The following is a 115,343-nucleotide window of genomic DNA, read 5'->3' as shown; positions in this document are numbered from 1 at the left end:
ACCGGCTCGGGCCGCTCGGTTTCCTGCAACTGCATCGCTACGGCCTTGCCGAAGCCAACAACCTCGCGCTCCAGGATACGCTCGCAGCGCTCAATTGGGTCCGTGCCAACATCGCGAACTTCGGCGGCGATCCGGATGCGATTACGCTGTCGGGACAATCTGCCGGCGCCTCCATGGTGATAGCGCTCGCAACCCTGCCGCAGGCAAGAGGCAAGTTTATTCGTGCGCTCGCGCTGAGTACGCCCGGGCGCAACATCATGAGTGCGGGTCACGCAGATGATGTCGCGCGCCACGTGCTCGAGGAGCTCGAGCTTGTGCCCGATCCCAGCGCGATTGCGTCCGTGCCGCTGCCAACGCTGTTTGCGGCGGCAGAGCGCGTTGGACGCAGGCTCGCGGACGAGACGGACGCAGGCACCGTGTTCGGTCCGGTGCTCGACGGCACGGTCATCCCGCGCGAGCCGCGCGACGTCTTCGCCGACGGAACTTTGCGCAACATTCCGCTCTGGCTCGGCTCCTGCCGCGACGAGATGGTGATGTTCCTGAAGAGCAAGCCGCCGGCGGCGATGATCCGCACCACCGAGCGGCAGGTGCGCGCTGCGTTCGACTATGCCGGCTGGTGCCGACTGCTATCCTATTACCGCGCCACCGCGCGCCTTGACGAGGATCCGTACGAGGCGCTGCTGTCGGATGCGTTCTGGCATCGCCCCATGGCCGATCTCGCGCGGCTTCATGCTGCGGCAGGCGGCGCGGTGTGGTTGAGCCGGTTCGATCATCGCCCGGCCCTGGAGCCGTTCCTGTCGCAGGGACCGACCCATGGCGCGGACAATGCCTGCCTGTGGGCGCATCTGCCTGATTTCATTGATCGGCCGATCCTCAAGCGCAAGGGCGGCCCGATGACGCCTGATGACATCGATGTCGCCGCGCGGTTTCAGGCGAGCGTCTTGCGCTTCGTCACGACCGGCATGCCGGATGTCGTGCAAGCCTGGCCGCGGTTCGAGCCGGGAAATGAGCCGCTCGCGATCTTCGGCCAGCCGTTTCACATCGTGCCGCTCAACGACGGCGCGCGCTTCCGCGTGTGGGCGGAGCTATCGGCGCGGTCCGGTGGGGTGCAAGCTATGACTGCGATGTAGCAAGGCGGCACCATGAGATCAGACCCTATGATGCGTCGCCTCGGTTTCAGCTATTTTCGAAACACCGAGATGTTGTCGCTCAGCCAATCGGTTACCGGGCGCGGAGCGTGGCCCGTCAACTCGCGAACAGTCGACGTGGTTTCTGCGAGGACCGATTCGTAGAAAAGGCGATCCAGACCGAGCAGTAGGTCGGCGACAAATTCGGTGAGCCCGGACGCCAATAGCTTCTCACGCTGCTCCGCGGGGCTTCGGTGCTGATATGTGACGACTCGTCCAAGCAATCTGGACACTTCACTTGCTATCTCAGGCATGCTGACCGCGGCTGGCCCGGTCAGGTGATAGGCGCGCTGGGAAGTTGCGTGCGCGTCGTCGAGAAGGACTGCGAAAGCCGAGTCCGCCACATCGCGTGTGTCGATCAGGTTGACCAATCCATCGCCGGCTGCCCCGCCCCATGCGTCATTGGCAACTGGAGCGCCAGCCCGCGCCAGGATATCGACGAAACTCGATGGCCGCAAAACCGTGAAGCCTACGTCGCAGGTCGCAAGATGCGCCTCAATTTGCGTATGCCAGTCGAACGGATGCAGCCGAGACGGTGGTCCCAACACAGACAATTTGACGATGTGGCCTACGCCGGCGGCCACGGCTGCGTCGATCAGCGCAATTTCGTTGGCGACTTGCCGGGGGGACGTGCCGTGGGCGAGGAACAGACGGTCAGCTCCGCGCAGCGCGTTGTCCAAAGTCGATCGCGCATCGAAGTCCACGGTCGCCAGCGAAACTCCGGACGGCAGACGTCCAGCATCCGACGTGCGGGTCAATGCCACAATCTCAACCGGTTCCGTGAACAGTTTCGAAATCAAGGCGGAGCCGACGCGACCTGTGGCTCCCGCCACCGCAATGCGCGTGCGGCCAGCGCCACGCTGGGAGGGGTTGAACATCCGGATAACCTTCCGTATCTTGGAACGATCAGTTCAAGATACTTGGAACGATCGTTCCATGATGTCAAGTGGGAATGGCATGAGTGGAAAACCCCAATTCGATGACGATGCCGTGATCAATTCCGCGATGGATGTGTTCTGGCGTCACGGCTATTCGGCTTCGTCGATCGATCAACTGACGACGGCGATGGGCCTGTCGCGGTCGAGTATGTACAAGCGATTTCAAGACAAGGACGGGCTATTCGAAGAGGTCCTTTCGGCTTACATCGAGCGCGTCGAGCGGCGCATGAGCGCCGTTCGAGCCGACACGAAGCGCCAACAGCTCGAAGCGTTGTTGCACGAATTCCTGCCCAGAGGAGGCAAGACGGCGCGGCCCGCGGGATGCATGCTGACCCGATCGTGCGCTGAGATGGTCGATCTGCCTCCGGCGGGCCAGTCGGTCGCGCGGCAGGGACTTATGCGGCAGCGCGCGATCCTCGGCAGCATTTTACGCGAGGCGGTTGCAAGTGGAGAATTGGCGGCGACGGCGGACATCGACGGATTAGCGTGGCACTACCTTGGTGTGTTGCAGGCGATAATGAATTTGCCGCAAGCCGGCGCGACGGTTGGCGAGCTTCGCCGCGTCGTAGAACTTGCAATGTTGGCATGGCCATTCGTCCCAACTGCCGCCGCCACCCAACGTACGGTCTGACGTGGACGTTCGCTCGTATCGCTGTGGGGCGCCAAGCCTCGGGTGCATCGGGGCAATAGCGGATAGCGCTCACTGCACCATTGCCGCAGCGATCTTCTCCGCCGACATCAGCACCGGAAAATTGGTGTTGGCGCATGGCACCACGGGGAAGATCGAGGCGTCGACGACGCGCAGGCCCTGGATGCCTTTGACGCGGCCCTGGCTATCGACCACCGCCATCGGATCGTCGGCCCGGCCCATGCGGCATGAGCACGAGGCGTGCCACACCCCGATGGTCGCCTTGCGGACGAAGGCTTCCAGCGCATCGTCGTCGTTCATCACCTGGTCGAAGGTGAAACCTTCGACGACGAAATTGTCGATCAGGTAGTGGCGTAGCGCCGCCGGCCCGTCCATCAAGGTCGCGGCGATCTTGGTCAGGATCCTGTTTTTGGTATTGACCACGCCGATCTTGCGCACCTTGTCCGTATAGGCGGCCGGAAACGGCTTGTCCGTCACCGCCTTGACCAAGTCGCTCATCTGCACGGCCGCCATCTTGCGGAAGCCGCTCATCAGACGATCGAGGTCGCGGCGGTCGGACAGCAGATTGAACTCGACGATCGGCTCGGCGGCGGGATCGCGCGAGGCGAGCTTGACCTGTCCGGTCTCGGAATAGGTCTTGTTGACGAAGGTCAGCAGCGAGCCGATCTGCTCGCCGACCGCGTGCCAGGCCGATTTGCTGAGCAGGACGACGAACATGTCGCCCTTCGGTACGCCCGACAGCCCGGATGAATAACGCAGGCCAAGCTGCATGTGGCGCCTAGTGTGCTCGTTCATGCGCGCGCCGCGGCGGACAAAGGACGACAGCGAAATCGAGGGATGATCCATCAGGCGCTGGCCGACGCCTGCCAGTCCCATCAGGACCGGAATGCCCATATCCTTGAGATGACCGACCGGGCCGATGCCGCCGCGCAGGAGATGCGCCGGCGAATGGATCGCGCCGCTGGAGAGGATGATCTCGCGGCCGCGGAATTCCTGTTCCCGTCCGTCGACCATCGCCTTCACGCCGACGCATTGCGTGCCTTCGAACAGCAGCTCTCTCACCTGCGTGTTGGTGGAGATGGTGAGATTGGCGCGCTTGCGCGTGTCACGATCGAGATAGCCCATCGCGGCCGAGACGCGTTGCTCGGCCTGATTGGAATGCGTCACCGGAAAATAGCCGTCGACGAACTCGCCGTTCTGGTCAGGCACGAACTGATGGCCGGCCTGCTGGAAGGCGTCGGCGAACGCCTGCGAATGCCGCGTCCAGTGTTCACGCGGAATTCTGCGTACCGGAATTCGGCCGTCCTTGCCGTGGTACGGCCCGTCGAAATCGAGGTCGCGCTCGACCTTCTTGAAGAAGGGCAGCACGTCGTTCCAGCTCCAGCCGTCGGCGCCCCGCGCGTCCCATTCATCGTAGTCGGTCGGTGCGCCGCGGTTGGCCATCTGGCCGTTGATCGACGAGCCGCCGCCCAGCACGCGCGCCTGCTCGTATTTGCGTAAAGGAGGACGCGCTTCGTTCGGATTGTTGTGGCTGACGATCTGGGTCGTGACCTTGAGTTCGGTCCAATGGAAGCGGGGATCGAAATAGGCCGTGCCCGGATAGCTGTCCCTGATCTCGGCGGGCTCGTTGCCGGGCGGTGTGTCCTGTCCGGCCTCGCACAGCAGGACCTTGTTGGCGCTCTTTGCGGAGAGCCGGTGGGCCAGCACGGACCCCGCCGAGCCGCCGCCGACGATAATGAAGTCGTACACGATTGGCATTTCCTCTTGGTCTTGTCCGGGAAACGTAGCGCGTTATTTTCCCGAGGTCACGTCGGCATTGCCGCGACAGTTCGTAACTCGCGTCGCTTGCCTGGCAACCACGATCGTGTAATTCTTCTGCCAGCGCCGATTTGATCCTCAGCTTGCGGGCGCTTCTACAAATGCAGCTAAAGAGACGTAGCTAAACAAACTAGCCAGAACTGCATCCCCGCATAGCGCGAACAATCGGCCATTCCGAATGGGAGGGGCCAAATGAGATTTGCTGCCATCGCGGACGTGCATGGGAATCGTTCGGCACTTGAAGCCGTTCTTGCGGACATCGCCACGGCCGGCATCGACGAGGTCGTGAACCTCGGTGACCACGTCAGTGGCCCGCTCGAGGCAGCCAAGACCGCGGACCTGTTGATGGCGCGGGGCTTTCCGTCGATACGGGGCGATCAGGATCGAATCCTCGTCGAGCTCTGGCAGGCCGGCGGCTCCGCTCGCAGCGATTTCCGTGAGCTCGCGCGCAAGCATTTCGAGTGGATGGCAAGCATGCCGTCCACGCTCACGTATAAGGGACGGGTGTTCCTGTGCCATGGATCGCCAAGGGATGACGCAGCTTTCTGGCTCGACCACATCGCCGACGACGGCTGCCCGCGTCCGAGCGGCATCGACGCGATCGAGGCTGAAGCTGAGGGGATCGACGCTGAGATCATCCTGTGCGCCCACACGCATATTCCGCGCGTGGTGCGTTTGAGGGATGGACGGCTGGTCGTGAATCCCGGCAGCGTCGGCTTGCCCGGCTATGACGGGAAAGTGCCCGTTCCCTACGTGGTCGAGGTCGGCACGCCTCATGCGTGCTACGCGATCCTGGAGCATGCCGGCGCAGGCTGGTCCGCGACGATCCGCTACGTGCCCTACGACACCGCGGCCATGGCCGCACTGGCGCGCAACAAAGGCATGTTCATTTGGGCGAGCGCGATTGCGACGGGTTGGGTGCAAGGAGAGGGCGGCTAGGCTTGCTGCCATGCTGCCTCATGCGTGTTGCAGCGTGCGCGAGCCAACGCTTAGCGGCCGCAACCGGCGTCTCAGGCCCGTTTCATCAAGGGTTCGGGCGACGCAGCCTGGGATCAGAACTGCACTTCGCCGGGAATGTCGTCGGCGCTGAGGCCGACCGCTTCGAAACCCTTCAGCATCCATTCGCGGGTCTGACCCAGCGAGCGGTTGTAGTCGGCCCAGGCGCTGAGGAAATCCTTGTAGCGCCGGTCGCCTTCGGCGCGGATGCCCATGTTGGTCGGAAGCGTGAGCAGCGGCCGCGGCACCGCGAGATCGCCGAGCGTCGGATTCTTCTTCAAGGTCGCGATCGACAGCACCGCCAGCGAGATGTTGCAGTCCGCGCGTCCGGTTGCGACGGCGAGGATCGCCTCGTTGCGCTCCTTGAAGCCGAGGATCGTCGCCTTCGGGCAATAGCGGCGCGCGATGGTCTCATGGGTCGAGCCGATGTCGACGGCGATCTTGACCTCCGGCTTGTTGAGCTCGGCCCAGGTCTGCGGCTTGGCAAAACCCTTCTTGGTGATGACGGTGAAGGAGTGCACCAGGATCGGCGTCGAGAAGTCGATGACCAGCGAGCGTTCCGGCGTCGGATTCACGGCGAAGGCGAGGTCGACCTTGTCCGCCTGGAGATCCAGGATCTGGTTGCCCCAAGTCGATTCCAACGTCTCGACCTTGGCGCCGAGCTTGCCGGCGATGTCGTTCGCCATGTCGATGCAGGCGCCCGACCATTGATTGGTGGTGAGGTCCTTGTGGAAATAGGGATCCTGGCCGGCGATCACGGCGATCCGCAGCACGCCGCTCTTCTTGATCCGCTCGAGCGTGGAGCCGGATGGGGTGTCGGCCTTGGCCGAACCGGTTGCCATCGCGGCACCGGCGAGGGCGACAGTGGCGAGTGCATCCCTGCGATTCATGGCAGTTCTCCTGGGGAGGCTGGACATTAAACCCGGCGTCTGGACTATTTCTGTATTCAGTTTAAAATGCAATACGGTATTTTTAATTCCAAGAGGACAGACAGGCCCGTGCGCGCCCTTTTCGTCGACGCCAACGACACCCTTGCCGCAGTGACCGAAAAGCTGCTGCGCGCGGAAAACCTCCCGGTCAGCGTGAACCGTAATCCCGCCATCTCGCCAGACGACCTGCCGCGCCTTCTCGATGGTGTGGAGATCATGATCGTCGACCACACCGCGGTGCCGACGGCGATTGCCGCCAGGTGCGCGACGCTGAAGCATGTCGTCTTCCTCGGCACCGGCGCGCGCAGCTACATGAATCCCGAGGAGCTCGCCGACCGCGGCATCTCGGTTCACACCATCAAGGGCTACGGCGACACCGCGGTCGCCGAATGCGCGATTGCATTGATGTGGGCCTCAGCAAAAAGCTTTGGCGAGATGGATCGTGGCATGCGCGAGGGCAACTGGCTGCGCCGCGACGCTGTCCAGCTCACGGGCAAGACGCTTGGCCTGATCGGCTTCGGCGGCATCGCCGCGGAAGCCGCGCGGATGGCGGCGGGCTGCGGCATGAAGGTGATCGCCTGGAACAGGACGCCGAAGACGCATCCGGGCGTCGAGTTCGTTCCGCTGGAGAAGCTGCTCGCGGATAGCCACGTCGTCTCGCTGCATCTGTTGCTCAACGACGAGACCAAGGGTTTTCTGTCACGCGAACGCATCGCGCAGATGCGTCCCGGCAGCATCCTAATCAACACCGCGCGCGGCGCCGTGGTCGACGAGGACGCGATGCTCGACGCGCTCCACGCGGGCCACATTGCGCATGCCGGCCTCGACGTCTTCACCGTCGAGCCGCTGCCGGCGGGCCATCCGCTCACGAAGCTGCCGAACGTGACGCTGTCGGCGCATTCGGCGTTCCGTACGCCGGAGGCGAGCGACAACCTGATCGGCGCGGCGCTCGATCATTGCCGCCGCATCATCGCGGCGGGCCGGTAGTGCAATCATCGAAGCCGGGCATGATGCCTGCGCAGGAGACGGCAGGCCTTTCGCACTTGCGCCCCCTGTCGGCCTGTCCTACGCCACCTCGGAACAAAACTTGCGCGAAGCCGTGATGCGCATCGCCAAAGCCTGCAGGGAGCCGTCATGACCATTCGCAACACCCGCACCGGGGGCCAGATCCTGATCGATCAGCTCGTCGCCCAAGGCGTCGAGCGCGTCACCTGCGTGCCGGGCGAGAGCTACCTCGCGGCGCTCGATGCGCTGCATGACAGCCCGATCGACGTCGTGATCTGCCGCGCCGAAGGCGGTGCTGCGATGATGGCGGAAGCCTATGGCAAGCTGACCGGCCGTCCCGGAATCTGCTTCGTCACCCGCGGCCCCGGCGCCACCAATGCCAGCCACGGCGTCCACATCGCGATGCAGGATTCGACGCCGATGATCCTGTTCGTCGGACAGGTCGACACCGGCATGCGCGAGCGCGAGGCGTTCCAGGAGCTCGACTACAAGGCGGTGTTCGGCACCATGGCCAAGTGGGCGGTCGAGATCGATCGCCCCGATCGCATTCCGGAGCTGGTCGCGCGCGCCTTCCGGGTCGCGATGCAGGGCCGTCCGGGTCCCGTGGTGATCGCGCTGCCGGAGAACATGCTGACCGAAACCGCGGCCGTTGCGGACGCCATGCGCATCGAGCCGGCCGTGAGCTGGCCCGCGCCTGCTGATATCGAGCGCGTCGGCGCCATGCTCGCGAGCGCCAAGGCGCCGCTGGTCATCCTCGGCGGCTCGCGCTGGACGGATGAGGCGACCAGGAGCATCGCGCGCTTTGCCGAGCGGTTCGACCTGCCGGTCGCGACCTCGTTCCGCCGGGCCTCGCTGATCGACGCCGATCATTCGCATTATGCCGGCGATCTCGGCATCGGGCCGAGCCCGGGCCTGAAGGCGCGTATCGATGGCGCCGACGTCATTCTCCTCATCGGCGGCCGCATGTCGGAGATGCCGTCCTCGTCCTACACGCTGCTCGACATTCCGACCCCGCAGCAGAAGCTGATCCACGTTCACCCGGGCTCCGAAGAGCTCGGCCGCATCTATCAGCCGGCGCTCGCGATCCAGGCGACGCCCGCCGCGTTCGCCGCCGCAGTCGAGACGCTGAAGCCCGCTGGCGCCGTTGCCTGGAAGGGCGAGGCCGCCAAGGCGCATGCCGATTACCTCGCCTGGACCGATAAGGCGCGTGAGTTGCCGGGCACGTTCCAGTACGGCCAGGTCATGACCTGGCTGCGCGACCGCCTGCCGAAGGACGCGATCGTCTGCAACGGCGCCGGCAATTACGCCGGCTGGATCCACCGTCATCACCGCTTCCACAGCTTTGCCGCCCAGCTCGCGCCGACCTCGGGCTCGATGGGCTATGGCGTGCCGGCGGCGGTGCTCGCAAAACGGCAATATCCGGATCGCGTCGTCGTCGCCTTTGCAGGTGATGGCTGCTTCCTGATGAACGGCCAGGAATTCGCGACCGCCGTGCAGTACGATGCGCCGCTCGTGGTCATCGTCGTCGACAATTCGCAATACGGCACCATCCGCATGCACCAGGAGCGTGACTACCCCGGCCGCGTCGTCGGAACCCAGCTCAAGAACCCCGACTTCGCGATGTATGCGAAGGCGTTCGGCGGCCATGGCGAGCGCGTCGAGCGCACCGAAGAGTTCGCGCCGGCCTTCGAGCGCGCACTGGCCTCGGGCAAGCCGTCGATCCTCCACTGCATCATCGATTCCAGGGCGATCTCGGTCGGCAAGGATTTTGTGCCGACAGTGAAGGCCTAAGCGATGTCGGAGGGCCGCCACGTCGCCATCATCGGAGCCGGCGCGATCGGCGTGATCAGCGCCATCGAGGCGCTACGCGAGGGTCATCGCGTCACGCTGATCGACGCGGCCGAGCCCGGTGGCGAACAGGCGGCGAGCTATGGCAATGCCGGCTGGCTCTCCTCGCATTCGGTGATTCCGCCGGCCGAGCCGGGCCTCTGGAAGAAGGTGCCGGGTTATCTGATGGACCCGCTCGGCCCGCTCGCGATCCGCTGGTCTTACTTGCCGAAGGCGCTGCCCTGGCTGATCAAGTATTTGCTCTCGGGCTGGACCGAGGCACGGGTCGAGAAGACGGCGTTTGCGCTGCGCGATCTGCTGAAGGACGCGCCGTTGCTGCACAAGAAGCTCGCGGAAGAAGCGGGCGTGCCTGAGTTGGTCGAGCGCAACGGCGTGATGCACGTATTCCCGTCGCGCGGCAATTTCGACAGCAATCTCGGCTGGCGCCTGCGCAAGAAGGTCGGCGTCGAATGGCTGGAGCTGAACGCCGACGAGATGCGTCAGCGCGAGCCGGATCTGCATCCGCGCTACACGTTTGGCGTGGTGGTGGAGGAAGCCGGCCGCTGCCGCGATCCCGGCGCTTACGTTGCGGCGCTGGCCCAGCACGCGCTCGCGAGCGGTGCCAAGCTCGTTCATGCCAGGGCGACCGGTCTGAAGCTTTCAGGCAACAAGCTCGTTGCCGTTCTCACCGAAACCGGTGAGATTGCTTGCGATGCCGCGGTGGTCTCCGCCGGCGCGCGGTCAAAGCAGCTCACCGCATCGGTCGGCGATCCCTTGCCGCTCGAGACCGAGCGCGGCTATCACGTCATGATCGAGAACCCGGAATCGGGTCCGCGCAGCTCGATGATGGCGTCCGACGTCAGCATGGTGGTGAACTGGACCGACAAGGGCCTGCGCGCCGCCGGCACGGTCGAGATCGCCGGCCTCGAGGCCGCGCCGAACTGGAAGCGCGCCGAGATCCTGCGCAACAACCTGTTCAGCATGTTCCCGAAACTGCCGAAGGACATTCCGCCCTCGCGCATCAAGACCTGGTTCGGTCATCGGCCGAGCATGCCGGATGGGCTGCCCTGCATCGGCCATGCGCGCGCCTCGCGCGATATCGTCTACGCCTTCGGCCACGGCCATGTCGGCCTGGTCGGATCGGCCCGCACCGGCCGTCTCGTCGCGCAGCTCCTGAGCGGCAAGCAGCCGGAGATTCCGCTTGCGCCGTTCGCGCCCACTCGCTTCCTCTGAGAACGCACCATGACCTATCCAGCCAACTCGTCCTCTCGCATCGCCCGCGGCGGCAAGGCCATCTATGGCGCGCCGCTCGGCATCTTGATGCTGGAAGCGCGCTTTCCCCGCATTCCCGGCGACATGGGCAACGGCGCGACCTGGCCGTTCCCCGTGCTCTATCGTGTGGTGAGCGGCGCGTCGCCGGAGAAGGTGGTGCTGAAGGGCGCCGCCGGCCTGCTGCCTGACTTCATCGATGCGGCCAAGGACCTGGTCCGGTTGGGCGCGGAAGCCATCACCACCAATTGCGGCTTCCTCTCGCTGTTCCAGAAGGAGATCGCAGCCGCCGTCGGCGTTCCCGTTGCGACCTCGTCGCTGATGCAGGTGCCGTGGGTGCAGGCGACCTTGCCGCCGGGCAAACGCGTCGGCCTCGTCACGGTGTCAGGCTCGACCTTGACGCCGGCCCATCTCGAAGGCGCCGGCGTGCCGCTCGATACGCCACTGGTCGGTACCGAGCATGGCAAGGAATTCTTTCGCGTCCTGATCAAGGCCGAGAAGGACGACATGGATGTGGCTCAGGCCGAGCGTGACGTGGTCGAGGCGGGCATGGAGCTGGTCGCGAAGAACCCCGATGTCGGCGCCATCGTGCTCGAATGCACCAACATGCCGCCTTATGCGGCAGCTTTGCAGGCTGAAGTTGGACTGCCGGTCTACGACATCTATTCCATGATCACCTGGTTTCATGCTGGACTGCGCCCGCGCGCGTTTGCCTGAGTCCGGCTGTCGCAAAGCTCTGCACAAGATGTGCTAAGCAGCTGTTTGGATTGCAATCGTCCATACAGCCCCGGTATATTGGGCTGTGTTCGGGCATGAATGCAGCTGATGAAGAGTAACGTGGAACTGGCTTCCGATAGTATCGTCGATCGCGTCTATGAACAGCTCAAGGCGATGGCCGTGAGCTATGAGTTCAAGCCGGGCGAACGGCTCAACGAGGGCGAACTGGCAAAGCGCCTCGGCGTCAGCCGCACGCCGCTGCGCGAAGCGCTCAACCGTCTCAACACCGAAGGCTTCCTGCGCTTCACGCCGGGCAAGGGCTTCTTCTGCCGCGAGCTCGACGCCCACGAGATCTTCGATCTCTACGAGCTGCGCAAATCGATCGAGGTCGCCTCGATCCGCCTCGCCATCAAGCGCGCTGGGGATGAGGACATCGACGCGCTCCTGAAATTCCTCGAAGCCACCGGTCCCGATCCCGGCGAGCGTTCGTCGGTGGAGCTGGTCGAACTCGACGAGACCTTTCACGAGCGGCTGATGGGGATGTCGAACAACGCCGAGATGCTGCGCGTGCTGCGCAACGTCAACGCCCGCATCCGCTTCGTGCGCTGGATCGACATGGACCGCATCAACCGCTCCAACACCCAGGCTGAGCACCGCGCAGTCGTCGAAGGATTGAAGGCGCGCGACGAAGAGGCCTGCGTCTCGGTGCTGGAGAAGCACATCGACCGCCGGCTGGATCGCATCACGTCGGCGATCAAGGAAGGCTACGCGCAGATTTACATGCCGGCCGCGCCAAGGTCTGCGGCGAATTGAGGTCTTCTTCCTTCTCCCCTCATGTCCGCCGAAGCCTTGGCGAAGGCGGATGTGGGAGAAGGTGGCGCGAAGCGCCGGATGAGAGGTATCTCTCGGCGCATACCGATGCGCATGAGTGCGCGGAGGCAACCCCTCACCCAAGTGAATTCTTGTCAACCTGCGGTGGTGCCCTCTCCCACGAGGGGAGAGGGCGCAGCAATGCGCATCGTTCGCGCTGAACTCGCTGGCAGCTATATAATCCTTCAATACCTGATCGTGCCAGACGGTCAGAGCCGTCGCGCGGAATAATCGCTAGCGTCCGCTCGAATTTCATGGAGACCTCGCGGTGCATAGTCCTCAACCCAATCCCGAAACGCGCAGCAGCGACGACTGGCCGTCCGAGCTCTATCGTATCCTCAAAGCCGCCGACGTCAGGCAGATGTCCTACGTGCCCGATGCCGGCCATAGCCAGCTCATCCGCATGTTCTCGGCCGACCGCGACGTCACCACCAACGTGCTGACGACGGAAGAGGAGGGCATCGCGATCGCCGCCGGCGCCTGGCTCGGTGGCCAGCGCAGCGTGCTGCTGATGCAGTCGAGCGGGGTCGGCAATTGCATCAACATGCTGTCGCTGTCGGCGATCGGGCGCTTTCCGCTGCTGATGCTGGTGACGATGCGCGGCGAATGGGCCGAGTTCAATCCGTGGCAGGTGCCGATGAGCCGGGCGACGCAGCCGTCGCTGGAAGCGATCGGGCTGAAAGTGATGCGCGCGGAGACGCCGGAAGATCTGGTCGAGACCGTCGAATCGGCGTCGTCGCTCGCCTACGATTCCGATCAGCAGATCGCGGTTCTGATCGGGCAACGCCTGATCGGCAAGAAGAAGTGGTGATGCCAATGCAAGCTCAACTCGATCGTCGCGTCGCTGTCGCCGCGCTCCTAGAGGACCGCAAGGACACGCTGGTCGTCTCCGGTCTCGGCTCGCCCACCTACGACCTGCATTCCGTGGAGGATCACGACGGCAATTTCTATCTCTGGGGCGCGATGGGCGGCGCCGCGCTGATCGCTCTTGGGCTCGCGCAAGCCCAGCCGGCAAAGCGCGTCCTCGCCTTGACTGGCGATGGCGAGCAATTGATGGGGCTCGGCGGCATCGCCACCATCGGCGTCGCGCGTCCGCGCAACCTCGACATCGTCGTGATCGACAACCAGCATTTTGGCGAGACCGGCATGCAGGCGAGCCACACCGGCCGCGGCGTCGATCTCACGGCAATTGCCGTCGCCTGCGGCTTTGCCGCAACCGCGACCGTGCGGACGCTCGAGGAGGTGCAACGCCTCGCCGCAGAGATCGCCGGGCCGTCCGATGGCCCGCGGCTTTTTGTCGTCAAGGTTCTGGCCGAAAATCCGCCGCGTTCGCTGCCTTCGCGCGATGCCGTCTTTATCAAGAACCGGTTCCGTGCTCATCTCGGCTTCGCGGCGGCTTGAACCGGGGTCTTCTCCGGGATAGCTCGCTGCCCAAGCAGCTATCCTGGAGTGAGACCCATGAAACTATCCGGCAAGGTCGCCGTCATCACCGGCGCGGCGCGCGGTATAGGCAAGGCGTGCGCAAAGCGATTCCTCGAGGACGGCGTCAAGGTCGTCATCTCGGACGTCGATACGGATGAGCTCGAGAAGACGGTCAACGAGCTGGGCAAGCCCAAGGAATTGTATGCCGTGCCATGTCACGTCGCGCGGCGTGCGGATGTCGATCGTGCGGTGGCGACCGCGGTCAGAGAATTCGGCCGGCTCGACATCATGGTCAACAATGCCGGCGTCGCCCGCAACCGCGACATCCTGGAGATTTCCGAAGAGGAATTCGACGAAATCATCGGCATCAATCTGAAGGGCGCGTTCTTCGGCGTGCAGGCGGCGGCCAAGCAGATGATCGCGCAGGGCGGCGGCGGGGTCATCATCAACATGTCCTCGGTGAACGCGCTGCTGGCGATCCCGACGCTTGCGACCTACGCCATCTCCAAGGGCGGCATGAAGCAGCTGACCTCGGTCGCCGCCGTCGCGCTCGCCCCGCACAACATCCGCGTCGTCGCGGTCGGGCCCGGCACGATCCTGACCGACATGGTGGCGTCGTCCATCTACACCTCGGAGGATGCCCGCAAGACCGTGATGTCACGCACGCCGGCTGGCCGTGGTGGTGAGCCGAGCGAGGTGGCGTCCGTCGTCGCGTTCCTCGCCAGCGACGATGCGTCCTATATCACGGGGCAGACGATCTATCCGGATGGTGGCCGGTTGATCCTGAACTACACGGTGCCGGTGAAGGAGAAGTAGGGATCTTACGACTTCACCGCGCCCGAGGTCATGCCGTCGATGAACTGGCGCTGCAGCAGCACGAAGATCACGACGATCGGCAGCACGATGGTCACGGCGGCGGCGAGCATCTCGCCCCAGTCGGTCGAATACTGGCCGGTGAGATTGTAGAAGCGCACGATCGCGGTGACGTTGCTGTCGTTTTGCAGGAACGTCACGGCGATGACGAACTCGTTCCAGGCATTCAGGCCGACGATGATGGCAACCGTGAGCAATCCCGGCCGCATCATCGGCAGGATCACGTAGAAGAACGTTTGCCACGGCTTTGCGCCGTCGACTTGCGCGGCCTCCTCCAGCGCGACGGGGATCGCCAGCGCATAGGTGCGCAGCAGGAAGATCGCGAACGGCGAGAACATCGCGGTGTAGATCAGCGCCACGGCCGGGATCGAATTGACGAGGCCGAGCTTCGCGAAGATGAAATACAGCGGGTAGAGGTATAGCTGCACGGGCACGGTGATCGTGGCCATGAAGTAGAAGGTGATGAAGCGCCAGAATTTGCCTTTCTGGCGCGCCAGCACATAGGCGCAGGGCGTCGCGGTGACGCAGACCATCACGATGGTCAGGATCGCGATCTCGGCGCTGTGCAGCAGGCTGGGGCCGAGCTGGGCATTGCGCCAGGCCGAGGAGAAATTCTCCCAGTGCAACTGGGTCGGTAACGCCAGTGGATTGCTGCCGATCTCGACCGTCGTCTTCAGCGCGTTCATGACGGCGAGCACGATCGGCAGCAGCGAGCTGAACGATGCGACGCCGATCAGCCCAAGGGCGAACGTCCTGCTCCAGCGATCCCCGATCATGTCGATTGCGCGTCGTCGGTGATCTGGAGCCAGAGATAGACGGCAGTGGCGCACAGGCCGAACAGGCTCATGACGCAGGCGGCCGCCGCGGCCTGGCCGACATCGCCCTCGAAGAAGGCGTGGCGATAGGCAAACGTCGCCAGCACCTCGCTGCCATAGGCCGGCCCGCCGCGGGTGACGATGAAGATGAACTCGAACACCTGGAACGACCAGATCACGGTGAGGATCAGCATGAGAGTAAGTGTTGGGCGGATACCCGGGATCAGCACGTAGCGGAACAGCGCGAAGAAGCCGGCGCCATCAAGTCGCGCCGCCTCGATCTGGTCAACGCTGATCTGCCGCATCGCCGACAGGAACACGACGGCGAGAAAGCCCCACCAGTGCCAGATGTCCACCGCCGCGACCGCGTAAAGCGAACGGTCGGGATCCGCGAGGGGGTCGGAGATCGAAAAGCCGTGTTCGTTGAGCCAGGCGACGATTCCGGTCGCGGGGCTGAAGATCATGCCTTGGAAGATGCGTCCGGTGACCGCGACCGCGATGATGCGCGGTAGGAAGATGATCGACTGAACGACGATGCGCGCCTTCGGCGCCATCAGCAGCGCCGCGGCCATGACCAGCGCGAGGCAGACCGGAACGGTGAGAAAGATCGCGGTCCAGATGAAGTTGTTGGTCAACGCGGACCAGAACACGGGATCGGCGGCCATGTTCTGGAAATTGGCCAGTCCCGCCCACATCGGCGTACCCACACCATCCCAGATGAAGAACGCAGCCGTGAATGTCAGCACGGCGGGCACCAGGATGATGCAGATATTGATCAGCAGCGCCGGGAGCGCGAACAGCCACATCTTGAGGTCAGGCCGTCCGCGGCGGCAGCGGCGGCACCTTGCCGTCCTTTGCTTCCTGGGCGAACAGCGTCTGCATCCGCGTCAGATACGCATCCGCCGTGATCTTGTTGAGCCAGACTTGCTCGATGCCCTCGATCAGGTAGGAGTTGGTGGCGCCGGGCCAGAACGTCCAGGTGGTGAAGCCGTACTGCCCCTTGCTGAAGGCCTCGTGCAGATTCGCAATGGTCTTCTCGAACAGGGGATAGCCGATGCCCTGCAGCATGTCCGGCGGCAGGTCCTTCACCGGCAGCGCCCACTTGCCGGGCCAATCGCGGTTCATGGTCTCGTAGAATTTGCGCGTCAGCATGAACTCGAATACGGCGGCGGCGCCCTCGGCGTTCTGCGAGGTTTTTGCGATCGACAGCGTCGCGCCGCAGGCCAGATGCACCAGCGAGCCCGAGAAGGCCGAGCCCAGCGTCGGCGTCGGCATCACGTCCATCACCGTGTCGGGCTTCGACATGCCGTAGGATTTGGTGCCGAACGACCAGGTGCCGCTGAACGCCATCGCCGCCTTGGCGTTGACGACCTGAAGGAAGCTCTGCTCGATCGTTAGCGAGAAGTAGTTCTTGCCGAAATAGCCCTTGTTGTACCAGGCTTTTGACAGCTCGACCGCCTCGACGAAAGGCGGCGCCGTCCAGGGCAGTTCGCCCGCGAGCGCCTTGCGGACATTATCGGGGCCGGCGACGTTGTTGAAGAACACCGTCATCAGCCATTCGTTGACACCCTTCCAGTCGGCATTGCCGGCGCCGAAGGGGATGATGCCCTTGGCGAGCGCGGCGTCGGCGACCTCTTCCATCTCCTGACGGTTGGTCGGCAGCTTCCAGCCGTTCTGCTTGAACAGCTCCTTGTTGTAGAACAGGTGCATCGACTCGTAGTCGCGGGGCAGGGCGTAAAGCTTGCCGCCATAGACGCTGGTGTTGAGCAGCGGTGCGAGGAAACGATCCTTCCACTTGTACTTCTCGGCGAAATCGTCGAGGGGCAGCACCTGGCCGGCATTAGCGATCGCGGTGAGATAGGCGGGGCCCGCGGTCTGCACGATGTCGGGGCCGTTGCCGGCAACGAGGGCGACCTTCAGGAGGTTGTTGACCGCCGCGCCCTTTACCTCGAGCTGGAGCAGATATTTGTCCTGCGAGGTGTTGAAGGCCTCGACCAGATCGTTGCGCAGCGCGGCCTGTCCGTCCGAATTCGCCTGGCCGAACCAGAACGTCACGACCTTGCGTCCGTCCTGAGAATAGGCGCTGCGCGGCAGGCCTGCCGCAAGGGCAGCGGCGGGAATGGAGGCAACAAGCTGGCGTCGGGTCATGGTCATGGCGAAGAACCTCGGTTTCCTCGAAGAGTAGTGACGATTGTTGATTTTGCTTTAATAATACGTATAACTAAGCGAAATGGCGACGTCAACAACGAGGACGAAGCGGGGGAAGGGGCGCGACAAAGCGGCGCCGGCCCGCCCCACGCAGAAGGATATCGCGCTCGCGGCCGGCGTTTCGCAGGCCGCGGTATCGCTCGTCCTGAACAAGGCGGAGACGCCGTCGGTCCCGCCGGCGACGCGTACGCGCATTCTCGAAGTCGCGGAGGGGCTGGGCTACCGGCCGAACCATCCGGCGCGGATGCTGCGCAGCGCGCGGACCATGACGTTCGCCTGTGTCATCCCGGATATCACCAACCCGTTCTATCCCGGTCTCGTACGCGGGTTGCAGGCGGTTGCGGCACCGGCCGGCTATGACGTGCTGATCTTCGACACGGACGGACGGCCCGAGCGCGAGGCGCGCGCCATCGACTGGCTGTTGCAGGGCCGTGCCGACGGCGTGGTCGCGACATTCTTCCACCTGCGCGCGCCGCAGCTTGCTGTGCTCGCGCGCAAGGGCATTCCGCTGGTGCGGTTGGAAAGCCAGCACAAGCCGGACGGGCCGCTCGCGATCGACAGCGTCTATATCGACAACGCGGAAGCGGCCGCCGAGATGACGCGGCTTCTAATCGCGCGCGGGCATCGCCGCATCGCCATGATCCAGGCCGAGTTCGGCCCGAGCCAGCGCCGCGCACAGGGCTACGGCGCGGTGATGCGGGAGGCGGGGCTAACGCCCGATTTCATCACCGATAGCGCCTATTCGGAGGAATCCGGCGCGCGCGCGATGAAGCGGCTGCTCGAACGCAAGGGCGAGCGCCCGACCGCTGTGTTCGGCGCCAGCGACGTCCTGGCGCTCGGCGCGATGGAAGCGGCGCGCAGCGCCGGGCTCTCGATTCCCGGTGACATCGCGATCGCCGGCTTCGACGACATTCCGGTCGCAAAGCTGCTCGGCCTCACCACGGTGCGGCAGCCGGAGTTCGACCTCGGCGCGCTCGCTGCGGAAACGCTGGTCAGGCGGTTGCAGCCGGGCGGGCTCGAGCCCCCGGGCAAGAGCCATGAATTGAAATTCGAGATCATGAAACGCTCGTCGGTCTGATCGGCGAGCCAAGCAATTGAACGTGGGAGTGAACAAGTGACCGCTATTCCTCATGACTACGCCGAGCGCGTCTATGCCGGCGTGCTCGGCAAGCTCATCGGCGTCTATCTCGGCCGGCCCTTCGAGGGCTGGACCTATGAGCGCATCATGCAGGAGCTCGGGCCGATCAATTATTACGTCAACGAGCGCCGTGACGTCGCGTTGCGCTCGCATCATCTCGTCGTCACTGACGACGACGTCTCCGGCACCTTTGCGTTTCCGCGCGCGCTCGCCGACAACGGCTATCCGAAGCGCCTGACCGCCAAGCAGGTTGGCCAAGCCTGGCTGAACTACATCGTCGAGGAGCGCGCGGTGCTGTGGTGGGGCGGCATCGGCAATTCGACCGAGCACACCGCTTATCTCCGCCTGAAGGCCGGCATCCCCGCGCCGCAGAGCGGCTCGATCGAGCTGAACGGCACGACAGTGGCCGAGCAGATCGGCGCACAGATCTTCATCGACGGCTGGGCGATGGTGAGCCCCGGCAATCCCGAGCAGGCCGCCTATCTCGCCGACCAGGCCGGGCGCGTCAGCCATGACGGCGAGTCCGTGCATGCCGCAAAGCTGCTCGCAGCGATGGAGGCGCAGGCTTTCGTCGAGCGCGACGTGCAGAAGCTGATCGACACAGGTCTTTCCTTCGTGCCGAAGGACGCGCTGATCCGGCGCGTCGTCAACGACGTCCGCGACTGGCACGCCGGCGACAACAGCAACGACTGGGAGCGGACCCGCGCGCTGATCGCCGAACGTTATGGCTACGACAAATTCCTCGGCAATTGCCACGTCGTGCCCAACCACGCGCTGATCATCCTGGCGACGCTCTACGGCGAGAACAGTTTTCAGGAGGCGATGCGCATCGCCAACACCGCGGGCTGGGACACCGACTGCAACGCCGGCAATGTCGGCTGCCTGTTCGGCATCCGCACTGGAGTGGCCGGCCTCGATGCCGGGCCGGATTTCCGCACGCCGATTGCCGACCGCATGTACATCTCGACCGCTGATGGCGGCGCTGCGATTACCGATGCGGTCATCGAGACGCAATCGCTGGTCGCGGCAGGGCTGGCGCTGGCGGGCGCGCCCGCACTGGCCGTGGCCAAGAATGGTGCGCGCTTCAATTTCAATTTCCCGGGCAGCCTGCAAGGCTTCCACGCCAAGGGTGGCGCGCCGGCGCGGCTGCACGAGGTCGGGATCAGCAACGTCGCCGGCCACAGCCGGACCGGTGAGCGCAGTCTCGCGATCGACTTCCGCCGCCTGGCGCCCGGCCGCGTCGCACGAATCGCGAGCCCCACCTTTTTCGACAAGGAGGTGTTCACCATGCCGACCTATCAGCTGGTGTCCTGTCCGACGCTGTATTCGGGCCAGCGCGTCGAATGCCGGCTGGAGTCTGAAACGGACAGTGGCACCGTCGCGGTGCGGTTGTTCGCCAGCGTCTATGACGAGCGCGACGAGCTGGTGCAGATCTATAGCGACGCGCAGGAGCTGACCGGCGGCTGCGAGGTCGTGCTGAGCTGGCAGGTACCGGAGACAGGCGCCTATCCGATCTTCGAGATCGGCGCCGAGATCGAGACGCGCGATCCGCTCGGCGCAGATGGCACGTTGTATCTGGACTATCTGACCTGGGGCGGTGCGGCCGACACCGTTCTGAAGCGGCCGGACAACAATCTCAGCACGATGTGGAAGCACGCCTGGGTCAACAATGTCAGCCAGTTCCAGACCCGCTGGGAAGGGCTGCGCGTCACCAACGGCGACGGGATCGGCTTCATCGCGCAGGGCTCGCGCGACTGGAAGGATTATCGCGTGACGTCCGAGATCATGCCGCTGCTGGCGAGCGCTTGGGGCCTCGCCGCGCGCGTACAGGGCCGCGAGCGCTATTATGCACTGATGTTCGACCGCGCCGATGGCGGCCGCGTCCGCTTGATCAAGCGCGTGCATGACGAGAACGTGCTCGCCAGTGAACGTTTTCCCTGGCAGCTTGACCGGAAGTACAAGATCGAGCTGCGTGTGTCCGGCAGCGACATCGAAGCCTATGTCGACGGCAAGAAGCTGTTCAGCGTGCAGGATGCGGACGATCTCCGCCTTAACGGCGGCGCGGTCGCGTTGGTCGTCGACAGCGGATCGATTTCTGCGGAAGAGGTGAAGATCGCGCCGCTTTAGCGGCGATCACTCCGCCGCAATCGTCATCCCATAACCCAGCCGCTTCGAGATGCCGCCGGCGCAGTCGCGCAGGGCATGGGCGATCGGGCTGTCCCAGCGCGCATCGAACGTGCCTTCAGGCCCCATCGCGGTGATCACCAGCGCGACATGGCCGGAATGGTCGAACACCGGTGCCGAGAATGCATTGACGCCGGGCAGGGGATCGCCGAGCGCGCGGGCGAGGCCGTGCTTGCGGACCTCCGTGAGCATCTCGGCGACCTTCGCGCCTTTCATCGCGCGCTTCGGATTGTAGCCGACGCCATGACGGTCGAGACCGCTTTCGAGCGCGGCGTTGATGGTCTTCTCCGGCAGGAAGGCTGCAAAGGCGCGGCCGGTCGCGGTTTCCAGCAGCGCCATCACCGAGCCGGCGCGCATCACGATGTGCACGGGCTGGCCCGGCTCTTCGAGCTGCACCACGGTCGGGCCGTGGGTGCCCCAGACCGCGAGCGAGACGGCATGGCCGATCTGGCTCGCGAGGCCTGCGATCTTCGGACGCGCGATGCGCACGCCGGAGAGACGGCGCAGGCTGATCAGGCCGAGCTCCAGCGCCAGCGCGCCGATCTCGTAGCGGCCAGTGGTCTCGTCCTGCTCGATCAGCCCGATGCGGGAGAAGCTGGCGAGATAGGGATGCGCCTTGGCCGGCGTCATGCCGGCCTCGCGCGCGAGATCGCGCAGCATCATCGGCTCGCCGCATCTCGCGAGCGCGCGGAGCAATTCTCCGCCGACCTCGATCGACTGGATGCCGCGGCTTTCTCTCTTCATGCGTCTCCTGGCGCGTGGCTTACGCCGCGTTGCGCTTGGCGGCGCTGTCGGCGAGATGACGGCCGGCAATGTAACCGAAGGTCAGCGCCGGCCCAAGCGTGATGCCGGCACCGGGATAATTGCCGCCCATGATGCTCGCCATGTCGTTGCCGGCGGCATAGAGCCCGGGAATCACCCGGCCTTCGGCGTCCAGCGCCCGCGCGTTCTCGTCGGTGACGATGCCGGCATAGGTGCCGAGATCGCCGATCACCATCTTGATGGCGTAGAACGGACCGTTCTCGATCGGCGCGATGCAGGGGTTCGGGCCGTGCATGGCGTCGCCCTGATACCGGTTATAGGCTTTTGAACCTTTGCCGAAGGCGGCGTCGTGCCCTTGCGGCGCAGTCGCATTGAATTGCTTGACCGTCTCGGTGAACGCCGTCGCATCGATGCCGGCCTTTGCCGCCAGCGCCTCCAGCGTGTCGCCGCGCATGAGATAGCCGGTATCGAGGTGATGACCGAGCGGCATCGGGAACGGCGGCACACAGCCGAGGCCGTATTTGCGTAGCGTCGGGTGATCGCAGACGAGATATGCCGCGATCTCTTCGCCGGGCTTTGCGGCCTTGATCATGGCCTGGACGAAGTCGTGATAGGAATTGCCCTCATTGGCAAAGCGCTTGCCGTCCCGCATCACCGCGATCACGCCAGGTTTGGCGCGGTCGATGAAATGCGGCATCACGCCGCTCGAACCATCCTTGCGCTTGGTCACCGATACCGGCACCCAGGCCGCCGCGTTCGGCAGGCGATCCTCGACATGTCCGCCGGCGCTTTCTGCAAGGCGCAGTCCGTCGCCGGTGTTGCCGGTCGGTCCGGGCGAATAATGCTCATGGCCGGTCGGTGCGTGTGGAAACATCTTCTTGCGGCGTTCCACGTCATGCGGGAAGCCGCCACAGGCGAGCACGACGCCCTGCCGCGCGCGGACGCGCACCTCGCGGCCTTCGCGGGTGACGATGGCGCCGGTCACCGCGCCGTTCTCGACCGTCAGCTCGCGCACCGGCGAGGACAGCCACATCGGTATCTTCAGGTCCTGCGCGGATTTTGCGAGGCGCCCGGCGAGAGCATTGCCGTTGGTCAAGGTCATGCCGCGGCCATAGCGCAGCACGTCCATCAAATGGCGCGACAGTCGCTTGGCGACATAGGCGGCCGAGGTCAGCGATTTGGTCACGCGCATGAAATGGATGATCTCCTTGCCGGAGCCGAGCATCATGCCGAACACGGTCAGCTCAGGCAGCGGCATGCCCAGCGTCTTGATCTGGTCGCCGAGCTCGCGGCCGTCGAACGGGCGCGTCACCATGGAGCGGCCGCCCTGCGCCCCGCCCGGCGCTTCGGCGTGATAGTCGGGAAACACCAGCGGCATGTCGAAGCGCAGCGCGGTCCTGGTGGTGAAGAAGTCGACCGCCTCCGGACCCGCACTCAGGAATGCATCGACCCGCGCGGCGTCAAAGTTGTTGCCGGCCTCATGGCGCAAGTACGTGCGGGCTTGCTCCGGCGTCTCCTCGATTCCGTAGGCCTTCGCCAGCGAGGTGCCGGGGATCCAGAGCCAGCCGCCGGAGCGCGCGGTGGTGCCGCCGAAGCGCGGCTCCTTCTCGACGATCAGCACGTCGAGGCCGCGATATCTAGCGGTGATCGCGGCCGACATGCCGGAGGCACCCGATCCGGCCACGAGCACATCGCACTCGTAAGTCTCAATTGCGTTGCGCTCGTTGCCGGTCATGCGGGCCTCATTTCTCCAGCAGCGGACATTTGGATTCGGAGACCGGGCGGAAGGCGTCCTCGCCCTTCACGGTCTTGACGATCTCCAGATAGTCCCACGGCTCCTTGGACTGCTCGGGCGATTTCACCTTGGCGAGATACATGTCGCGGATGACGCGGCCGTCCTCGCGCAATTTGCCGCCATGGACGAAGGTATCCTCGATCGGCAGCTCGCGCATCTTGGCCATCACCTTGGCGGGATCGTCGGTGCCGGCGGCCTTGATGCCTTTCAGATAATGCAGCACCGAACCGTAGACGCCGGTCTGGATCATGGTCGGCATCACCTTGGTGCGCTCGTAGAATTTCCTGGACCAGGCGCGGGTCGCCTCGTCCATGTTCCAGTACGACGCCGTCGTCATGTAGGTGCCCTGCGCGGCCTTGAGGCCGACCGCATGCACGTCGGTGTCGAACATCAGGAGGCCGACGAGCTTCTGGCCGCCCTGGACCAGGCCGAACTCGCCGGACTGCTTGATCGCGTTGTCGGTGTCCTGGCCCGCATTGGCGAAGGCGACCACGTCGGATTTCGAGCTCTGCGCCTGGAGCGCAAAGGAGGAGAAGTCGGCTGTGTTGGTCGGATGCTTCACGCCGCCGAGCACCTTGCCACCCATCTCGTTGATGAACCGCGTGGCGTCCTTCTCGAGCTGCTGGCCGAAGGCGTAGTCCGCGGTGATGAAGTACCAGGACTTGCCGCCTTCCTTGATCACGGCGGAGGCCGTCACCTTGGACAGCGCGTAGGTATCGTAGGTGAAGTGCACGGTGTTCGGGCTGCACAGCTCGTCGGTCAGCGAGCTCGCCCCGGGGCCGGAGAGCAGCGCGATCTTGTTGCGCTCGCGCACCATGTTGTGCACGGCGATCGCGATGCCGGAGTTGGGGATGTCGACGACGGCGTCGACCTTGCCGTTGTCGAACCAGCCGCGCACGATCTGCACGCCGACATCGGTCTTCATCTGGTGGTCGGCGCTGATGATCTCGATCGGCTTGCCGAGCACGGTCAGCCCGAACTCCTCCACCGCCATCTTGGCCGCCTCGACCGATCCCGGCCCGCTGTTGTCGCGGCCCCAGCTCGACAGATCCGTCAGCACGCCGATCCGCACCGCGTCATCGGAGACTTGCGCGCTAGCGACCGTGGTCATGGCAGCCGAAGTCATGGCCGCAAGCATGGTGCAGGCCAAAAGCCCTCTCATCGTCGATCCCTCTCTTATTGGCCGCTTGGCGCGGCTGGTTATTCTGGGGGCAAATTAGATATTATCGAATGAGTTTGTCAATGGCTAATAAGAGGGGTCGATGAGTTCCATGATCGCCCGGGAGACATTGCCGGAGGCGTGCGCGCAACTGCCGCCACACCCGTCATTGCGAGCGCAGCGAAGCAATCCAGACTTTCTCCGCGGAGGCAGCCTGGATTGCTTCGTCGCAAGAGCTCCTCGCAATGACGGAGTGCGGGAGCAGCGACGCGCAAAATCTCGCATTGTAATCCCGCACAGAGATCACACCTCCGCAGGTTGCAACCGTCCACACGATTAGCCATGATGCGCTCCGGAATCTTTTGGGGCAGGGCATGACGGCAGCAACGGGAGTCTCCGCGGCGGCGGAGAAATCGACGACGGCGCATGTGGTGTGGGCAAGCGCGCTCGGCACCGCGATCGAGTGGTACGATTTCCTGATCTACGGCACGGCAGCTGCACTTGTCTTCAACAAGCTGTTCTTTCCGAGCTTCGATCCCTTCGTCGGAACGCTGGTGGCGTTCTCGACCTATGCGGTCGGCTTCGTGGCGCGTCCGATCGGCGGCGCGATCATCGGGCATTACGGCGACCGGCTCGGGCGCAAGACCATGCTGGTCGCGACCATGATCGCGATGGGGCTCGGCACCTTTCTGATCGGCTGCCTGCCGACTTACAGCCAGATCGGCGTCTGGGCGCCGATCCTGCTTATCATCCTGCGCTTCGTCCAGGGCATCGGGCTCGGGGGCGAATGGAGCGGCGCGGTCGTGATGGTGATCGAGCACGCCGGTGATCGCCGCGGCTTCTACGGCAGCCTGGTCCAGATCGGCTTTCCGGTCGGCGTCGCCGCCTCGACCGGCATCTTCGGCCTGATGACGCAACTGCCCGAGGCCGACTTTCTGAGCTGGGGCTGGCGCGTGCCGTTCCTGATCAGCATCCTGCTCGTCGGGGTCGGCCTCATCGTGCGGCTCAAGCTCGCGGAGACGCCGCACTTCAAGGAAGTGGTGGAGCGCAAGGAAGTGCTGGCGCAGCCGGTGCTGGAGGTGCTGCGCCGCGACTGGCGCAGTTTTCTGCTCGCGATCGGCATCACGGTGTCGGAGGTCGGGCTCGCCTATCTCCTCACCGTCTTCACCGTGGTCTATGCGACGACGAAACACGGCTTGCCTCGCCAGGTGATCCTGAACGCGGTGGTCTATGCCGCGATCGTCGAGTTCGCGACGCTGCCGCTCGCGGGCTGGCTCTCCGACATCTTCGGCCGCAAGGCGCTGTACCTCGCCGGCGGGGTGTTCTCGGTGGCGCTGGCGTTTCCGCTGTTCTGGTTCCTCGACACCAGGGAGCCGGCGCTGATCATTTTCGCGCTCGTCGTCACGATGACGCTGACGCACGCGCTGCTGTTCGGGCCGAAGGCGGCGTTCATGCCGGAGCTGTTCCGCACCCAGGTGCGCTACAGTGGTGCATCGCTCGGCGCCAACGTCGCGGCTGCGCTCAGCGGCGGCTTCTCGCCGCTGATTGCGACCGCACTGCTCGCGTGGGCCGGCTCGTCCTGGGCGGTGTCGGTCTACATCATCGCGCTGTCGGTCATCACGATCATCGCGACGCTGATGGCGCCGGAGACGGCGCGCGACGCGCTCAAGTCGTAAGCGCGGTCACCGGCAGGCGGGATTTGCTGCGTCCGGAAACGCCAGGAAGGTGACGGTCGCCGGCACAAGCCGGATCGCTCCCGCAGGTGTTGCGCGCGGCTCAAGTCGGGGCAATTCGTCATCGGCACTCAGCGCGAGCGTCTTGCCGTTCAGCTGAATTGTCGCGTCTTGCAGCCGCGTCGCATGGATCGTGTAACGCTCGGCGGGGTGTGACAGCGTCAGGGTCGATGATGCGTGCCGCGACGCGTTGATTGCGAGCACGGACACGGCGCCCCGCATGCCCGGATGGCAATGCGCGTAGAGATGGAGATCTGGCGCGGCGGCCGGGTTCGCGTCGAGCACGATCGTTCCCATCAGCCCATGCCAGAGCAGCGCAGCCCAGTAGCTCGGCCGCGGACGGAACGTTCCCTCGTCGAGCAGGCCGTAGTCGCTGGCGGCCAGCGTGTTGTGCATCACCACCTGGACGCCGGCCCTCGCCAGGCGTCCGTGCTGGTCGAGATAGCGGAATGTGTCGAGAAACGTCTTGTCCGATGGATTGCCGCCACAGGCGGCATTTGCCGTCTCCGTCAGCCAGATCGGCTTGCCCGGCTCGAATGCGTCGCGCAGGGCCCGGTAGGTCGCGAATGTCGCGTCGGTGCGTGCCAGCCAGTCCGCGGAGAGCGCCTGCGCCGGATCGTCGCGGCCGCCGCAGCGCGGCGAGAGCGTGTTGTAGTGATGATAGGAGAAGCGATCGATGCCGCGGGCGGATGCGACGAGCAGATCGCGCGTGGTGATGCCAGACCCGGATGGCGACGGCGCGTCGCCGGCTGAGCCCGGACCGGCGATCAGCGTCTCCGGCGCCGCGCGTTGCATCCATTCGCGAAAAATCCTGAAGTCGCGCCCATAAGCCTTCGCATCATATCCCGGCGGCGCGCCGTTCGTCGCCGCAAGCGTCGGCTCGTTCATGAATTCCGCCGCCGCGATGTGGCTACCCAGCGAACGCGTCGTGTCGATCAGGCGCTGCGCCTGATCGGTCTTCCACGCGCCATCCGCATCGCGGCTGCCCGGACTGATCGCGAAGGAGGTGACGATCTCGGCGTCGACTGCGCGCGCGAAGTCGATCACGCCACGCCACTGTTGACGGCTGAGCACAGAGTCGAATCCCGGCGGGGGCTTGGCCGGTGCATGGTCCGTGTCGGCAAAGAACGTGGCATTGGCCCAGGTGCCGCTCACGCGCAGATAGGCCGGCGCCAAAGCGGCGGCGAGCTTGCGCAGCCGCGCATTGGCAAGATCGATCGGCGGCCTCTCGCCGTAACGATCCCGCTCATCGAGCGCGCGCATTGTTCGCGGATAGGGCTTCCAGAACCGGCCGCCGGTCACCTCCACCATCTCGATATTGTAGGATTGAAAGCGCGTATCGATCGTGCCGATCGCCTTCAGCTCGGCGGGTGCGATGGAGGCGCCGCCGGCGTGCACCGCAAACGTCGCGGCACCGAACAACGCAATCGTCGTCACGCCTGCTGTGAGAGCCAGCCCGCGCCATCGAAGCCATTGCCTTGTACACACGTCCTGACGCCTTCTCATGCGGCACTGCCGAAAGCAGGTGCCGATTTTACATCGAAAAATCGCGCCCATGGACCTCGTGGGCAATCGCCAAGGCGGACGGTACGTTCGGCCGCGCGTTCGACGGGAACAGTTTTACGGGCGACAAGGTCGCGCCGAGGCGACGCTATTGCGCCGGTCGGCCTGCGCTGGAACCCCGACTGGCGGCGGGGGTCTTCGAATTGCCGGAGTTCCATCGGCCATTGCCCCGTGTTGGGCAACGAACAAACCTCGTGCGGCCATATTTGAGTAAGAGTGATCTCCCGAGAGGGAGGCGCTCCGATGAAGAAAGCTTTGATCACTGCGGTCGTGCTGCTGGCTGGCGTGCCTGCGAGCGCCGTTGCGCAGGAGCGCGCTGGTGCTGCGGCGATAGGCGCCGTGTCCGGGGCCGTCGTGCTTGGTCCGGTCGGTGCGGTCGCGGGTGCAGTGATTGGCTATACCGCCGGTCCTTCAATCGCGAGGTCATGGGGCGTGAGAGGTTCGCGGTCGGCAAGACATCAGCAGCCGCCACGCCGCGAGGCCTACCGCGCAGCCGCGACCGGCGCTCCGCCGCGCGCACGTGAGGCGATGAATGCCAACGGCCAGATCAGAGCTGCCAGCAATCCGCCGGCTCAAGCCGCGCCCCCGGTGCAGCCAGTTCAAGCTGCCCCGGCTCCGCCGGCGGAGACTTCGACCCCGCCCGTTCAGGGACTCGAATGAGGCTCCGGCTTTAGGCCGCGGTTGTCTTCGGCCGCAGCCGGTCGACGGTCCGTGCGATCAGCGCGGCCACCTCCGGCACTTTTGGACCAATGCGAAATTCCGGCCCTGCGACGACGACGGAGAGCCGGCGATCACCGATCGGCAACGGGATCGCCGCGCCGGCGAGGTCGCGGCTGTAATCGGCGAAGCTCTGGCAATAGCCGCGCGCGATCGAATTGCGCAGCTCGAGCTCGACGGCCTCGATGCTGATCGGCGTCGACGGGCCGTATTGCTTGAACTCGATCTTGCGATAGACGGAGTCGCGCTCGTCCTGCGAATATTGCAGCAGCAGGGCGCGGCCGCTGGCGGTGGCGTGGATCGGCACGCGGTGGCCGATGGTCGCGAAATAGCGGATCGCGGCCTGGGATTCGACGACGTCGATGAACACCGCCATCACACCGGCCGGCGCCACGATGGATGCGGTCTCGCCGGTCTCGGCGGAGAGATCTGCGATCAGCTGATGCGTCCACGGTGGCAGCGGCTCGACCTCGGAGATCATCCGCGCCATCGCCAGCCAGCGCGGCGTCGGATAGAAGCCGGCGCGCGGCCGCGGCTCATAGAGGTAGCCCTTCTCGGAGAGCGTCGCGAGCAGGTTGAAGGTCGACGAGCGCGGCCAGCCGAAATGATCGGCGATCTCGGCAAGCGTTGCCGGTTTCCTCGTTTGCGCGAAGAATTCCATGATCTCCAGGACGTTTGCGGCTTGGCGAACGATCATGGTGGCGGCGTTCCGATCTAGGGCTGGCCGAGGATCTTCTTCGCGGCGCGAAGATGCGGCTTGTCGATCATCTGGCCGTCGAGACGCAGCGTGCCGGAGTTCGGATTGCTCGCGAATGCGGCGATCACGTTTTCCGCCCAGGTGCGCTCAGCCTCGGTCGGCTCGAATGCCGCGTTGACGACGTCGACATGTTTCGGATGAATCAGCGCCTTCGCCGAAAAGCCGTCGCGCCGCGCGGCCCGCGTTTCCTGCTCGAGGCCGGCGAGGTTGTCGATGTCGGTATAGACGGTGTCGATCGGCGCGACTTCGGCCGCGGCCGCCGCCATCAGGCAAAGATCGCGCGCGAGGCGGTAGGGGCTGTGGAACACGCCGCCCGCAGCCTTCTCGGTGGCGCCGAGCGAAGCCGAGAGATCCTCCGCGCCCCACATCAATCCGGCGAGGCGAGGGGAGCAGCCTTTGTAGCTGCCGAGGCCGAAGATCGAGCTGGCCGTCTCCGTCGCCACGCAGACGATGCGCGTCGCGCCGACCGTGATACCGGCGGCTGCTTCCAAGGCTTCGAGCCAGGTTGCGACCTGGCGCACGTGATCGCCGCCTTGCGATTTCGGCAGCACGATGCCGTCGGGCTTGCCCGGCATGATCGCGGCGAGATCGGTGAGCGTCAGGCCGGTGTCGAGTGCGTTGACGCGGACATAGAGCTGATGCGGGCCGGGGCGGCTCTTCAGCATCGCAAGCGTCAGCCCGCGCGCTTCCGGCTTCTTCTCGGTGACGACGGAATCCTCGAGATCGATGATCAGCGCGTCGGCCTTGCCTTCGCTCGCTTTCTCGAATTTGCGCGGGGAATCCCCCGGCACGAACAGCATCGAACGCATCAGACCGGCCTCTTGTGCATCATCGCCGTGCGGCGGCATTTGCCGACGATCTCGTCGTTCTGGTTCAAGGCGTGGTGCTCGAACTCGACGATGCCCGCTCTCGGGCGCGATTTGGATTCCCTCAACGAAAGCACCTTCGTCGTCGCCCGCAACGTGTCGCCATGGAAGACCGGTTTTGGAAACGTGACGTCGGTCATGCCGAGATTGGCAACGGTGGTCCCCATGGTCGTATCATAGACCGTCATGCCGATCATGATGCCGAGGGTGTAAAGGCTGTTGAAAATGCGCTGGCCGAACTCGGTCTTTTCAGCGAAATGCGCGTCGATATGCAGCGGCTGCGGGTTGAGCGTCAGCAGGCTGAACAGGGTGTTGTCCATCTCCGTGACCGTCCGGGTCAGCGGATGCCTGAACTCCTGGCCCACGGAAAAGTCTTCGAAATAAAGTCCGGCCATCGCGGTCTCCCTCCCTGTATCGCTGCGATCCTGGCCAGCGCTGCCCTTAGGGCGGCGCGGCCAGGTGAACTGCTTTTTGCTCTGCGAGCTGGTCGATTTCGTCGGTCGAGAAACCGGCCTCGCGCAAAATGTCGCGGCCATGCTGGCCGAGCGTCGGTGCGGGGCCGGCGGCTTCCGGCTGGGTCACGCTCCAGGTGGAGGGCACGCGCATCTGGCGGATACGGCCTTCGACGGGATGATCCACCGTCCTGAAGAAATCGATCGCTTGGAGATGCGGATCTTCGAGGATCGTTTCCAGCGTATGCATCGGCATCACGGGAATGTCGGCGCGCTCGAGCAGATCGCGCCATTCTGCGGTGGTGCGTGTGAGGAAGATGTGGCCGATCTCCTCATAGATCTCGTCGATGTGCTTTGTCCGCGACGCATGGTTGGCGAAGCGCGGCTGATCGAGGAAATGCGGCTGTCCGATCGCCTCAAAAAAGCTGCGCCAGTGCTTGTCGTTATAGATGAGGACGCAGAGATAGCCGTCGCTGGTCTTGTAGGGGCGGCGATAGCGCGACAGCAGGCGGGCGTAGCCGCCATGGTCGAGCGGCGGATCGTAGGTCAGACCGCCCAGATGATCGACCAGCACGAACTCCGTCATCGATTCGAACATCGGCACGTCGATGCGCTGACCGACGCCGGTGCGGCTCTGATGCATCAGCCCGCCCATAATGGCGTTGACCAGCATCAGGCCGACGATGCGGTCGGCGATGGTGACGGGGACGTAGCGCGGCGTGCCGTCGCCGGCCGCCGCAAGCAGCGTCGGAATGGTGGCGGCGCCCTGGATCAGATCGTCGTAGGCGGGCTTTGCGGCATAGGGCCCGGACTGGCCGTAGCCGAAAGCGCCGACATAGACGAGCGCGCGGTTGATCTCGCGAAGTGTCTCGTAGTCGAGGCCGAGTCGCGCCATCGCCTGCGGGCGCACATTGTAGACGAGCGCGTTGGCGTGCTTCGCCAGCCGCAGCAAGGTGTCGCGGCCTTCCGTCTTCTTCAGGTCGAGCACGATGCTGCGCTTGCCGCGATTGGCATTGAGGAACATCCCGCCCATGCCGGGCGTGCGGCCGGGACCGATCTGGCGAACGATGTCGCCCTCGGGGCTTTCGACCTTGATCACGTCGGCGCCCATGTCCGCCAGCACCTGGGTGCCATAGGGGCCCATCAGCACCGAGGTCAGGTCGAGAATGGTGAAGCCGGCGAGCGGTCCCATGAGGCCTCGTTGCATAAATTCATATACGTGGAGTTAGAGTTCATAAAGCGGCCATGTCAATTCCACGGCTCCGGTCGGTGGCGCATAGCTCTATGCATAGTTCATATACTTGACAGATAAATTCATCTATATGTACATTTTCCTCAAGCAAGAATTAGAGCGAGGGCCGGACGGTGCCGCAGCAGTTCGCTGCCGCGTTCGGCGTGGGGACGCGTCAAGGAGAACGACATGAAGAAGAATCTGGTCAGGGCCGCAGCCGTGCTCGCTCTCTTGCTGCCGGTCTCGACAATGCCGGCGCAGGCGCTGGAGCTGAAGGTCGCCGATAGCTTCCCCGCCGGTCACTATCTCGTCCGCCTGATGCTGAAGCCCTGGATGGACGACGTCACCAGGCGCTCCAACGGCGCGGTGACCTTCACCTATTATCCGAACCAGCAGATCGGCAAGGCGGCCGACATGCTGCGGCTGACGCAGTCCGGCGTGGTCGACATCGGCTACATCGGGCCGTCCTATGTCTCCGACAAGATGCCGCTGTCGGAGGTCGCGCAATTGCCGGGCGCGTTCGCAACCAGCTGCCAGGGCACGCTCGCTTATTGGAAGACCGCGCGTGAAGGCATTCTCGCCAAGCAGGAATACGCGCCGAACAAGATCAAGCTGCTGCTCGCCGTAGTGCTGCCGCCCTACCAGGTGTGGACCGTCAAGTCGAAGGTGGAAACCACCAAGGACATGCAGGGCTTGAAGCTGCGCACCACGGGCGGTGCGCAGGATCTGACGCTGCGTGCGCTCAACGCTGTGCCGGTGCGCATGGCGGCGCCCGATGCCTATGAGTCGCTGTCGCGCGGCACCATGGACGGGCTGCTGTTCCCGCTCGACAGCGTCGTCTCCTACGGCCTCGACAAGCTGGTCAAGCACGCCACCGAAGGCGTCAGCTTCGGCAGCTTCATCGTCGCCTATTCCATCAACCAGTCGGTTTGGGACAAGCTGCCCGACGACGTGAAGAAGGCGATGAACGAGGCTTCGGAGGCGATTACGCCGCAAGCCTGCGCCGGCGTCGAAAAAGAAGGCGAAGTCACCAGGAAGCAAATGCAGGACGAAGGCATCAGCTTCGATCCGCTGCCGGAGGCGACGCGCACCGAGATCAAGGACAAGCTCAAGGGCGTCGGCAAGGAATGGGCAAGCGGGCTCGACAGCCGCGGCAAGCAGGCGTCTGCCGCGCTGAAGGAGTTCGACGATCTGCTCGCCGCTGGCGGCGCCAAGTAGCGCCATGTAGTCCGACATCCAACAGGGAGGCGTGAGAGGTGATCAAACGGGCAGGAGATGTGCTCGGCGCGCTGGAACGCGCGCTGACTGTCATCGCGATGGTGTTCATGTTCGTGATCATGCTGCTTGTCGTGACCGACGTGTTCATGCGCTATGTGCTGAACAGTCCGTTCTCCTTCACCTATGATCTGATCGGGCTCTATCTCCTCGCCGGCGTGTTCTTCTTCACGCTGTCGGACGCGTTGCGTGAGCATGTCCATGTCGGGGTGGACATCCTCTTGTCGCGCTTCTCGCTGACGGGGCGACGGCTGTCCGAGATCGTCACCGCGCTCGCCGGCCTGTTCGTGTTCATCCTGATCTGCAAGGTCGGCTTCGAGCGCGCGCTGGAGAATTACGAGCAGCACGACGTCCTCTCCGGCGCGATCCCCTGGCCGACCTGGATCTCGGCCGCGCTGGTGCCGTTCGGCTGCGGCGTGCTGGTGCTGCGGCTGGCGCTGCAGCTCGTCGGCAATGTGCTGAGCCTCGTTAGCGGCCGCGACCTCTATCCGCTGCCGCCGGTGACCGGCGTCGGCGAAGCCCGCAGCTTCGAGTAACGGGCGATATCCATGACACCTTTCATCGTTCTCGCCCTGCTGTTCGGCCTGCTTGCCCTCGGCACGCCCGTCGGCTTTGCCATGGCCTTCTCCGGATCGGTCGGCCTCGTCATGGTTGGCGGATGGCCCACGCTGCTCGGCATTTTGCAAACAGCTCCGCTCTCGACCGTCTCGTCCTACGAGCTGATCACCATTCCAATGTTCCTGCTGATGGCGGATCTCGTGCTGCTGTCGGGTGTCGCAGACGATCTGTTCAAGACCGCCTCGGCCTGGGTCGGCCGCATCCCCGGTGGCCTCGGCATGGCGACCGCGCTCGCCGGCGCCGGTTTTGGCGCGATCTGCGGCACCTCGACCGCTTCCGCCGCGACGTTGTCCTCGACCAGCCTGCCCGCGATGATCCGCCAGGGCTACGAGCCGAAGATGGCCGCAGGCGTCGTTGCTATCTCCGGTACGCTGTCGATGCTGCTGCCGACCAGCGTTGCGCTCGTCATCTTTGGCCTGCTGGCCGAAGTGAACATCGGCAAGCTGCTGATCAGCGGCATCATCCCGGCGATCCTGGTCACGTTCACCATCATGGCCACGATCTACTTCCTGGTCTGGCAGGATCCTTCGCGCGCACCGGCCGCGAAGTCTGTACCGTGGCGCGAGAAATTCGCGCTGCTGTGGCAGGTCTCGCCGATGGTGGTGCTGTTCTCGATCGTGACGGGCACGATCTATCTCGGCGTCGCGACGCCGACGGAGGCCTCCGCCTTCGGCGCGTTCGGCGCCTTCCTGCTCGCGATCGTCAAGGGCAAGATCACGCCGTCATCGCTCTATGCGACGCTGCTGCGCGCCTGCCACGGCACCTGCATGATCATTATGATCCTGGTCGGCGCGTCGATCTTCGGCTATTTCTTCACGCTCACCCATGTCACGCAGGACCTCGTTGCCTGGATCGGGTCCCTGCCGGCCTCGCGCTGGGTGATCATTACATTGATCCTGTGCGGCTACATCGTGCTCGGCTCGTTCATGGACCAGATCGCAATCCTGGTGCTGACGGTGCCGATTGTGCTGCCGCTGATCAAGACGCTCGGCTTCGATCCGATCTGGTTCGGCGTCATCAAGATCGTCACCGCCGAGGTCGGCATGATCACGCCGCCGGTGGGGCTCAACTGCTTCATCGTCGCCCGCTATGCCAAGCGGCCGGTGGCGGAAGTGTTCCACGGCACCTTCCCGCATTTCATCGCACATCTGATCGCAATTGCGATTCTGGTGGCGTTTCCGTCTATCATTCTCTGGCTGCCCTCACAGATGGGGCGCTAGGATCGGAGCCCGGCTCCCAAGAAGGAGATCAACAACATGGATTTCGCGCTCACCGATCAGCAGGAAGCCATTCGCGCTGCCGTCGCAAAAGTTTGCGAGGACTTTCCCGACGCCTATTGGCTGAAGAAGGACCACGACGGCGGCTTCCCGCACGACTTCCACAAGGCAATGGCCGATGCGGGCTGGCTCGGCATCTGTGTGCCGGAGGAATATGGCGGCTCGGGGCTCGGCATCACCGAGGCCGCGATCATGATGCGCGCCATCGCGGAATCCGGCGCCGGCATGTCCGGTGCCTCTGCGGTGCACATCAACGTGTTCGGTCTCAATCCCGTCGTCGTGTTCGGCACCGAGGAGCAGCGCAAGCGCATGCTGCCGCCGATGGTCGAGGGCCGCGAGAAGGCGTGCTTCGCCGTCACCGAGCCCAACACCGGCCTCAACACGACGCAGCTCAAGACGCGTGCTGTGGCCAAGAACGACCGCTACATCGTCAACGGCCAGAAGGTCTGGATCTCGACCGCGCAGGTCGCGCACAAGATTTTGCTGCTGGCGCGCACCACGCCGCTGGAGGACGTGCGCTCGCCAACCCATGGCCTCAGCCTCTTCTACACCGATTTCGACCGCAAGAAGATCAAGGTCCACGAGATCGAGAAGATGGGCCGCAAGATCGTCGATTCCAACGAGCTGTTCTTCGAGGATTTTGAGATCCCGATGGAGGATCGGATCGGCGAAGAGGGCAAGGGCTTCCAGTATATCCTCGAAGGCATGAACCCCGAGCGGATCCTGATCGCCGCGGAGGCGGTCGGCCTCGGCAAGCTCGCGCTGTCGCGCGCGACCGAATACGCCAGGACGCGCGTGGTGTTCAACCGTCCGATCGGCAAGAACCAGGGCATCCAGCATCCGCTCGCGGTGAACTGGGTCGAGCTCGAGGCCGCCTGGCTGATGGTGATGCAGGCGGCCTGGCAATACGACAAGGGCTTGCCCTGCGGCGCTGGCGCGAACGCCGCGAAATATTTCGCAGGCGAAGCCGGCTACCATGCCTGCGAGCAGGCGGTGATGACCCATGGCGGCTTCGGCTATGCCAAGGAATTCCATGTCGAGCGCTATTTGCGCGAGGTCCTGATCCCGCGCATCGCGCCGGTCAGCCCTCAGCTCGCGCTCAGCTTCATCGCGGAAAAGGTGCTCGGACTGGCAAAGTCTTACTAGTCTTCGCGCGGATCGCTTAGCAGGGACGCCAATGAACCTCGACTTCTCCGGCCTGATCCGGGAGGGCGACCGTGTCGCGTGCGGGCAGGCAACGGCCGAGCCGGTCACCCTGACCGAGGCGCTGGTCGCGCAAGCCGTGCATCTGCCGGCGTTCCGCATGATGGTCGGTCCAATATTCTCCGACACGTTTTCCGCGGCGTGCGCGCCCAACATCTCGTTCCAGAGCTATGGCGTGATCGGCAATGCGCGGCGGCTCGCGAAAGCGGGACGGCTCGACGTGATCTCTAGCAACTACAGCGCCTTCTGCGCCGATTTCGCCTCAGGGCGCCATCGCGCGGATGTGGTGCTGGTGCAACTCGCCGCGTCCGGCGATGGTCGATTGAGCGCTGGCCTCTCCAACGACTATGTCATCGATGCCGCACGGGGCGCGCGTGTCGTCATCGCCGAGATCAATCCGGATGCGCCTTGGACGTTTGGCGCGGAATGGCCTGCGGACGCACCGATCCATCTGCGGGTCGCCGCTCGCCGTCCGCCCGTGGAGCTGCCGCCGGCGCCGCTGGATGACGTCTCACGAAAAATCGCGACACATGCGGCGAGCCTGATCGCCGACGGCAGCACGCTTCAGTTCGGCGTGGGCCGGATTCCGGATGCGATCCTGTCCTCGCTGTCGCATGCGCGCAATCTCGGCATCCATTCCGGCCTGATCAACGACGCGGTCGTCGACCTGATCGAGCGCGGTGCGGTGACCAATGCAGAGAAGGGGATCGACGCCGGGGTCACGGTGACGAATCAGGTGATCGGGACGAAGCGGCTCTATCGTTTCGTGGACGAGAACGAGGCGGTTTCCGTGCGGCCGACGTCCTATACGCACGGCCAGAACGTGCTGGCGCGGATCAATCGGCTCGTCGCGATCAACTCGGCGCTCCAGGTCGGGCTCGACGGCAGCGTGAATTCCGAGACGCTGAACGGCGTCGCGATCGGCGCCATCGGCGGGCAGCTCGATTTCGTGCGCGGTGCCAATGCATCGCCCGGGGGCAGGGCGATCATCGCACTGCCGGCGACGGCGTCCGACGGGACCAGCCGCATCGTCACCGATGTGGAGACCGTGACGACGCCGCGCGCCGACGTCGATGCCATCGTGACCGAATGGGGTATCGCAGAGCTGCGCGGCTGCGGTCTTGCCGAGCGTGCGCGCCGCATGATCGCGATCGCGGCGCCCGGGCACCGCGACGCGCTGTCGGCGCAGCTTCGCGCCGCGCGCTAGAATCTCGCGAGCTATCTGAAACAGGCGGGCCTATTCGGCGGCAATCCGTTCCATCGCCATGGCGCGAAGCCGGGCGCGCTGGATTTTCACACCGTTGGCGCTGTCGGTGACGGGGAAAGCGTCGACGATATAGATTCGTGCCGGCACCTTGTAGCCGGCGAGCCGCTCGCGCAGGCGCGCCACCAGCATCTCCTGCTGCGGCGGCTCCTTGCCCGGGATCACAAAGGCGACGCAGCGCGCCTGACCCCTAAGATCGATCGCCACAACCTGGGCGTCGGCAACCCCCGTGCAGGCTTTGAGCTCGTCCTCGATCTCGCCGGGCGCAACCAGGAAGCCGCCGAGCCGCATCGCATCGCCCGCGCGGGTCTCGTAGACGAAGGCGCCGTCGCCGCGCATCCGGCCGATGTCGCCGGTGCGGAAGAAGCCGTCAGCGGTGATCGCATCGCGCGTCGCATCCGGGTTGTTGAAATAGCCAAGGAAGCACGAGGGCGCGCTGATCTCGATCTCGCCGAAGACGCCTTGCGCCGTTAGCTCCCCGGTATCGGTATCGCGCACGCGCACCCTCGCGTCGGGAGACATCGGCCAGCCGCCGCCTTCGATACGATCGGCGAAGGCATCACCGGAGCGGGCGATCGAGAACAGCGCCTGCACTTCGCTCGAACCGTAGAGGCCGAACAGCGGCATGCCACGCGCCTCGGCCTCCCCGGCGAGCTCACGCCAGCCGGGCTGGAACGCGGCGAAGCCGCAGACCTCGAGATGCGGGAATGGCCGTGGCGCATCGGCGAGCGCGAGGATGCGGCGGGACATCTCGTCGGAGCCGAAGGCGTGCGTGATCTTGTGTTCGCCAAGGACCTTCAACGCTGATGCCGCCTCGAAAGCATCGAGCACATGGATGGTCGCGCCGGCCGCGATGAAGCCGAGCAGGCTGGTCATGCCGAAGGTGCCGCAGAACGGCAGCATGGCCAGCAGCGAATGGCGCCGTGGCGAGAGTTTCAGCGCCTTGGCGACGGAGGCGGCGTGCGTGGCGAGCGTCCGCTGCGAATGCGCGACGAGCTTCGGCCCCTTGGTCGTGCCCGATGTCGTGTAGAGCAGCACCGGCAGATCGACATCGTCCTGCGCCGGCGGCGCTGGCGGATAGGACGTCTCGAACGCATCGAAGCGCACACAGGGCCAGTGTGCGGGGATCGCATCCCCGCCGACCACCGCGAGCCTTTGTAGCGCAGGCACTTCGTCCCTGCTGATCTCGGCGAGGATGGCGGCGAAATCGATCGAGCGGAACGCGGCCTCGACCACCATCAGCCTGGCGCCGGACACCTTGAGCAGATGGCCGACTTCCGCGCTGCGGTAGCGGGTATTGACCGCGGCGACGATCGCACCACAGCGGGCGGCGGCGAGCAGCAGTGCGATCCATTCGACCCGGTTGACCAGCCAGACCGCGACCACGTCGCCCTGGCCGATGCCTTGCGCCGTAAGCCATGCGGCAGTCTGCTCGACCTTCCCGGAGAATTCCGCGCGCGAGACCGGCCTGCCGTCAAACACGAAGGCGGGCTCGGCGCCTTCGGCACCGATCAGCGATTGAAGCGAAACTTGGTTGACGCTCATGCAACCGGACTAACCCGATCGCGCAAATCTGTCTACTTGGTGCCGAACATCCGGTCGCCGGCATCGCCCAGGCCCGGCACGATGTAGCCGTGGTCGTTGAGCCGCTCGTCGATCGCGGCGGTCCAGACCGGCACGTCCGGATGCTCGCTCTGGAACTGCGCGATGCCTTCGGGCGCGGCCAGAAGGCAGACGAAGCGGATGTCGCGGGCGCCGCGCGCCTTGAGCAGGGAGGCGCCGGCGCAGGCCGAGTTGCCGGTCGCCAGCATCGGGTCCATCAGGATCACGGTGCGGTCGGACAGGTCCTGCGGCGCCTTGAAGTAATATTCCACCGCCTGCAATGTCTCGGGGTCGCGGTAGAGCCCGATATGGGCGATGCGCGCCGAGGGCATCAGCGCCAGCATGCCGTCGAGGAAGCCGACGCCGGCGCGCAGGATCGGCGCGAGAGTGAGCTTCTTGCCGGCGATCTTCGGCGCCCGCATCGGCGAGATCGGCGTCTCGATCTCCACCAGCTCCAAAGGCAGATCGCGCGTCACCTCGTAGCCGAGCAGCATCCCGATCTCGTTCAGGATCTCGCGAAAACTCTTGGTCGAGCGGTCCTTCTCCCGCATGAGGGAGAGCTTGTGCTGGACCAGGGGGTGGGCGACGACGTTGACGCTGCTTGTGCTCATGAAACCGCTCTACACGGTTCCGTGAAATTGCGCCAGATCGGCCAGATCTTTTCGCGGGGATACGCGGCCTCAGGTGGGCATCGCGACGGCGCCGCACACCCAGCTGCTCGCCGCGTAGGCAGCCATGGTCAATTCACGGTCCATCGATTTGCCGGGTTCTAAACTCCCAGCCCGCGTGCCACGAGCGTGATCACGATTGTCAGGATCGCGCCCCAGACCAGGCTCAGTGTCATGGTCAGGATCGTCGTCGTGACCGCCTGCTCCAGATTTCCCTTGAGGAGCTGCATGCTAGTTGTCCGAGGTCGCGGTGATGCGCATGCCGAGCAGCAATGCACCCAGCACCGCAACCAGGATGGCGATCTTGAGCTCGATCATGTCCGCAGCCTTGTCGCCGCACGGGCCAGGAGCCGCCTCGCACCCTCCGCCAGCGCAATCAGCGGATTGCCGCGGTTCTCGATATCGAGCTCGAAGGTCTCGGCGGGAAACACCAGCGCGCAGCTTGCGAGTCCGCTCTGCCGGTTGGCGAATTCGACCGCGGAGCTCTTGAACAGGAACAAACCGCCGACGCGCCCATGCGCCTCGCGCGCGACCCAGAGGCCGGCGCCGTTGCGCCCGATGAAGAAGGCGGGGATGGCCGTGCTTATGACATCCGGGTCGATCGGCCCAAGCGCCGCCGCGGACGCGGCCATTGTCGGTCGCTCGGGCTGGCGACGCGTGGCTTGAAGGGCGATCGTGGCCATGGCGGCTTCCTCACACATCTGCAGGGTCATGATGGTCTCCCATGCCGTCAGGCGTGGAAATGCCAGACATAGATCGCGGTCTTGAGCGCAATCAGCGCCGTGAGCACGCTGGCCATCGAGAGCAGGGTCAGTGCGCTGAGCGCGATGCGTTTGAGCTGGGCCTTGCGCGTCCCGGAAATGCGCGGCGAGCGTTCGGCCCCGCCGAAGGGCCGGTCAAAGCCATGTGTCATTACCGACATTTTGGAAGTCCTTCTGCCTCGGGCGGCGAGACGGCCGTTCCGATCTGTCTCTCATGATGTCCATCGTTGCGTAGGATTGCGAGACGAGCGCCGAGGCACCAGTATAGGAATGCTATAAAGATGCCGACCGTCGTGCCGGCAGCCCTCTGAAGAGACCGGGGTTCCGCTTCGGCCGGACCTGAGACGGCGCAGGATCCGAATGCGTCATCCCGATCGCTGCAGCAAAGGCGTTCCGCAGCCGCGGTTCCTCGATCTGCTTGCAGAAGCATTCCAGCGTCGCTTCCACACTCTGCCGCTGCCCGCTGATAGCCGCACAGAGTTGCGAGTTGGTCCGCCGAAAGAAGTGGATGGAGGCCCTGGCGCCGCCGCCGAGATGATCGAGCTCTGCCGCGAGCGCGGCGACATTAAGCCTGTCGGACTCATCGAGCGTCACCGCAAATCGCAGCAGCGCGAGCTGCCAGGCGCGGAGCAGCCTGTGAGGCCCTTCGATTGATTGCCGCATGGGGATACCCGGATGCCGTGCGACGCCTCAGGCGCCGACGCGGTCGATCAGCTCCTCGTCGGCGATCGCGGCGAATGCGCGTACCACTTCCCTCTGCGCGGCTGCGTCCAGCGGAACGATCGGAAGCCTTGTGGCAGGCGACATCAGGCCAAGCACGCCGAGTGCACATTTGAGTGCGGCCGGGCTCTCCTTCCCGAGGCAGGCGATCAAGGGGATCAGGCGCCTGTGCAGGTAGCGGGCGGATTGCAGCCGGCCCTGCCTGACATGTGAAAAAATCGTGCGGCAGAGATCCGGCGCGACGTTGGCAACCTCCGAGATCGCGCCATCGCCGCCGCCCGCGATGAAGCCGAAGGAGGTGGTGTCGTCGCCGGATAGACAGCGAAAGCCGGCAGGCAAGTGGCGGGACAGGCGCATCGGACGGGTGATGTCGCCACTCGCATCGCGCAGGCCCACGAACCGGCGCGATTCGACGAGACGCAGAAGCGTCTCGTCGGCGAGCGGGCGCAGCGTGCGGGAGGGTGTGTCGTGCAGGATCACGGGCAGGCCGATCGCGCCGGCAATGGCGCGGAAGTGCGCGAGCATTCCTTCCTGCATCGGCTTGTTGTAGGCGGGCACCACCGACATCACGGCATCGGCGCCGGCGGCTTCCGCCCGCCGCGCGAGTTCGATGGCGTGGCTCGTCGAATTCGACACGGCGCCGGCAATGATCCGCACGCGGCCGCGCGCGACATCGACCGCGGTGCGAATGATCAGCGCCTGCTCGGCCGGCGAGAGCGTCGGTGCCTCGCCGGCGGTCTCGCACACCACGAGTGCGGGCACGCCGGCCGCGATCTGACGCTCGCAGAGCGTGGCGAACGCCTTCAGGTCGATCGTGTCGGCCGAATCGAACGGCGTCGGCAGGTCTGGTATGAACCCGGTGAACCAGGCGGAGGGTGGGATGAACATGGCTTTTTGCCGAGAAGCTCAGGCGGCGCGCTTGGGAGCAGCGGCATCGGGGCTGCTGCCCATGTCGAGCTCGATCTCGCGCGGCAGCTCGATGATGGTCTCAGGATGCTGTCCGTTCTCGAACAGCGCATATTTGATGGCCTGGGCGCGGTTGACGAACAGGCCACCGTAGAGGCCGTTCTGCTGCTGCGCGACCCACTGTCCCCTGTGGTTGCGGCCGATGAAGACGATGGTCGAGGGTGAGCTGCACGAGGGAGGTTCGACGAGTTTCACTTTCGTATTCCTTCCGATTGACGCGGGCGGCGGGTGCGTGTCCCGCGACCACCCGATCAATATCTTTTCAAGCGAATATGATTTCGAGTGAGGCTGCGCGACGATCTCATAGGAAGGTCATAAAGCCCGATGTTCAGGCCAGCTCGTTGACGACCTGAACCAGCGCGAACAGCGCGCCGAAGGCAACGCCTTCGTCCCAATGATTGAGGACGGCACCGAACAGCGGCTCGCGCCTGACGAGGCCGGCGAGGGCGCACAGGATGATCGACATCCAGAGCAGGGCGGAGAGGCTGCGTGCAAAGCCGACGCTGCCGAAGGCTGCAAAGGCAACGAGCAGTGCGAGGCGGACGGCAAAGCGCGCGATCACCCGCGCCGGGCTGAGGACCCGCGACATGTCCGAAGATTGCGGCAAGGCGCGAACCTCCGCTTGGCTTAGCTGAAATTCTCGCAGGCGACCGGCTGATAGAGCGGGTCCGGGGCGGGGCGCACGGTGGGAACGCTCGGCCGCGATACCTCCACGGCTAACGCCTGTACCTCGATGAAGGCCGACAGCAATGCCAGCGCAAGATCGGCATGCCGGGCTTCGACGGCGGCGTCGAGCCAGTCCGGCAATTCGCGCTCGCGCGACAGAGCGCAATGCCACTCGCCCTCGTCATAGGCGATGCGGCGGACCTGCCACAGCGGCAGCTCGAGCTCGATCAGCGCCAGCGCGGCGTCGGTCCAGGCCTCGGCATCGACCAGGCGCATGATACGCGCACTGCGCTCGCTCCGCCCGCGCGACGGGAAGCGCCGGCAGGCCTGATCGATGATGTCGAGCATCAGCGGACGCGTCATTGCCGGTGCCGCGCGAAGCTGCTGGTTGAGGGAAGGTGGGGCAAGGCGTCGGAGAACGGCGGTCATGTCAGGCCTCCTGGAATTGGTGTCGGTCAGTCGGCCGGCCTCTCCAAGATGGCTGGAAGCGCATTTGAAAACGAGATGGGGACGGGACGGGAGATATAGGGATTTCATAAGTGCACGGAATCTTCCGGGTATGAGCGACAGATCGCCGACCGCCGTCTCCGTCGAAGGTGAAGGCTTATAGAAGCAGGGCTTTTTGAAAAGACCCTGGCCATGGCCTGCCTTAACAACGGTCGTGAAAGCGATGGTGGTTTGTGTCGCTGCGCTGCCTGCTCGGAACGACCGCCCGAAATACAGCGTCGGTGCCACATAGTGGCCGGCCACGACGTGCCGGCCTTTATGGGATTCCTATAACGTCGCCATAGGCCTCATCTCGAAAACCTATGCGCGCGGTGGCATTTCAGCGCGGTGAAGTTCCCGGCCGGGAGAGACACGTGTTGCGTTCGCTCGCAGCACGCGGCCCGCCGGGATCCGGAGACGGGCTATGCCAGACATCGTCTCGTACTGAGGAGTATCGCCATGATGGACATCCTGATGCTGGCGCTGGGCTTCGTCTTCTTCGCCCTTGCGATCGGCTACACCTATGCCTGCGAACGGCTGTGAGGGGCGCACCATGATCTTCGATTATACGCTCGCCAGCGCCGTCTCGTTCGGCCTCCTGATTTACCTCACCTACGCGCTGCTCCGGCCGGAACGGTTCTGACCGTGCTGCTCATTGTCAAATTGCTGCTGGCGGACGCCGTGCTCGTCGCCTGCCTCCTGACGGTGCTCCGGTCGTTGCTGGGCCGGGCACCAAGCCTGAAGGGTTGATTCCATGACCGTGATCGGTTGGCTCCAGATCATTCTCTTTTGCGCGATTATCGTCGCGCTGACGAAACCGCTCGGCGGGTACATGACGGCTGTGTTCAACGGCGAGCGGACGTTTCTCTCGCCGGTGCTGCGGCCGATCGAGGCCGGCATCTACTGGTTCTCCGGCGTCGACGACAGGCGCGAGCAGCATTGGCTGACCTACACGGTCTCCATGCTGCTGTTTCATGTCGGCGGCTTCCTCATCATCTACGGCGTGATGCGGCTTCAGGCGGTGTTGCCGTTCAACCCGGCCGGGCAGGGCGCGGTCGCCCAGGATCTCTCCTTCAACACCGCGATTTCCTTCATAACCAACACCAACTGGCAGAATTACGGCGGCGAGAGCACGCTATCCTATCTCGTGCAGATGCTCGGCCTGACGCACCAGAACTTCCTGTCGGCGGCGACCGGCATCGCGCTCGCGGTGGCCATGATCCGCGGATTCTCGCGCGCCTCGATGCGCACGGTCGGCAATTTCTGGGTCGACGTCACCCGCACGACACTTTATGTGCTGCTGCCGATCTGCGTCGTCTACACACTGTTCCTGGTCTGGCAGGGCATCCCGCAGACGCTCGGCGATTACGTCGAGGCCACTACGCTCGAAGGCGCCAAGCAGACCATCGCGGTCGGCCCGGTCGCATCGCAGGTTGCGATCAAGATGCTCGGCACCAATGGCGGCGGCTTCTTCAACGCCAACGCCGCGCATCCCTTCGAGAACCCGACCGCGCTGTCGAATCTCGTGCAGATGCTCTCGATCTTCCTGATCGGCGCGGCCATGACCAATGTGTTCGGCCGCATGGTCGGCAACCAGCGCCAGGGCTGGGCGATCTTCGCGGTCATGGGCGTGCTGTTCATCGCCGGCGTCGTCATCACCTATTGGGCGGAAGCCAACGGCACCTCGATGATGCATGCGCTCGGCCTGACTGGCGGCAACATGGAGGGCAAGGAAGTCCGCTTCGGCATCGTCGCCTCCTCGCTGTTCGCCGTGGTGACCACGGCCGCCTCCTGCGGCGCGGTCAACGCCATGCATGACAGCTTCACCGCGCTCGGCGGCATGATCCCGCTGATCAACATGCAGCTCGGTGAAGTCATCATCGGCGGCGTGGGCGCCGGCCTCTATGGCATGCTGCTGTTCGTCGTGCTCGCGATCTTCGTCGCCGGCCTGATGGTCGGCCGCACGCCGGAATATGTCGGCAAGAAGATCGAGGCGCGCGAGGTCAAGATGGCGATGCTCGCGATCCTGGTGCTGCCGCTGATGTATCTCGGCTGGACCGCGGTCGGCGTGGTCTATCCGGCGGCGGTCGCCTCGATGGCGAATGCCGGCCCGCATGGCTTCACCGAGGTGCTCTACGCCTTCACCTCGGCGACCGGCAACAACGGCTCGGCCTTCGCGGGCCTCACCGGCAACACGCTGTTCTACAACCTCACCCTCGCATCCGCGATGTTCGTCGGCCGGTTCTTCATGATCGTTCCGGCGATGGCGATTGCGGGCTCGCTGGCCGCCAAGAAGTCGATCCCGCCGTCGGCGGGCACGTTCCCGACCACGGGCGGGCTGTTCGTCGGCCTCGTCGTGGGCGTGATCCTGATCATCGGCGGCCTGACCTTCTTCCCGGCACTCGCGCTCGGCCCGATCGTCGAGCAACTCGCGATGAACGCCGGCAACGTCTTCTGATTGTTTGGAGTGACCTCCATGGATACGATGAAACTGCAAAAACGTGCCCCGATGTCGGCAATGCTCGATCCCAAGATCGTTCTGCCCGCGATCAGCGCGTCCTTCACCAAGCTCGACCCGCGGCTGATGATCAAGAACCCCGTGATGTTCGTGGTCGAGATCGTGGCCGCGCTCACCACGGTGATCTTCCTGCGCGACCTCGTCACCGGCGGCGAGAGTCTCGGCTTCACCTTCCAGATCATCCTCTGGCTCTGGTTCACGGTGCTGTTCGCCAATTTCGCCGAAGCGGTGGCTGAAGGCCGCGGCAAGGCACAAGCCGAATCGTTGCGCAAGACCCGCACCGAGAGCCAGGCCAAGCTCCTGAGCGGTGCCGGCCAGGCCTTCAACCTGGTGCCGGGCACCAGCCTGAAGGTCGGCGACATCGTGCTGGTCGAGGCAGGGGACACCATCCCCTCCGACGGCGAGGTGATCGAAGGCGTCGCTTCCGTCAACGAAGCCGCCATCACCGGCGAGTCCGCGCCCGTGATCCGCGAGTCCGGCGGCGACCGGTCGGCGGTGACCGGCGGCACGCAGGTGCTGTCCGACTGGATCCGCGTCCGCATCACGGCCGCGCAAGGCTCGACCTTCATCGACCGCATGATCAAGCTGGTCGAGGGCGCCGAGCGGCAGAAGACGCCGAACGAGATCGCGCTCAACATCCTGCTCGCCGGCCTCACCATCATCTTCGTGTTCGCCACCGTCACCATTCCGAGCTATGCGGCTTATGCCGGCGGCTCGATCTCGGTGGTCGTGCTGGTCGCACTGTTCGTGACGCTGATCCCGACCACGATCGGCGCGCTGCTATCGGCGATCGGTATCGCCGGCATGGACCGCCTGGTCCGCTTCAACGTGCTGGCGATGTCCGGCCGCGCGGTCGAGGCTGCCGGTGACGTCGACACGCTGCTGCTCGACAAGACCGGTACGATCACGCTCGGCAACCGCCAGGCGACCGCCTTCCGCCCGGTTCGCGGCGTCACCGAGCAGGAGCTCGCCGATGCGGCGCAGCTCGCCTCGCTCGCCGACGAGACGCCGGAAGGCCGCTCGATCGTCGTGCTAGCGAAGGAGAAGTATTCCATGCGCGGCCGCGACATGGCCGAGCTTGGCGCCACCTTCATTCCGTTCACGGCACAAACCCGCATGAGCGGTGTCGATGCCGGCGGCTCGTCGGTGCGCAAGGGCGCTGTCGATGCCATGCTCAATTATGTCGGCGGCGGTGCGCCGCTGGCCGTTGCCTCCGGCAACACCGCGCGTGCCATCCAGCCTGCAGTGCTTTCCGACGTCGGCCGTGAAGTCCAGACCATTGCCGACGAGATATCGAAAGCGGGCGGAACGCCGCTTGCGGTCGCCAAGGACGGCAAGCTGCTCGGCGTGATCCAGCTCAAGGACATCGTCAAGGGCGGCATCCGCGAGCGCTTCGCAGAACTGCGCCGCATGGGCATCCGCACCATCATGATCACCGGCGACAACCCGATGACGGCCGCTGCGATCGCGGCGGAGGCGGGCGTCGATGATTTCCTCGCGCAGGCAACGCCCGAGGACAAGCTCAAGCTGATCCGCGACGAGCAGGCCAAGGGCAAGCTGGTCGCCATGTGCGGCGACGGCACCAACGACGCGCCGGCGCTTGCCCAGGCCGACGTCGGCGTCGCCATGAACACCGGCACGCAGGCCGCCCGCGAGGCCGGCAACATGGTCGACCTCGATTCCAACCCGACCAAGCTGATCGAGGTGGTCGAGATCGGCAAGCAGCTGCTGATGACACGCGGTGCGCTGACGACGTTCTCGATCGCCAACGACGTCGCAAAGTATTTTGCGATCATCCCGGCGATGTTCCTGGCGTTCTACCCGCAACTCAACGTGCTCAACGTCATGAACCTATCGAGCCCGCAGAGCGCCATCCTGTCGGCGATCATCTTCAACGCGCTGATCATCATCGCGCTGATCCCGCTGGCGCTCAAAGGCGTCGCCTACCGCGCGGTCGGTGCCGGCGCGTTGCTCCGTCGCAACCTGCTGATCTACGGCCTGGGTGGAATCCTCATTCCCTTCATCGGCATCAAGGCGATCGATCTCGTCGTGACCGCCTTGCACCTGGCTTGACCGTCGTCACGCGGCGCGATGCGCCGCGCGCAATGACGAGGACTTAGGAGACATAACATGCTCAGAGAAATCCGCCCCGCCATCGTCCTGCTGCTGGTGCTCACCGCCATCACCGGCCTGGCCTATCCGCTCGCAATGACCGCCATTGCCGGTGCGATCTTCCCCTCGCAGGCGCAAGGCAGCCTGATCGAGCGGGACGGCAAGGTGATCGGCTCCGCCCTGATCGGGCAGGAGTTCAAGGAGGACAAATATTTCCACGGCCGCCTGTCGGCGACTTTGGCGCCGGACCCGAATGATTCGACCAAGACGGTCCCGGCGCCCTACAACGCGGCCAACTCGGGCGGCTCCAACCTTGGCCCGACCAGCAAGGCGCTGGCTGACCGGCTCAAGGAGGACGTGGACAAGCTGAAGGCTGAAAATCCGAACGCCGCCGTGCCGGTCGACCTGGTCACCACCTCGGCCAGCGGCCTCGACCCGGACATCTCGCCGGAGGCGGCCGAATTTCAGGTGCCGCGGGTGGCGAAGGCGCGGAATCTGCCGGACGATCAGGTCAAGCAGCTCGTGGCCTCCAATACCCAGGGTCGTCTGTTCGGCCTGATCGGCGAACCGCGGGTTAACGTCCTTGCTCTAAACCTCGCGCTCGATCGCGTTGCCGCGAAGTAGCGCTCTAGGCTCGCGGCGCGCGGATGATTATATTGGCCTCATGGTCAGAGAACGCCGCGATCCCGAACAACGTCCGTCTCCCGAGGCGCTGCTTGAAGCCGCGCGCCGGGAGGAGAGCGCGAGCGGCAAGCTGAAGATCTTCGTCGGCGCCGCCCCCGGCGTCGGCAAGACTTACGAGATGCTGCAAAGCGCCCATGCCAGGCGCAAGGCGGGCATCGACGTGGTGGTCGGCTTTGTCGAGACCCATGGCCGCGCGGAGACCGAGGCGCTGGTGCGCGGGCTCGAGGTGGTGCCGCGCATGAGGTTCGATTACCGCGGCCAGATCGTCGAGGAGATGGACCTCGATGCCGTGATCGAGCGCCGCCCTCGAATCGCACTGGTTGACGAGCTCGCTCATACCAATGCCGCCGGCAGCCGCCATCCCAAGCGCTATCTCGACGTCGAGGAGCTGCTGTCCCACGGCATCGACGTTTACACCGCCGTCAACATCCAGCATATCGAGAGCCTGAACGACGTCGTCGCCCAGATCACCCATGTGCGGGTGCGCGAGACCGTGCCGGACTCGGTATTCGACCGCGCCGATGCGATCGAGCTGATCGACCTCACGCCCGACGATTTGATCCAGCGGCTGCGAGAGGGCAAGGTCTATGTGCCCAAGCAGGCCGAGCGGGCGCTGGAGCACTATTTTTCGCCGGGCAATCTGACCGCGCTGCGCGAGCTGGCGCTGCGGCGTACGGCCGAGCGGGTCGACGAGCAGCTTCTCAATCACATGCAGGCGAATGCCATCGCCGGCCCATGGGCCGCGGGCGAGCGCATCCTCGTCTGCATCAGCGAGGATCCGCGCGCGGCCGGGCTCGTGCGCTACACCAAGCGGCTGGCCGACCGGCTGCATGCGCAATTCACCGCGATCTCGATCGAGACCCGGCGGTCGCTGCAGCTTTCGGACGAGGAGCGCGACCGTCTCGCCGATACGCTGCGGCTTGCCGAATCGCTGGGCGGCGAAGCGCTGACCATTCCCGCTGTCGGCCGCCGCATCGCCGACGACGTGATCAACTTCGCGCAAGGCAACAACGTCACCCAGATCGTGATCGGAAAATCGACGCGCTCGCGTTGGTTCGAACTGACGCGCGGCTCCGTCGTGCACGATCTCGTGCGCAGTGCCGGCAATATCAGCGTTCACGTCATTCCCGGCGATGAGCTCACGACCGAGCCGGCGCCGAAGACGGCGGTTCAGACGGCGGCACGGGCAGAGGCGTTTGATGCGCGGCCCTATTTGAAGGCGCTCGGGATTACCGCGCTCGGCCTTGCCGCAGCGGTGGCCATCAAGCCGTATTTCGGTATCGAAAACGTCGACCTGATGTTCCTGACCGCGGTTGTCGCTGTGGCTGTTCGCTACGGGTTGTGGCCGTCGCTCCTTGCGAGCGTCGCGGCGTCGCTGGCGTACAACTTCTTCTTCCTGCCGCCGGTCTACACCTTCACGATTACCGACCCGACCAATGTCGCGGCGTTCTTCTTTTTCATGTTGATCGCGTTCGTGGTGTCGAACGTCGCCGGGCGGGTGCGCACGCAGGCGGACACCGCGCTCGGCCGCATCCGCACGACCGAGCAGCTCTATGCGTTCAGCCGCAAGCTCACGGGCACCGGCACGCTCGACGATGTGCTCTGGGCAACTGCCTATCAAACTGCGCTGATGCTGAAGGTTCGCGTGGTCCTGCTGCTGCCGGAGGAAGGGCTGCTCACGGTGAAGTCCGGCTATCCGCCCGAGGACCAGATCGACCAGGCCGATCTCGCCGCCGCCAATTGGGCCTGGAGCAACGATCGTCCCGCCGGCCGCGGCTCGGACACGCTGCCCGGCGCCAAGCGGCTGTTCCTGCCGATGCGCACCGGGCGTGGTCCGATCGGCGTCATCGGCATCGACAATGATCGCACCGGCCCGCTGCTGACCCCGGACCAGCGCCGGCTGCTCGATGCGCTCGTCGACCAGGGCGCACTGGCAATCGAGCGCGTGCTGCTGGTCGAGGACGTGGATCGCGTCAAGCGCACCGTCGAATCCGAGCGGTTGCGCTCTGCGCTGCTGACCTCGATCTCGCACGACCTCAAGACGCCGCTCGCCTCCGTGCTCGGTGCGGCCTCGACCATGCGCGATCTCGCCGGTGCGCTGTCCGACACCGAGAAGCGTGATCTGCTCGCTACCGTGATCGACGAGTCCGAGCGCCTCAACCGCTTCATTGCCAATCTGCTCGACATGACAAAGCTCGAATCCGGCGCCATCGTGCCCAACGCGGCACTGCACGATCTCGGCGAGATCGTCGGCAGCGCGCTGCGGCGTGCGAGCAAGATATTGACGGCGCACAAGGTGGAACTGGTGCTGGCCGCCGATCTGCCGATGCTTCAGCTCGATGCCGTGCTGTTCGAGCAAGTGCTGTTCAATCTGCTCGACAATGCCGCGAAATATTCGCTGCCCGAGACGACGATCTCGATCCGCAGCCGGCGCGAGGGGAATCATGTTGTGCTAGAGATCGCCGACCAGGGTGGCGGCATTCCGCCTGACGAGCTCGAGAGCGTGTTCGACAAGTTCTATCGGGTGCAGAAGGGCGACCATGTCCGTCCCGGCACCGGGCTGGGGCTCGCCATCTCCCGCGGCTTCGTCGAGGCGATGCAGGGCACGATCTCGGCCGCCAACCGCGGCGACCGCAGCGGCGCGATCCTCACCATCCGGCTGCCCGTTCCGGCACGGACCCACGCATTGGATACCGCCGCATGAGCGCCGCCCCGATCAAGGTTCTGGTCATCGACGACGAGCCGCCGATCCGAAAATTGCTGCGGATGGGACTCTCGACGCAAGGCTACGAGATCCTGGAAGCATCGAACGGAAAGACCGCGCTTGAGAAGCTCGCGGAAGAACCCGCGCTGATCATTCTCGATCTCGGCCTGCCGGACATCCAGGGCCACGAATTGCTGCGCACCATCCGCGGCCGCAACGAGGGCGTGCCGATCGTGGTGCTGTCGAGCCGCGGCGACGAGGCCGGCAAGGTGCAGGCGCTCGATCTCGGCGCCGACGATTATCTGACAAAGCCATTCGGCATGGACGAGCTGTTGGCGCGCCTGCGCGCCGCGCTGCGGCACCAGCTCCAGGTACAGGGTGAACGTCCGATATTCCGCACCGGCGACCTCTCCGTCGATCTCGTGCGCCGGATCGTCAAGGTCGGCGAGCGCGACGTAAAACTGTCGCCGAAGGAATACGATCTTTTGCGCGTGCTGGTGCAGCACGCCGGCAAGGTGCTGACCCATCGTTTCCTGCTGAAAGAGCTCTGGGACGAGCTCACCGACGCGCAATATCTGCGCGTCTATGTCCGCCAGCTCCGCCAGAAGATCGAAGCCGATCCCGAACGCCCGCAATATGTGCTGACGGAGACGGGGATCGGGTACCGGCTGAAGGCGGGGGATTAGTCTCCCCGGTTCGGCGCTGCCGGCCGTTGAGCGTATCCGGAGGCGAGCGTCGAAGCGCGTTAAAGCGCCGCACCGCCCGCCAACCGGAATGGATTTCACAAAGCAACCAATGATTGTATCATTCGGTCGTATTCTCCGGGCTTGGGACCGGGCAAGTTCTGTGCGTCTGCAGATGATGGAGCAGTGAGCACAATGGCGAAAAAGGCGTCCACCAAGAGCAAGGCGAAGAAGGTATCCGCCAGGAGGAAGGGCGTTTCAAAGACGCCGCCGAAGCGCTCGCGCGCGCCGGCAAAGCGGACGCCGAAGCGGAAAAACGGGCGAGCCCCGTCTGCCATGAAGGCCGCTGCAGCTGCATCGTCATTCGGGCCAGTTGTGGGCCAGATCGTCGCTCTCGCCGCCGCCTCGCCCATTGCCGACTTCGATTGGAAAAACCGGGGTGTCGCACCCATCGGCTATATCAAGGGGATGGCCGTCACCTATGGCAGGGTTTACTGCAAATTCCTGGCCGATGACGTGGCGGCGATCGAGATGGCCAAAGCTGACACCCGTGCGCCAGCGGTCGACGCACTATCCCTCTACACTCCCGAATTCCAGGCGCTCGGATGGAGCAACGAAACCACCAGCGCGGACACGCTGCGCCATCTGTTCGTGCTCCTGATCGGTCTCGGCATGCGCGAGAGCTCGGGCCAGTACTGCGAGGGGCGCGACTACTCCGCGGACAATGAAGACGGTGAGACGGCCGAAGCCGGTCTTTTCCAGGTCAGCTTCAATGCGCGCAGCATGAGCCCGCTGCTGCCTCCCTTGTTCGCGACATACCAGGTTACCCCGTCCGGCTTCGTGGAGATCTTCAAGGAGGACGTCCACTGCAAGCCGAAAATGCTCAAGAACTGGGGGACCGGGACGGGGAAGGAATTTCAGCAGTTGACCAAGGAGGCTCCAGCTTTTGCCGCAGAATTCGCGGCTGTCGGCCTGCGGAATAAACTGGCCCATTGGGGGCCGATCAAGCGCAAGGAAGCTCAAGTCATTCGCGATTGCGACACGATGCTGCGCGGCGTGCAGGACATCGTCGATTCCTCAGCTGGCGCGTGTGAGGCGCTTCGATAACCCGCCGGCCGGACGAAGGCCCGACATTTGAACGCTGAATTCGGTTCTGAGGAGACTCATATGCCTTTCTTCCTGGAGCGTGGTGGCGAGAACAACCCGCTGGAAGTCCAGCGCTGGCAGTACTTCCTGCGCAAGAACAACGTGACACAGACGGGCGCCATCGATGGCCAGTTCGGCATGAAGACCGAAGAGGCGACGAAGATCTTCCAGCTCCAGCATTCGCGCCCGACCACGGGCAAATTTGACGAGGCCACGCTCCAGGTCGCGCAGGGTCTCGGATATACCGTCCGCCCGGACAATTTCTATAGCAACAAGACGGGGAGCAATTTTCCTCCGAAGCCCACCAACCTGGAAAGCCCCAGCAATGCAGATCGCAATGCTGCGTTGGGTTGCTTCAGGTTCGTCCAATTGCCGCTCGGCAACCGCGCCGACAAGGACGAGGTGGTGCCGAAGGACAGCTGCGATCACACGATTCCGGACTGGCGGAATGCAAACATCGTGGACCTGCCGATCCCCCAGATGAAGTTCGTCACCGGCTTCTCCGGCATCATGCGATGCCACAGGCTGGTCGCGCCGCACTTGCTTCTGCTGTTTGCCCGCTGGGAGGAGCTCGATCTGCTGCATCTCCTCTGGCATTATGATGGTGACTACAATCCGCGATACAAGCGCGGCCAGTCACCGGGCAACGGCGGGCATGGTCTCAAGCAAAGCAACCAGGTGAGCGCGCTGTCCAATCATGCCTTCGGCTCGGCGTTTGACGTCAACGAGCGTGACAATCAATTCACCAAGGAGCCCGCGCGATGCCCGCGGCGTGGCTGCGTGCGCGAATTGGTGGAGCCCGCCAACGAGCTGGGGTTCTACTGGGGAGGACACTTCAGCGAAGGCAGCCAGGACGGAATGCATTTCGAGTTTGCAAAGTTCTAGCCGCTGTGTCACCCCGCCTTCCTCTGCCGTGCCGTTGACCGGTGTGCCTTCTTCGTGGCTCGTTGCCCTCTGGTGGCCCGGCGTGCATGCGACTTTGCCGTCTTCTTCCCGCCGCGTCCCTTCAGGCTCTGCTTCAGCGCGTCCATCAGGCTGACGACGTTGCTCGGCCGCTCCTCGCGCTCCGGCAGCTCGATTGTTTTGCCGCTGGCCTTGCGCTTCACCAGCGCCTTCAGCGCGGTCTCGTAGTCGTCCCTAAACTTGCTCGGGTCGAAATGTGCAGCCTTGGTCTGCAGGATGTGGCTGGCGAGCTCGACCATGTCCTTGGTGATCTTGGGGCCCTTGATGTCGTCGAAGAACTCGCCCTCGTCGCGGAGCTCGTAGGGGAAGCGCAACGTGGTGCCGAGCAGGCCCTTGCCGAGCGGTTCGATCGCGATGATGTGCTCGCGGTTGGTGAGCACGATCTTGGCGAGCGCAACGCGGTCCTGGTCCTTCATGGCGTCGCGGATCACGGCAAAAGCATCGACCGCGGCCTTGCCGTCGGGCGCGATATAATAGGGATGATTGAGGTAGCGCTGGTCGATCTCGTCGCTCGGCACGAAACTCTCGATGTCGATGGTGTGGTTGCTTTCGATCTGGACCGCCTCGAGCTCCTCCGGCTCGATCTCGACATATTTGCCCTTGCGCAGCTCGTAGCCGCGTCCCTTCTGGTCGCTCTCGACCACGTCACCGGTTCTGGAGTCCACCATCCGCTGCTTGAGCCGGTTTCCGGTCTCGCGGTTGATCATGTGAAACCGCGTCTTCTCGGCTGCGGTGGTCGCCGGATAAAGCGCGACCGGGCAACTGACCAGCGAGAGCTTTAACGTTCCCTTCCAATAGGCGCGCGGGGCCATTCCGTTCTCCAGCGTTTCAAGGCATTTTGGAACCCCAACCGCCCCATCGGGTTTTGGTTCCGGATGGGACTTTTGCCGTGATAGGCTTTTGGCGCCGAAAGAGAATGCGGGACCGGTCGTGCTGCGAAAACTCTCCACCTACCGACAGAAGCGCGATTTCGAGAAGACACCGGAGCCGTCGGGCAAGACCGCGGTGGCGCCATCGGCGCAGCGGCGCTTCGTGATCCAGAAGCACGATGCGACGCGACTGCACTATGATCTGCGGCTCGAGTTCGACGGCGTCTTCAAGTCGTGGGCGGTCACCAAGGGACCCTCGCTGGATCCGCATGACAAGCGGCTGGCGGTCGAGGTCGAGGACCATCCGCTCGACTATGGCGATTTCGAAGGCACGATTCCGGAAGGGCAGTATGGCGGCGGCACGGTCATGCTCTGGGACCGCGGCACCTGGGAGTCCGAGGATCCCGAGCGCGGCTTCCAGAAGGGCGACCTCAAGTTCACGCTCCACGGCGACAAGTTGCATGGAAGCTGGGTGCTGGTGCGAATGAGGCATGACCGCACCGGGGGCAAGCGCACCAACTGGCTCCTGATCAAGCATCGCGACGAATATGCCAGCGAGAGCGAAGACATTCTCGGCGAGGACAAGTCGGTGGCCTCCGGCCGCGCGATGGCTGAGATCGCCGATGGCAAGGGTCGCGCGCCAAAGCCGTTCATGTTGGCGAAGGGCGCCAAGGTCAAGGCCGATGCGGTCTGGCAGTCCAATCGTGTCGAGGAGCCGAAAGGGCGCACCGTCAGGCCGGCGCCCGGCGCGGCGTTGAAGCGCGGGACGGGCGCAAAGAAGAAAGCGACGACCGCGACGACCGCGAAAAAAGTCTCGGAGATGCCGGACTTCGTCGCGCCGCAGCTCTGCACCCCGGTCGAGCGGCCGCCGGCGGCCGATGGTTGGTGCCACGAGATCAAGTTCGACGGCTATCGCGTCCAGCTCCGCGTCGACGACGGCGAGGCGACGCTGAAGACGCGCAAGGGCCTCGACTGGACCGACAAGTTCGCAGCCATCGCGAAGGAGGCGGGGGAGCTTCCCGACCTCATGATTGACGGCGAGATCGTCGCGCTGGATCACAACGGCGCGCCGAATTTCTCCTCGCTCCAGGCCGCGCTGTCGGACGGCAAGACCGAGGACCTGATCTTCTTTGCCTTCGACCTCCTGTTCGCCGAGGGGCTCGATTGCCGGCGCCTGCCACTCGGCGAGCGCAAGGACCGTCTCAAGGTACTTCTGAACGCAGGCAAGAAGAAATCGAGCCAAATCCGCTATGTCGAGCATTTCGAGAGCAGCGGCGATGCCGTGCTGCAATCGGCCTGCAAGCTCGAGCTCGAAGGCGTGGTGTCGAAGAAGCTCGACGCGCCTTATCGGTCGGGGCGAACGGAAAGCTGGACAAAGGCCAAATGCCGCGCCGGCCATGAGGTCGTGATCGGCGGCTGGAAGACCACCAACGGCAAATTCCGCTCGCTGATGGCGGGCGTGCACCGCGGCGATCATCTTGCCTTCGTCGGCATGGTCGGCACCGGCTTCGGCGCGGACAAGGTCAAGCGCATCATGCCGTCCCTGAAAGCCATGGAGGCCGGGCAAAGCCCCTTCGGCGGCAAGAACGCACCGAAAAAGACGCGCGACGTGCACTGGCTGAAGCCGGAGCTCGTCGCCGAGATCGAGTTCGCCGGCTTCACCGCCGACGGCAATATCCGCCAGGCCGCCTTCAAGGGCCTGCGGCAGGACAAGCCGGCCGAGGAGGTCGAGGCGGAAACACCAGGTGATACCGAACTCGCAAAGCCCTCGGCCAGGAAGCGCGCCGTGCCGAAGGCAGGCAAGCGGAAGGATGCCGGTACGGCCGAGGTGATGGGTGTCGTCGTCTCGAAGCCGGACAAGGAGCTGTGGCCGGATGGCGGCGACGGCGAGGGCGTGACGAAACTCGATCTCGCGCGCTATTTCGAGGCCGTCGGCGCCTGGATGATCGAGCACATCAAGGGCCGTCCCTGTTCGATCCTGCGCGCGCCTGATGGCATCGGCGGCGAAAAATTCTTCCAGCGCCATGCGATGCAAGGCACGTCGAATCTGCTGGAGCTCGCGAAAGTCTCGGGCGATCGCAAGCCGTATTTGCAGATCGATCGCGTCGAGGGGCTTGCCGCGGTCGCACAGATCGGCGGCCTCGAGCTGCATCCCTGGAATTGTGCCCCGAACGCCTATGATACGCCGGGCCGGTTGGTGTTCGATCTAGATCCCGCGCCGGACGTCAAATTTGCCGATGTCGTGGACGCCGCCAAGGAGATGCGGCAGCGCCTCACCGACGTCGGCATGGAGAGCTTTTGCAAGACCACCGGCGGTAAGGGCCTGCACGTGGTGGTGCCGCTGCTCCACGGCGCGCGCGACAAGGTGAGCTGGAAGGAGGCCAAGGCGTTCGCGCAAGGCGTTTGCCAGTGGATGGCCGACGACGATCCCGAGCGCTATCTGCTCAACATGTCCAAGAAGCTGCGCAACGGAAAGATCTTCCTGGATTATTTGCGGAATGACCGCCTGTCGACGGCGGTGGCGCCGCTATCGCCCCGTGCGCGCGATGGCGCGACCGTGTCGATGCCCGTGACATGGGCGCAGGTGAAGGGTGATCTCGATCCGAAGCGGTACACGGTGCGGACGGTGCCGGGTCTGCTGGCGCGCTCGAAAGCCTGGGATGGCTATGACGATGCGGCTGCGTCGATCAAGGCCGCGATGAAGAAGCTTACGGGGAAAATGAAGTAGAGTGGGCAAAGCGACTTGTCCGCTGTAGCTCGAAGAGCGAAGGCGGAAGCGTGTCCACCATCTTTCTCATTGCGGCGAAGCGGTGGGCACGGCGCGTTGCGCCTTTGCCCACCCTACGAAGCCGCGGCTAGATCCGTCCGAGCAACAGCAGGATCAGCAGGATGACGATGACGAGCCCGAGTCCGCCGCCGCCGTAATAGCCGGTGCCGTAGAACGGGCCGCCGCCGATGCCGCTGAAGCCGCCGAGCAGCGCGATGACCAAAATGATCAGAATGATCGTACCGATAGACATGCTAGTCTCCTCCAGCCCTTTGTTGAAAGGGTCGTTTGCACCTGTCCCGTGGTGCGAGGGCAACTTGCCGCAGGTTCTATAGTTCCCACGATGAAACACGGCGAACGGGGCCAACTTGCATGGAACCTTTGCCAGTCCAGACGGCATGACTATGTGAGGATCAGTCACCACAGGGCAGGGCCATGTCAGCACCGCTTGTCGTCTCCATTCCACATCGTCTCGGCCGGGAGGAAGCCGTGCGCCGGCTCAAGACCGGGCTCGGTCGCGCCGCCGCCAGCATTCCCGTGATGCAGGTCGAGGAGGAGCGCTGGAGCGGCGACAGCATGAGTTTTCGCATCCGCGCGCTCGGGCAGATCGCGAGCGGCCAGGTCGATGTCGCCGACGACCACGTCAAGGTTGAGGTTGTGTTGCCGTGGCTGTTGCAGCGCTTCGCCGAGATGGCGCAGGCGACCATCCGCAAGCGCGGGCAGCTGCTGCTGACCAAGGATGGGGGCAAGGACGGGGGCAAGTAGCCGTCAGCTCCGAGCGCGCTGTTGCCTGGGTCGCGCAGTGCTGGCGGCACGTGCCTCGATGACCGCAGCGGGAATATCCCGGAAGGCTTGCGCGAGCGGCAATTGATTGCCGGCAAAGTCCGGCCCGGTGTAGCCGGTGATGTCGATCGTCGCGTCAACGCCCTCGAAGGCGGGCCATTGTCGGCCCTCTTGCGTGAACGGCGCAAACTGGCGCCCGACCACGACGATCGCAGCCGTGCGGCCGTGTCGGCGGGTAAAGGCAATGACGTGGTCTGCGTGCGCGCCCCGGACCTGCAGCGGTTGATACTCGCCCTGCGCGAACACATCGGCGAGTTCGTTGCGCAGTTTGAGCAGGTGCCGCGTCCAGGCCAGCTTGAGCTGGCCGTTCGGCCAGGTCTCGATCAACCCGCGCCAGTCCGGCGCTTCCAGTGACGTCAGCGCCGTCTGCCGCGCGGCAAAGTCCACCGGGCGGCGGTTGTCGGGATCGACCAGCGACAGGTCCCAGTATTCGGTGCCTTGGTAGAAGTCGGGCACGCCGGGCTGTGTCGCCTTGAGCGTGAGCTGGCTCAGCGAATTCAGGGCGCCGAGCAGCGCGACGCGGCGTGCCAGGGTTTGCAGCGCCTCCAGGAACTCGCTGGATTGCGCTGGATCGAGGATCTTCCCGATGAAGCTCTCGACGCCGTTCTCATAGGCCTCGTGCGGGTTGAGCCAGCTGGTCTCCTCCTTGCCCTCGCGCGCGGCCTTGAGCGCATAGGCCTGGATGCGCTCGACGAAGCCGGCATCGGCCGGCTCCTGAAGCGACCAGGCGCCGAGCAGGGTCTGGTAGAGCATGTATTCGAACGTCGCCGACGGGGCGCGCAGATTGCCGTTGAGCGCGAGGTGCGGCGCGTTCAGCACCTTCCAGCGCGCCACCGCGCTGGTCCATTCGCCGGGAATCTCACTGAGCGCCGCGATCCGCGCGCGTGCGTCCTCGCCGCGCTTGGTGTCATGGGTCGCGGTCGCCGTCATCCCTTGCGGCCATTCCTTGGCACGCGCGCGCATGGCCTCGTGGAAGGCAGGTATCGTGAGGCCGTTGCTCGCGGGATCGCCGCCGACCTCGTTCAGGGCGAGCAGCCGGTGGAATTGATAGAAGGCGGTGTCCTCCAGCGACTTCGCCATCATCGGTCCCGTGAACTGCTGCACCTTCAGCGCGAAGCGGCGCACCCGCGGAGCGCTGTGCGGGGGACGGCCGGGCTTGAGCAGGTCCATGGTCAGCGCATCGCGCAGGAAGTCGAAGATGCCTTCATCCGCGGCGAACCATTCCGCGCGGGCCCGTTCGATGGTGTCGTCAATCAGCTTGCGGTCGAGCGCGGTCGGCCCGCTATGCGTCAAATAGGTGCGATAGACCGGGAAGTGCAGCACGTACAATTCGAGCGCCTGCCGCAGGCTGTCGGCGGAGAAGTCGCGGGTCGAGTAATGCCCGTTGGCGATGCGCGCGAGCAGGCGGGTCAGCACGGTGAATTCGCTGGTCAGCAGCGTCTCCAGCACGCGCCGCTTGGCGTCCTTGACGTAAGGCGCCAGCCGTGGCGGGCGGTTGCTGATCTGCCGCCAGGTCTCGTTCAACGCCTCCAGCCCTTTCGGGTCGACCAGAACCTGGGTGATGACGTTCATCCACTCATAGCCCGTGGTGCCCTGAACGCCGGCGAAATGCGGCAGGCGCTCGTGCTCGCACAGGATCTTTTCGATCACGGTATAGAACGGTTTGGTGTTGCCCTGCGCGTCGCGCACCAGTCGGCGCAGCCGCTGGCAATATTGGGCGGGATCGCGCAGGCCGTCGATGTGATCGAGGCGGATGCCTTGCAGCTTGCCGTCGGCAATGAGCTGCTTCACCAGCCGGTGCGTGGCGGCGAACGTGCTCGCGTCCTCGACGCGCAGGCCCGCAAGCCCGTTGACGTCGAAGAAGCGGCGATAATTGATGTCGCTGGAGGCAAGCCGCCAGTGTCCGAGCTTGTAGTGCTGGCGCTCCAGCAGATGATGCAGCGCCAGCGTCTGCGCCGGGCGATCCTTGGCGGAACGATAGGCGGCGAGGCCGCGTACGATGATATCGGCGCTGCCTGCGATCTCCTTGAGCTCCGCCTTGAAGCCGGGCGCTTCCCTACGGTTGGGGCGACGCAGCCCGGTGTAGCGGGCCGCAAGCGCGAGCAGGTGCTTGCCGGCCCCTGTCTCGGCGGCGTCGGCTTCCTTCACGATCAGGCGCAGCAATTCGCCATAGCGTTCCGGCGCGATCGGCAGGCGATGCTCGAAATACCAGGCGGAAAAACTGCCTTCATCGGCATCGTAGCGCAGCTCGATGTCGCCGCGCTCCAGCGCCTCGCCATAGGGCGAGCCGAGGATCGGCAGCAGCACGCCGCCCCGGGCGCGAAAGGCCAGTTGATCCCAGTCGATGTCGAAGGAAACCGCATGCGGCGAGGCCTGGCCCCATTCCAGCACATCGAGCCACCAGGGATTGTCGGCAAAGTGCACGCCGACATGGTTCGGCACGAAGTCGATGATAAGGCCGAGGTCGTGCTGCGTGAGGGCGTCGCTCAGCCGGGCAAAGCCGGCCTCGCCGCCGAGCTCGGGATTGAACTGGCTGTGGTCGACGGTGTCGTAGCCATGGGTCGAGCCCCTGCGCGCCTTCATGACCGGCGAGGCGTAGAGATGTGTGATCCCGAGTGCCTTGAGATAAGGCACGACCGCGGCGGCCTTGTCGAAGTCGAAATCCGCGGTGAGCTGAAGCCGATAGGTCGCAAGAGGAATGGCAGGAGGCATGCTAACCTCCGAGATGCCAGATCACCGACCAGGGTGGGAGCCGATCGCCGCTGACGGAGCCCCAGATCGGCGTGCCTGTCGCGTCGCTCGGACGTGCGATGTCCTTGTCCGAGAGATTGGCGGTCAGGCGCAGCCTCGCGCCGTCGCCCATGCGCCAATGCGCGGTGAGCAGGCCGCTATCGGCCGTCTCGGCATCGCCGAACCTCGCACCCTTCAGCCGCGGTGCGATCTCCTTGTGACGCAGCGCGAGCAGCTCCCGCACCAGCGCGAGCCGCGCATCCTGCTCCGGCGTGTGGCCGGTCCAATCCAGCATGGCCGATTGCAGCGTTTTGGGATCGAGCGGGTCGGGGACCTCGTCGCCGTATTTCTCGTAGGCCCAGGCATATTCCTGCTTGCGACCCTTGCGCACGGCATCGGCAAGGCCACCCTGGAAATCGCAGAAGAACGGGAAGGGTACCGTGGAGCCCCATTCCTCGCCTTGGAACAGCATCGGCACCATCGGTGCGAGCAGCGTCACCGCGAGAGCGGCTTCGATCTGCCGTGGCGATGCCAGGCTCTCGAGCCGATCGCCCAATGGGCGATTGCCGATCTGGTCGTGATTTTGCAGGAAGTTGACGAAGGTCGCCGGCGGCAGCTCGCCGCTCGCCTCGCCGCGCGGCTTCTTGCCCCAGAACTCCGAGATCTCGCCCTGGTAGACGAAGCCTGACGCGAGCGCGCGCGAGAGATCCATGCGCGGCGTCTGGTAGTCGGCGTAATAGCCCGCGAGCTCACCGGTCAGCATCACGTGCCAGACGTGGTGATAGTCGTCGTTCCACTGCGCGCGATATTTGCCGTTGGGCGGATCCTGCGCGGCATCGAGCAGGCTGGCGCGGTTGTCGCCGTTCTCCAGCACGAGATGGATGTGCCGCCCCGTAGCCTTGGCGAGCTCACCGGCGGCGACGCTGAGGTCCTGCAACATCGACTGCTCGCCCGGGATTGCCATGATGTGATTGGCGGCATCCAGTCTCAGGCCGTCAAAGCGGTAGTCGGTGAGCCAGGACAGCGCGTTCTCGACCGCGAAGGCCCGGACCTGCGGCACGCGATAATCGATCGCGCTGCCCCATGGCGTATGCGCATCGGTGAAGAAAGCCGGCGCATAGCGGCCGAGATAATTCCCCTCGGGGCCGAAATGATTGTAGACGACGTCGAGGAAGACCATCAGCCCGCGCAGATGCGCCTCGTCGATCAGTGTCTTCAGGTCCTCGGGCCGGCCGTAGGCGCTGTCGGGCGCGTACCACAGCACGCCGTCATAGCCCCAGCCGCGGCGCCCGGCGAAATCGGCCAGCGGCATCAATTCCAGCGCGGTGATCCCCGTCGTAACGAGATGATCGAGCTTGTCGATCATGGCGCGGTAGGTGCCCTCAGGCGTGAAGGTGCCGACATGGGCCTCGATCAGCACCGTCTCTTCCCAGGGACGTCCGCGCCAATCGCGCGCGCGCCACGCGAAGGCATCATGATCGACGACTTCGCTCGGGCCGGAAACGTCGTCCGGCTGGAAGGCTGATGCGGGATCGGGCACGTCGATCTCGTCGTCGATCCTGAACTGGTAGGGACTGCCGACGGGCAGGCCGGCAATCTCGGCGACATACCAGCCATCCTGCCGGCGCTGCATCGCGTGCCGCCTGTCGAGCAGGAGATCGACTCGGCGAGCACCGGGCGCCCACAGCCGGAACGACACGCCGTCCTTGGTCGGCCTCGCCCCGAAGGATGGTCTCATAGCGCCCCCGCGAAGGCGAGCACGGAGCGCGGCGGCGCCTTGCTGTCGCCTCCGGGCTGCAAATCAACACTGTTCGGCCTGGCATCAGTGGTATTCAGGATCTGCTGCCAGCTCTTGTACTCGGCCATGTTGGGCAATTTGAATGCGATCTCTTCGGGGGCGGCGTTCAGTACGATAAAGATCGCGGCGCTCCCCGGTTCCATCGGCCCCATCACATAGGAGAGGAACCGCCCCTCCGGGAATTTCCAGTCGTTCTCCGTCATCTCGTCGCCGGCGGGCGTCAGCCACAGCGCGCCGTAGGAGACGCCGTCCTTGGGGCGGCCGTCGAGCCAGCGATGGCTGCGAAGCTGCGAGAACCGGCGGCGGATCTCGGCGAGCCCGGCGACGAAATCGACCATGTCGTCGCCGTCCTTGCCGAGATTGTCCCAGCCGACCCAGCCGACCTCGTTATCCTGGCAATAGGCGTTGTTGTTGCCGGACTGCGAATTGCCGACCTCGTCGCCGGCCAGGATCAGCGGAACGCCCTGCGCCAGCATCAGGCAGGCCAGCACGTTCTTGCGAAGCTGCCGCCGCAGCCCGAGAATCTCGGGATCGTCGGTCGGACCCTCGACACCGCAATTGTTGCTGTGGTTGTCGCTGGAGCCGTCGCGATTGTCCTCGCCATTGGCCTCGTTGTGCTTCTCGTTGTAGCTGAAGAGGTCGGCGAGCGTGAAGCCGTCATGCACGGTGATGTGATTGATGCTGGCGCGCGGCCGCCGGCCGTCATGATTGAACAGGTCGGATGACGCCGTCATGCGGCTCGAGATGTCGCCGATCAGGCTGCCTTCGCCGCTCCAGTAGCGGCGCATGGCGCTGCGATACCGGTCGTTCCACTCCGACCATTGGGAAGGGAATGCGCCGACCTGGTAGCCGCCGAGCCCGAGATCCCAGGGTTCGGCGACGAGCTTCACCGCCGCCAGCACCGGGTCCTGCCGGATCGCCGTCAGGAACGAGCTGCCGCGATCATAGCCGTTCGGTCCGCGCGCGAGCGTGGTGGCGAGGTCGAAGCGGAAGCCGTCGACATGGCAGACCTCGACCCAGTAGCGCAGCGAATCCATCACCATCTGGAGCACGCGCGGATGGGTGAGGTTCACCGACGAGCCGCAGCCGGTGAAGTCGTCGTAATAGCGCGGGTTCTCGCGGTTCAGCCAGTAATAGGAGGCATTGTCGATGCCGCGGTAGCACAGGGTCGGACCGAGGTGATTGCCTTCGGCCGTGTGGTTGTAGACGACGTCGAGCATCACCTCGATGCCGGCATCGTGCAGGCGCGCGACCGTGGTGCGGAAGGAATCGAGCGCATTGTCCTGGGCGTAGCGCGGCTCGGGCGCGAAGAAGGACAGCGTGTTGTAGCCCCAATAGTTGGCGAGCTTCTTCTCGACCAGAATGCGGTCGTCGATAAAGCTGTGGATCGGAAGCAACTCGACGGTGGTGACGCCGAGCGTTTTCAAATGCTCGATCATCGCCGGCGACGACAGGCCGCCATAGGTGCCGCGCAAATTCGGCGGCACGTCGTCGCGCTTTTGCGTCAGGCCCTTGACGTGGGCCTCGTAGATGATGGTGTCTTCCCAGGGAATGTTGGGCCGGATCTCGCGACGGCCCCAGTTGAAGGTCTCGTCGACGACGACCGCCTTGGGCATGCCGCGCGCGTTGTCGCGCCGGTCGAAGGAGAGGTCCTCGCGCGGCGAGCCGGTGCGATAGGCGAAATGGGCATCGCTCCAGACCAGCCGCCCGGCGAGCCGTTTGGCGTAGGGGTCGAGCAGCAGCTTGTTGGCATTGAAGCGGTGGCCGTGCTCGGGCTCGTAGGGGCCGTGTACGCGATAGCCGTAGAGCTGGCCCGGCGAGATGTCGTTGAGATAGCCGTGCCAGACGTCCTCGGTCCGCTCGGGCAGCTCGACACGCTCGAGCTCGCGCCTTCCTTGCGTGTCGAACAGGCACAGCTCGACTTTCTGCGCATTGGCGGAGAACAGCGCGAAATTGGTGCCGCGTCCGTCCCAGCTTGCGCCGAGGCGTGCGGGCGATCCAGCAGTCAGGCGCATCGGTCAGCTTTCCGGAACGAGGAAGATCGCGGCGAGCGGCGGAACGGTGAGGCGAAGCTCGGGCGCCTTGCCGTCGGTGGCAAGAACCTCGCCGATGTTTCCGACATTGGTGCCGCCGTAATGGGCGGAGTCCGAATTGAACACCTCTTTCCACTTGCCGGCAAAGGGCACGCGGACGCGATAGTTGCGATAGACGTTGGGTGAGAAGTTGATGATCACGAGACACCGTGCGTGCTCGTCGAATCCCTTGCGCAGCCAGGCGAACACGTTGCGGTTGGCGTCATCCGTGATCAGCCATTCGAAGCCGGCCGGTTCGCAATCCATCTGGTGCAGCGCCGGCACTGCCCGATAGAGCCGGTTGAGGTCGCGGATCAACGCCTGGATGCCGGAATGGTACTTATATTCGAGCAGATGCCAGTCGAGCGACTGGTCGTGATTCCATTCGCGGCTTTGCGCGATCTCCGCGCCCATGAACAGCAGCTTCTTGCCGGGATGGCCGAACATGAAGCTGTAATAGGCGCGCAAATTCGCGAAACGCTGCCATTCGTCGCCGGGCATGCGACCGAGGATCGAACGTTTGCCGTGCACGACCTCGTCATGCGACAGCGGCAGGATGAAGTTCTCCGAGAAAGCGTAGTGCAGGCCGAACAGGATCTCGCCGTGATGATGCTTGCGGTGGATCGGATCCTTGCTGATGTAGTTCAGCGTGTCGTGCATCCAGCCCATGTTCCACTTGTAGCCGAAGCCGAGCCCGCCGAATTCGACCGGGCGCGAGACCTGCGGCCACGCGGTGGATTCCTCGGCCGCCGTGGTCGCCTGCGGGAAGCGCGCGAACAATTCGGTGTTGAAGCGGCGCAGGAACGCGATCGCCTCGATGTTCTCGCGGCCGCCATACTGGTTCGGAATCCAGGCGCCCGGCGGGCGGCTGTAATCGAGATAGAGCATGGAGGCGACCGCATCGACGCGCAGCCCGTCGATCGCGTAACGCTCGAGCCAGAACAGCGCGTTCGACACCAGGAAGTTGGTCACTTCGGTGCGGCCGTAATTGTAGATCAGCGTGCCCCAGTCGAGGTGGCGGCCCTGGAGCGGATTGGCATGCTCGTAGAGCGAGGTGCCGTCAAAGCTGCCGAGGCCGTGCGGATCGTCAGGGAAATGGCCGGGCACCCAGTCGAGCAGCACGCCGACGCCCTCGCGATGGCAGGCATCGACCAGCGCGGCAAAATCCTCAGGCCCGCCGAAGCGGCTGGTTGGCGCATAGAGGCCGGTCGGCTGATAGCCCCAGGAGCCGTCGAACGGATGCTCGCTGACGGGCAGGAATTCAAGATGGGTGAAGCCCATGTCGCGGGCGTAGGCCGGCAGCTGCTCGGCCAGTTCGCGATAGGTGAGCCATTCGTCGCCGTTCTTGCGCCGCCAGGAGCCGAGATGGACCTCGTAGATCGACATCGGCGCCGAGAGCGCGTTGATGCCATCCGGCGCCGGGCGCGGGCGCGCGAGATGTGCCTCGTCGAACACGATGGAAGCCGTCTTCGGCCGCACCTCGCTCGCAAAGGCCATGGGATCGGACTTCAGCGGCAATTGATGGCCGTGCGGCCCGATGATATCGAACTTGTAGTGGTCGCCGCTCTTGGCGTGCGGGATGAACAGCTCCCAATAACCGGCACCGCGTACCCGCATCGGATGGCGCCGTGCGTCCCAGAAATTGAAATCGCCGACCACGGACACGCGCCGCGCATTCGGCGCCAGCACGACGAAGCCGATGCCGTCGATGCCTTCGAGCCGCATCGGATGCGCGCCGAGCTTGTCGTAGAGGCGCTGATGAGTGCCTTCGCCGAGCAGATAGAGATCGAAGTCGGTCAGGATCGGCGGGAGGCGATAGGCATCCTCGAACTCGACGATGTTGTCGCCGAATTTGGCGCGGAGCTGATAGCGCTTCGAACCGTTCGGCAGGGCGCCGATGAACAGGCCCGAAGCGTGGACGCGATCGAGCTTCGCCACCTCGCCATGTTCGCCCACCGCCTCGACATTGGTGGCCTCGGGGAGGAACGCGCGCACCACGCTCTTGCCGCCCTCGGGATGCAACCCGAGATAATGGAAGGGGTCGGAGTGGCGGCCCTCGATGATCGCGTAGGCCTCGGCTGGCAGTTTAGGCATGGGCTTCGCTCTCATTGGACAGAATGCGAAGCAGTCCGGTCAGCGGCGCGCGGAGCCCCTCAGGCCGGTGGGACAGCTCGTACTCTACTTCGTCGAAGGCTTGATCAAGCAGGAAAAACCTTAACAGGCCTTCCGCGGATTGCCGATCTTCCGGCCACAGCCGGCGATCGGTCATGGCTTCGCGGTAAGCGTTAAGGAATGTCGCGGCGGCGCGTTCGCGCCATTCGTCGAGTGCGGTCGCAAGCCGGTCCTGCTCGTCGGATGCGCCCGTCAGCGCGCGGCTGAGCGCTGTGTTAACCGAAAGCTCAATCGAGCGGATCAGGCCGGCGACGTCGCGTGCGGCAGGCAGCTTGCGCCGCTTGTCGGCCAGCGCGAGATGCGGATTGCCGTCGAAATCGATGATGAAGATATCGTCCTTCACGATCAGAGTTTGCCCGAGGCGGAAGTCGCCATGATGACGGATGTTCAACCCGGCGATGCCGGATGGCAAGAGGGCGTCGAGGTGGTCGGGCAGGGTCGCACGCACCGCGACGAGCCGATCGATCAGCGGCCGGTCGGATTCCCGCAGGCCGTCGCGGCTGTCGGCGAGCCGTTCAAAAACCCGCTCGGCCCGTGCCTTGAGGTCGGAGGCCCAGCGTTTGACGTGGGCGGGGCCGATCGGCTCCGGCGCGAGATTGTCGGGCTTGGCGGCGGCCAGCGCCACATGCAGCTCGGCAAGCCGCCGGCCGATCTGCGCCACGAAGTGCAGATAGGGCGCCTGCTCCTGGGTCTCGCGGGGCGCTTCGCCCATCGGCGCCAGCCGCTGCTCGTCGATATAGCGGTCGAGATAGCCCGTGGTGACGGCCCAGCCGTCGCCCTGGTTCTCGACATAAGCGTGCAGGACGCCGACCGCGCTGCTTCTATCGCCCTCGATCAACTCGACGCTGCCGAGCAGCGCCGGGGTATTGGCAAAGCGCGCGACCTCGGTGAGATAGCAGCCGATCTCGATCTCGGGATTGATGCCGCTTTCGAGCTGGCGATGAATTTTGGCGACGTACTGGTTGTCGACCAGCGCCGTGCTGTTCGACTGCTCGATGGTGCGGATGCGTCCGGGCTCCTTGATGATGTAATCGGCAAACCGGCTGGTCGCCTTGAATTCCAGCCGCAGATTGTTCTCATCCACCACCAGGTTCTGCGACAGGCCCCGCAGGAAAAGCCCGATGAAGATCTGCTCGGTTGCTACGTCGAGCAGCGTGCCTTCGCGCGCGCCCTGGCGCACGGCAGCGAGCGCCTTCGGGTTGAACCGCTCGCGGTCGAAGCGCACCCACTCGATCTGCATCGGCAGCACGTAGCGCGTGGTAACGTCGTTCTGCGTGGTCTCGAAGAACGCGATCCAGGGTCTGTTGTCGCCGATGTCGCTGAAAGGCACCGCCGAGATCAGCGTGGCCTGGATGTGCTTGGGATTGTGCTCGGGATACCAGCGGGTCCGCGACAGGAAGCCCGGCAGCACGTCGCGCTCGAACACGCCGCGCTCGCGCGCGAGCGACACCCAGTTCGAATTGACCGGCACCACCAGTGTCTCGAACTCCGGTACCGCGCGCGGCGTCACCGGCTCGGACTTGTCGCGCTCGGTGAGCTGGAACCAGTAGAAGCCGTACGGCCCGAGCGTGATCATGTAGGGCAGCTCGCCGATCGGCGGAAAACGCGTGCGTCCGAGCATCTCCTGCGGAATGCGGTCCTTCCACGGCGACAGGTCGAGCTCGGTCGCCTGGGCTGCGCGCGAGAGGTTGGCGACGCACAGGATGACCTCGTCGTTGTACTGCCGGACATAGGCCAGCACGGCGCGGTTGGCCGGGCGGATGAAGGTCATGGTGCCGCGGCCGAAGGCGAGGGTCGATTTGCGCACCGAGATCAGGCGCTTGGTGGCGCTGAGCAGCGAGGACAGGCTGCGCGACTGCGCTTCCACGTTGACCGACTCGTAGCCGTAGACGGGGTCCATGATCAGCGGCGCATAGAGGCGGGCCGGATCGCATCGGGAAAAGCCGCCATTGCGGTCCGGACTCCACTGCATCGGCGTGCGCACGCCGTTGCGGTCGCCGAGATAGATGTTGTCGCCCATGCCGATCTCATCGCCGTAATAGATGATCGGCGTGCCGGGAAAGGACAGCAGCAGCGAGTTCATCAGCTCGATCTTGCGGCGGTCATTGTCCATCAGCGGCGCTAGCCGCCGGCGGATGCCGACATTGATGCGGGCGCGAGGATCGTTGGCGTAAGTGGTCCAGAGATAGTCGCGCTCGACGTCGGTGACCATCTCCAGCGTCAGCTCGTCATGGTTGCGCAGGAACAGCGCCCATTGGCAGCTTGCGGGAATGTCCGGCGTCTGTCGCAAGATGTCGGTGATCGGAAAGCGGTCTTCCTGCGCGATTGCCATGTAGATGCGCGGCATCAGCGGGAAGTGATAGGCCATGTGGCACTCGTCGCCGCGGCCGAAATATTCCTGCACGTCCTCCGGCCATTGATTGGCCTCGGCCAGCAGCAGCTTGCCCTTCGAGTAGGAATCCAGCTCCTGACGCAGACGCTTGATGATGGCATGCGTCTCGGGGAGGTTCTCGTTGTTGGTGCCGTCGCGTTCGCAGAGATAGGGAATGGCATCCAGGCGGAAGCCGTCGACGCCGGCATCCAGCCAGCGCTTCATCACCTGGATCAGCGCGCTGACCACGCGCGGATTGTCGAAATTGAGGTCCGGCTGGTGCGAGAAGAAGCGGTGCCAGTAGAACGCCCCGGCCTCGTGGTCCCAGGTCCAGTTCGACTTCTCGGTGTCGGTGAAGATGATCCGCGTGCCCTGGTATTTCTGGTCGGTGTCGCTCCAGACATACCAGTTGCGGGCGCTCGAGCCCGGATGGCTGCGGCGCGCGCGCTTGAACCATTTGTGCTGGTCGGAGGTGTGATTGACGACGAGCTCGGTGATGACGCGCAGGCCGCGCTTCTGCGCTTCCTGGATGAAGCGCTTGAAGTCCTTCATCGTCCCGAAATCGGGATTGACCGAGCCGTAGTCGGCGATGTCGTAGCCGTCGTCGCGTCCTGGCGATGGATAGAACGGCAGCAGCCACAGCGCGGTGACGCCGAGCTCCTGGAGATAGGGCAGCTTCTCGGTCAGTCCGGCGAAATCGCCGATGCCGTCATGGTTGCTGTCGGCAAACGCCTTGACGTGGAGCTGGTAGATGATGGCGTCCTTGTACCAGAGTTCATCCACGATCTCGGCTGCCTCGGCTTTCTTGGTGTCGACGGAAGACAAAACGTTCATGGCGTGATCCTTACGCCAGACAGCGGAACAGCAGCGCCGGATCGCGGTCGGGATCGATACGCAATTTGATCCCGCCCCATTCGATGCGGGACTGTTCGCCTGTGATGAGATTCTCGAGTGCGGTGACGTGGCGGCGTGCGCCGCCGGCGTCAATGGTGAGGTCGCCCAGCGGCAACCAGACTTCGCGCGCATGGCGCGAGAGGGCGATGGCCGCGACGACGGCGTTGGCTGGATCGGCCGCTTCCTTGGCAAAGGCGATCGTCTCGCCGTCCTCGACGCCGAGGAAGCGCAAATTCTGTGTCTGCTGAAGCGCGGCGTTATCGTTGCGGATGCGATTGAGGGCGGCGATGTAGGCCTTGATGTTGCCGGGCCGGTCCCAGTCGCGGTGCTTGATCTGGTATTTCTCGGAATCGAGATATTCTTCGCGCCCGGGAACCGCGTCATGCTCCAGCAGCTCGAACCCGCTGTAGATGCCGTAACTGCCGGACAGCGTCGCTGCCAGCGCGACCCGCGACTTGAACGCCCAGGGCTCGCCGCCCTGGAGATGATAGGGCAGCAGGTCGGGCGTGCTCACGAACAGGCTCGCCCGGTAGAAATCGCGCTCGGGATAGCGCGTCAGCTCGCCCAGATATTGCTCCAGCTCCCACTTCGCCGTGCGCCAGGGGAAATAGCTGAAGGACTGTGCAAAGCCGAGCTTGGCGAGGCCCTTCATCAGCTTTGGCCGTGCAAAGGTCTTGGAGAACAGGATCACCTCGGGATGGCGGCGGCGGATGTCGCTGATCAGCCACTCCCAGAACGGAAGCGGCGCGGTGTCGTGATTGTCGATGGCGAAGATGGTGATGCCGTGGTCGATCCAGAACAGCATGGCGTCGCGAAACGCGTTCCACAGCCCGGCCCTGTCGACGGAGGCGAAATCGGGGATGACGATGTCCGAATAGGGATCATCCGCCGCCCGCACCGAGCGGTCCGGCCGCCATTTGAACCATTCCGGATGCTGCACCAGCCAGGGATGGTCCGGCGAGCATTGCACGGCGAAGTCGAGCGCGAGCTCGAGGCCATATTCGAGACAGGTCGCGACCAGCGCGCGGAAATCCTCGATCGTGCCGAGCTCGGGATGCAGTGCATCGTGCCCGCCCTCGGCCGTACCGATCGCATAGGGCGAGCCGGGATCGCCTTCGGTCGCCACCGGCGCATTGTTGCGGCCCTTGCGGCGGGTGCGGCCAATGGGGTGGATGGGCGTGAAGTAGAGCACGTCAAAGCCCATCGCGGCGATGTCGGGTACGCGCGCGATGCAGTCACGGAGCGTGCCATGCCGGCCGGGACTCTGGCTCTGGCTGCGCGGCATCATCTGATACCAGGCGCCGAAGCGGGCTTTGTCGCGGTCGACGATCAGCGGGAAGTTCTGCGAGCGGGTCAGGTCGGGCCGCGATTGGCTCTCAGCCATGGCCGCGCCGAGATCGGCTGCAAGCAGCGAGCCGACATCGCCGGTCTGAAGATAATCCTCGCATTGCTTCACGATGACCGCCGCCGCGTCCTGCCGGGCGCCATGCGCCTTGGTCAGGAGGCCGGCGCCCTCGATCGCATCGAGGCTGACGTCCGCGCCGGTGCGCCGCTTGCGCTCAACCCCGTGCGACCAGGTGGCGAATTCGTCGGTCCATGCTTCGATCGCATAGACATATTGGCCGGGCTCGACGGGCGTGAACGCGCCGGACCAGCGGTCATTGCCGTGATGGATCATCGGCTCGCTCCGCCATTCCCGGTCCTGCTCTCCTCGCCAGATCAGCGCGGCACCGATCACCGCGTGGCCGCCGCGATAGATGTCCGCCCAGACGTCGACCCGTTCGCCCGCAATCCGCTTCACGGCGAAACGGCCGCTGTCGATCGAGGGATAGATATCTTCGATGAGGAAAGCGCTGCCGGCTGCGGCACTCTCGACAGTTTGAATTGTCTTGTTCACGGTGATGCCATTGACAAGAAAGCAGGAGCCCGTTTCCCTTGTCGGGAACCTACGCTTGATACCAATATAGAAAGCCGCTTGTGTGTCATTGGTTCCCTTGGGAACGGCAGGCACGGTCTGCGAGTTACGCCTGACTAACCTCTTCCACGACCTCGTTAAAATCCATGCCCCCGGCCGGATAACGGCCTGCAAGCTGCGTGCCGAATGGATCTTTTAGCTCAAGCCCGGATCAAGGGCGTTCAGTCCGAATTCGTCGATGCCCTCGGAAAGCTGCGGGTCACCGATCCCGTGGCCCTCAAATCCATCCTCGAGGCCCTGCCGGAGAAGCGGGTTTACCGCTTCGTCGGCGGGCCCGTGGTGGTGCGCGCCCTGGGGCATCCGCGCACCGAATTGACGACGATCGGCGCGCCGCCGCTGCAATGGACATTGCGCGCAAACGGCAATGTGATCGCGCAAGGCGAGACGCGCGAGCCCGTGATCGCCTGGCCCGCCGGCCTGCCGCTCGGTTATCACCGGTTGACGCTGACCGATGCCAAGGGTGTAGCGGAAGAGGTGCCGATGATCGTGGCGCCCGAGCGCGCGTTCGGCGGCGATTTCGACCGTGGCTGGCTGCTTGCCGTGCAGCTCTACAGCGTCCGCTCGGACCGCAACTGGGGCATTGGCGATTTCACGGATCTCGCCGGTCTCGTCCGGCTCGCCAGGCAGTTAGGGGCCGATGGCGTCGGGCTCAATCCGCTGCATGTCCTGTTCGACAACCACCCCGCCGATTGCAGCCCCTATTCGCCGAACAGCCGGCTGTTTCTCAACCCGCTCTATATCGACGTTGAGGCGATCCCGGAATTTTCCGCCGACCTCGTCCCCGACGCGGCTGCGACCGCCGCGCGGCTCCGCGAAGGCGACCGTGTGCCCTATGCGGACATGGCGGCACTGAAGTGGCTCGGCCTGCGCGCCGCCTACAACAGTTTCCTGACGAGTGCGAGCGAGGCGCGCCGCAAGGAGTTTGACGCATTCCGTGCCGCGCGTGCGCCGTTATTGTCCCGCTTTGCCTGCTTCGAGGTGCTGCGGCATCGCTTCTCCGGGCCTTGGTGGGAGTGGCCGCAAGAGTGGCTGCAGCCGGATGAAGCCAAATGCGCCGAGCTCCGCAACGGTCCCGACGAGCGCGAGGTCGCGTTCGTCGAATTCGTGCAATGGACGGCCGATAGCCAATTGCATGCCGCCAAGGAATTGGCCGGCCAGCTCGGCATGCGCGTCGGGCTCTATCTCGACGTCGCCGTCGGCGTGCAGTCCAACGGCTTCGACGCCTGGAACGAGCAGATGGCGATTTCGCGCCATCTCGCCGTCGGCGCGCCGCCCGACGTGCTCAACACCGTCGGACAGGATTGGGGCCTTGCCGGCTTCAATGCCGGTGGTCTGGAGGCCCAATCCTTCGTGCCGTTCGCCGACATGCTGGCCGCCTCGATGCGCCACGCCGGCGCGATCCGGCTCGATCACGTGCTAGGCTTGAAACGGCTGTATCTGGTGCCGCGCGGCTTCAAGCCGGACAACGGCGCCTATGTGCAGATGCCGTTCGAGGCGCTGCTCGGCGCCGTGGTGCGCGAGAGCGCGGCGCACAAATGCATCGTGATCGGCGAGGACCTCGGCACCGTGCCGGAAGGTTTCCGCGAGACGATGCAGGATTTCGGTATCTGGTCCTACCTCGTCATGATGTTCGAGCGCGACGATGCCGGCCGCTTCCGCAATGCCGACCACTACCGGCCCAATGCGCTGGTCACGCTGAACACGCATGATCTGTGCACCTATGCCGGCTGGCGCTCCTTCAGCGATCTCAGGATGAAGCGCTCGCTCGGGCTCGACCCCGGCGAGAACGACCAGGCGCGCTGGGATGCGCTCGGCAGGCTCGACGAGATCCTGCGCCAGAACGGCATCAACGCCAACGATCTCTATTCGGTGCTCGCCTTCCTGTCGCGGACGCCGTCGCGTCTTCTGGCGGTGTCGCTGGAGGATCTGCTCGGCGTGATCGACCAGCCCAACATTCCCGGCACGATCGATGAGCATCCGAACTGGCGCCAGCGCCTGCCGGTGGCGCTGGACAAGATCGCCGCCAAGGTCGATCTTGCGGCCTTGAAGGCGGCGACGCGGGAACGCTCGTTGACCGGCGGGAGTTGAAACGGCGGATTTTCCGGGGCTCGTAACACATTGGCTCAGAGGATCGAGGACTATGCGCTGATCGGCGATTGCGAGACCGCAGCGCTGGTCGGGCGCGACGGCTCGATCGACTGGCTGTGCTGGCCGGCCTTCGATTCCGATGCCTGCTTTGCCGCGATCCTCGGCACGCACAAGAACGGCCGCTGGCTGATCGCGCCGGGCGAGGACACGACCTCCATCTCGCGCCGCTATCTCGGCAACACCCTCATCCTCGAAACGCGCTTCGAGACCAGGAGCGGCACCATTGCGCTGATCGACTTCATGCCGCCGCGCGGCAAGGCCTCCGACATCGTGCGGCTGGTCCGTGGCCTCACGGGCACGGTGAAGATGCGGATGGAGCTCGTCATCCGCTTCGGCTTCGGCGTCGACATTCCCTGGGTGCGACGCATCGACCATTCGCTGCTGGCGGTCGCCGGCCAGGACATGACGGTGCTGCGCACCCCGGTGGAGACCCGCGGCGAGGATCTGACCACGGTCTCCGACTTCGACGTGAAGGCCGGCGAGACGGTGCCGTTCGTGCTGACCTACGGCCCCTCGCATCTCGATCCGCCCGCGCCGATCGATCCGGAGATCGCCTTCCAGGAGACCGAGAAATTCTGGAACGAATGGTGCAGCCGCTGCACCCGCGACGGCGAATATCACGATCTGATCGTACGCTCGCTGATCACGCTGAAGGCGCTGACCTTCGCCCCCACCGGCGGCATCGTCGCGGCGCCCACCACCTCGTTGCCGGAAAAGCTCGGCGGTGCCAGGAATTGGGATTACCGCTTCTGCTGGCTGCGCGATGCGACCTTCACGCTGCTGGCGCTGATGAACTCGGGTTACACCGAGGAAGCATTGGCCTGGCACAATTGGCTCTTACGCGCCGCGGCAGGCTCGCCGGCGAACATGCAGATCATGTACGGCATCTGGGGCCAGCGGCGTCTGCTGGAATGGGAAGCGGGCTGGCTCGACGGCTATGAGGGCGCCCAGCCGGTGCGGGTCGGCAACGCCGCGCATGCGCAGCTCCAGCTCGACGTCTACGGCGAACTGATCGACGCCTTCCACCAGTCGCGCATGGCCAAGCTCAAGCTCGACGACGAGACGACCTGGGCGCTGGAATGCGCCGTGCTCAACCATCTCGCCGAGGTCTGGGACCATCCCGACAACGGCATCTGGGAGCTGCGTGGACAGCCGAAGCACTACGTGTTCTCCAAGGTCATGACCTGGGTCGCCTTCGACCGCGGCATCAAGAGCGCCGAGACCTTTGGCTTCAAGGCGCCGCTGCTGCACTGGCGCGCCCTGCGCGAAGCCATTCATCGCGATGTCTGCAACAAGGGATTTGACGCGGAGGAGAATGCCTTCGTCGACTTCTATGGTTCAAAGCTGCTCGATGCCAGCGTGCTGCTGCTGCCGGCCGTCGGCTTCCTGCCGCCATCGGACCCGCGCATTCGGGGCACCATCGCCGCCGTCGAGAAACACATGATGCGCGACGGTTTTGTGCTGCGCCACGATCCCCGCGAAGTGTCCGAGGAGACGCAGCCGATCGAGGGCGCGTTCCTGGCCTGCAGCCTGTGGCTGGCCGACGCCTATGTGCTGTCGGGCGATCTCGACAAGGCGCAGGCGCTGTTCGATCGGGTGGCGGGGCTCGCAAATGACGTCGGCCTGCTGGCCGAGGAATACGATTCCATCGCGCGACGCCAGACCGGCAATTTCCCGCAGGCGCTGACCCACATCGCGCTCATCAACACCGCCCACAATCTGTCGGCGGCAAGGCAGGAAAGTGAGAAGCCGGCGGTGCAGCGCTCGAAGCAATGACTCAAGCGACCCCATTCCGCTTCAAAATCACCTCCATCGCCTCCGCAAAACCGTCCTGCTCATTGGTCGCGGTGACGTGGGTGGCCTGGTCCTTGACGCTGTCGGTGGCATTGCCCATGGCGATCGAGGTGCCGCTGACGCGGAACATCGCGAGGTCGTTCTGCATGTCGCCGATGGTGGCGACCGCGTCGGTGGAAATACCGAGGCGCTTGGCCATGGCCTGCACGAAGGTGCCCTTGTCGAAGCCGGGCGGCGTGATGTCGAGATAGTAGGTCTGCGAGCGCACCGCGGTGGCATCGCTGCCCAGCGCCGCCTGCATCGCCTTCTCGCAACGCTCCAGGCCGGCCGCATCGGCGCTGGCGCCGACGATCTTGCAGGCGCTGGTGAGAAACGGCGCAAAATCCGTCACGATGGTCGGGGCGGAGCGGATCGTGTGCTGCTCGTGCGCGACGTATTTACCATCAGGGTTATCGATCAGCCATTTGTCGGTGGTGAAGAGCCAGATGTCGGCGCCGAACTCCCGGAGGATCTTTAGCGACCGTTCAGCCGCGCTCGCCGGGATCAGGTGCTGCTCGACGGGATGCATCTCGGGATCGACGATCGAGGAGCCGTTGAACGGGCCGATCGGCAGCCAGAGCGCCAGCGGCTCGATCAGGAATCGCATGCCGATCGCGGGGCGGCTGGAGGTGATGGTGAAGCCGATGCCGGCCTGGTGCAGCCGCTGGACCGCGGACCGCGCGCGCTCCGTCAGCGTCTTGTCCTTGGTCAGCAGCGTGCCGTCGACGTCGGAGACGACCAGTGAAATTTTCGTCATGGCAGGACCTCAGGGTTTATCGGCCTCAGCGTTTCGCCCCGCTCAGTTTCAATTGCCGCACCACGCCGTCCACGATCGCCTCGACGGATTCGTCGATCGAGACGGTGACGACATGTTCGCCCGCTTCCGGCGGCTCCAGCGTGTCGAATTGGCTCGTCAGGAGTCCGGGCGGCATGAAATGGCCCTTGCGTTGCGCGAGGCGGGCGGCGATCAGCTCTTTGGTGCCCCTCAGGAAGATGAAGCGAACGTCGTCGCGTCCGCGCAGCAGCACGTCGCGATAGGTGTGCTTCAGCGCCGAGCAGGCGATGATGACGTGCTCGCCCTTGTCGCAAACCCGCGCGATCTCGTCGGCGATGGCGTTGAGCCAGGGCCAGCGGTCCTCGTCGGTGAGGGGATGGCCGGCCCGCATCTTCTCGACATTGCTGGCGGGGTGAAAGCTGTCGCCGTCCTCGAAACGCCAGCCGAGCCGCTGCCCGAGCGCCTCCGCAACCGTACTCTTGCCTGAACCCGACACGCCCATCACGATCAACGCACAAGGTGCTTCAACGCCCGCCACGAATTCCCTCCGGAAGCGCGGCCCTATCGACCAGCCAGACGGTCTCACCATTCGAGCGCGCGCGTACAGCCGGCAGAGTCTCGCCATTGAGCAGGCGCGTCAAGATCGGCTGCTTGTCGTGCCCGGCAATCTCGAACAGCATTTCGCGGCAGGAAGCCAAAGCGGGCAGGGTCAGCGAGACCCGCGGCACGAACGGCGCGACATTGGCCTTGGGGACGCCGACCACCCAGCGCATGGTCTCCTCGATCGCGGGGTAGCCGGGGAAGAGCGAGGCGGTGTGGCCGTCCGGGCCCGCGCCCATCAGGACCATGTCGAACAGCGGCCGTGCCGGATCGAGGTTTTTGGCGCCGTAGAAGGACTGAAGCTCGCGCGCATAGGCCTCGGCACCCGCTTCGGGGCTTTCAGCCGTGGTTGGGATCGGGTGAATATGCCCGGACGGCGCATTGCGGTCGAGAAAGGTCGCGCGAGCGACCGCCATGTTGTTGAGGGGATCGCTCGAAGGCACGAAACGCTCGTCACCGATGAACCAGTGCACGCGGTCCCACGGGATCTTGCCGCGATACGCGTCGCTGCCGAGCAATTGATAGAGCTTCTTCGGGCTGGAGCCGCCGGTGAGGCAGATCGCGATCCGCCCGGGATTTGCTGATATCCGCGCCAAAACCCGTTCGGCTGCGGCCTGCGCCAGCGTCTCGGCGTCGGCCTCGACGATCAGCTTCGGCTGGTCGGCCGCTGCCATCACGAATACTTCCGCCAGCTGCGCCCGTCGCGCCGGAGCAGCTCATCGGCGCAGGCCGGGCCGTCGCTGCCGGCGTCATAGGTCTCGATGCCGTTGGTGCCTTCACTTTTCCAGGCATCCAGGAACGGCTGCACCGCCTGCCATCCGGCCTCGATGCCGTCGGCGCGCTGGAACAGGATGTTGTCGCCGATCATGCAGTCGTAGATCAGCGTCTCATAGCCGGTCGAGGGATCGGCTCGGAAATAGTCGCCGTAGCGGAATTTCATCTCGACGCCGTCGATGGTGACGCTCGGCCCCGGAATCTTGGCATTGAACTGGAGCTCGATGGTCTCGGTCGGTGCGATGCCGATGGTGAGAAAGTTCTGCGACAGGCGGTCGACCGTCGTGCCTGAGAACATCGACAGCGGCGCCTGCTTGAACTTGATCGCGACTTCGGTGCGCTTGTGACCCAGCGCCTTGCCGGTGCGCAGATAGAACGGCACGCCGGCCCAGCGCCAATTGTCGATCATCAGTTTCAGCGCGACAAAGGTCTCGGTGGTGCTGCCGGGCTTGACGTCTTCGGTCTTGCGGTAGTCCGCGATCTCGTCATCGCCAATGCGGCCGGCAAGATATTGCGCGCGCACCGAATTTTTAAGCGCTTCCTCGCGGCTCGGCTGCTGAATCGACGTGAGCACTTCGGCCTTCTCGGAGCGCACGGAATGCGCGTCGAAGCGCGCCGGCGGCTCCATTGCGACCAGCGACATCAGCTGGAACAGATGGTTTGGCACCATGTCGCGCAGCGCGCCGGTGGCGTCGTAGAAGCCGCCGCGATGGCCGACGCCGAGCTTCTCCTCCACCGTGATCTGGATGTGGTCGATGTGGTTGCGATTCCAGATCGGCTCGAACATGCCGTTGGCGAAGCGCAGCACCAGGATGTTCTGCACCGTTTCCTTGCCGAGATAGTGATCGATCCGGTAGATCTGGTGCTCGTCCATGATCTTCAGCAGCTCGGCATTCAGCGCCTTGGCCGAGGCGAGGTCGGTGCCGAACGGCTTTTCGATCACGAGCCGCCGCCAGGCGCCGTTCTCCTTCATCATGCCGGTGCGGCCGAGCTCGCGCGCGGTCGGCGCGAACGCGGCAGGCGGCGTTGCCAGATAGAACAGTCGGTTGCCGCCGGTGTCCTGCGCGCATTCCAGCGAATCCAGATGCTCGCGCAGGCGGTCGAAGGAGGGTGGATCCTTCGGATCGGCCTCGACGAAGGTCACGCATTCCAGCAGCCTCGTGGCGATGTCGTCGTCCACGGGACGGGTCGCGAACTGGCGCAGGCCCTTCAACAGGCCGTCGCGCAGCTCGTCATCCGACTGGCGGTTGCGGGCCACGCCGACGACGCAAAACTTCTCCGGCAACAGGTGCTCGGCGGCGAGATTGTAGAGCGACGGCATCACCAGCCGATGGGTGAGGTCACCGGTGACGCCAAAGATGACGAAGGCGCAATTTTCAGGCTTGCGCTTGGCTTGCGGGTCTTTTGTCACGAATGATCGGCCTTCGCTCTGTTACTTGTGACTTCGGCTTTTATTTGGGTTTCGAAGCGCCCGGCTGCTTCGGCTCCTTGTGGCCGCCGAAACCCGCGCGCATCGCGGAGAGAATTTTTTCGGCGAAGGTGTGTTCCTTGCGGGAACGGAAACGTGTGTAGAGGGCCGCGGTCAAAACTTCGGCCGGCACAGCCTCGTCGATTGCCGCATTCACGGTCCAGCGGCCTTCGCCGGAATCCTCGACGAAGCCGGAATATTCCGCGAGTGCAGGGCTGTCGGCGAGCGCCGTCGAGGTGAGGTCGAGCAGCCAGGACGGGATCACACTGCCGCGCCGCCATACCTCGGCGATGTCGGCGAGGTCGAAATCGTACCGATGATCCGCCGGCAAAGCCTCGATGTTGGCATTCTTGAGGATGTCGAAACCTTCGGCATAGGCCTGCATCAGGCCGTATTCGATGCCGTTGTGGATCATCTTGACGAAATGGCCGGCGCCCACGGGACCTGCGTGGATGTAGCCCTGCTCGATGCGGGGATCGCGCCCCTCACGTCCCTCCGTGCGCGGAATGTCGCCGGCGCCGGGCGCCAGCGCGGCGAAGATCGGATCGAGCCGGTCGACCACTTGCTTCTCGCCGCCGATCATCATGCAATAGCCGCGGTCGAGGCCCCAGACGCCGCCCGAGGTGCCGACGTCGACATAATGGATGCCGCGTTCCTTCAGCGCCTTGCCGCGGCGGACATCGTCCTGCCAGAACGTGTTGCCGCCGTCGATGATGACGTCGCCGGCCTGCATCACGCCCGCGATGGTGTCGATCGTCGTCTCGGTGATGTGGCCGGCAGGCAGCATCACCCAGGCCGTGCGCGGCCGCTCCAGTTTGGCGACAAAATCTTCCAGCGTCGCCGCGCCCTGTGCGCCATCCGCGGCGAGACCCGCGACGGCCTTGGCGTCCTTGTCGTAGACCACGGTCGTATGGCCGTGACGCATCACGCGGCGAACGATGTTGCCGCCCATCCGGCCGAGGCCGATCATGCCGAGTTGCATCGAGAGATTCCCTTAGTTCAGCGCAGCATTAAGCGCCGCGTTGAGCGCCGCGAGACCTTTCTTGAGCCCGCCCTTGAGGTGGACCCGGAGCGCGCGCCGGCCGCGCTCGGTGAGCACGTCGAAGTCGCCGCGCGCCTGCGCGGCCTTGATCACGCCGAAGCTCGCCTTCTGGCCCGGCACCGACAAGTCCTTGGCATCGTCGGCCGTGATCTGGAGAAACACGCCGCTGTCGGGCCCGCCCTTGTAGGCCTGCCCGGTCGAATGCAGGAAGCGCGGTCCGAACTCGGCGCAGGTCGCGACATGACGCTTCTCGCGCACTTCGAGACGCATCGCCTGGAGTGCGTCGATCGTCGCCTTGTCGCGCGCGATGTAGCCGAGCAGGGCGACATAGTCGCCATGGTTGGAGCGGGAGAGATGCGCCTTCAGCCACGAGGTGAGGTCGCCGTTGGCGCCGGCGGCGCGCAGCGCCGTGGCGTTGGCCTCGTCGGTGTAGAGATCGGCCTCGTCGGTGCTGACCACCGGCTGTTCGGCCGGCAATGCGCCAGTTTTCTCGAACGACGCGGTGAGCTCGCGGGTCTTGATCTTGGCCGCTTCCACATCCGGCTGGTCGAACGGGTTGATGCCGAGGATGCTGCCCGCCACCGCCGTCGCCATCTCGAAGCGGAAGAACTCCTGGCCGAGATGGTCGATCGATTTCATCACGATGCGCACGACGGGATGGCCGGCCGCTTCGATCGCGGCAAGCTGCGAGTCATGCGCGGCGTCCGCTTCGCCTTCGGTGCGGATGTCGATGAAGAAGCGGTCGTTGCCGTAGAGCGCAGGCTCGCCCAGCGGCTCGCCGGCGATCGGGATCAGACCCTTGCCTTCCTTGCCGGTCGATTCCGCGATCAGCTGTTCGGCCCAGGCGCCGAAATCGGCGATCTTCTTCGACGACAGGATCGTCACCTTGTCGCGGCCTTCGAGGCCGGCGAGGCCCATCGCAAGCCCGAGCTGGACGCCCGGGTTCTCATTTGGCGGCACGTCGGGTCCGCAGGAGCGGGCCATGGAGAGCGCGTGTTTGATCAGCGTCTTGACGTCGATGCCCGCGGTTGCCGCCGGCACCAGGCCGAACGGCGAGAGCACCGAATAGCGGCCGCCGATCGAGGGTTCGCCATGGAAGATGCGGGCGTAGTTGAGGCTCTTTGCCGCCTTCTCCAGCGACGAGCCGGGATCGGTCACCGCGATGAAGCGGTGGCCGGTTTTCACTTTCGGCCCGACCGCCTGTGCGACGCGTTCGTGGAAATAATCCTTCATCGCGTTCGGCTCGGTGGTCCCTCCGGATTTGCTGGACACGATGAACACGGTGTTGGCGATGTCGATCCTGGCCTCCATTGCCCGAACCTGTGCCGGATCGGTGGAATCCAGCACGTGCAATTTCGGGAAGCCGGACTTCCGCGCAAAAGTCTCGGCCAGCACCTCGGGGCCAAGGCTCGATCCGCCCATGCCGAGCACGACGGCATCGGAGAACTTTTGGCCCTTCACGCGGCTCGCATAGTCCTCATAGTCGGCGACGTCGGCCTTCGCCGCGCTGTCGAGCCAGCCAAGCCATTTGTCCTCGTCGGCGCCGGTCCAGACCGATTTGTCGCGCTGCCACAGCCTGCGGATCTTCGCCGACGCGCGCCATTCCTCGGTGCTCTTCGCCACCGCCTTGCCGAGGCCGTCGCCGAGCGAGAGAAGCTGGTGGTCGATCGCGGGCCCGAGCACGGTCGCCCGCTTGTGGGCGACGGCGCCATAGAGCTTGTCGGCGGCATCGGCGAACTGCTTGACACCGTCCTTGACGAGTTCCTCGGTGATTGCCTCGAGCGAGACGCCGGAGCGCTCCAGCTCGTCCAGCACGCGGCGGGCGTCGTCGACATTCTCTTCCAGGCTGTCGCGCGGCTTGCCGTGGTCGCGGAACGCGTCGAGCGTCGCCGGCGGCACGGTATTGACGGTGTCGGGGCCGATCAGCTCCTCGACATAGAGGACGTCGCTGTAATCCTTGTTCTTGGTGCCGGTGGAGGCCCACAGCATCCGCTGCGGCTTGGCGCCCTTGGCAGCAAGCTTGTCCCAGCGCGGGCCGGAAAACAGGCGCTTGTAATCCTGGTAGGCGACCTTGGCGTTGGCGATCGCGACCTTGCCCTTCAGCGCGGCGAGCCGCTCCTTCTCGGATGGATCGTTGGCGCGGGCGATCTTCTCGTCGAGCTGCTTGTCGACGACCGAGTCGATGCGGCTGACGAAGAAGCTCGCGACGCTCGCCACGTGCGACGGGTCGCCGCCGCCGGCGACGTATTTTTCCAGACCGGCGAGATAAGCCTCGGCGACCTGGAGGTAGACGTCCCTGGCGAACAACAGCGTGATGTTGATGCTGATGCCGTCGCCGATCAGCGTTTCGATCGCCGGCAGGCCCTCCGGCGTCGCCGGCACCTTCACCATCAGGTTCTTGCGATCGACATCCTTCCAGAGCCGCCGCGCCTCGGCGACCGTGCCCGCGGTGTCCATCGCCAGATAGGGCGAGACTTCCAGGCTGACATAGCCGTCGCCGCCCCTCAGGCGGTCATAGACCGGGCGGAGCACGTCCGCGGCATTCTGGATGTCCTCGATCGCGACGGCCTCGAACAGGTCGGCCACGGTCCGGTCGCCGCGCTTCAGCGCCTTGCCGATCGGAGCATCATACTCGTCCGAGCTGCCGATCGCCTTCTCGAAGATCGACGGGTTGGAGGTGACGCCCTTGACGCCGTCGGTGTCGATCAGCCGCTTCAGGTCGCCCTTGGCGATGAAGCCACGGGCCAGGAAGTCGAGCCAGACGGCTTGTCCGTGCTTTTCCAGTTCTTTGACGGGATTCATGATGTTTATTTATCTCCAAGCCTGCGGGCGAGGGGTTTCCGCCCCGGTCCTGACGCGCTATCCTCTAGCCTACATGCTCCCGGGAGGGAACCAATCAAGGGGATAGGCGTCTTACCCTCCAGTGTAACTCCGTCGCGATCATGGCGATCCAGGCGGAAGTAGCCGTGTTGCGTAAAAAGTCGTCGGCCGGAGCAGTGGCCAGGGGCTCGTTGCGCAACGTAGCCGCTTCGTCTCGTCAGCCCAGTCTGCGTGGAGTGTCATCAGCGGATTACGGTCCGCCTGATAGATCGTCGCTCGGCCGCGAATGGCCATGCTGGGGAAGAGCATGCACTCACATCATGACCGTCTGACGCTCGCTGTTGCCGACAGCCCGCAATCGGTTGCGCCGGCCGCATGCGTCGATGCGACCCACGATCTGGAAATCAGTCCATGTACGACCCAGCTGCGGCTGCTGGTCGCGGCGGGCTTCGCAATGACCCTGTTCAGTGCGACCCTTGCCTTCGACTGGTGGGACGGTCTGGGCGACTACGATACGACGGTCGGCTATGCCGGCGTCGTGCTGTTCGGCCTGGTGACCGGCCGGCTGATCTGGCTGCTGCCCGCCGAACGGGGACCGGTGGTGATCGTCACCCCCTATGGCATCCGCGACCTCCGCATCGGCAACGAATTTCTGCTGTGGGACTCGATTGCGGAGGTTTCGACTGAGGAAGGCCGCGGCCACAAGGCGATCGTGCTGACGCTGACGCCGGCCTTGCAGCGGCAGCTCTGCACCATCAGCACCTTGGCGCCCCGCGCGGAGAACGAACGGCAGAATGAACGGATTGTCATCCGCTCCGAGGGGTTGGCGACCGATTTTGATACACTGCTGCGCGCTTGCCGCGATTGTCATGCTGCGAGCGCTGCGCGCACCGCATTGCAGCAGGAAGATGAACGCGGCACGCAAGGCTTCGCCGTACAAGCGTCATAAGATTGCCGCTCGCAGATCGCCCCATGTTGCAGTGCCGGATGGGCTCATCCCCGGTAATGCCCGGATGTTGCGACCAAGTGACATTTTCTGGAAATGAGCGAAGATAGATACAGATTCGCACAAATTACAGGCATGTGCCTGTTCGTAACTCAATGAGTGCCTACGTTGTGCGTTGCGTCGTGTCGGCACCCGGGTGTCCAATGATCGTCATGTGCTCACGCTGATTCGAAATGGCCTGAGGAACGGTCCGGTAACTGCTTTCGTTTCAGCTTGTAGCGGAACTCACGCGGAGAGGGATCATGTATAACGATTCTCTATTCAACGCTTTCGCTAAGTCGTTCGAGGCGAGAAGCCAACACGACATGTCGATGGCGGAATATCTGGAATCGTGTCGAAGCGATCCCATGAAATACGCGAACGCGGCCGAGCGACTGCTAGCAGCCATCGGTGAGCCCCAGACGATTGACACGGCCAAGGACCCACGCCTTGGCCGTATTTTTTTGAACCGCACCATCCGGACCTATCCGGCCTTCGCGGGCTTCTACGGCATGGAAGAAACCATCGAGCGCATCGTCGGTTTCTTCCGCCACGCGGCGCAGGGCCTCGAAGAGCGCAAACAGATCCTCTATCTGCTCGGCCCCGTCGGCGGCGGCAAATCCTCGCTCGCCGAGCGGCTCAAGTCGCTGATGGAAGTGCAGCCGATCTACGTGCTCAAAGCCGGCGATGAACTCTCGCCCGTGTTCGAAAGTCCGCTCAGCCTGTTTGATCCCGATCATCTCGGGCCGATGCTGGAGGAGAAGTACGGCATTCCGCGCCGGCGTCTCACCGGCCTGATGAGCCCGTGGTGCTACAAGCGGCTGGAAGCCTTCGGCGGCGACATTTCTCAGTTCAGAGTCGCAAAAATCCAGCCGTCGCGGCTGCGCCAGATCGCGGTCTCCAAGACCGAGCCTGGTGACGAGAACAACCAGGACATCTCGTCGCTGGTCGGCAAGGTCGATATCCGCAAGCTCGAGACCTACGCGCAGAACGATCCCGACGCCTACAGCTATTCGGGCGGCCTCAATCGCGCCAACCAGGGCATCCTTGAATTCGTCGAGATGTTCAAGGCGCCGATCAAGATGCTGCACCCGCTGCTCACCGCAACGCAGGAGGGCAACTACATCGGCACCGAGAATATCGGCGCGATCCCCTTCACCGGCGTGATCCTCGCGCACTCGAACGAAGCCGAGTGGTCGAGCTTCAAGGCCAACAAGAACAACGAGGCCTTCATCGACCGCATCTGCGTGATCAAGGTGCCGTACTGCCTCCGGGTCACCGAAGAGCAGAAGATCTACGAAAAGCTGATCCAGGGCTCGGAGCTGGCGGCCGCGCCGTGCGCACCCTCGACCCTGGAGACGCTGGCGCGGTTCTCGGTGATGTCGCGCCTGCGCAAGCACGAGAACTCCACGCTGTTCGGCAAGATGCGGGTCTATGACGGCGAGAGCCTGAAGGAATCCGATCCTAAGGCACGGAGCGTCCAGGAATATCGCGATGCCGCCGGCGTCGACGAAGGCATGGACGGCGTCTCCACCCGATTTGCCTTCAAGATCCTGGCTGCGACCTTCAACCACGATCCGCAGGAAGTCGCTGCCGACGCCGTGCATCTGATGTACGCGCTGGAGCAGTCGATCCGCCGCGAGCAGCTCCCGGAGGAAGTCGAGAAGCGCTATCTCGAATTCATCAAGGCGGACCTGGCGCCGCGCTACGCCGAGTTCATCGGCAACGAGATCCAGAAGGCCTATCTCGAATCCTACTCCGATTACGGCCAGAATCTGTTCGACCGCTACGTCGACTACGCCGATGCCTGGATCGAGGATCAGGACTTCAAGGATGCCGACACCGGCCAGCTGCTCGATCGCGAGCTTTTGAACCAGGAACTGACCAAAATCGAGAAGCCGGCGGGTATCGCCAACCCGAAGGACTTCCGCAACGAGGTGGTCAAATTCTCGTTACGGTCGCGGGCCCAGAATGGCGGCAAGAATCCGACCTGGATTTCCTACGAGAAGATTCGCGACGTGATCGAAAAGCGGATATTCTCGCAGGTCGAGGACCTGCTTCCGGTCATTTCCTTCGGGTCGAAGAAGGACGGCGAGACGGAGAAGAAGCACGGCGAGTTCGTCGCACGCATGGTGGAGCGCGGCTACACCGAGCGTCAGGTTCGCCGGCTCGTCGAATGGTACATGCGTGTGAAGCAGGCCGGTTGAGGCGGATGGAAAAGTGCCCATTCACATTATTGACAGGCGCCTGAATCCAGGCGGCAAGAGTCTTGAGAACCGGCAGCGGTTCTTGCGTCGGGCCAAATCCCTGGTGCAGGGCGCCGTCAAGAAGACCTCGCAGGAACGCGACATCAGGGACGTCCTGGAGGGTGGTGAGGTCACCATACCGCTCGACGGCATGCATGAGCCGCGTTTCCGCCGTGAAGGCGGAACGCGCGACATGGTATTGCCCGGGAACAAGAAGTTCATCGAGGGCGACTACCTCCAGCGATCCGGCCAGGGCAGCGCCAAGGACTCAGGTCCCGGCGAAGGCGACAGCGAGGACGCGTTCCGCTTTGTGCTCAGCCGCGACGAGTTCGTTGATCTGTTCCTCGACGACCTCGAGCTGCCCGATCTTGCCAAGCGCAAGATCGCGCAGACCGAGAGCGAGGGCATCCAGCGCGCCGGCTACACCACGTCCGGCTCTCCCGCCAACATCTCGGTCAGCCGGACGGTGAAGCTCGCGCTGGCGCGCCGCATCGCGCTCAAGCGTCCCCGCAAGGAGGAGATCGAGGAGCTGGAAGCCGCGATCGCGGCGTGCACCGACGAGGACGAGCGTGTGGTGCTGCTCGCCGAGCTCGAAAAGCTGAAGGCGAAGACCAAGCGCATTCCCTTCGTCGATCCGCTCGATATCCGCTACCGCCGCTACGAGAAGGTGCCGCGGCCGGTCGCGCAGGCGGTGATGTTCTGCCTGATGGACGTCTCCGGCTCGATGTCCGAGCACATGAAGGATCTCGCCAAGCGCTTCTACATGCTGCTCTACGTGTTCCTGAAGCGGCGCTACAAGCATGTCGAGATCGTCTTCATCCGCCACACCGACCGCGCCGAGGAGGTGGACGAGCAGACCTTCTTCTACGGTCCGGCCTCGGGCGGCACGCTGGTCTCCAGCGCGCTCAACGCGATGCACGAGATCGTACGCGAGCGTTTTAATCCGGCGGACTGGAACATCTACGCCGCGCAAGCCTCCGACGGCGACAATTCCTATTCCGACGGCGAGCTCACGGGCATGCTGCTGACCGACAAGATCCTGCCGGTCTGCCAGTTCTTTGCCTATCTCGAGGTCGGGGAGTCCGGCGGCAGCGCCTTCGATCTCTCCGACTCCTCGCTCTGGACCCTCTACGACCGCCTGCGCAACAGCGGTGCATCGCTCTCGATGCGCAAGGTCAGCGAGCGCAGCGAGATCTTCCCGGTGTTCCACGATCTATTCCAGCGCCGCGAAACTTCCCAGGAGAAAGCCGCTCCATGACGGAACGCTTGTTCGAAGGCGCCGATTGGGATTTTCACACCTTGCAGCGCATCACCGATGCCTGCGAGGAGGTGGCGACGAAGGATCTCGGGCTCGACGTCTATCCGAACCAGATCGAGGTCATCACCGCCGAGCAGATGCTGGATGCCTACTCGTCCGTCGGCATGCCGCTGTTCTACAAGCACTGGTCGTTCGGCAAGCACTTCGCGTTCCACGAGGCCTCGTATCGCAAGGGCCTGATGGGGCTTGCCTATGAGATCGTGATCAACTCCTCGCCCTGCATCTCCTATCTGATGGAGGAGAACACGGCGACGATGCAGACGCTGGTGATCGCCCACGCCGCCTTCGGCCACAACCACTTCTTCAAGAACAACTATCTGTTCAAGCAGTGGACCGACGCCGACGGCATTCTGGACTATCTCGACTTTGCCAAGAACTACGTGATGACCTGCGAGGAGCGCTACGGCCGCGTCGAGGTCGAGCGCACCCTGGATGCCGCGCATGCGCTGATGTCGCACGGCATCGACCGCTATCCCGGCAAGAAGAAGCTGGATCTGCGCGCCGAGGAGAAGCGGGCGGGGCGCCGCCGTCAGCACGAGGAGGAGGTCTTCAACGACCTCTGGCGCACCGTGCCGAAGGGCGCGTCGAAGACCCGCTCCGCGCTCAGCATCGAGCGCCGCCGCAAGCTGCTCGGCCTGCCGCAGGAAAACCTGCTCTACTTCCTGGAGAAGAGCGCGCCGCGGCTGGCGCCCTGGCAGCGCGAGCTTTTGCGCATCGTCCGCCACATCGCGCAATATTTCTATCCGCAGAGCCAGACGAAGGTGATGAACGAGGGGACGGCGACCTACGTCCACTATCGCATCATGACCAAGCTGCATCAGCAAGGCCGCATCACCGACGGCAACTTCCTCGAATTCCTGGGATCGCACACCAATGTGGTGTTCCAGCCCGAATTCGACGACCAGCGCTTCTCCGGCTTCAACCCCTATGCGCTCGGCTTCGCCATGATGCAGGACATCGAGCGCATCGTCACCAATCCAGCGGACGAGGACCGCGAATGGTTCCCTGACATCGCCGGAAAGAACGACGTGATGGGCGTGCTGCGCGACGTCTGGGCCAATTACCGCGACGAAAGCTTCATTGCCCAGTTCCTGAGCCCGAAGCTGATGCGGCAACTCCGCATGTTCCATCTCCACGACGATCCCGAAGAGCGCGCCGGCATCCGCGTCGATGCCATCCACGACGAGCGCGGCTTCCGCCGCGTGCGGCGCGAGTTGGCGCGGCAGCACGATGTCGGCTACATCGATGCCAACATCGAGGTGGTCGACGTCGATCTCTCAGGCGACCGCCGGCTGATCCTGCATCACCACGTCATCAAGGGCTCGCAGCTCAACGAGACCGACGCCAAGCGCGTGCTCCAGCACCTCGCCGATCTCTGGACTTACGACGTCTCACTGATCGAGGTCGATGCCAACGACAAGGTCCTGCGCGAGTATGTCGTAAGCCCGCGCCCGATCCCGGCGGCGGCCTGAGGCGGCTGGCTACGCCGAACGCTTTGCGGGCTTCTTCCTGGCCTTGGACGCATTCAGCTCCACGCCCGCGCGAATGAGCGCCTTCAACGCCTTCTCGTTGATCTTTTCGCCTTCGCCAATGTCGATCGCGCGGCGGACGTTTCCCTCGAGGCTCGAATTGAACAGGCCGGCCGGGTCGTCCAGCGCCGCGCCCTTGGCAAAAGTCAGCTTCACGACGGCCTTGTAGGTCTCGCCGGTGCAGATGATGCCGTCGTGCTCCCACACGGGAACGCCGCGCCATTTCCATTCCTCGACGACATCAGGATCGGCCTCCTTGATCAGGCCGCGGATGCGCCCCAGCATCTCGCCGCGCCAGTCGCCGAGCTCCTTGATCCGGCCGTCGATCAGCTTGGAAGGCGAAGCGCCGTCCGTCTTGGTCGCGCTGCTTGTCTTCGCGGTCACAGCCTTCTTCATGATCACGCCTCTTGCCGCGCGCCGCTGCGGCGGCTGACATAGGGCAGCGCGAACATGTAGAGCCCGGTCGCGAGCAACGGAATCAGCGGGACGAATGCCAGCAGCCCGATCCACGTGGCCTGGATTTGCAGCGTCAGGGCAACAATGTTCGCGATCACGGCGAGCGTGAAAGCGATGGACAGCCAGCGATGGATCTGTCGAACCCACATATTCCCGGTCAATGAGACCTCCTCTTGAGATGTTCGAATGAAAGCCGGCGAGGGACCTAGTCAGCCCGCGCCAGCACCTGGTCCAGCCTGGCGAAAAACTGCTTCCAGCCGGCATGCGCGCCGCCATAGGCCTGCTTCTGCGTCGGGCTGAAGCCCGCCTGCTCGACGCGCAAATGCGTGCCCGCGTTCGTCGGTGTCAACGTGAAGGTCACCACGCTTTTCAGATCGAACGCCGCGTCCTCATGCGAGAAATTCCAGGTATATGCCAGCGCGCGCCGCGGCTCGATGGTGAGGACCTCGCAGTCCAGCACGCCGCCCCATTCGCCGCGAAGATTGAAGCGATGACCGACGACCGGCTTGAAGTCGTTCTTCATCAGCCATTCCTCGATCAAATGCGGCTGCGTCAGCGCGCGCCAGATCCGTTCGGCCGGAAAGGCAAATTCGCGCTCGATCACCACGGAGCGCATCTCGGCGGCAGCTTCGGTCATTGGTCCATCCTCTTCAGGAGATCGTCGAGAGCGTCGAGCCGGTTCTGCCAGAAGCCGGCCATCTGGCCGGTCCAGTCGATCAGCGGATTGAGCGCGCCGGGCTGCGCGCTGTAATGGGTCTGGCGTCCTGCATGGCGGTCGCGCACCAGCCCGGCCTGCTTCAGCGCGCCGAGATGTTTCGAGACCGCCGGCTGGGAAACGCCCGATGTCGCGGTCAGTGCCCCGACCGTCTGCTCGCCCTCCCGGCACAGCCGCTCGAAGATCGCCCTCCGGGTCGGATCGGCGAGCGTCCTGAACAGAAGATCGTGCGCGGCGGACATGTGAAATCCATAACCCATAAGTTATGGATAGACTCATAACCGTAAAGTTATGGGTAAGTCAAGCGCGATGGGAGGATGTGGCGTTCGGTGGCCATATCCACCTTCATTGCGCTCGCAATGACGGAGAATGTGGCGGCGCCGCGCGCAGTGCCTAAGGCCGCAGGTAGAGATAACCCTGCGACTGGAGCTCGGCCAAGCGGACCACGCCGCCTTTCTCCGCGCTGACGAAGCCCGGCAGCAAACCCGCCAGCGTGACGTTCTGCGCCTTCGTGGTGTTGGCGCACGCCGCGAGCTCGACACCTTCCCTGGAGAAATCGCCGACGCGCTTGCCGACGTCGGGATTGGCCTGCGCCCGGTGAAACGCCTTCATCGGCGGCCCCTGCGCCAGCCGTACGATCGCCGACTTGTCATGATCGCACCCGGCGCGTGAACCATTGCTGGCTCGCATCGGAGGACGGTGGGAGCCGACTGGCGGTTAGTCGCAAGCCGAACGCCACGCGTTCAAGTGCCGATGCCTTGCCTTCCCGTGGGGAGCCTCGCGCAAGGTTCCAGTCCTAATGACTTGGAAGACGGGGCGTTCGTAAACCCTGGGTTGTCGCAAAAGGCTGGTGGCGGTCGAACATGTCCGTAGGTCAGAACTTGCCCAACATTACGATCGGCTATTCCCGGGGACGGCTGCTGATGTCTTTCGGCGCCTGTCTGCTGCTGACGCTGCTCTGTGCTGCGCTCGCATTCATGTGGCAGCAAGGCAAGAACATCACCACGTTCGAGGTCGCCGCCTGCTATGTCGGAGCGGTGTTTTTCGGCCTCGCGACCTTCAGGATGCTCTGGAGGTTGATCTCCGCCAGGTCGCCGGTCGTCTTCATCAGCCGCGTCGGCATTCGCGACACCAGGCTCGCCGACGAGACCATCGCCTGGAGCTCCGTGCGGAAGATACAGATCTGGGAGCAGCGCGTGCAGAAGTTCGTGGTGCTCAAGGTCGATCCCCTTGTCGCCGGGCGATTCTCCGGGGGCTTCCTGAGGCGTGCCTTGTCGCTGATGAACAAGACGCTTGGCGCTGACGGCGTGATCGTCAATGCGGGCGGCCTGACCATGGACGTCAAGACATTGCTCGAGACCTGCAAGCAATATTGGGGGGCCGGACGACCGGTCGCTTCGGAGCACTCCGTGCCGGAGCCTGAACCGGAGCCCGAGGCTGTCAGCTGAAGCCGCCGAGGCATCGCCGGCATCGGGAAAAATGCCGCGCATCGCAGCGGCGGTCGAATCAGGCATCGGCGGCGCTGCAGGGTCGTCGCGCAAGCCTTAGTCCGCTGTCGGTCCGAGAAGGTTCAATCCTTGCGGCGATTCTGCCCGGGAACTCGGCGCCGCTGATTTCTACGAGATTGTCGCGGATCATCAATGTGATAGTCTTCACAGACAGCTGAAATTCGACGTCGTAAGCTCACCCGCGTTTGTGGAGTTCCCGCGATGGGCGAGATTCGTAACTTCAGATCCGGAAATCATGACGAGCCGCCGCCACACGGCTCGATGCCTCGTCGTCTCGCCGCAATCATCGTTGGTGACATCGCCTCCTACAGCCGCTTGATGCAGGCCGACGAGGAAGGCACGCATGTTCGCGTCAAGCGGATCGAGCGGGATCTCATCCAGCCCAGCATCGTCGAACACCACGGGGCGTTGGTGAAGACGACGGGAGACGGCTTCATCGCGATCTTCGACAGTCCCGTCGAGGCCGTTCGCTGCAGCATCGTCATTCAGCAGAATCTCGTCGGGCGCAACGCTTCGCTTCCGAAGGACTCCCGGATCGAATATCGGATTGGCGTCAATCTTGGCGACGTCATCGTGGAGCCGGACGATATCTACGGCGATGGCGTCAACATCGCGACGCGCATCGAGGGTATCGCCGAGCCCGGTCAGGTCTATATCTCCGGCGCGATCTACGAGCAGATCAAGCACAAGGTGGTGTGCGGCTATGAGTCGCTCGGCGATCGCAAGGTCAAGAACATCACCGATCCGGTGCGCGTCTATCGCGTGCTGCCGGACGCAGATGCGGTCGGGAGGACGCGAGGCCGGCGCGAGAATACCCTGATCTTCCTTCTGGGCGTCACGCTCCTCGTGATCGCTTCCGGTGTGCTGTGGTATCTGCTGGCGCAGCCGTCGGGCAGGGTGAAGGAGCAGGCCGCCGCGCCGACTGTTGCTCCGGTCGCATCACCGAGCCCGCAACCTGCACCGCGAGAAGCAGCGACGCAAACGCCGCAGCCGTCTCCTTCATTGGCGGCACCGTCTCCATCGCCCGCTCCGGCGGCAAGTGCTTCGGCTTCAAGTGCTCCGGCGCCAAGTGCTTCGGCTTCAAGTGCTTCGGCGCCAAGTGCTTCGACGTCAAGTCCAGCACCAAGCCCATCGGCCACGCCGTTCCGCGAACCCGAGATGATCGCCATTCGCGGCGGCAGCTTCGCGATGGGCAGCAATGACGACCCGACCGAACGTCCCGTCCACCAGGTCACGGTCAAGCCGTTCTCGATCGGCAAATATCCGGTGACCGTGCGGGAATGGAACGAATGCGCGGCTGCAAAGGCGTGCGGCTTCACCGCCATCGGCAAGGACGATGCGCCGATCAGCAATGTGAGCTGGACCGACGCGCAGCAATATGCGGCCTGGCTCGCGCGGACCACGAAGAAGTCGTATCGGCTTCCGAGCGAAGCCGAATGGGAATACGCCGCGCGCGGCGGGACGCAGACGAAATATTGGTGGGGCGACAAGCTCCAGCCGGGTATGGCGGGATGCAAGGATTGCGGTGACCTCGCGGTCGAGCAGCCGGCGAAGGTCGGCAGCTTCAAGCCGAATCCGTTCGGCCTCCACGACATGGGCGGCGGTGTCGATCAGTGGGTTGAGGACTGCTGGCGCAGGACCTATCAGGGCGCACCCGGTGACGGCTCGGCATGGTCCGGCGGGGACTGCTCGTCGCATGTGCTGCGCTCGGGTTCATGGAAGAACGATTCGAGATACGTGAGGCCGTCCAACCGCGATGGCTACGATACCAATGTTCGTTATCCGACGCATGGATTCCGCGTTGCTCTAAGTCCTTAGGTGGTGGAGCCATTTCGATGCAGATCATTCGTTGCGCCGCCCTGGCGATGGCGCTCGCATTGCTCCCAGGCGTCGCCTATCCGCAGGGCAAGACCGCTCCCAAGGACACCAAGCTTTATTTCATCACCCCGCGTGACGGGCAGAAGGTTCGCGGCGCGTTCTGGGTCCGGTTCGGCTTGCGCAACATGGGCGTGACGCACGCCGGCGACGAGTACCAGAACGCCGGCCATCATCATTTGCTGGTCGACGTCAACGATCCCATCGATCCCAAGGAGCCAATCCCGCAGGACAAGTCGCATCTGCACTTTGGGGCGGGGCAGACCGAAACCCAGCTCGAACTTCCACCCGGGACGCACACGCTGCAATTGGTGCTGGGCGACGCGAAGCACTATCCGTTCGAGCCGCCTGTCGTATCGGACAAGATCACCATACGTGTCAGGCAGCCCGCTTCAGCGCGCTAGCCGGTCTGAACGAATCGACGTTGGCTTCGGTATGCGAACCATCTCCGGCGTCATTGCGAGCGTAGCGAAGCAATCCAGACTCTTGCCGCGGAAAGATTCTGGATTGCTTCGCTGCGCTCGCAATGACGAGTGATCGATCACCGCAGGCTGGCGTTGAACTTGTCCAGCGCAGCCGAGCCCGGGCACAGCGTGTCCGCCTCCAGCGTATTGAGCGGCGTCTCGACCGTGTTGAGATGCGTGTGCAGGTCTTCCGCATCGGGATCGACGTAGAGCAGGCCGGTGACGATCTGGCCCTTGGCGGCGTGCTTCTGGAGGAAGGTCTGGGCGCCGAGGCGGTCGTGCGGGTCGTAATCCGCGTCGATTTTGCGCAGCGCGATCTTGCTGCCGTCGTGCTGTTCGACAACCTGCACCGTTCCCGGCGCGTATTCGACGGCGATGGGATCGCGGCCGACCAGCACGTCGAGCCGGTTCACGGCGTCATTGTGCTCGCGCACATAGTCGAAGCTCTTGGTCGAGCCGGCGTGGTTGTTGAAGGCGATGCAGGGGCTGATGACGTCGATGAAGGATGCGCCCCTGTGGCCGATCGCGGCCGCGATCAGCGGCACCAGCTGGCTCTTGTCGCCGGAGAACGAGCGCGCAACGAAGGTGGCCCCTAGCTGTAGCGCGATCGCGACGAGGTCGATCGCGTTGTCGGTGTTGGTGACGCCTTTCTTGGACTTCGAGCCGCGGTCGGCGGTCGCCGAGAACTGGCCCTTGGTCAGGCCATAGACGCCGTTGTTCTCGACGATATAGGTCATGTTGACGCCGCGCCGGATCGAATGCGCGAACTGGCCGAAGCCGATCGAGGCGGAATCGCCGTCGCCGGAGACGCCGAGATAGATCAGGTCGCGATTGGCGAGGTTGGCGCCTGTGAGCACGCTGGGCATGCGGCCGTGCACGGAGTTGAAGCCGTGCGAATTGCCTAGAAAGTAGTCTGGCGTCTTCGACGAGCAGCCGATGCCCGAGATTTTTGCCACCCGGTGCGGTTCGATCGAGAGCTCGTAACAGGCTTCGATGATCGAGGCCGTGATCGAGTCATGGCCGCAGCCGGCGCACAGCGTCGAGATCTTGCCCTCGTAGTCGCGGTGCGTGTAGCCGAGCTCGTTCTTCTTGAGGCCCGGATGATGGAATTTCGGCTTGGCAATATAGGTCATGACACGGCCTTGCGGAGCGGGGTCACCTTGAGGTGATCCTGGTGGTCGCCAATGGCTTTTGCGATGTAGCGGGCGGTGATCGGGGTGCCGTCATAATGCACGATCGGCACGAGGCGCACCGGGTCGATGCCGTTCTCGTTGACGATGAGCTGGCGGAGCTGGGCGTCGCGGTTCTGTTCGACCACGTAGACGAAGTCGTGCTCGGCGAGGAAGCTCGCCACGCTCGAGTGGAACGGGAAGGCGCGGATGCGCAGGCGGTCGAGCTGATGTCCGCGCGCCTCCAGCAGGCCGATCGCCTCGTCCATCGCGGGCGAGGTCGAGCCGAAATAGATCACGCCATATTTGGTCGGCCGTTCCGCGTTGGCCTGGAGCGGGCGCGGGACCAGGTCCTGCGCGGTCTCGAACTTGCGCACCAGGCGCTGCATGTTGTCGGCATAGACCGAGCCTTCCTCGGAGTAACGCGCATAGCGATCGCGCGAAGTGCCGCGGGTGAAATAGGAGCCCTTGGTCGGATGCGTGCCGGGATAGGTGCGGTAGGGAATGCCGTCACCGTCGACGTCGAGATAACGGCCGAAGTCGCGACCTTCCTCCAGCATCTCCGTGGTCATCACCTTGCCGCGGTCATACTGTTTCGCGTCATCCCATTTCAGCGGGCGGCATAGACGGTGGTTCATCCCGATGTCGAGGTCGAGCATCAGGAAGATCGTGGTCTGGAGCCGTTCGGCAAGATCGAATGCGGCCGCCGCGAACTCGAAGGCCTCGGCCGGATCTTCTGGGAACAGCAGCACGTGCTTGGTGTCGCCATGCGAGGCATAGGCGCAGGCGATAATGTCGCATTGCTGGGTGCGGGTCGGCATGCCGGTCGAGGGACCGGCGCGCTGGATGTTCATGATCACGGCCGGGATCTCCGCGAAATAGGAGAGGCCGATGAACTCGGTCATCAAGGAGATGCCGGGGCCGGAGGTCGCAGTGAAGGCGCGGGCGCCGTTCCAGGAGGCGCCGATGACGATACCGATCGAAGCCAGCTCGTCCTCGCCCTGCACGATGGCGTATTTCGCCTTGCCGGTTTCAGGGTCGTGCCGGTACTTCTTGCAGTGGGCGGTGAAAGCTTCCGCCACCGACGAGGACGGCGTGATCGGATACCAGGCGCACACGGTGGCGCCGCCATAGACCGCGCCGAGCGCGGCGGCGCTGTTGCCCTCGATGAAGATGCGGTCGCCGACCTTGTCGGATTTCTTCACCCGCAGCCCGATCGGGCATTTCAGGTTCTGCAGCGCCCAGTCACGGCCAAGATGCAGCGCGTGAACGTTGGAGGAGAGCAGCTTCTCCTTGCCCTTGTATTGCTCGCCGATCAGCTGCTCGATCAGCTTCGGATCCATGTCGAGCAGCGCCGAGAGGCTGCCCAGATAGATGATGTTCTTGAACAGCTGGCGCTGGCGCGGATCGGTGTAGGTCGAGTTGGTGATCGCGGTGAGCGGCACGCCGATCACGGTGATGTCGTCGCGGAATTTGGTCGACGGCATCGGCTTGGTGGAATCGTAGAATAGATAGCCGCCGGGCTCGATGCCGGCGACGTCCTTGTCCCAGGTCTGCGGATTCATCGCCACCATCAGGTCGACGCCGCCACGGGCGCCGAGATGGCCGTCTTCCGTCACCCGCACCTCGTACCAGGTCGGCAGGCCCTGGATGTTGGAGGGGAAGATGTTGCGGGGGGAGACCGGAACGCCGTGGCGCAGGATCGCGCGCGCGAACATCTCGTTGGCGCTGGCCGAGCCCGAGCCGTTGACGTTGGCGAAGCGGACGACGAAGTCGTTTACGCTGCTGAGCGGCTTTTTGTCGGACATGTCGAACCTGCGTGAGTCATCTCGATGAAATATTTCTGCATGTCCCAGGCTCCGGTGGGACAACGCTCGGCGCACAGCCCACAATGCAGGCAGACATCCTCGTCCTTGACCATCACGCGCCCGGTCTTGAGATCGCTGGACACGTAGAGGTCCTGGTCCGGATGCGGCGACGGCGCCTTCAGGCGCTGGCGCAGATCGTCTTCCTCGCCATTTTGCGTGAAAGTGATGCAATCCATCGGGCAGATGTCGACGCAGGCATCGCATTCGATGCAGAGCGAGGTCGAGAACACGGTCTGGACGTCGCAGTTCAGGCAGCGTTCGGCTTCGCCCAGCGCCAGCTTGACGTCGTAGCCGAGCTCGACCTCGGTACGGATGTCCTTCAGCGCAATCACCTTGTCGCGATGCGGCACCTTGAAGCGCTTGTCGTTGGAGATGTCGTTGTCATAGCTCCATTCGTGGATGCCCATCTTCTGCGAGGAGATGTGCACCTCCGGCAGCGGCCGTTCGGTGATGTCATCGCCCGAGAGCATCTTGTGGATCGACAGCGCGGCGTCGTGTCCCTGCGCCACGGCCCAGATGATGTTCTTCGGGCCGAACGCGGCGTCGCCACCGAAGAACACTTTCGGATTGGTCGAGACGAAGGTCTTCGGATCGACCTTCGGCATGTGCCATTTGTCGAACTCGATGCCGCAATCCTGCTCGATCCAGGGGAAGGCGTTTTCCTGGCCGACCGCGACCAGCACGTCGTCGCAGGGAATGGTCTGATCGGGGTCGCCCGAAGGCACCAGATTGCGGCGGCCTTTGGCGTCGTATTCGGCTTTGACGTGCTGGAAGGTGACGCCGATGAGCTTGCCGGCGACATGCTTGAATGCCACCGGCACCATGTAGTTGAGGATCGGGATGTCCTCGTGGATCGCGTCTTCCTTCTCCCAGGGCGAGGCCTTCATCTCCTCGAAGCCGGAGCGCACAATGACTTTCACGTCTGCGCCGCCGAGGCGGCGCGCGGTGCGGCAGCAATCCATCGCGGTGTTGCCGCCGCCGAGCACGATCACGCGCCTGCCGATCTTGTCGATATGGCCGAACGACACCGAGGACAGCCAGTCGATGCCGATATGGATGTTGGCGGCAGCCTCTTTCCGGCCGGGAACGTCGAGCTCGCGTCCGCGCGGCGCGCCGGAGCCGACGAAGATCGCGTCGTATTTCTCCGCGAGCAGCGCTTTCATGCTCTCGATGCGATGACCGCCTTTGAACTCGACGCCGAGACCCAGGATGTAGCCGGTCTCCTCGTCGATGACCGAATTGGGCAGGCGGAATTTCGGGATTTGGGTGCGCATCATGCCGCCGGCCTCGGGATCGCCGTCGAACACGGTGCAGTGATAGCCGAGCGGGGCAAGATCACGCGCGACCGTCAGCGAGGCGGGCCCACCGCCGACGAACGCAACGCGCTTGCCGTTCTTCGGCGAGGGGCGCGGCAGGCGCTGCCTGATGTCGTCCTTGAAATCAGCGGCGACGCGCTTGAGGCGGCAGATCGCCACCGGCGTCTCCTCGACGCGTCCGCGACGGCACGCCGGCTCGCATGGACGATCGCAGGTGCGTCCCAGAATTCCGGGGAACACGTTCGATTTCCAATTGATCATGTAGGCGTCGCTGTAGCGGCCTTGTGCGATCAGTCGGATGTATTCGGGAACCGGGGTGTGTGCAGGACAGGCCCACTGGCAATCGACCACTTTGTGAAAGTAGTCGGGGGCCGCGATATCGGTCGGTTTCATTCCTACCCTGTCCGCACAGGCCCAAAGACCCGGCGGCCTTTTCTTGAGCTTCGCGAACGCTAATGCGCGTCGATCTGGTTTATGAATGACGTCATTGGGTTAGCTTATTAGAACCGTTCCGAAGTACAACGGCAAATTTGCCCGATCACCTGCTTTCATAGGTGCTGCGCGCGCCCAGCATTAACGGCCGCACGCATGATGCGTGCGGTGCAATATGTTGCGTTGCGGATGGCCGCTAGCTGCGCGCGATATCGCTCTTCGCGAGATCCCACATCAGGCTGTAAGTGCCGACGGAGACGGGAAGCGGGAAGGGCGATGCGGCGGGGCCGGTGAAGCGTTCGGCAATGACAGCGGAGACCGCGCCGACATGCGTGCCGTCGATCAGCACGAACCAGTCGCGCGCGCCCTCATTGCGCACCGCCGGAATGTCGGCCGTCGCGCCCGACAATTCCGGCTCGCTTTCGAGCAGATGCATCGAGATGATGCCCTCGCGCTCCCCGGGCGTCAGCTTTTCGTGCAGTGCATCACGCCATGTCCCGGCATTGTCGGCGCTCGGCCGCAGCCGCACCACACCGAGCGCAGCACCGCGACCGGTGCCCTTGCTGATGGTGATGCGCGCGACGACGCGCAGCATGTTCTTGAAATGCGCCATGGTCCGGCGCGACCATTCGGTCTGGTTGGCGAGGCGAGCCCGGTAGGCGGGACTGTCGAGCACGTCGAGCGTCGCGGTCGAGTACAGCGAGAGATATTTGGGGTTGGCGGCATGCGCGACATAGCGCCGCGCCTCCAGGAAACCCTCGATCGCGACGCGCTCTTCCAGATGCTCGCGATCGTACCAGCGGTTGAAATCGGCCTCATCTGGAACCTCGATGTTCATCGACGTCAGCAGCATGCCTTGCCCGGCGAGCGGCATTGTTCTTGTCCTTCCCATGCTATCCCCTCATGGTGAGGAGGCGCGCAAGCGCCGTCTCGAACCATGAAGGCCCCGCTGCTACATCTCGGCCTTATCCTTCGAGACGCGCTCCTGCGGAGCGCTCCTCAGGATGAGGAGATGGATCTAGCGCGAGATCTTCGACGCGAGATCGGCGATCGACCTCATGACCGCGTCCCGCACGCCGGCATCATAGAGCGAATGTCCGGCTTCTTCCACGATCCGAATCTCGGAACCGGGCCATACTTTCGCAAGCCGGTCGGATGTCTCAGGAGGGCACAACAGATCGTAGCGGCCCTGCACGATGATGCCGGGAATGCCGGACAGACGGTCCGCGCTTCGCAACAACTGGTTTTCCGTCATGAAGCTGTCGTGGACGAAATAATGGGCCTCCATGAACGGCGTCGCGGGCAGCGTGCGCCACACGTTCAGCGATGCGAGGTCCAGCCGCGTCTTGGCCGCCTTGTGCTCAGACAGAGCGCGCTCGGTGTCGTGCCAGGCCCGCGCGACGGGACCATGCACGGCCGGATCGGCATCGAGGATGCGGCGCCAATAGGCGTCCACCGGGTGTGCGCGCTCATCGGGCGGCAGCACGCTGAGAAAATCCTCGTAGAGCGCTGGATAGAATTGCGACAGGCGCGATGTGAAAGCGGTTTCGACCTCGGCGCGGGTGCCCAGGAAGGTTGCGCGGAGCGCAATGCCGGAGACGCGCTCGGGATGCGCCTCGGCATAGGCCAGCGCCAGCGTCGCCCCCCAGGAGCCGCCGACCACCATCCAGCGGTCGAAGCCGAATTTCTCGCGGATCTTCTCCATGTCCGCGATCAGATGCGCCGTCGTGTTGTTTTCGCGCGATCCCTTCGGACGGCTGCGACCGCAGCCGCGCTGGTCGAACAGCACGGCGCAGAAGCGATCGGGATCGAACAGCCGCCGATGATCCGGCTGGCAACCGCTGCCGGGGCCGCCATGCAGGTAGATCGCAGGGATTCCGTCGGCGCGGCCGATGCTCTCGACATAGAGCTCGTGGCCGTCGCCGACGTCGAGCATGTCGGAGGTCAGCGGCGCGAAGGGATCGGCACGTTTTGCGGCTGTGCCTGCGTCGGCGTCAGGAATCATTCCCGGATTCCAGAGTGCCGCCGGCGAAATTGCGATAGAGGAAGCGGTTGGTCTCGCCCTCGGCCTCGCGCTCGGCCTGCTTGAAGATGGTCTCGTGCAGCGGCGACAGCGCGCAGGCCGGATCGGTGTTGGCGGCGTCGCCCGTCAGCGCAAAGGCCTGGCAGCGGCAGCCGCCGAAATCGATCTCGCGGAATTCGCAGGATTTGCACGGCTCCTTCATCCAGCCGGTGCCGCGATAGCGGTTGAAGGCATCCGAGTTCTGCCAGATCCAGGCGATCGAATGGTTGGAGCGCACGGATTCGAAATCGAGCCCGGTGATGCTCTCGGCGGCGTGGCAGGGCAGCACCTTGCCGGCGGGCGAGATATTGAAGAACTGCCGGCCCCAGCCGCCCATGCACTTCTTCGGCCGCAGCGCATAATAATCGGGAACGACGTAGTCGATCGCGAGCGTGCCCTTCAGCCGCTCGCGCGCCTCCTCGACGATGCGGGTGCATTCGTCGAGCTGCGCCACGGTCGGCATCAGCGCGGCGCGGTTCTTCAGCGCCCAGCCGTAATACTGCACATTGGCGACCTCGAGCCTGTCGGCATCGAGATCGATCGACATCTGGATGATGTCGGGGAGCTGGTGCAAATTCTGCCGGTGCATCACCGCGTTCACAGTGAGCGGCAGATCGAGCTCGCGGGTCCATTTTGCGACTTCGAGCTTCTTGCGGTGCCCGTTCTTGTAGCCGGCGACGCGATCGGCGAGACCTTCCTCGACGCCCTGGAAACTGATCTGCACATGGCAGAGCCCGGCATCCGCCAGCTCGCTCAGCCGCTCGCGCGTCAGCAGCACGGCCGAGGTGATCAGATTGGTGTAGAGCCCGACGTCGCTGGCATGCTTGACCAGCTCGACGAGGTCTTTCCGCGCGGTCGGCTCGCCGCCGGAGAAATGGACCTGGAGCACGCCGATCTCGGCGAGTTCGCTCAAGACCTTCTTCCATTCCTCGGTCGTCAGCTCCTTGCCGGAGCGGTCGAGCTCGACCGGGTTGGAGCAATAGGGGCATTGCAGCGGGCAGCGATGGGTGATCTCGAGCAGCACCGCGAGCGGAATGCCGAACGTCTCCGCGGTCGAGCGGCTCTTCTCCAGCACCGCGAGGCTGTCGCTAGCGTGAGGCGGGATGGTCGGGAGCACATCGCTCATGACGTCTTCTCCCGGGCCTCGGTGAGGAAGCCCTTGTCGGCGAGATCCTGGAGCATGACGATGACGTCGGCCAGGATCGCCTCGCGCGGCGCGGCGTATTTCGCGGCCAGTTGGTCGGCGACGTCCCCGACATTGCGCTCGCCGTCGCAGAGCTGCAAGACCTCGACCGCGATCTCGTCGGGCGCCAGTACCCGTTCCGGCGCCAGGATCACCCAGACCTTGCGCGTCTCGTCATATTTCAGCTTGGCATGCCGCGGCAGCACCGGGCGGCTTGCCTCGCTGACGCTGATGTTCCGCGGCCCGGCCATTGCGCTTGTCCCTCAGCTCGCCTTTTTGGTTTCTTGGGGCACGAACGCGCCCGGCGGAATGTGGCCCTCGACATAGGCGTGCTGGAGCGCGTCGAGCTGCACCCACAAGACGTTGGTCTTGAAGATCAGCGCGTTGCAGACGGAGGCGCGCTGCTCCGGCGTCGTGGCGTGCGCCTTGACGTAGTCGAGCGCGAAGCCGGCATCGCGCGGCGCCTGCGCCAGCCGCCGCTTGAAGTAGCTCATGATGTCGGGATTGACGAAGTCGTAGTGCTCCAGCATGCCGGAGATGCGCTCCTCGTGCAGGTTCGGCGCGAACAATTCGGTGAGCGAGGAGGCGATCGCCTCCAGCGGGCTCTTCTCGCGGCAGTAATGGACATAGGCTTCGACCGCGAAGCGCGTCGCCGGCAAGATGCCTTCGGTCGATTCCACATAGGCCGTGTCGAGCCCGAGGCCTTCGGTCAGCTTCAGCCAGCGCTCGATGCCGCCCTCGCTGCCGACGTCGCCGTCATGGTCCTCGATGCGGTGGCGCCATTCCAGCCGCGTGGCGCGGTCGCGGAAGCGCGAGATCACCACGGCGTCCTTGATCGGGATCGTGCTCTGGTAATAGTAGCGGTTGAGCGCCCAGGCCTGCACCTGGCCCTTGTTCAGCTTGCCGCCGTGCAGCAGCTTATGAAACGGATGCAGGCTGTGATAGCGCGTCGCCCCGATATGGCGCAGCGTCGCCTCCAGCTCCTCCGCCGAGTTGAGCCTGATGTCCTTGCCAACAGAGAGCGCAGTCATTCCAGTCATGGACGCGGCATTCACAGCACGATCTCCGTTCCGTCGGCGGGTATCCGCCAGCCCGCGGCCTCGAGCGCTTTGCGCTCGGGTGTATCGGGCAGCAGCGCCGGGTTCGAGTTATTGATATGCAGAAACATCTTCCTGTCGAGAGTGAGGTCGGCGAGGCGCGCGATCGCGCCATCGTGACCGGACATCGCGACATGGCCCATGCTCTTGCCGGTCTTGTGGCCGAGCCCGGCCTTGATCATCTCGTCATCCTGCCAGACCGTGCCGTCAAAGAACACCAGTGCTGCGCCATCGATCTCGGCCTTGAGCGCATCCGTCACCTCGGCGCAGGCGGCGATGAAGTAGAAGCACTTGCCGGTTGATTTGTCCGTGATCTTGAGCCCCAGCGTATCGCCGTCGCCGGTCTCGCCGCCGGGATGCGCCTTGCCTTCCAGATACCAGGCCGACTTGCCTGATACCGCGAAGGGCAGCACCTCTATCCCTGAGCGCGCACCATCAGGCAGCCGCGGCTCGAACGGCTCGTGAATGGAGATCGGCTGGCGCTGTACGTTCTTCTCGTTCAGCACGTTGAAGATGCTGTTGCTCTTCAGGATCGCCAGCACCTTCTGATGCGCATAGACCGTGAAGGGCGAACCCTCGCGCATCGACAGCAGGCCCGCGACCGCATCCACCTCGCTGTTGGTCAGGATCACGCCTGCAACAGGCGTATGGCGCAGCGCGCCGGCCTTGGGATGCAGCTGCGGCGCGGCATTCATTTGCTGGCGAAGATCGGGGGAGGCGTTGATCAGGAACCAATGCTCGCCGTCGCCACTGAACGCGACCGAGGCCTGGGTTCTCTGAAGCTCATGGCCATTTTCACGGGCCGCCCGGCAGCCCTCGCACCCGCAATTCCATTGCGGGACTCCGCCGCCGGCCCCGGCGCCCAGGACGACGACGCGAAGCATAATACGTCTCCTGGAGGGAACGTCGCGAGGTGGATCTCAGGCCGACACGGGTGCCGACAAAGTTCGTGTCTTCCGGAAACCGATCGTGACCAAAAGATCCACCTGCGCAGAAACCACCAACCGCTTACTTGCGGGTGGCGCTCACATACATGTTGATTTCCATGCCACAGGGCACTTCGACGATCTTCGGGGCTTTCCAGGCCATTTTGGCTCTCCATTTCACGAATTCGGACGTATCCGCCCAACGGTTAAAGTAATGCGAGTGGAAAAGTTCGCTAGTGAAATCTTCCCGAGAAAGTCATGTTGCGCCGCGAAAAATGATGGTGGAACATCACTTCCCGTGATGCTGCCTTGCGCAGGGCGCATTCGGTCGCGAACCCTGTCCTGATAAAGCAGTTGTGAGTGCAGCGCAGCTTTCAATCCGGTACAGGCCTCCCAATTTGGACCCTCGTGATGCCCAGATACTTCTTCAACACCCGCATCGGCGACGAATTGATCGTGGATCCCGACGGAGAGGACCTGCGTAACCCCGATCGCGCCTGGGAGGTCGCCCGCCAGATGATCCTGGAGGTGGTGAAGTCGGAGGGCGCCCAGCCGGTGCTCATGGAGGCCGTCATCGAGGTGACCGACGACGACGGGGAGATCGTGCTCGAATTCCCCTTCACCGAGGCCCTGCTGGACATGCCAGACGAGTCCGCGACCAGGCATTGAGGCCTCCGCTCTCTCCCCCGTCATTGCGAGGAGCCCTTGCGATGAAGCAATCCAGACTGTCTCCGCGGAGGGATTCTGGATTGCTTCATCGCGTTCGCAATGACGGAGAATGACGCGCCACCCGACACCAAACCCGCTCTTCCTCCCCGGGAAAATCGCATGGCTTTGCCGCGTTCCCGGCGCTAAAAGACGCCGGTTAAACGGAGCAAGCCATGCAAGATCTCTGGCGCCTGTCGGCCGCCGACCTCGCGACCCTCGTCAAATCCAAAAAGGTCTCCGCCCGGGAGGCGGCCAAGGCCGGTTTGGCCCGCCTGGACGCCGTCAATCCCCAGCTCAACGCGGTGATCGACCACCGGCCGGAGGACGTGCTCAAGCAGGCTGACGCCGTCGATGCCGCCATCGCCCGGGGAGAAGATCCCGGTGTGCTCGCCGGCGTGCCCGTCACCATCAAGGCCAATGTCGACCAGGAAGGCTTTGCCACCACCAACGGCCTGAAACTCCAGCGCGACCTGATCGCGCGCGAGGACAATCCGGTGGTCGCCAATTTCCGCAAATCCGGCGCCATTCTGCTTGGCCGCACCAATTGCCCGGCCTTCTCCTATCGCTGGTTCACCACCAATCTGGTCCATGGCGACACCAAGAACCCCCGCGACGCCTCGCTGACCCCGGGCGGCTCGTCCGGCGGCGCCGGCTCGGCGGTCGCGGCCGGCATCGGCCATATCGCCCACGGCACCGACATCGCCGGCTCGATCCGCTATCCCGCCTATGCCTGTGGCGTGCACGGCCTGCGCCCGACGCTCGGCCGCATCCCCGCCTTCAACCCGGCGCTGCCGGAGCGTCCGATCGGGCCGCAGATCATGGCCGTGTCGGGCCCGCTGGCGCGCACCGTCAACGATCTCAGGATCTCGCTCGAAGCCATGTCAGCCCGCGACATCCGCGACCCCTGGTTCGTGCCGGTCCCTCTGGAAGGCCCCACGCGCCCGAAGCGCGCCGCGCTCTGCCTCAACCCGGACGGGCTTGCGACCAAACCGGAGGTGAAGGCGGCCGTGACTGACGCCGGCAAGCGGCTGGAGCGCGCCGGCTGGACTGTCGAGGTCATCGAGAACACGCCGCCGATGCGCGAGGCGGTCGAGTGGCAGAGAAAACTCTGGCTTGGCGACGGCTATGAGGCGCAGCTTGAGATGGCTGAGCGCGAAGGCGATCCCGGTGCGCTGGCTTGCCTGCGCGGCAATCGCGCCAAGGTCACGCCGATGGATCAGGCGGACTACGCCAAGGCGCTCACGCGACGCGCCACGCTGACCCGCGACTGGATGCTGTTCTTCGAAAAATATGCCGTGGTGCTCACGCCGGTGTCCGGCGAGTTGCCGTTCCCGGATCATCTCGACCGCAAGGACAGTGAGTCTTTCGAACGCGTCTGGGAGGCGCAGATGCCGCAGATCGCGACCCCGTTCATGGGACTGCCGGGCCTCGTGGTCTCCACCGGTCTGGTCGGCAAGGCGCCGGTCGGCGTGCACATCGTGTCCGGCCGCTATCGCGAGGATCTGTGTCTGCTCGCGGGCGAAGCGATCGAGGCGGGCGGCGTGCCGCCGTCGCCGATCGATCCCGTGGGTTAGCGATGTCTGTGATCTACGACTTCAAGGCCAACTCGCTTCTCGGCGATGAAGTGCCCATGCGCCGTTTCGAAGGGCAGGTGCTGCTGATCGTCAACACTGCGAGCAAATGCGGCTTCACGCCGCAATATCGCGGGCTGGAGGATCTCTATCGCGACCTCTCACCGCGCGGCTTCTCGGTGCTCGGCTTTCCCTGCAACCAGTTCGGCGCGCAGGAGCCGGGGCAGGCGAGCGAGATCCAGGCATTCTGCTCGACCAACTACGACGTCACCTTTCCCCTGTTCGAGAAGATCGACGTCAACGGCGCCCACGCGCACCCTCTGTATGAGTACCTGAAACGCCAGCAATCCGGCCTGCTGGGCGCCTCCATCAAATGGAATTTCACCAAATTCCTCGTGGACCGTGCCGGCAAGGTGATCGCACGCTACGCGCCGACCGCCCGGCCCGAAGGATTGCGGCAGCAAATCGAGACCCTGTTATGAGCGAGACAATCATGAGCGACGAATTTCCGGACCGCCTGTCGGTCGACCCGAACAGCCCGTATTACAACGCGGATATTCTTTCGCGCGACGTCGGCATCCGCTTCAAGGGTGTCGAGAAGACCAATGTCGAGGAGTATTGCATCAGCGAAGGCTGGGTCCGCGTCGCCGCCGGCAACGCCAAGGACCGCTACGGCAATCCGCTGACCATCAAGGTGCATGGTCCGGTCGAGCCGTATTTCAGGGATAAGAAGTAAGCGCGCCGCATTGTCTCTCCTCGTCATTGCGAGGAGCACGCTCTCTCCCCGTCATTGCGAGGAGCCCTTGCGACGAAGCAATCCAGACCATTTCCGCGGTGACAGTCTGGATTGCTTCGCTTCGCTCGCAATGACGAAAGTGAAAGGCCAAATCCCATGTCCGTCCGCATCGTCGACGTCCGCGAGATCACGAAGCCGATCTCTTCGCCGATCCGCAACGCCTATATCGACTTCACCAAGATGACGACGAGCCTCGTCGCCGTCGTCACTGACGTCGTTCGCGACGGCAAGCGCGTCGTCGGCTACGGCTTTAACTCCAACGGCCGCTACGGGCAGGGCGGCCTGATCCGCGAGCGCTTTGCCTCGCGCATCCTGGAGGCCGATCCGAAGTCGCTGCTGAATGCGGCCGGTGACAATCTCGACCCCGACAAGGTCTGGGCCGCGATGATGACCAACGAGAAGCCGGGCGGCCATGGCGAGCGCTCGGTCGCGGTCGGCACCATCGACATGGCGGTGTGGGACGCCGTGGCGAAGATCGCAGGCAAGCCGCTGTTCCGGCTGCTCGCCGAACGGCACGACGTGACCGCCAATCCGCGCGTCTTCGTCTACGCTGCCGGCGGCTATTATTATCCCGGCAAGGATCTCTCGATGCTGCGCGGCGAGATGCGCGGCTATCTCGATCGCGGCTACAACGTCGTGAAGATGAAGATCGGCGGCGCGTCGATCGAAGACGACCGCACCCGCATCGAGGCGGTGCTGAAGGAGATCGGCAAGGACGCGCAGCTCGCGGTCGATGCCAATGGCCGCTTCGATCTCGAGACCGGCATCGCCTACGCCAAGATGCTGAGGGACTATCCGCTGTTCTGGTACGAGGAAGTCGGCGATCCCCTCGACTATGCGCTCCAGGCCGCGCTCGCCGAATTCTATCCCGGCCCGATGGCGACAGGCGAAAACCTGTTCAGCCACCAGGACGCGCGCAACCTCATCCGCTACGGCGGCATGCGCCCGGATCGCGACTGGCTGCAATTCGACTGTGCGCTGTCCTATGGCCTGTGCGAATACCAGCGCACGTTGGAGGTCCTGAAAACCTACGGCTGGTCGCCGAGCCGCTGCATCCCGCACGGCGGCCACCAGATGTCCCTCAACATCGCCGCCGGCCTCGGCCTCGGCGGCAACGAGAGCTATCCCGACCTGTTCCAGCCCTACGGCGGCTTCCCGGATGGCGTGCGCGTCGAGAACGGCCACATCACCATGCCCGACTTGCCGGGCATCGGCTTCGAAGGCAAGTCGGATCTCTACAAGGAAATGAAGGCGCTGGCGGAATAGGGGGCGCTTGGGTTGCGACGGCCACGCCACGCTCTCCGCTGTCATGCCCCGGCTTGACCGGGGCATCCAGTACGCTGCGGCGAATGTGGCGAGAGCGAGCGCTTCAACGCCGGCCTCTGGAATACTGGATCGCCCGGTCAAGGCCGGGCGATGACACCGAGATTGTGGCTGCGAACCAACGCAAGCGGCCGAGGCCGTCCCCCTACGACAACCGCATGTCCAGCAGCCGTCGTCCCTCGCCCTTGAGCAGCTTCTTCACCGCGCTCGAAGCCACGACCTCGCCGTCATTGGCGTAGGCTTCGTGGTTCTTCTCGATGTCGTCGAGGCGGTAGAGGTAGTTGACCATCACGCCGGCGGACTCGCGCGCGCCTTTCGGCGAGAGGTCGCCGAGCCAGTTGATGCGCTCGAGCCGTGCGCCGTTGCCGAGGTGGAAGCGGGCGACGGAATCGATCAGCTTGCCCTTCGGCGTGCGCGCCTTCAGGAAGTAATAGGCCGCGAGCGGCTCGATCACGGAGCGTAGCAGCGTGGTCGTCTCGGGGTTCTCGAACCATTTGGGATCGTCGAGGCGCTTCAGGATCTCGCGGTCCTCGTCCGACAGCGGCAGGTCCTTGTCCTGCTTCACCCATTGCATGAAGCCCGGCACCGGCGACAGCGTCACGAAGGTGTCGAGTTTTGGCGTCTCGCGGCGCAGCTCTTCCACCACCTGCTTGATCAGGAAGCTGCCGAAGGAGATGCCGCCAAGGCCGCGCTGGGTGTTGGAGATCGAATAGAACACTGCGGTGCGCGCGCGCTCGATCGGCAGATGCTGGCGGTCGACCGCCAGCAGCGGCGCGATCGCACCGGGGATCGTCTCGGTCAGCGCCACCTCGACGAAGATCAGGGGCTCGTCCACCATCGCCGGATGGAAGAAGGCGTAGCAGCGCCGGTCGACCGGATCGATGCGGCGGCGCAGATCGTCCCAATCGCTGATCTCGTGCACGGCTTCGTAACGGATGATTTTTTCGAGGATGTTGGCCGGGGTCGACCAGTCAATCCGGCGCAGCACGAGAAACCCCCTGTTGAACCACGACGAGAGAAGATGCGAGACGTCGCGATCGAGCGCGGCGAGATCGGTGTGGCCGTTCATCATGCCGAGCAGATCGGCGCGCATGTTGACGAGATCGCCGGTGCCGCCCGGCGCGCGGTTGAGGCGGCGGATCAGCTCCTGCCGGCGCGGCTCGGAGGCGAAGTGCAGCGAGCTTGCGTCTTCGTCACTGGGCCTGGCGCGCCATTTTTCGATCGCCTTGGACAGGCGTTCGCGATCGGGGCCGAAATCGCGCACCAGGGCTTCGAAGAAGGCGCGGCGTCCTGCCGCATCCAACTCCTGGTAGATGTCGAGCACGTCACGCGCCATGGCAGTGCCCGAAGCTTCGCCACGACCGGACAGCAGCGCACCGCAGAGCTCGATCAGGCCTTCGGCATCGTGCTTGGTGTCGGCGGAATCCCCGCGGCGCAACAGCGTGCGGCCGCGATCGGAGATGGTGGCGAGCAGGTCTGAGAAGAAGGCGTTGGCCATCTGGGCTTTTCGATTCCGGTTTGTGCGCTGCGGAAGCTTACACGGGATTTAGGCGGAAGCCGATCACAATCAAGCGGAGGAATTTTGTATCTTTCGTGGTGCCATGCGCCATCAGGAAAGCTGTCATGTCCCGCGAAGGCCGAGAGTGCCACCAAAGCCGTCATGCCGCGGCTTGACCGGGGCATCCAGTACGCCGCGGCCTCTCGGTTCAATCACGGCCGTCTCTGGAATACTGGGTCGCCCGGTCAAGCCGGGCGACGACACCGTGAGTGCGGCAGCAACCCTACTTCCCCGCAAACTCCGTCGGCGTCCGCCCCGTCACCTGACGGAATGCTGCCGAAAACGCCGGCACGCTGGCATAGCCGAGCTGGGCGGCGAGCTGCTTCACCGACACATTGGCGTCGGTCGACAGTCGCTGGATCGCCGCCGCAACCCTTGCGCGCTGGCACCAGCTCTTGAAGCTCAGTTGAGTCTCGGTTGAAAATAGCCGCGACAACGTACGCGCGGAGGTTCCGACCTCGCGCGCCAGCGTGTCGATGTCGTGCAGGCCGGTGGGATCGTCCAGCACGATCATCGCGGCGCGCCGGCAGCGCGGCTCACGCGGCAGCGGCACGAAGGTCGCGGGATCCTCGGCCTGGTGCAATTCCAGCATCACCAGGCGGACCAGCAGCTCTGTGCGTTCCTCGGTGTTGCGTGCGTCGAACAGTGCCAGGATCGCCTGGTTGAGCAGCGACGACACCCGCACCACGAATTCCTTGGTGAGCCCCTCATAGCGCTGCTCGCGCTTCAGCCAGGGCAGGTCGAAATACAGCGTGCGCATCTCGATGTCGGCGAGCAGGTCGAGGGCATGCTCGAGACCCGCTGGCACCCAGACGGCGCGGTCCGGCGGCACCAGCCAGCGCCCCGCGGGCGTCGTCACCTGCATCGTCCCCCTGGCCGCGTAGATGAGTTGTGACTCGCGGTGCATATGCGGATCGATCCGCATGCCCTTGGGATAGTCGCGTGCGACGAGGTGCACGCCCGCGGGCGAGAGATGGTTGCTCCGGACCTCCCGGAGGATTGGCGTTTCGACGACAGTCATTGGCAGCATCCCGTCATGCCCAGGACATATAACTCATTTCGGAGCAGGAGAGGATTCGGAATGAACAGCCCCAGCCGGGTGATCAGTTTCGTCAACGCAGGCCATTTCATCGACCATTATGCGATGCTGATCTTCGCCGCCGCCGTGATCATCATGGGGCCGGCGCTCGGCATGGCCTATTCGGAACTTCTGCCCTATGCGACGCCGGGCTTCGTCGCCTTCGGCGCGGGCTCGCTGCTCACCGGCTGGCTCGGGGACCGCTGGAGCCGCCGCCACATGATGCTGATCTTCTTCGTCGGCATCGGTGCGTCCATGATCTCGGTCGGCTTCGTGCAGACCCCGGCACAGCTCGGCGCGGCGCTGTTCGCGATCGGCATTTTTGCCTCGATCTATCATCCCGTCGGCACCGCGATGATCGTGTCCTATGCCGACCGGCTCGGCCGCGAGATGGGGATCAACGGCGTCTGGGGCAATCTCGGCGTTGCGTCGTCCGCGCTGGTCACCGGCGTGATCGGCCAGTATCTCGGATGGCGTTTTGCCTTCATCGTGCCCGGTGTCGTCACCATCCTGATCGGCATCGCCTTTGCGATGATGGTCGTGCACGAGGACCGCAAGGGCTCGAAGCAGGCGGCAGCTCAAGCGCGCGTGGCGAAGAAAGACATGTGGCGCGTGATCCTGTCGCTGCTGATCGTCGTGATCGCGATCTCGACGACCTTCAATGCCGTGACCGTCGCGCTGCCAAAACTGTTCGCGGAACGGCTTGCGGACCTGACGAAAAGCCCTGCGCTGCTCGGCGTCATCGCCGCCTGCGTCTACGTGTTCGGCGCGATGACGCAGTACACGATCGGCCGGCTGCTCGACCGCTACTCGCTGAAGACGGTGGCGCTGCCGCTGTCCTTCATGCTGGCGCCGTTTCTGTATCTCGCCGCGAGCCTGTCCAATCTCCCGCTGATCCTGGTCTCGATAGGCATCGTCATGGGTGCGTTCGGGCAGGTCACGGTGAACGATGCCATGGTTGGCAAGTACACCAGCGAGGAATGGCGCTCGCGCGCCTATGCGGTGCGCTATTTCATCGGCTTCACCGCCGCGGGCGCCTCCGTCGGCCTGGTCGCCTGGCTCTACGAGCAGGGCGGCTTCGTCACCATGCTGCACGCCTTCGCCGCGCTCTGCCTGCTCGCGATCGCCGCCGCGATCATCCTGCCGCGCGAGATCAGGACGCCGCAGCCGGCGTGAGGCCGGGGCTCTCTCCGCTCGTCATTGCGAGGAGCGTAGCGACGAAGCAATCCAGACGGCCTCCGCAGAGGGACTCTGGATTGCTTCGCTGCGCTCGCAATGACGGGGGATGTGACGGCACGTCGTGCAATGCCTGCCCATCATGCCATTCTGCCAGTGTTTTGCCCGACGTGTCAAAGCACCGGAACGCTCCAAAAACCCCAATGCCATCAACGCCGTTCTACTGTGCATGGGGTTGTTTTCGACTTTTTTTATCGGACAGGCCTCCGCAGGAAAAGCCTAGGGTTTCACCTCGGCCACCGGTTGCGCCTTCGGCGGCTTCTTCGATGCACGCCAGTTCTCGAAGCGCTGCACCACCACGAAGAAGGCCGGCACGAACAGCACTGCAAGGCAGGTCGAGGCCAGCATGCCGGAGAATACGGTGATGCCGATCGACTTGCGGGCGCTGGCGCCGGCGCCGGTCGCGATCACCAGCGGCACCACGCCGAGGATGAAGGCGAACGACGTCATCAGGATCGGCCGGAAACGGGCGCGCGCCGCCTCGATCGCGGATTCCAGCACCGGCTTGCCGTCGCGGCCGTGCAGCTCGAGCCCGACCTCGACGATCAGGATCGCGTTCTTGGCCGACAGCGCGATCAGCAGGATCAGGCCGATCTGGCAATAGAGGTTGTTGTCGATCTTCAACGCGTTGAGGACCAGCATGGGCCCGATCAGCGACAGCGGCACCGCGAGGATCACCGAGATCGGCGCGTACCAGCTCTCGTACTGGCCGGCGAGCACGAGATAGACCAGCAGCATGGCAAGGCCAAACACCCAGTAGATCTGGTTCGAGACGGCCTTCTCCTGGTAGGACATCGCGGTCCACTCATAGCCTGTGCCCGGCGGCAGCGTCTTGTCCCCGATCTCCTCCATCAGCTTCAGCGACTGGCCGGACGAGTAGCCCTGCGCCGGCAGGCCGACGATGGTCGAGGAAGGGTAGAGGTTGTAGAGGCTGATCAGCGACGGGCCGGTGGCCGGCGTGATCGTGGCGACGGTGCCGATCGGGATCATGTCGCCGTTCGAGTTGCGCACCTGCATGCTGGCGATGTCGCGCTCGGTGACGCGGAACGCGGGATCGGCCTGGGTATAGACCTGGAACACGCGTCCGAACTTGTTGAACTGATTGACGTAGGACGAGCCGAGATAGGTCGACAGCGCCGCGAACACCTGATCGGTGGTGACGTGCAGCGTCTGGGTCTTGATGCGGTCGATCTCGACGTTGAACTGCGGCACCGACGAGCGGAACGAAGACGAGACGCGCTGCAGCGCGCTCTGGCTCTGGGCGTTGGAAACCATCGCGCCGGTGATGGCCTGGAGCTTTGCAAAATCGCTGTTGCCGTCGCGCAGCTCGACCTGCATCGAGAAACCGGCCGCGTTGCCGATGCCCTGGATCGGCGGCGGCGGCAGCACCAAAGTGCGTGCCTCCATGATGGTCGCGAGCTTGTCGTTCAGCCCGTAGACCAGCGAACGCAGATCCTCGCCGGGCCCTTTGCGCGCCCCCCAGTCCTTCAGGATGATGTAGGCGACGCCGGCATTGGCAAGGCTGGCGCTGTTGTCGAGCGCGGAGATGCCGGCGATGGTGATGACCTGCTGGACACCAGGCGTGTCCTTGATCAGCACGCTCGCTCTGTCGAGCACCGTCTGGGTCCGCTCCAGCGCGGCGCCGTCGGGCAGTTGCACGGCCGCGATCAGATAGCCCTGGTCCTCGATCGGCAGGAAGCCGGTCGGCACCCGCGACAGGCCGTAGCCGCCGATCCCGATCAGCACCAGTGCGAATGCGACCGAGACCGTGCTGTTC

General features: G+C 64.4%; 102 protein-coding genes and 1 pseudogene (2 of these 103 only partly in view). 47 read left to right on the top strand and 56 right to left on the bottom strand.

The genetic code is table 11. The annotated features are described in order from the left end of the window. Positions 1-1,130, top strand: partial view of a carboxylesterase family protein gene (locus tag OWC48_RS28570; protein WP_282522984.1) — the 3' portion only. The gene continues 364 nt to the left of window position 1, outside the view; 1,130 of the gene's 1,494 nt are visible here — the last part of the coding sequence; its start codon lies beyond the left edge, outside the window; the stop codon is at positions 1,128-1,130. A 50-nt stretch (positions 1,131-1,180) separates the two neighbouring features. On the opposite strand, the gene OWC48_RS28565 is transcribed toward OWC48_RS28570, so the two are convergent. After that, a complete protein-coding gene (locus tag OWC48_RS28565) occupies positions 1,181-2,065 on the bottom strand; it encodes an NmrA family NAD(P)-binding protein (protein ID WP_282522983.1) in 885 nt (294 codons plus the stop codon). Between the two features lie 79 nt (positions 2,066-2,144). Here OWC48_RS28565 and OWC48_RS28560 point away from each other — a divergent pair, with 79 nt between their 5' ends. Then, positions 2,145-2,756, top strand: coding sequence for a TetR/AcrR family transcriptional regulator (locus tag OWC48_RS28560; RefSeq protein WP_282522982.1), 612 nt, complete (start codon positions 2,145-2,147; stop codon positions 2,754-2,756). Between the two features lie 69 nt (positions 2,757-2,825). On the opposite strand, the gene OWC48_RS28555 is transcribed toward OWC48_RS28560, so the two are convergent. Then, complete coding sequence (locus OWC48_RS28555; protein WP_282522981.1) at positions 2,826-4,523, bottom strand: GMC oxidoreductase; 1,698 nt, start codon at positions 4,521-4,523, stop codon at positions 2,826-2,828. Between the two features lie 261 nt (positions 4,524-4,784). On the opposite strand from OWC48_RS28555, the gene OWC48_RS28550 reads away from it, so the two are divergent. Beyond that, complete coding sequence (locus OWC48_RS28550) at positions 4,785-5,531, top strand: metallophosphoesterase (protein WP_282522980.1); 747 nt, start codon at positions 4,785-4,787, stop codon at positions 5,529-5,531. A gap of 113 nt (positions 5,532-5,644) precedes the next feature. Here OWC48_RS28550 and OWC48_RS28545 read toward each other — a convergent pair whose 3' ends face one another. Further along, the gene (locus OWC48_RS28545) at positions 5,645-6,478 is read right to left on the bottom strand and encodes a transporter substrate-binding domain-containing protein (protein ID WP_282522979.1); all 834 of its coding nucleotides are present in this window, start codon (positions 6,476-6,478) and stop codon (positions 5,645-5,647) included. A gap of 108 nt (positions 6,479-6,586) precedes the next feature. On the opposite strand from OWC48_RS28545, the gene OWC48_RS28540 reads away from it, so the two are divergent. The 8 genes from OWC48_RS28540 to OWC48_RS28505 all read left to right on the top strand — a co-directional run bounded on the left by OWC48_RS28540 (position 6,587) and on the right by OWC48_RS28505 (position 14,443). After that, positions 6,587-7,504 carry an NAD(P)-dependent oxidoreductase gene (locus OWC48_RS28540; protein WP_282522978.1) on the top strand — a complete coding sequence of 306 codons (918 nt, stop codon included), beginning with the start codon at positions 6,587-6,589 and terminating at the stop codon, positions 7,502-7,504. A gap of 147 nt (positions 7,505-7,651) precedes the next feature. Next, positions 7,652-9,313, top strand: coding sequence for a thiamine pyrophosphate-binding protein (locus OWC48_RS28535; protein WP_282522977.1), 1,662 nt, complete (start codon positions 7,652-7,654; stop codon positions 9,311-9,313). 3 nt (positions 9,314-9,316) lie between these two features. Then, positions 9,317-10,582, top strand: a complete 1,266-nt coding sequence (locus OWC48_RS28530) for an FAD-binding oxidoreductase (protein WP_282522976.1) — start codon at positions 9,317-9,319, stop codon at positions 10,580-10,582. A gap of 9 nt (positions 10,583-10,591) precedes the next feature. Continuing rightward, positions 10,592-11,335 (top strand): aspartate/glutamate racemase family protein, encoded by a 744-nt coding sequence (locus OWC48_RS28525; RefSeq protein WP_282522975.1) that lies wholly within the window; start codon positions 10,592-10,594, stop codon positions 11,333-11,335. A gap of 108 nt (positions 11,336-11,443) precedes the next feature. After that, on the top strand, positions 11,444-12,148 hold the full coding sequence (locus OWC48_RS28520) for a GntR family transcriptional regulator (RefSeq protein ID WP_282522974.1): 705 nt from the start codon (positions 11,444-11,446) through the stop codon (positions 12,146-12,148). Positions 12,149-12,473: 325 nt separating this feature from the next. Then, positions 12,474-13,016, top strand: a complete 543-nt coding sequence (locus OWC48_RS28515; protein ID WP_282522973.1) for a thiamine pyrophosphate-binding protein — start codon at positions 12,474-12,476, stop codon at positions 13,014-13,016. Then, complete coding sequence (locus OWC48_RS28510; RefSeq protein WP_282522972.1) at positions 13,016-13,606, top strand: thiamine pyrophosphate-dependent enzyme; 591 nt, start codon at positions 13,016-13,018, stop codon at positions 13,604-13,606. The genes OWC48_RS28515 and OWC48_RS28510 overlap by 1 nt, the downstream gene beginning before the upstream one ends. Positions 13,607-13,663: 57 nt before the next feature. Beyond that, on the top strand, positions 13,664-14,443 hold the full coding sequence (locus OWC48_RS28505) for an SDR family NAD(P)-dependent oxidoreductase (protein ID WP_282522971.1): 780 nt from the start codon (positions 13,664-13,666) through the stop codon (positions 14,441-14,443). Positions 14,444-14,448: 5 nt separating this feature from the next. Here the strand turns inward: OWC48_RS28505 and OWC48_RS28500 are convergent, their stop codons facing one another. Genes OWC48_RS28500 through OWC48_RS28490 form a run of 3 tightly spaced genes read right to left on the bottom strand, consistent with a single transcriptional unit; the run spans position 14,449 to position 17,469 of the window. Beyond that, positions 14,449-15,276: a carbohydrate ABC transporter permease gene (locus tag OWC48_RS28500; protein WP_254140142.1), complete on the bottom strand. Its 828-nt coding sequence runs from the start codon at positions 15,274-15,276 to the stop codon at positions 14,449-14,451. After that, entirely contained in the window at positions 15,273-16,121 is an 849-nt protein-coding gene (locus tag OWC48_RS28495) for a carbohydrate ABC transporter permease (protein WP_028156517.1), read from the bottom strand. The genes OWC48_RS28500 and OWC48_RS28495 overlap by 4 nt, the downstream gene beginning before the upstream one ends. A 7-nt stretch (positions 16,122-16,128) precedes the next feature. Further along, entirely contained in the window at positions 16,129-17,469 is a 1,341-nt protein-coding gene (locus OWC48_RS28490) for an ABC transporter substrate-binding protein (RefSeq protein ID WP_282522970.1), read from the bottom strand. Positions 17,470-17,545: 76 nt separating this feature from the next. Here OWC48_RS28490 and OWC48_RS28485 point away from each other — a divergent pair, with 76 nt between their 5' ends. Then, positions 17,546-18,601: a LacI family DNA-binding transcriptional regulator gene (locus tag OWC48_RS28485; protein WP_282522969.1), complete on the top strand. Its 1,056-nt coding sequence runs from the start codon at positions 17,546-17,548 to the stop codon at positions 18,599-18,601. A gap of 36 nt (positions 18,602-18,637) precedes the next feature. Next, positions 18,638-20,788, top strand: a complete 2,151-nt coding sequence (locus OWC48_RS28480; protein ID WP_282522968.1) for an ADP-ribosylglycohydrolase family protein — start codon at positions 18,638-18,640, stop codon at positions 20,786-20,788. Between the two features lie 6 nt (positions 20,789-20,794). Here the strand turns inward: OWC48_RS28480 and OWC48_RS28475 are convergent, their stop codons facing one another. The 3 genes from OWC48_RS28475 to OWC48_RS28465 are packed head-to-tail and all read right to left on the bottom strand — an operon-like array spanning position 20,795 to position 24,564. Beyond that, the gene (locus tag OWC48_RS28475; protein WP_282522967.1) at positions 20,795-21,589 is read right to left on the bottom strand and encodes an IclR family transcriptional regulator; all 795 of its coding nucleotides are present in this window, start codon (positions 21,587-21,589) and stop codon (positions 20,795-20,797) included. A 19-nt stretch (positions 21,590-21,608) separates the two neighbouring features. After that, positions 21,609-23,342, bottom strand: coding sequence for an FAD-dependent oxidoreductase (locus tag OWC48_RS28470; protein ID WP_282522966.1), 1,734 nt, complete (start codon positions 23,340-23,342; stop codon positions 21,609-21,611). 7 nt (positions 23,343-23,349) lie between these two features. Next, on the bottom strand, positions 23,350-24,564 hold the full coding sequence (locus OWC48_RS28465; RefSeq protein ID WP_282522965.1) for an ABC transporter substrate-binding protein: 1,215 nt from the start codon (positions 24,562-24,564) through the stop codon (positions 23,350-23,352). A 371-nt stretch (positions 24,565-24,935) separates the two neighbouring features. Between OWC48_RS28465 and OWC48_RS28460 the strand changes: the two genes are divergently transcribed. After that, complete coding sequence (locus tag OWC48_RS28460) at positions 24,936-26,237, top strand: MFS transporter (protein ID WP_282522964.1); 1,302 nt, start codon at positions 24,936-24,938, stop codon at positions 26,235-26,237. Between the two features lie 6 nt (positions 26,238-26,243). On the opposite strand, the gene OWC48_RS28455 is transcribed toward OWC48_RS28460, so the two are convergent. Then, on the bottom strand, positions 26,244-27,800 hold the full coding sequence (locus OWC48_RS28455; protein WP_282522963.1) for a hypothetical protein: 1,557 nt from the start codon (positions 27,798-27,800) through the stop codon (positions 26,244-26,246). A gap of 300 nt (positions 27,801-28,100) precedes the next feature. Between OWC48_RS28455 and OWC48_RS28450 the strand changes: the two genes are divergently transcribed. Then, entirely contained in the window at positions 28,101-28,517 is a 417-nt protein-coding gene (locus OWC48_RS28450) for a hypothetical protein (RefSeq protein WP_282522962.1), read from the top strand. Positions 28,518-28,527: 10 nt separating this feature from the next. Here OWC48_RS28450 and OWC48_RS28445 read toward each other — a convergent pair whose 3' ends face one another. Genes OWC48_RS28445 through OWC48_RS28430 form a run of 4 tightly spaced genes read right to left on the bottom strand, consistent with a single transcriptional unit; the run spans position 28,528 to position 31,841 of the window. Next, positions 28,528-29,271, bottom strand: coding sequence for an IclR family transcriptional regulator (locus tag OWC48_RS28445; protein ID WP_282522961.1), 744 nt, complete (start codon positions 29,269-29,271; stop codon positions 28,528-28,530). 17 nt (positions 29,272-29,288) lie between these two features. Continuing rightward, positions 29,289-30,140: a CoA ester lyase gene (locus OWC48_RS28440; RefSeq protein ID WP_282522960.1), complete on the bottom strand. Its 852-nt coding sequence runs from the start codon at positions 30,138-30,140 to the stop codon at positions 29,289-29,291. Next, positions 30,140-30,592 (bottom strand): MaoC family dehydratase, encoded by a 453-nt coding sequence (locus OWC48_RS28435; RefSeq protein WP_282522959.1) that lies wholly within the window; start codon positions 30,590-30,592, stop codon positions 30,140-30,142. Before OWC48_RS28435 ends, OWC48_RS28440 begins: the two co-directional genes overlap by 1 nt. A gap of 46 nt (positions 30,593-30,638) precedes the next feature. Then, on the bottom strand, positions 30,639-31,841 hold the full coding sequence (locus OWC48_RS28430; protein WP_282522958.1) for a CaiB/BaiF CoA-transferase family protein: 1,203 nt from the start codon (positions 31,839-31,841) through the stop codon (positions 30,639-30,641). 228 nt (positions 31,842-32,069) lie between these two features. On the opposite strand from OWC48_RS28430, the gene dctP reads away from it, so the two are divergent. The 5 genes from dctP to OWC48_RS28405 are packed head-to-tail and all read left to right on the top strand — an operon-like array spanning position 32,070 to position 37,460. After that, a complete protein-coding gene (gene dctP, locus OWC48_RS28425) occupies positions 32,070-33,098 on the top strand; it encodes a TRAP transporter substrate-binding protein DctP (protein ID WP_282522957.1) in 1,029 nt (342 codons plus the stop codon). Between the two features lie 38 nt (positions 33,099-33,136). Beyond that, complete coding sequence (locus OWC48_RS28420; RefSeq protein ID WP_282522956.1) at positions 33,137-33,691, top strand: TRAP transporter small permease; 555 nt, start codon at positions 33,137-33,139, stop codon at positions 33,689-33,691. 12 nt (positions 33,692-33,703) lie between these two features. Further along, positions 33,704-34,993: a TRAP transporter large permease gene (locus OWC48_RS28415; RefSeq protein WP_282522955.1), complete on the top strand. Its 1,290-nt coding sequence runs from the start codon at positions 33,704-33,706 to the stop codon at positions 34,991-34,993. A 36-nt stretch (positions 34,994-35,029) separates the two neighbouring features. Continuing rightward, positions 35,030-36,196 (top strand): acyl-CoA dehydrogenase family protein, encoded by a 1,167-nt coding sequence (locus tag OWC48_RS28410; RefSeq protein WP_282522954.1) that lies wholly within the window; start codon positions 35,030-35,032, stop codon positions 36,194-36,196. A gap of 31 nt (positions 36,197-36,227) precedes the next feature. After that, on the top strand, positions 36,228-37,460 hold the full coding sequence (locus OWC48_RS28405) for an acetyl-CoA hydrolase/transferase family protein (protein WP_282522953.1): 1,233 nt from the start codon (positions 36,228-36,230) through the stop codon (positions 37,458-37,460). A gap of 30 nt (positions 37,461-37,490) precedes the next feature. Here OWC48_RS28405 and OWC48_RS28400 read toward each other — a convergent pair whose 3' ends face one another. From OWC48_RS28400 to OWC48_RS28380, 5 genes are all read right to left on the bottom strand, one after another. Then, on the bottom strand, positions 37,491-39,062 hold the full coding sequence (locus OWC48_RS28400) for an AMP-binding protein (protein ID WP_282522952.1): 1,572 nt from the start codon (positions 39,060-39,062) through the stop codon (positions 37,491-37,493). Positions 39,063-39,094: 32 nt separating this feature from the next. Continuing rightward, a complete protein-coding gene (upp, locus tag OWC48_RS28395) occupies positions 39,095-39,730 on the bottom strand; it encodes a uracil phosphoribosyltransferase (RefSeq protein WP_014492764.1) in 636 nt (211 codons plus the stop codon). Between the two features lie 158 nt (positions 39,731-39,888). Further along, positions 39,889-40,017 carry a hypothetical protein gene (locus OWC48_RS28390; protein ID WP_014492765.1) on the bottom strand — a complete coding sequence of 43 codons (129 nt, stop codon included), beginning with the start codon at positions 40,015-40,017 and terminating at the stop codon, positions 39,889-39,891. An 84-nt stretch (positions 40,018-40,101) separates the two neighbouring features. Beyond that, positions 40,102-40,500, bottom strand: a complete 399-nt coding sequence (locus OWC48_RS28385; RefSeq protein ID WP_282522951.1) for a hypothetical protein — start codon at positions 40,498-40,500, stop codon at positions 40,102-40,104. A 17-nt stretch (positions 40,501-40,517) separates the two neighbouring features. Next, positions 40,518-40,709 carry a hypothetical protein gene (locus OWC48_RS28380; RefSeq protein ID WP_282522950.1) on the bottom strand — a complete coding sequence of 64 codons (192 nt, stop codon included), beginning with the start codon at positions 40,707-40,709 and terminating at the stop codon, positions 40,518-40,520. Positions 40,710-40,908: 199 nt separating this feature from the next. Here OWC48_RS28380 and OWC48_RS28375 point away from each other — a divergent pair, with 199 nt between their 5' ends. Beyond that, entirely contained in the window at positions 40,909-41,202 is a 294-nt protein-coding gene (locus OWC48_RS28375; RefSeq protein ID WP_282522949.1) for a hypothetical protein, read from the top strand. 36 nt (positions 41,203-41,238) lie between these two features. Here the strand turns inward: OWC48_RS28375 and dapA are convergent, their stop codons facing one another. From dapA to OWC48_RS28355, 4 genes are all read right to left on the bottom strand, one after another. Further along, the gene (gene dapA, locus OWC48_RS28370) at positions 41,239-42,156 is read right to left on the bottom strand and encodes a 4-hydroxy-tetrahydrodipicolinate synthase (protein ID WP_282522948.1); all 918 of its coding nucleotides are present in this window, start codon (positions 42,154-42,156) and stop codon (positions 41,239-41,241) included. A gap of 18 nt (positions 42,157-42,174) precedes the next feature. Continuing rightward, positions 42,175-42,429 (bottom strand): hypothetical protein, encoded by a 255-nt coding sequence (locus OWC48_RS28365; RefSeq protein WP_282522947.1) that lies wholly within the window; start codon positions 42,427-42,429, stop codon positions 42,175-42,177. Positions 42,430-42,562: 133 nt separating this feature from the next. Then, a complete protein-coding gene (locus OWC48_RS28360) occupies positions 42,563-42,841 on the bottom strand; it encodes a hypothetical protein (protein ID WP_282522946.1) in 279 nt (92 codons plus the stop codon). A 20-nt stretch (positions 42,842-42,861) separates the two neighbouring features. Next, on the bottom strand, positions 42,862-43,329 hold the full coding sequence (locus tag OWC48_RS28355) for a hypothetical protein (protein WP_282522945.1): 468 nt from the start codon (positions 43,327-43,329) through the stop codon (positions 42,862-42,864). Between the two features lie 405 nt (positions 43,330-43,734). Between OWC48_RS28355 and OWC48_RS28350 the strand changes: the two genes are divergently transcribed. The 7 genes from OWC48_RS28350 (at position 43,735) to OWC48_RS28320 (ending at position 52,090) form a co-directional block, all read left to right on the top strand. Continuing rightward, a complete protein-coding gene (locus tag OWC48_RS28350; RefSeq protein ID WP_282522944.1) occupies positions 43,735-43,929 on the top strand; it encodes a hypothetical protein in 195 nt (64 codons plus the stop codon). 10 nt (positions 43,930-43,939) lie between these two features. Next, positions 43,940-44,029, top strand: a complete 90-nt coding sequence (locus OWC48_RS28345; protein ID WP_282522943.1) for a K(+)-transporting ATPase subunit F — start codon at positions 43,940-43,942, stop codon at positions 44,027-44,029. A gap of 111 nt (positions 44,030-44,140) precedes the next feature. Further along, entirely contained in the window at positions 44,141-45,844 is a 1,704-nt protein-coding gene (gene kdpA / locus OWC48_RS28340) for a potassium-transporting ATPase subunit KdpA (RefSeq protein WP_282522942.1), read from the top strand. A gap of 18 nt (positions 45,845-45,862) precedes the next feature. Continuing rightward, positions 45,863-47,977, top strand: a complete 2,115-nt coding sequence (gene kdpB, locus OWC48_RS28335; RefSeq protein WP_282522941.1) for a potassium-transporting ATPase subunit KdpB — start codon at positions 45,863-45,865, stop codon at positions 47,975-47,977. 57 nt (positions 47,978-48,034) lie between these two features. Then, the gene (locus tag OWC48_RS28330) at positions 48,035-48,640 is read left to right on the top strand and encodes a K(+)-transporting ATPase subunit C (protein WP_282522940.1); all 606 of its coding nucleotides are present in this window, start codon (positions 48,035-48,037) and stop codon (positions 48,638-48,640) included. Between the two features lie 40 nt (positions 48,641-48,680). Next, positions 48,681-51,404, top strand: coding sequence for a sensor histidine kinase KdpD (locus OWC48_RS28325; RefSeq protein ID WP_282522939.1), 2,724 nt, complete (start codon positions 48,681-48,683; stop codon positions 51,402-51,404). Then, positions 51,401-52,090 (top strand): response regulator, encoded by a 690-nt coding sequence (locus tag OWC48_RS28320; protein WP_014492778.1) that lies wholly within the window; start codon positions 51,401-51,403, stop codon positions 52,088-52,090. The genes OWC48_RS28325 and OWC48_RS28320 overlap by 4 nt, the downstream gene beginning before the upstream one ends. A gap of 95 nt (positions 52,091-52,185) precedes the next feature. Here OWC48_RS28320 and OWC48_RS28315 read toward each other — a convergent pair whose 3' ends face one another. Further along, positions 52,186-52,425: a hypothetical protein gene (locus OWC48_RS28315; protein ID WP_282522938.1), complete on the bottom strand. Its 240-nt coding sequence runs from the start codon at positions 52,423-52,425 to the stop codon at positions 52,186-52,188. Between OWC48_RS28315 and OWC48_RS28310 the strand changes: the two genes are divergently transcribed. Both OWC48_RS28310 and OWC48_RS28305 read left to right on the top strand, forming a co-directional pair. After that, entirely contained in the window at positions 52,424-53,194 is a 771-nt protein-coding gene (locus tag OWC48_RS28310; RefSeq protein WP_282522937.1) for a hypothetical protein, read from the top strand. The two genes, OWC48_RS28315 and OWC48_RS28310, sit on opposite strands and share 2 nt — an antisense overlap. Before the next feature lie 60 nt (positions 53,195-53,254). Then, positions 53,255-54,118 (top strand): M15 family metallopeptidase, encoded by an 864-nt coding sequence (locus OWC48_RS28305; protein ID WP_282522936.1) that lies wholly within the window; start codon positions 53,255-53,257, stop codon positions 54,116-54,118. Positions 54,119-54,126: 8 nt separating this feature from the next. On the opposite strand, the gene OWC48_RS28300 is transcribed toward OWC48_RS28305, so the two are convergent. Next, positions 54,127-55,008, bottom strand: coding sequence for a Ku protein (locus OWC48_RS28300; protein WP_282522935.1), 882 nt, complete (start codon positions 55,006-55,008; stop codon positions 54,127-54,129). Positions 55,009-55,126: 118 nt separating this feature from the next. Here OWC48_RS28300 and ligD point away from each other — a divergent pair, with 118 nt between their 5' ends. Further along, complete coding sequence (gene ligD, locus OWC48_RS28295; protein WP_282523021.1) at positions 55,127-57,793, top strand: DNA ligase D; 2,667 nt, start codon at positions 55,127-55,129, stop codon at positions 57,791-57,793. Positions 57,794-57,920: 127 nt separating this feature from the next. Here ligD and OWC48_RS28290 read toward each other — a convergent pair whose 3' ends face one another. After that, positions 57,921-58,085 carry a DUF3309 family protein gene (locus tag OWC48_RS28290; RefSeq protein WP_007595743.1) on the bottom strand — a complete coding sequence of 55 codons (165 nt, stop codon included), beginning with the start codon at positions 58,083-58,085 and terminating at the stop codon, positions 57,921-57,923. A gap of 182 nt (positions 58,086-58,267) precedes the next feature. On the opposite strand from OWC48_RS28290, the gene OWC48_RS28285 reads away from it, so the two are divergent. Further along, the gene (locus OWC48_RS28285; RefSeq protein ID WP_282522934.1) at positions 58,268-58,597 is read left to right on the top strand and encodes a polyhydroxyalkanoic acid system family protein; all 330 of its coding nucleotides are present in this window, start codon (positions 58,268-58,270) and stop codon (positions 58,595-58,597) included. A gap of 3 nt (positions 58,598-58,600) precedes the next feature. Here the strand turns inward: OWC48_RS28285 and treY are convergent, their stop codons facing one another. From treY to OWC48_RS28255, 6 genes are read right to left on the bottom strand one after another with little or no spacing between them, the layout of a single operon-like run. Then, complete coding sequence (gene treY, locus OWC48_RS28280; protein ID WP_282522933.1) at positions 58,601-61,387, bottom strand: malto-oligosyltrehalose synthase; 2,787 nt, start codon at positions 61,385-61,387, stop codon at positions 58,601-58,603. Between the two features lies 1 nt (position 61,388). Then, complete coding sequence (treZ, locus tag OWC48_RS28275; protein ID WP_282522932.1) at positions 61,389-63,143, bottom strand: malto-oligosyltrehalose trehalohydrolase; 1,755 nt, start codon at positions 63,141-63,143, stop codon at positions 61,389-61,391. Beyond that, entirely contained in the window at positions 63,140-65,218 is a 2,079-nt protein-coding gene (gene glgX, locus OWC48_RS28270) for a glycogen debranching protein GlgX (RefSeq protein WP_282522931.1), read from the bottom strand. The genes treZ and glgX overlap by 4 nt, the downstream gene beginning before the upstream one ends. 3 nt (positions 65,219-65,221) lie before the next feature. Beyond that, positions 65,222-67,369: a 1,4-alpha-glucan branching protein GlgB gene (gene glgB / locus OWC48_RS28265; protein WP_282522930.1), complete on the bottom strand. Its 2,148-nt coding sequence runs from the start codon at positions 67,367-67,369 to the stop codon at positions 65,222-65,224. Then, positions 67,362-70,652 carry a maltose alpha-D-glucosyltransferase gene (treS, locus tag OWC48_RS28260; RefSeq protein WP_282522929.1) on the bottom strand — a complete coding sequence of 1,097 codons (3,291 nt, stop codon included), beginning with the start codon at positions 70,650-70,652 and terminating at the stop codon, positions 67,362-67,364. The genes glgB and treS overlap by 8 nt, the downstream gene beginning before the upstream one ends. 10 nt (positions 70,653-70,662) lie before the next feature. Further along, positions 70,663-72,609: a maltotransferase domain-containing protein gene (locus tag OWC48_RS28255; RefSeq protein WP_282522928.1), complete on the bottom strand. Its 1,947-nt coding sequence runs from the start codon at positions 72,607-72,609 to the stop codon at positions 70,663-70,665. Between the two features lie 204 nt (positions 72,610-72,813). On the opposite strand from OWC48_RS28255, the gene malQ reads away from it, so the two are divergent. Together malQ and OWC48_RS28245 are read left to right on the top strand one after the other, a co-directional pair. Next, positions 72,814-74,775 (top strand): 4-alpha-glucanotransferase, encoded by a 1,962-nt coding sequence (gene malQ, locus OWC48_RS28250; protein ID WP_282522927.1) that lies wholly within the window; start codon positions 72,814-72,816, stop codon positions 74,773-74,775. A 30-nt stretch (positions 74,776-74,805) separates the two neighbouring features. Further along, on the top strand, positions 74,806-76,611 hold the full coding sequence (locus OWC48_RS28245) for a glycoside hydrolase family 15 protein (protein ID WP_282522926.1): 1,806 nt from the start codon (positions 74,806-74,808) through the stop codon (positions 76,609-76,611). 1 nt (position 76,612) lies between these two features. On the opposite strand, the gene OWC48_RS28240 is transcribed toward OWC48_RS28245, so the two are convergent. The 6 genes from OWC48_RS28240 to OWC48_RS28215 are packed head-to-tail and all read right to left on the bottom strand — an operon-like array spanning position 76,613 to position 84,129. Then, positions 76,613-77,425 carry a Cof-type HAD-IIB family hydrolase gene (locus OWC48_RS28240; protein ID WP_282522925.1) on the bottom strand — a complete coding sequence of 271 codons (813 nt, stop codon included), beginning with the start codon at positions 77,423-77,425 and terminating at the stop codon, positions 76,613-76,615. A 25-nt stretch (positions 77,426-77,450) separates the two neighbouring features. Next, positions 77,451-77,981, bottom strand: coding sequence for a gluconokinase (locus OWC48_RS28235; protein ID WP_282522924.1), 531 nt, complete (start codon positions 77,979-77,981; stop codon positions 77,451-77,453). Continuing rightward, on the bottom strand, positions 77,968-78,717 hold the full coding sequence (gene pgl, locus OWC48_RS28230) for a 6-phosphogluconolactonase (RefSeq protein WP_282522923.1): 750 nt from the start codon (positions 78,715-78,717) through the stop codon (positions 77,968-77,970). The genes OWC48_RS28235 and pgl overlap by 14 nt, the downstream gene beginning before the upstream one ends. Then, a complete protein-coding gene (zwf, locus tag OWC48_RS28225) occupies positions 78,717-80,228 on the bottom strand; it encodes a glucose-6-phosphate dehydrogenase (RefSeq protein ID WP_282522922.1) in 1,512 nt (503 codons plus the stop codon). Before zwf ends, pgl begins: the two co-directional genes overlap by 1 nt. Before the next feature lie 40 nt (positions 80,229-80,268). Beyond that, on the bottom strand, positions 80,269-81,267 hold the full coding sequence (gnd, locus tag OWC48_RS28220) for a phosphogluconate dehydrogenase (NAD(+)-dependent, decarboxylating) (protein WP_282522921.1): 999 nt from the start codon (positions 81,265-81,267) through the stop codon (positions 80,269-80,271). Positions 81,268-81,279: 12 nt separating this feature from the next. After that, positions 81,280-84,129 carry a bifunctional transaldolase/phosoglucose isomerase gene (locus OWC48_RS28215; RefSeq protein ID WP_282522920.1) on the bottom strand — a complete coding sequence of 950 codons (2,850 nt, stop codon included), beginning with the start codon at positions 84,127-84,129 and terminating at the stop codon, positions 81,280-81,282. Positions 84,130-84,433: 304 nt separating this feature from the next. Here OWC48_RS28215 and OWC48_RS28210 point away from each other — a divergent pair, with 304 nt between their 5' ends. From OWC48_RS28210 to OWC48_RS28195, 4 genes are all read left to right on the top strand, one after another. Further along, entirely contained in the window at positions 84,434-85,096 is a 663-nt protein-coding gene (locus tag OWC48_RS28210; RefSeq protein WP_282522919.1) for an STM3941 family protein, read from the top strand. A gap of 299 nt (positions 85,097-85,395) precedes the next feature. Continuing rightward, the gene (locus tag OWC48_RS28205; protein WP_282522918.1) at positions 85,396-87,339 is read left to right on the top strand and encodes a PrkA family serine protein kinase; all 1,944 of its coding nucleotides are present in this window, start codon (positions 85,396-85,398) and stop codon (positions 87,337-87,339) included. Between the two features lie 19 nt (positions 87,340-87,358). Beyond that, the gene (locus OWC48_RS28200) at positions 87,359-88,636 is read left to right on the top strand and encodes a YeaH/YhbH family protein (protein WP_282523020.1); all 1,278 of its coding nucleotides are present in this window, start codon (positions 87,359-87,361) and stop codon (positions 88,634-88,636) included. Then, positions 88,633-90,168, top strand: coding sequence for a SpoVR family protein (locus tag OWC48_RS28195; protein ID WP_282522917.1), 1,536 nt, complete (start codon positions 88,633-88,635; stop codon positions 90,166-90,168). The genes OWC48_RS28200 and OWC48_RS28195 overlap by 4 nt, the downstream gene beginning before the upstream one ends. A gap of 9 nt (positions 90,169-90,177) precedes the next feature. On the opposite strand, the gene OWC48_RS28190 is transcribed toward OWC48_RS28195, so the two are convergent. The 5 genes and pseudogenes from OWC48_RS28190 to OWC48_RS28170 form a co-directional block, all read right to left on the bottom strand. Beyond that, positions 90,178-90,621 (bottom strand): DUF1801 domain-containing protein, encoded by a 444-nt coding sequence (locus tag OWC48_RS28190; RefSeq protein WP_282522916.1) that lies wholly within the window; start codon positions 90,619-90,621, stop codon positions 90,178-90,180. Positions 90,622-90,623: 2 nt separating this feature from the next. Next, a complete protein-coding gene (locus OWC48_RS28185) occupies positions 90,624-90,842 on the bottom strand; it encodes a hypothetical protein (RefSeq protein WP_071910157.1) in 219 nt (72 codons plus the stop codon). 44 nt (positions 90,843-90,886) lie between these two features. Further along, positions 90,887-91,318: an SRPBCC domain-containing protein gene (locus OWC48_RS28180; protein WP_282522915.1), complete on the bottom strand. Its 432-nt coding sequence runs from the start codon at positions 91,316-91,318 to the stop codon at positions 90,887-90,889. Further along, positions 91,315-91,638: a helix-turn-helix transcriptional regulator gene (locus OWC48_RS28175; protein ID WP_028147048.1), complete on the bottom strand. Its 324-nt coding sequence runs from the start codon at positions 91,636-91,638 to the stop codon at positions 91,315-91,317. Before OWC48_RS28175 ends, OWC48_RS28180 begins: the two co-directional genes overlap by 4 nt. A gap of 151 nt (positions 91,639-91,789) precedes the next feature. Continuing rightward, positions 91,790-92,017 (bottom strand): annotated as a pseudogene (locus OWC48_RS28170) (hypothetical protein); the annotation flags it as partial. A 242-nt stretch (positions 92,018-92,259) separates the two neighbouring features. Between OWC48_RS28170 and OWC48_RS28165 the strand changes: the two are divergent. From OWC48_RS28165 to OWC48_RS28155, 3 genes are all read left to right on the top strand, one after another. Beyond that, entirely contained in the window at positions 92,260-92,844 is a 585-nt protein-coding gene (locus OWC48_RS28165; RefSeq protein ID WP_282522913.1) for an STM3941 family protein, read from the top strand. A 261-nt stretch (positions 92,845-93,105) separates the two neighbouring features. After that, positions 93,106-94,722 (top strand): SUMF1/EgtB/PvdO family nonheme iron enzyme, encoded by a 1,617-nt coding sequence (locus tag OWC48_RS28160; protein WP_282522912.1) that lies wholly within the window; start codon positions 93,106-93,108, stop codon positions 94,720-94,722. Positions 94,723-94,739: 17 nt separating this feature from the next. Beyond that, positions 94,740-95,183, top strand: a complete 444-nt coding sequence (locus tag OWC48_RS28155) for a DUF4399 domain-containing protein (protein ID WP_282522911.1) — start codon at positions 94,740-94,742, stop codon at positions 95,181-95,183. Between the two features lie 137 nt (positions 95,184-95,320). Here the strand turns inward: OWC48_RS28155 and OWC48_RS28150 are convergent, their stop codons facing one another. The 10 genes from OWC48_RS28150 to pqqA form a co-directional block, all read right to left on the bottom strand. Continuing rightward, positions 95,321-96,376: a 2-oxoacid:ferredoxin oxidoreductase subunit beta gene (locus OWC48_RS28150; protein ID WP_282522910.1), complete on the bottom strand. Its 1,056-nt coding sequence runs from the start codon at positions 96,374-96,376 to the stop codon at positions 95,321-95,323. Then, complete coding sequence (locus OWC48_RS28145; RefSeq protein WP_282522909.1) at positions 96,373-98,220, bottom strand: 2-oxoacid:acceptor oxidoreductase subunit alpha; 1,848 nt, start codon at positions 98,218-98,220, stop codon at positions 96,373-96,375. The genes OWC48_RS28150 and OWC48_RS28145 overlap by 4 nt, the downstream gene beginning before the upstream one ends. Further along, positions 98,190-99,989, bottom strand: a complete 1,800-nt coding sequence (locus OWC48_RS28140; RefSeq protein WP_282522908.1) for an FAD-dependent oxidoreductase — start codon at positions 99,987-99,989, stop codon at positions 98,190-98,192. Before OWC48_RS28140 ends, OWC48_RS28145 begins: the two co-directional genes overlap by 31 nt. Positions 99,990-100,224: 235 nt before the next feature. Then, positions 100,225-100,902, bottom strand: coding sequence for a DUF4286 family protein (locus OWC48_RS28135; protein WP_282522907.1), 678 nt, complete (start codon positions 100,900-100,902; stop codon positions 100,225-100,227). Positions 100,903-101,046: 144 nt separating this feature from the next. Then, positions 101,047-102,033, bottom strand: a complete 987-nt coding sequence (pip, locus tag OWC48_RS28130; protein WP_282522906.1) for a prolyl aminopeptidase — start codon at positions 102,031-102,033, stop codon at positions 101,047-101,049. Next, positions 102,023-103,216 carry a pyrroloquinoline quinone biosynthesis protein PqqE gene (gene pqqE / locus OWC48_RS28125; RefSeq protein WP_282522905.1) on the bottom strand — a complete coding sequence of 398 codons (1,194 nt, stop codon included), beginning with the start codon at positions 103,214-103,216 and terminating at the stop codon, positions 102,023-102,025. The genes pip and pqqE overlap by 11 nt, the downstream gene beginning before the upstream one ends. Beyond that, positions 103,213-103,524, bottom strand: a complete 312-nt coding sequence (pqqD, locus tag OWC48_RS28120; protein WP_028147039.1) for a pyrroloquinoline quinone biosynthesis peptide chaperone PqqD — start codon at positions 103,522-103,524, stop codon at positions 103,213-103,215. Before pqqD ends, pqqE begins: the two co-directional genes overlap by 4 nt. A 12-nt stretch (positions 103,525-103,536) precedes the next feature. Next, positions 103,537-104,304 carry a pyrroloquinoline-quinone synthase PqqC gene (gene pqqC, locus OWC48_RS28115; protein ID WP_306664525.1) on the bottom strand — a complete coding sequence of 256 codons (768 nt, stop codon included), beginning with the start codon at positions 104,302-104,304 and terminating at the stop codon, positions 103,537-103,539. Positions 104,305-104,324: 20 nt separating this feature from the next. Beyond that, entirely contained in the window at positions 104,325-105,254 is a 930-nt protein-coding gene (gene pqqB / locus OWC48_RS28110) for a pyrroloquinoline quinone biosynthesis protein PqqB (RefSeq protein WP_282522903.1), read from the bottom strand. Between the two features lie 124 nt (positions 105,255-105,378). Continuing rightward, positions 105,379-105,459 carry a pyrroloquinoline quinone precursor peptide PqqA gene (pqqA, locus tag OWC48_RS28105; protein WP_007595659.1) on the bottom strand — a complete coding sequence of 27 codons (81 nt, stop codon included), beginning with the start codon at positions 105,457-105,459 and terminating at the stop codon, positions 105,379-105,381. A 248-nt stretch (positions 105,460-105,707) separates the two neighbouring features. Between pqqA and OWC48_RS28100 the strand changes: the two genes are divergently transcribed. The 5 genes from OWC48_RS28100 (at position 105,708) to tarD (ending at position 109,637) form a co-directional block, all read left to right on the top strand. Then, positions 105,708-105,965: a DUF6894 family protein gene (locus tag OWC48_RS28100; RefSeq protein ID WP_282522902.1), complete on the top strand. Its 258-nt coding sequence runs from the start codon at positions 105,708-105,710 to the stop codon at positions 105,963-105,965. Between the two features lie 212 nt (positions 105,966-106,177). After that, a complete protein-coding gene (locus tag OWC48_RS28095) occupies positions 106,178-107,578 on the top strand; it encodes an amidase family protein (protein ID WP_282522901.1) in 1,401 nt (466 codons plus the stop codon). Positions 107,579-107,580: 2 nt separating this feature from the next. Next, positions 107,581-108,057 (top strand): glutathione peroxidase, encoded by a 477-nt coding sequence (locus OWC48_RS28090; protein WP_282522900.1) that lies wholly within the window; start codon positions 107,581-107,583, stop codon positions 108,055-108,057. Next, the gene (locus OWC48_RS28085; protein ID WP_282522899.1) at positions 108,054-108,311 is read left to right on the top strand and encodes a DUF3297 family protein; all 258 of its coding nucleotides are present in this window, start codon (positions 108,054-108,056) and stop codon (positions 108,309-108,311) included. The genes OWC48_RS28090 and OWC48_RS28085 overlap by 4 nt, the downstream gene beginning before the upstream one ends. Before the next feature lie 156 nt (positions 108,312-108,467). Further along, positions 108,468-109,637, top strand: a complete 1,170-nt coding sequence (tarD, locus tag OWC48_RS28080; RefSeq protein WP_282522898.1) for a D(-)-tartrate dehydratase — start codon at positions 108,468-108,470, stop codon at positions 109,635-109,637. A gap of 202 nt (positions 109,638-109,839) precedes the next feature. Here tarD and OWC48_RS28075 read toward each other — a convergent pair whose 3' ends face one another. Beyond that, positions 109,840-111,192: a malonyl-CoA decarboxylase gene (locus OWC48_RS28075; RefSeq protein ID WP_282522897.1), complete on the bottom strand. Its 1,353-nt coding sequence runs from the start codon at positions 111,190-111,192 to the stop codon at positions 109,840-109,842. 283 nt (positions 111,193-111,475) lie between these two features. Beyond that, a complete protein-coding gene (locus tag OWC48_RS28070; protein ID WP_404979822.1) occupies positions 111,476-112,282 on the bottom strand; it encodes an AraC family transcriptional regulator in 807 nt (268 codons plus the stop codon). Positions 112,283-112,333: 51 nt separating this feature from the next. Here OWC48_RS28070 and OWC48_RS28065 point away from each other — a divergent pair, with 51 nt between their 5' ends. Further along, positions 112,334-113,506: an MFS transporter gene (locus OWC48_RS28065; protein WP_282522895.1), complete on the top strand. Its 1,173-nt coding sequence runs from the start codon at positions 112,334-112,336 to the stop codon at positions 113,504-113,506. A gap of 279 nt (positions 113,507-113,785) precedes the next feature. On the opposite strand, the gene OWC48_RS28060 is transcribed toward OWC48_RS28065, so the two are convergent. Continuing rightward, positions 113,786-115,343, bottom strand: partial view of an efflux RND transporter permease subunit gene (locus OWC48_RS28060; RefSeq protein WP_282522894.1) — the end only. The gene runs 1,601 nt beyond the window's last position; the window shows 1,558 of its 3,159 coding nt (coding positions 1,602-3,159); its start codon lies off the right edge, out of view; it ends in the stop codon at positions 113,786-113,788.

Source organism: Bradyrhizobium sp. Arg816, assembly GCF_029989365.1.
Classification (GTDB): domain Bacteria; phylum Pseudomonadota; class Alphaproteobacteria; order Rhizobiales; family Xanthobacteraceae; genus Bradyrhizobium.
Note: the sequence above shows the minus strand (reverse complement) of the source record. Positions and strands in the feature narration are given on the sequence as shown.

Coding starts and splice junctions, on each gene's coding strand:
- OWC48_RS28530 (WP_282522976.1), top strand. CDS start 9,317: ATGTCGGAGGGCCGCCACGTCGCCATCATCGGAGCCGGCGCGATCGGC.
- treS (WP_282522929.1), bottom strand. CDS start 70,652: ATGAACGTTTTGTCTTCCGTCGACACCAAGAAAGCCGAGGCAGCCGAG.
- dapA (WP_282522948.1), bottom strand. CDS start 42,156: ATGTTCATCCCACCCTCCGCCTGGTTCACCGGGTTCATACCAGACCTG.
- pqqD (WP_028147039.1), bottom strand. CDS start 103,524: ATGGCCGGGCCGCGGAACATCAGCGTCAGCGAGGCAAGCCGCCCGGTG.
- OWC48_RS28345 (WP_282522943.1), top strand. CDS start 43,940: ATGATCTTCGATTATACGCTCGCCAGCGCCGTCTCGTTCGGCCTCCTG.
- OWC48_RS28330 (WP_282522940.1), top strand. CDS start 48,035: ATGCTCAGAGAAATCCGCCCCGCCATCGTCCTGCTGCTGGTGCTCACC.
- gnd (WP_282522921.1), bottom strand. CDS start 81,267: ATGCAACTCGGCATGATCGGCCTCGGCCGGATGGGCGGCAACATCGTT.
- OWC48_RS28390 (WP_014492765.1), bottom strand. CDS start 40,017: ATGCAGCTCCTCAAGGGAAATCTGGAGCAGGCGGTCACGACGACGATC.
- OWC48_RS28510 (WP_282522972.1), top strand. CDS start 13,016: ATGCCAATGCAAGCTCAACTCGATCGTCGCGTCGCTGTCGCCGCGCTC.
- OWC48_RS28155 (WP_282522911.1), top strand. CDS start 94,740: ATGCAGATCATTCGTTGCGCCGCCCTGGCGATGGCGCTCGCATTGCTC.
- OWC48_RS28545 (WP_282522979.1), bottom strand. CDS start 6,478: ATGAATCGCAGGGATGCACTCGCCACTGTCGCCCTCGCCGGTGCCGCG.
- pqqC (WP_306664525.1), bottom strand. CDS start 104,304: ATGACTGCGCTCTCTGTTGGCAAGGACATCAGGCTCAACTCGGCGGAG.
- pgl (WP_282522923.1), bottom strand. CDS start 78,717: ATGGCAGCGGCCGACCAGCCGAAGCTGATCGTCGAGGCCGACGCCGAG.
- OWC48_RS28165 (WP_282522913.1), top strand. CDS start 92,260: ATGTCCGTAGGTCAGAACTTGCCCAACATTACGATCGGCTATTCCCGG.
- OWC48_RS28145 (WP_282522909.1), bottom strand. CDS start 98,220: ATGTCCGACAAAAAGCCGCTCAGCAGCGTAAACGACTTCGTCGTCCGC.
- OWC48_RS28565 (WP_282522983.1), bottom strand. CDS start 2,065: ATGTTCAACCCCTCCCAGCGTGGCGCTGGCCGCACGCGCATTGCGGTG.
- OWC48_RS28500 (WP_254140142.1), bottom strand. CDS start 15,276: ATGATCGGGGATCGCTGGAGCAGGACGTTCGCCCTTGGGCTGATCGGC.
- OWC48_RS28315 (WP_282522938.1), bottom strand. CDS start 52,425: ATGGCAGACGGGGCTCGCCCGTTTTTCCGCTTCGGCGTCCGCTTTGCC.
- OWC48_RS28325 (WP_282522939.1), top strand. CDS start 48,681: ATGGTCAGAGAACGCCGCGATCCCGAACAACGTCCGTCTCCCGAGGCG.
- OWC48_RS28415 (WP_282522955.1), top strand. CDS start 33,704: ATGACACCTTTCATCGTTCTCGCCCTGCTGTTCGGCCTGCTTGCCCTC.
- OWC48_RS28450 (WP_282522962.1), top strand. CDS start 28,101: ATGAAGAAAGCTTTGATCACTGCGGTCGTGCTGCTGGCTGGCGTGCCT.
- pqqE (WP_282522905.1), bottom strand. CDS start 103,216: ATGAGCGATGTGCTCCCGACCATCCCGCCTCACGCTAGCGACAGCCTC.
- OWC48_RS28465 (WP_282522965.1), bottom strand. CDS start 24,564: ATGAGAGGGCTTTTGGCCTGCACCATGCTTGCGGCCATGACTTCGGCT.
- kdpA (WP_282522942.1), top strand. CDS start 44,141: ATGACCGTGATCGGTTGGCTCCAGATCATTCTCTTTTGCGCGATTATC.
- pqqB (WP_282522903.1), bottom strand. CDS start 105,254: ATGCTTCGCGTCGTCGTCCTGGGCGCCGGGGCCGGCGGCGGAGTCCCG.
- glgB (WP_282522930.1), bottom strand. CDS start 67,369: ATGCCTAAACTGCCAGCCGAGGCCTACGCGATCATCGAGGGCCGCCAC.
- OWC48_RS28180 (WP_282522915.1), bottom strand. CDS start 91,318: ATGACCGAAGCTGCCGCCGAGATGCGCTCCGTGGTGATCGAGCGCGAA.
- kdpB (WP_282522941.1), top strand. CDS start 45,863: ATGGATACGATGAAACTGCAAAAACGTGCCCCGATGTCGGCAATGCTC.
- OWC48_RS28210 (WP_282522919.1), top strand. CDS start 84,434: ATGGCCATGCTGGGGAAGAGCATGCACTCACATCATGACCGTCTGACG.
- OWC48_RS28505 (WP_282522971.1), top strand. CDS start 13,664: ATGAAACTATCCGGCAAGGTCGCCGTCATCACCGGCGCGGCGCGCGGT.
- OWC48_RS28435 (WP_282522959.1), bottom strand. CDS start 30,592: ATGGCCGGACTTTATTTCGAAGACTTTTCCGTGGGCCAGGAGTTCAGG.
- tarD (WP_282522898.1), top strand. CDS start 108,468: ATGTCCGTCCGCATCGTCGACGTCCGCGAGATCACGAAGCCGATCTCT.
- OWC48_RS28195 (WP_282522917.1), top strand. CDS start 88,633: ATGACGGAACGCTTGTTCGAAGGCGCCGATTGGGATTTTCACACCTTG.
- OWC48_RS28490 (WP_282522970.1), bottom strand. CDS start 17,469: ATGACCATGACCCGACGCCAGCTTGTTGCCTCCATTCCCGCCGCTGCC.
- OWC48_RS28520 (WP_282522974.1), top strand. CDS start 11,444: ATGAAGAGTAACGTGGAACTGGCTTCCGATAGTATCGTCGATCGCGTC.
- OWC48_RS28290 (WP_007595743.1), bottom strand. CDS start 58,085: ATGTCTATCGGTACGATCATTCTGATCATTTTGGTCATCGCGCTGCTC.
- OWC48_RS28300 (WP_282522935.1), bottom strand. CDS start 55,008: ATGGCCCCGCGCGCCTATTGGAAGGGAACGTTAAAGCTCTCGCTGGTC.
- pqqA (WP_007595659.1), bottom strand. CDS start 105,459: ATGGCCTGGAAAGCCCCGAAGATCGTCGAAGTGCCCTGTGGCATGGAA.
- OWC48_RS28430 (WP_282522958.1), bottom strand. CDS start 31,841: ATGGGACCGCTCGCCGGCTTCACCATTCTCGACCTGACCTCGGTGCTG.
- OWC48_RS28175 (WP_028147048.1), bottom strand. CDS start 91,638: ATGTCCGCCGCGCACGATCTTCTGTTCAGGACGCTCGCCGATCCGACC.
- OWC48_RS28385 (WP_282522951.1), bottom strand. CDS start 40,500: ATGACCCTGCAGATGTGTGAGGAAGCCGCCATGGCCACGATCGCCCTT.
- OWC48_RS28455 (WP_282522963.1), bottom strand. CDS start 27,800: ATGAGAAGGCGTCAGGACGTGTGTACAAGGCAATGGCTTCGATGGCGC.
- OWC48_RS28550 (WP_282522980.1), top strand. CDS start 4,785: ATGAGATTTGCTGCCATCGCGGACGTGCATGGGAATCGTTCGGCACTT.
- OWC48_RS28475 (WP_282522967.1), bottom strand. CDS start 21,589: ATGAAGAGAGAAAGCCGCGGCATCCAGTCGATCGAGGTCGGCGGAGAA.
- OWC48_RS28100 (WP_282522902.1), top strand. CDS start 105,708: ATGCCCAGATACTTCTTCAACACCCGCATCGGCGACGAATTGATCGTG.
- OWC48_RS28065 (WP_282522895.1), top strand. CDS start 112,334: ATGAACAGCCCCAGCCGGGTGATCAGTTTCGTCAACGCAGGCCATTTC.
- OWC48_RS28440 (WP_282522960.1), bottom strand. CDS start 30,140: ATGCGTTCGATGCTGTTCGTGCCGGGGGATTCCCCGCGCAAATTCGAG.
- treY (WP_282522933.1), bottom strand. CDS start 61,387: ATGCCTCCTGCCATTCCTCTTGCGACCTATCGGCTTCAGCTCACCGCG.
- OWC48_RS28320 (WP_014492778.1), top strand. CDS start 51,401: ATGAGCGCCGCCCCGATCAAGGTTCTGGTCATCGACGACGAGCCGCCG.
- OWC48_RS28285 (WP_282522934.1), top strand. CDS start 58,268: ATGTCAGCACCGCTTGTCGTCTCCATTCCACATCGTCTCGGCCGGGAG.
- OWC48_RS28400 (WP_282522952.1), bottom strand. CDS start 39,062: ATGAGCGTCAACCAAGTTTCGCTTCAATCGCTGATCGGTGCCGAAGGC.
- OWC48_RS28405 (WP_282522953.1), top strand. CDS start 36,228: ATGAACCTCGACTTCTCCGGCCTGATCCGGGAGGGCGACCGTGTCGCG.
- OWC48_RS28135 (WP_282522907.1), bottom strand. CDS start 100,902: ATGCCGCTCGCCGGGCAAGGCATGCTGCTGACGTCGATGAACATCGAG.
- OWC48_RS28410 (WP_282522954.1), top strand. CDS start 35,030: ATGGATTTCGCGCTCACCGATCAGCAGGAAGCCATTCGCGCTGCCGTC.
- OWC48_RS28470 (WP_282522966.1), bottom strand. CDS start 23,342: ATGACCGGCAACGAGCGCAACGCAATTGAGACTTACGAGTGCGATGTG.
- dctP (WP_282522957.1), top strand. CDS start 32,070: ATGAAGAAGAATCTGGTCAGGGCCGCAGCCGTGCTCGCTCTCTTGCTG.
- OWC48_RS28160 (WP_282522912.1), top strand. CDS start 93,106: ATGGGCGAGATTCGTAACTTCAGATCCGGAAATCATGACGAGCCGCCG.
- OWC48_RS28460 (WP_282522964.1), top strand. CDS start 24,936: ATGACGGCAGCAACGGGAGTCTCCGCGGCGGCGGAGAAATCGACGACG.
- OWC48_RS28445 (WP_282522961.1), bottom strand. CDS start 29,271: ATGATCGTTCGCCAAGCCGCAAACGTCCTGGAGATCATGGAATTCTTC.
- OWC48_RS28535 (WP_282522977.1), top strand. CDS start 7,652: ATGACCATTCGCAACACCCGCACCGGGGGCCAGATCCTGATCGATCAG.
- OWC48_RS28355 (WP_282522945.1), bottom strand. CDS start 43,329: ATGACCGCCGTTCTCCGACGCCTTGCCCCACCTTCCCTCAACCAGCAG.
- OWC48_RS28205 (WP_282522918.1), top strand. CDS start 85,396: ATGTATAACGATTCTCTATTCAACGCTTTCGCTAAGTCGTTCGAGGCG.
- OWC48_RS28495 (WP_028156517.1), bottom strand. CDS start 16,121: ATGTGGCTGTTCGCGCTCCCGGCGCTGCTGATCAATATCTGCATCATC.
- OWC48_RS28075 (WP_282522897.1), bottom strand. CDS start 111,192: ATGGCCAACGCCTTCTTCTCAGACCTGCTCGCCACCATCTCCGATCGC.
- OWC48_RS28190 (WP_282522916.1), bottom strand. CDS start 90,621: ATGAAGAAGGCTGTGACCGCGAAGACAAGCAGCGCGACCAAGACGGAC.
- OWC48_RS28240 (WP_282522925.1), bottom strand. CDS start 77,425: ATGACGAAAATTTCACTGGTCGTCTCCGACGTCGACGGCACGCTGCTG.
- OWC48_RS28525 (WP_282522975.1), top strand. CDS start 10,592: ATGACCTATCCAGCCAACTCGTCCTCTCGCATCGCCCGCGGCGGCAAG.
- pip (WP_282522906.1), bottom strand. CDS start 102,033: ATGATTCCTGACGCCGACGCAGGCACAGCCGCAAAACGTGCCGATCCC.
- OWC48_RS28095 (WP_282522901.1), top strand. CDS start 106,178: ATGCAAGATCTCTGGCGCCTGTCGGCCGCCGACCTCGCGACCCTCGTC.
- OWC48_RS28140 (WP_282522908.1), bottom strand. CDS start 99,989: ATGAAACCGACCGATATCGCGGCCCCCGACTACTTTCACAAAGTGGTC.
- OWC48_RS28085 (WP_282522899.1), top strand. CDS start 108,054: ATGAGCGAGACAATCATGAGCGACGAATTTCCGGACCGCCTGTCGGTC.
- OWC48_RS28380 (WP_282522950.1), bottom strand. CDS start 40,709: ATGTCGGTAATGACACATGGCTTTGACCGGCCCTTCGGCGGGGCCGAA.
- OWC48_RS28560 (WP_282522982.1), top strand. CDS start 2,145: ATGAGTGGAAAACCCCAATTCGATGACGATGCCGTGATCAATTCCGCG.
- OWC48_RS28485 (WP_282522969.1), top strand. CDS start 17,546: ATGGCGACGTCAACAACGAGGACGAAGCGGGGGAAGGGGCGCGACAAA.
- OWC48_RS28215 (WP_282522920.1), bottom strand. CDS start 84,129: ATGAATCCCGTCAAAGAACTGGAAAAGCACGGACAAGCCGTCTGGCTC.
- OWC48_RS28150 (WP_282522910.1), bottom strand. CDS start 96,376: ATGACCTATATTGCCAAGCCGAAATTCCATCATCCGGGCCTCAAGAAG.
- OWC48_RS28090 (WP_282522900.1), top strand. CDS start 107,581: ATGTCTGTGATCTACGACTTCAAGGCCAACTCGCTTCTCGGCGATGAA.
- glgX (WP_282522931.1), bottom strand. CDS start 65,218: ATGCGCCTGACTGCTGGATCGCCCGCACGCCTCGGCGCAAGCTGGGAC.
- malQ (WP_282522927.1), top strand. CDS start 72,814: ATGGATCTTTTAGCTCAAGCCCGGATCAAGGGCGTTCAGTCCGAATTC.
- treZ (WP_282522932.1), bottom strand. CDS start 63,143: ATGAGACCATCCTTCGGGGCGAGGCCGACCAAGGACGGCGTGTCGTTC.
- OWC48_RS28310 (WP_282522937.1), top strand. CDS start 52,424: ATGAAGGCCGCTGCAGCTGCATCGTCATTCGGGCCAGTTGTGGGCCAG.
- upp (WP_014492764.1), bottom strand. CDS start 39,730: ATGAGCACAAGCAGCGTCAACGTCGTCGCCCACCCCCTGGTCCAGCAC.
- OWC48_RS28375 (WP_282522949.1), top strand. CDS start 40,909: ATGCGTCATCCCGATCGCTGCAGCAAAGGCGTTCCGCAGCCGCGGTTC.
- OWC48_RS28070 (WP_404979822.1), bottom strand. CDS start 112,282: ATGCTGCCAATGACTGTCGTCGAAACGCCAATCCTCCGGGAGGTCCGG.
- OWC48_RS28305 (WP_282522936.1), top strand. CDS start 53,255: ATGCCTTTCTTCCTGGAGCGTGGTGGCGAGAACAACCCGCTGGAAGTC.